General features: G+C 53.2%; 123 protein-coding genes, 1 tRNA gene and 1 pseudogene (1 of these 125 only partly in view). 44 read left to right on the top strand and 81 right to left on the bottom strand.

The features are described 5' to 3' along the window. From pabB to FOC35_RS18180, 4 genes are all read left to right on the top strand, one after another. A protein-coding gene (gene pabB, locus FOC35_RS18195) for an aminodeoxychorismate synthase component 1 (RefSeq protein ID WP_172569724.1) crosses the window boundary here: on the top strand, nt 1-1,045 show its 3' portion. It extends 314 nt beyond the left edge of the window; the window shows 1,045 of its 1,359 coding nt (coding positions 315-1,359); its start codon lies off the left edge, out of view; the stop codon is at nt 1,043-1,045. A 3-nt stretch (nt 1,046-1,048) separates the two neighbouring features. After that, entirely contained in the window at nt 1,049-1,645 is a 597-nt protein-coding gene (locus FOC35_RS18190) for a CoA pyrophosphatase (RefSeq protein ID WP_172569723.1), read from the top strand. 183 nt (nt 1,646-1,828) lie between these two features. Further along, on the top strand, nt 1,829-3,193 hold the full coding sequence (sdaA, locus tag FOC35_RS18185) for an L-serine ammonia-lyase (protein ID WP_039898330.1): 1,365 nt from the start codon (nt 1,829-1,831) through the stop codon (nt 3,191-3,193). Between the two features lie 175 nt (nt 3,194-3,368). Continuing rightward, the gene (locus tag FOC35_RS18180) at nt 3,369-4,967 is read left to right on the top strand and encodes an EAL domain-containing protein (RefSeq protein ID WP_172569722.1); all 1,599 of its coding nucleotides are present in this window, start codon (nt 3,369-3,371) and stop codon (nt 4,965-4,967) included. On the opposite strand, the gene yoaE is transcribed toward FOC35_RS18180, so the two are convergent. Continuing rightward, entirely contained in the window at nt 4,968-6,530 is a 1,563-nt protein-coding gene (yoaE, locus tag FOC35_RS18175; protein ID WP_016536893.1) for a CNNM family cation transport protein YoaE, read from the bottom strand. Between the two features lie 475 nt (nt 6,531-7,005). Between yoaE and manX the strand changes: the two genes are divergently transcribed. The 5 genes from manX to mntP all read left to right on the top strand — a co-directional run bounded on the left by manX (nt 7,006) and on the right by mntP (nt 11,178). Next, on the top strand, nt 7,006-7,968 hold the full coding sequence (manX, locus tag FOC35_RS18170; RefSeq protein ID WP_172569721.1) for a PTS mannose transporter subunit IIAB: 963 nt from the start codon (nt 7,006-7,008) through the stop codon (nt 7,966-7,968). Between the two features lie 63 nt (nt 7,969-8,031). Then, on the top strand, nt 8,032-8,829 hold the full coding sequence (locus FOC35_RS18165; RefSeq protein WP_016536896.1) for a PTS mannose/fructose/sorbose transporter subunit IIC: 798 nt from the start codon (nt 8,032-8,034) through the stop codon (nt 8,827-8,829). 12 nt (nt 8,830-8,841) lie between these two features. Beyond that, nucleotides 8,842-9,693: a PTS mannose transporter subunit IID gene (locus FOC35_RS18160; RefSeq protein WP_016536897.1), complete on the top strand. Its 852-nt coding sequence runs from the start codon at nt 8,842-8,844 to the stop codon at nt 9,691-9,693. Nucleotides 9,694-9,754: 61 nt separating this feature from the next. Continuing rightward, a complete protein-coding gene (locus FOC35_RS18155) occupies nt 9,755-10,213 on the top strand; it encodes a DUF986 family protein (protein ID WP_172569720.1) in 459 nt (152 codons plus the stop codon). Nucleotides 10,214-10,605: 392 nt separating this feature from the next. Then, nucleotides 10,606-11,178: a manganese efflux pump MntP gene (gene mntP / locus FOC35_RS18150; RefSeq protein ID WP_016536900.1), complete on the top strand. Its 573-nt coding sequence runs from the start codon at nt 10,606-10,608 to the stop codon at nt 11,176-11,178. On the opposite strand, the gene rlmA is transcribed toward mntP, so the two are convergent. The 7 genes from rlmA to mgrB all read right to left on the bottom strand — a co-directional run bounded on the left by rlmA (nt 11,179) and on the right by mgrB (nt 16,423). After that, a complete protein-coding gene (gene rlmA, locus FOC35_RS18145) occupies nt 11,179-11,982 on the bottom strand; it encodes a 23S rRNA (guanine(745)-N(1))-methyltransferase (protein ID WP_172569719.1) in 804 nt (267 codons plus the stop codon). A gap of 55 nt (nt 11,983-12,037) precedes the next feature. Beyond that, nucleotides 12,038-13,783, bottom strand: coding sequence for a peptidoglycan glycosyltransferase FtsI (gene ftsI, locus FOC35_RS18140; protein ID WP_172569718.1), 1,746 nt, complete (start codon nt 13,781-13,783; stop codon nt 12,038-12,040). Between the two features lie 231 nt (nt 13,784-14,014). Next, nucleotides 14,015-14,224, bottom strand: a complete 210-nt coding sequence (gene cspE / locus FOC35_RS18135; protein WP_001062678.1) for a transcription antiterminator/RNA stability regulator CspE — start codon at nt 14,222-14,224, stop codon at nt 14,015-14,017. Between the two features lie 13 nt (nt 14,225-14,237). Beyond that, a complete protein-coding gene (locus tag FOC35_RS18130) occupies nt 14,238-14,381 on the bottom strand; it encodes a DUF2627 domain-containing protein (RefSeq protein ID WP_016536904.1) in 144 nt (47 codons plus the stop codon). A 546-nt stretch (nt 14,382-14,927) separates the two neighbouring features. Further along, on the bottom strand, nt 14,928-15,923 hold the full coding sequence (locus FOC35_RS18125) for an MBL fold metallo-hydrolase (RefSeq protein ID WP_172569717.1): 996 nt from the start codon (nt 15,921-15,923) through the stop codon (nt 14,928-14,930). A 16-nt stretch (nt 15,924-15,939) separates the two neighbouring features. Continuing rightward, nucleotides 15,940-16,224: a YebO family protein gene (locus FOC35_RS18120; RefSeq protein ID WP_016536907.1), complete on the bottom strand. Its 285-nt coding sequence runs from the start codon at nt 16,222-16,224 to the stop codon at nt 15,940-15,942. Between the two features lie 55 nt (nt 16,225-16,279). After that, nucleotides 16,280-16,423, bottom strand: a complete 144-nt coding sequence (mgrB, locus tag FOC35_RS18115) for a PhoP/PhoQ regulator MgrB (RefSeq protein WP_016536908.1) — start codon at nt 16,421-16,423, stop codon at nt 16,280-16,282. A 159-nt stretch (nt 16,424-16,582) separates the two neighbouring features. Between mgrB and FOC35_RS18110 the strand changes: the two genes are divergently transcribed. Continuing rightward, nucleotides 16,583-16,822 carry a YobH family protein gene (locus tag FOC35_RS18110; RefSeq protein WP_172569716.1) on the top strand — a complete coding sequence of 80 codons (240 nt, stop codon included), beginning with the start codon at nt 16,583-16,585 and terminating at the stop codon, nt 16,820-16,822. Between the two features lie 42 nt (nt 16,823-16,864). Here the strand turns inward: FOC35_RS18110 and kdgR are convergent, their stop codons facing one another. After that, nucleotides 16,865-17,656 carry a DNA-binding transcriptional regulator KdgR gene (kdgR, locus tag FOC35_RS18105; protein ID WP_172569715.1) on the bottom strand — a complete coding sequence of 264 codons (792 nt, stop codon included), beginning with the start codon at nt 17,654-17,656 and terminating at the stop codon, nt 16,865-16,867. Nucleotides 17,657-17,833: 177 nt separating this feature from the next. On the opposite strand from kdgR, the gene FOC35_RS18100 reads away from it, so the two are divergent. Continuing rightward, nucleotides 17,834-19,207, top strand: a complete 1,374-nt coding sequence (locus tag FOC35_RS18100) for an MFS transporter (RefSeq protein WP_172569714.1) — start codon at nt 17,834-17,836, stop codon at nt 19,205-19,207. Nucleotides 19,208-19,252: 45 nt separating this feature from the next. On the opposite strand, the gene htpX is transcribed toward FOC35_RS18100, so the two are convergent. From htpX to FOC35_RS18080, 4 genes are all read right to left on the bottom strand, one after another. Continuing rightward, nucleotides 19,253-20,134, bottom strand: a complete 882-nt coding sequence (gene htpX, locus FOC35_RS18095; RefSeq protein WP_172569713.1) for a protease HtpX — start codon at nt 20,132-20,134, stop codon at nt 19,253-19,255. 192 nt (nt 20,135-20,326) lie between these two features. Next, nucleotides 20,327-22,375: a carboxy terminal-processing peptidase gene (prc, locus tag FOC35_RS18090; protein ID WP_172569712.1), complete on the bottom strand. Its 2,049-nt coding sequence runs from the start codon at nt 22,373-22,375 to the stop codon at nt 20,327-20,329. Nucleotides 22,376-22,395: 20 nt separating this feature from the next. Then, nucleotides 22,396-23,079 carry an RNA chaperone ProQ gene (gene proQ, locus FOC35_RS18085; RefSeq protein ID WP_172569711.1) on the bottom strand — a complete coding sequence of 228 codons (684 nt, stop codon included), beginning with the start codon at nt 23,077-23,079 and terminating at the stop codon, nt 22,396-22,398. Nucleotides 23,080-23,183: 104 nt separating this feature from the next. Next, nucleotides 23,184-23,672 carry a GAF domain-containing protein gene (locus tag FOC35_RS18080; RefSeq protein WP_016536915.1) on the bottom strand — a complete coding sequence of 163 codons (489 nt, stop codon included), beginning with the start codon at nt 23,670-23,672 and terminating at the stop codon, nt 23,184-23,186. 146 nt (nt 23,673-23,818) lie between these two features. Between FOC35_RS18080 and yebS the strand changes: the two genes are divergently transcribed. From yebS to FOC35_RS18055, 5 genes are all read left to right on the top strand, one after another. After that, on the top strand, nt 23,819-25,063 hold the full coding sequence (yebS, locus tag FOC35_RS18075; protein ID WP_371810706.1) for a membrane integrity lipid transport subunit YebS: 1,245 nt from the start codon (nt 23,819-23,821) through the stop codon (nt 25,061-25,063). Beyond that, nucleotides 25,032-27,665: a PqiB family protein gene (locus FOC35_RS18070; protein ID WP_172569710.1), complete on the top strand. Its 2,634-nt coding sequence runs from the start codon at nt 25,032-25,034 to the stop codon at nt 27,663-27,665. Before yebS ends, FOC35_RS18070 begins: the two co-directional genes overlap by 32 nt. A 75-nt stretch (nt 27,666-27,740) precedes the next feature. Continuing rightward, nucleotides 27,741-29,189: a 16S rRNA (cytosine(1407)-C(5))-methyltransferase RsmF gene (gene rsmF / locus FOC35_RS18065; RefSeq protein WP_172569709.1), complete on the top strand. Its 1,449-nt coding sequence runs from the start codon at nt 27,741-27,743 to the stop codon at nt 29,187-29,189. A 105-nt stretch (nt 29,190-29,294) separates the two neighbouring features. Then, the gene (locus FOC35_RS18060; RefSeq protein ID WP_016536919.1) at nt 29,295-29,534 is read left to right on the top strand and encodes a YebV family protein; all 240 of its coding nucleotides are present in this window, start codon (nt 29,295-29,297) and stop codon (nt 29,532-29,534) included. A gap of 249 nt (nt 29,535-29,783) precedes the next feature. Beyond that, on the top strand, nt 29,784-29,975 hold the full coding sequence (locus tag FOC35_RS18055; RefSeq protein WP_016536921.1) for a YebW family protein: 192 nt from the start codon (nt 29,784-29,786) through the stop codon (nt 29,973-29,975). Between the two features lie 26 nt (nt 29,976-30,001). Here the strand turns inward: FOC35_RS18055 and FOC35_RS18050 are convergent, their stop codons facing one another. The 5 genes from FOC35_RS18050 to FOC35_RS18030 all read right to left on the bottom strand — a co-directional run bounded on the left by FOC35_RS18050 (nt 30,002) and on the right by FOC35_RS18030 (nt 34,840). After that, nucleotides 30,002-30,532, bottom strand: coding sequence for a GNAT family N-acetyltransferase (locus FOC35_RS18050; protein WP_172569708.1), 531 nt, complete (start codon nt 30,530-30,532; stop codon nt 30,002-30,004). 17 nt (nt 30,533-30,549) lie between these two features. Further along, nucleotides 30,550-31,797, bottom strand: coding sequence for an MFS transporter (locus FOC35_RS18045; protein ID WP_016536923.1), 1,248 nt, complete (start codon nt 31,795-31,797; stop codon nt 30,550-30,552). 257 nt (nt 31,798-32,054) lie between these two features. Then, complete coding sequence (locus tag FOC35_RS18040) at nt 32,055-33,551, bottom strand: SulP family inorganic anion transporter (protein ID WP_172569707.1); 1,497 nt, start codon at nt 33,549-33,551, stop codon at nt 32,055-32,057. A gap of 162 nt (nt 33,552-33,713) precedes the next feature. Then, entirely contained in the window at nt 33,714-34,307 is a 594-nt protein-coding gene (locus FOC35_RS18035; RefSeq protein WP_172569706.1) for a hypothetical protein, read from the bottom strand. A 77-nt stretch (nt 34,308-34,384) separates the two neighbouring features. After that, entirely contained in the window at nt 34,385-34,840 is a 456-nt protein-coding gene (locus FOC35_RS18030) for a hypothetical protein (protein ID WP_016536925.1), read from the bottom strand. Between the two features lie 603 nt (nt 34,841-35,443). Here FOC35_RS18030 and FOC35_RS18025 point away from each other — a divergent pair. Genes FOC35_RS18025 through FOC35_RS18015 form a run of 3 tightly spaced genes read left to right on the top strand, consistent with a single transcriptional unit; the run spans nt 35,444 to nt 36,529 of the window. Then, on the top strand, nt 35,444-35,617 hold the full coding sequence (locus tag FOC35_RS18025; protein ID WP_154640499.1) for a hypothetical protein: 174 nt from the start codon (nt 35,444-35,446) through the stop codon (nt 35,615-35,617). A gap of 37 nt (nt 35,618-35,654) precedes the next feature. Continuing rightward, entirely contained in the window at nt 35,655-35,921 is a 267-nt protein-coding gene (locus FOC35_RS18020) for an XRE family transcriptional regulator (RefSeq protein ID WP_172569705.1), read from the top strand. A 29-nt stretch (nt 35,922-35,950) separates the two neighbouring features. Continuing rightward, nucleotides 35,951-36,529: a serine acetyltransferase gene (locus FOC35_RS18015; protein WP_172569704.1), complete on the top strand. Its 579-nt coding sequence runs from the start codon at nt 35,951-35,953 to the stop codon at nt 36,527-36,529. A 49-nt stretch (nt 36,530-36,578) separates the two neighbouring features. Here FOC35_RS18015 and FOC35_RS18010 read toward each other — a convergent pair whose 3' ends face one another. The 44 genes and pseudogenes from FOC35_RS18010 to FOC35_RS17805 form a co-directional block, all read right to left on the bottom strand. After that, entirely contained in the window at nt 36,579-37,007 is a 429-nt protein-coding gene (locus FOC35_RS18010) for a tail fiber assembly protein (protein ID WP_172569703.1), read from the bottom strand. Between the two features lie 4 nt (nt 37,008-37,011). After that, on the bottom strand, nt 37,012-38,850 hold the full coding sequence (locus tag FOC35_RS22795) for a pyocin knob domain-containing protein (protein ID WP_254065305.1): 1,839 nt from the start codon (nt 38,848-38,850) through the stop codon (nt 37,012-37,014). Next, complete coding sequence (locus FOC35_RS18000; RefSeq protein WP_172569702.1) at nt 38,847-39,473, bottom strand: hypothetical protein; 627 nt, start codon at nt 39,471-39,473, stop codon at nt 38,847-38,849. The genes FOC35_RS22795 and FOC35_RS18000 overlap by 4 nt, the downstream gene beginning before the upstream one ends. Further along, nucleotides 39,457-40,683, bottom strand: coding sequence for a baseplate J/gp47 family protein (locus FOC35_RS17995; protein ID WP_172569701.1), 1,227 nt, complete (start codon nt 40,681-40,683; stop codon nt 39,457-39,459). Before FOC35_RS17995 ends, FOC35_RS18000 begins: the two co-directional genes overlap by 17 nt. Next, nucleotides 40,680-41,012, bottom strand: a complete 333-nt coding sequence (locus FOC35_RS17990; protein WP_050186215.1) for a hypothetical protein — start codon at nt 41,010-41,012, stop codon at nt 40,680-40,682. Before FOC35_RS17990 ends, FOC35_RS17995 begins: the two co-directional genes overlap by 4 nt. Further along, nucleotides 41,009-41,725 carry a hypothetical protein gene (locus tag FOC35_RS17985; RefSeq protein ID WP_172569700.1) on the bottom strand — a complete coding sequence of 239 codons (717 nt, stop codon included), beginning with the start codon at nt 41,723-41,725 and terminating at the stop codon, nt 41,009-41,011. The genes FOC35_RS17990 and FOC35_RS17985 overlap by 4 nt, the downstream gene beginning before the upstream one ends. Further along, on the bottom strand, nt 41,722-42,765 hold the full coding sequence (locus FOC35_RS17980; protein WP_172569699.1) for a hypothetical protein: 1,044 nt from the start codon (nt 42,763-42,765) through the stop codon (nt 41,722-41,724). The genes FOC35_RS17985 and FOC35_RS17980 overlap by 4 nt, the downstream gene beginning before the upstream one ends. Then, complete coding sequence (locus FOC35_RS22790) at nt 42,765-43,040, bottom strand: hypothetical protein (protein ID WP_254065304.1); 276 nt, start codon at nt 43,038-43,040, stop codon at nt 42,765-42,767. Before FOC35_RS22790 ends, FOC35_RS17980 begins: the two co-directional genes overlap by 1 nt. Continuing rightward, nucleotides 43,037-43,762 carry a hypothetical protein gene (locus tag FOC35_RS17975; protein ID WP_172569698.1) on the bottom strand — a complete coding sequence of 242 codons (726 nt, stop codon included), beginning with the start codon at nt 43,760-43,762 and terminating at the stop codon, nt 43,037-43,039. The genes FOC35_RS22790 and FOC35_RS17975 overlap by 4 nt, the downstream gene beginning before the upstream one ends. Further along, a complete protein-coding gene (locus FOC35_RS17970; RefSeq protein ID WP_172569697.1) occupies nt 43,762-45,675 on the bottom strand; it encodes a lytic transglycosylase domain-containing protein in 1,914 nt (637 codons plus the stop codon). Before FOC35_RS17970 ends, FOC35_RS17975 begins: the two co-directional genes overlap by 1 nt. 123 nt (nt 45,676-45,798) lie before the next feature. After that, entirely contained in the window at nt 45,799-46,386 is a 588-nt protein-coding gene (locus FOC35_RS17965; RefSeq protein WP_172570396.1) for a hypothetical protein, read from the bottom strand. After that, nucleotides 46,386-46,823: a hypothetical protein gene (locus FOC35_RS17960; protein WP_172569696.1), complete on the bottom strand. Its 438-nt coding sequence runs from the start codon at nt 46,821-46,823 to the stop codon at nt 46,386-46,388. Before FOC35_RS17960 ends, FOC35_RS17965 begins: the two co-directional genes overlap by 1 nt. A 3-nt stretch (nt 46,824-46,826) precedes the next feature. Further along, on the bottom strand, nt 46,827-48,221 hold the full coding sequence (locus FOC35_RS17955) for a hypothetical protein (RefSeq protein ID WP_172569695.1): 1,395 nt from the start codon (nt 48,219-48,221) through the stop codon (nt 46,827-46,829). Beyond that, complete coding sequence (locus tag FOC35_RS17950; protein ID WP_172569694.1) at nt 48,222-49,166, bottom strand: hypothetical protein; 945 nt, start codon at nt 49,164-49,166, stop codon at nt 48,222-48,224. Then, nucleotides 49,150-49,584: a hypothetical protein gene (locus FOC35_RS17945; protein WP_172569693.1), complete on the bottom strand. Its 435-nt coding sequence runs from the start codon at nt 49,582-49,584 to the stop codon at nt 49,150-49,152. The genes FOC35_RS17950 and FOC35_RS17945 overlap by 17 nt, the downstream gene beginning before the upstream one ends. Next, complete coding sequence (locus tag FOC35_RS17940) at nt 49,581-50,009, bottom strand: hypothetical protein (protein ID WP_172569692.1); 429 nt, start codon at nt 50,007-50,009, stop codon at nt 49,581-49,583. Before FOC35_RS17940 ends, FOC35_RS17945 begins: the two co-directional genes overlap by 4 nt. After that, the gene (locus tag FOC35_RS17935) at nt 50,006-50,488 is read right to left on the bottom strand and encodes a hypothetical protein (RefSeq protein ID WP_172569691.1); all 483 of its coding nucleotides are present in this window, start codon (nt 50,486-50,488) and stop codon (nt 50,006-50,008) included. Before FOC35_RS17935 ends, FOC35_RS17940 begins: the two co-directional genes overlap by 4 nt. Nucleotides 50,489-50,556: 68 nt before the next feature. After that, nucleotides 50,557-51,588, bottom strand: a complete 1,032-nt coding sequence (locus tag FOC35_RS17930; RefSeq protein WP_172569690.1) for a DUF2184 domain-containing protein — start codon at nt 51,586-51,588, stop codon at nt 50,557-50,559. 16 nt (nt 51,589-51,604) lie between these two features. Then, complete coding sequence (locus FOC35_RS17925; RefSeq protein WP_172569689.1) at nt 51,605-52,465, bottom strand: hypothetical protein; 861 nt, start codon at nt 52,463-52,465, stop codon at nt 51,605-51,607. Nucleotides 52,466-52,480: 15 nt separating this feature from the next. Continuing rightward, complete coding sequence (locus FOC35_RS17920) at nt 52,481-54,079, bottom strand: NUDIX hydrolase (protein ID WP_172569688.1); 1,599 nt, start codon at nt 54,077-54,079, stop codon at nt 52,481-52,483. A gap of 12 nt (nt 54,080-54,091) precedes the next feature. After that, nucleotides 54,092-54,913: a hypothetical protein gene (locus FOC35_RS17915; protein ID WP_172569687.1), complete on the bottom strand. Its 822-nt coding sequence runs from the start codon at nt 54,911-54,913 to the stop codon at nt 54,092-54,094. Beyond that, nucleotides 54,910-56,328 carry an anti-CBASS protein Acb1 family protein gene (locus tag FOC35_RS17910; RefSeq protein ID WP_172569686.1) on the bottom strand — a complete coding sequence of 473 codons (1,419 nt, stop codon included), beginning with the start codon at nt 56,326-56,328 and terminating at the stop codon, nt 54,910-54,912. The genes FOC35_RS17915 and FOC35_RS17910 overlap by 4 nt, the downstream gene beginning before the upstream one ends. Before the next feature lie 11 nt (nt 56,329-56,339). Next, nucleotides 56,340-57,611: a hypothetical protein gene (locus FOC35_RS17905; RefSeq protein WP_172569685.1), complete on the bottom strand. Its 1,272-nt coding sequence runs from the start codon at nt 57,609-57,611 to the stop codon at nt 56,340-56,342. Nucleotides 57,612-57,857: 246 nt separating this feature from the next. Continuing rightward, the gene (locus tag FOC35_RS17900; protein WP_172569684.1) at nt 57,858-58,946 is read right to left on the bottom strand and encodes a terminase small subunit; all 1,089 of its coding nucleotides are present in this window, start codon (nt 58,944-58,946) and stop codon (nt 57,858-57,860) included. Between the two features lie 87 nt (nt 58,947-59,033). Further along, complete coding sequence (locus FOC35_RS17895; protein WP_172569683.1) at nt 59,034-59,336, bottom strand: hypothetical protein; 303 nt, start codon at nt 59,334-59,336, stop codon at nt 59,034-59,036. 133 nt (nt 59,337-59,469) lie between these two features. Further along, nucleotides 59,470-59,811 (bottom strand): hypothetical protein, encoded by a 342-nt coding sequence (locus FOC35_RS17890; protein ID WP_172569682.1) that lies wholly within the window; start codon nt 59,809-59,811, stop codon nt 59,470-59,472. 15 nt (nt 59,812-59,826) lie between these two features. Continuing rightward, a pseudogene (locus tag FOC35_RS22785) lies at nt 59,827-59,952 on the bottom strand (lysis system i-spanin subunit Rz); the annotation flags it as partial. A gap of 291 nt (nt 59,953-60,243) precedes the next feature. Further along, a complete protein-coding gene (locus tag FOC35_RS17885; RefSeq protein WP_172569681.1) occupies nt 60,244-60,765 on the bottom strand; it encodes a hypothetical protein in 522 nt (173 codons plus the stop codon). Next, on the bottom strand, nt 60,762-61,292 hold the full coding sequence (locus FOC35_RS17880) for a lysozyme (RefSeq protein WP_172569680.1): 531 nt from the start codon (nt 61,290-61,292) through the stop codon (nt 60,762-60,764). Before FOC35_RS17880 ends, FOC35_RS17885 begins: the two co-directional genes overlap by 4 nt. Before the next feature lie 2 nt (nt 61,293-61,294). Continuing rightward, nucleotides 61,295-61,531: a class II holin family protein gene (locus FOC35_RS17875; protein WP_371810705.1), complete on the bottom strand. Its 237-nt coding sequence runs from the start codon at nt 61,529-61,531 to the stop codon at nt 61,295-61,297. A gap of 671 nt (nt 61,532-62,202) precedes the next feature. Then, nucleotides 62,203-62,279, bottom strand: a tRNA-Ile gene (locus FOC35_RS17870). A gap of 232 nt (nt 62,280-62,511) precedes the next feature. Beyond that, the gene (locus FOC35_RS17865) at nt 62,512-63,126 is read right to left on the bottom strand and encodes a hypothetical protein (protein ID WP_172569678.1); all 615 of its coding nucleotides are present in this window, start codon (nt 63,124-63,126) and stop codon (nt 62,512-62,514) included. Next, on the bottom strand, nt 63,123-63,413 hold the full coding sequence (locus FOC35_RS17860; protein WP_172569677.1) for a Ref family recombination enhancement nuclease: 291 nt from the start codon (nt 63,411-63,413) through the stop codon (nt 63,123-63,125). Before FOC35_RS17860 ends, FOC35_RS17865 begins: the two co-directional genes overlap by 4 nt. A gap of 130 nt (nt 63,414-63,543) precedes the next feature. Further along, entirely contained in the window at nt 63,544-63,729 is a 186-nt protein-coding gene (locus FOC35_RS17855) for a hypothetical protein (protein ID WP_172569676.1), read from the bottom strand. A 505-nt stretch (nt 63,730-64,234) separates the two neighbouring features. Next, nucleotides 64,235-64,747: an RloB domain-containing protein gene (locus FOC35_RS17850; RefSeq protein WP_172569675.1), complete on the bottom strand. Its 513-nt coding sequence runs from the start codon at nt 64,745-64,747 to the stop codon at nt 64,235-64,237. 7 nt (nt 64,748-64,754) lie between these two features. Then, complete coding sequence (locus tag FOC35_RS17845; RefSeq protein WP_172569674.1) at nt 64,755-65,981, bottom strand: ATP/GTP-binding protein; 1,227 nt, start codon at nt 65,979-65,981, stop codon at nt 64,755-64,757. A 325-nt stretch (nt 65,982-66,306) separates the two neighbouring features. Then, the gene (locus FOC35_RS17840; protein ID WP_172569673.1) at nt 66,307-66,804 is read right to left on the bottom strand and encodes a hypothetical protein; all 498 of its coding nucleotides are present in this window, start codon (nt 66,802-66,804) and stop codon (nt 66,307-66,309) included. Then, a complete protein-coding gene (locus FOC35_RS17835) occupies nt 66,794-67,012 on the bottom strand; it encodes a hypothetical protein (RefSeq protein WP_172569672.1) in 219 nt (72 codons plus the stop codon). The genes FOC35_RS17840 and FOC35_RS17835 overlap by 11 nt, the downstream gene beginning before the upstream one ends. Continuing rightward, on the bottom strand, nt 67,002-67,298 hold the full coding sequence (locus FOC35_RS17830) for a winged helix-turn-helix domain-containing protein (RefSeq protein ID WP_172569671.1): 297 nt from the start codon (nt 67,296-67,298) through the stop codon (nt 67,002-67,004). The genes FOC35_RS17835 and FOC35_RS17830 overlap by 11 nt, the downstream gene beginning before the upstream one ends. A gap of 14 nt (nt 67,299-67,312) precedes the next feature. After that, complete coding sequence (locus tag FOC35_RS17825) at nt 67,313-68,332, bottom strand: conserved phage C-terminal domain-containing protein (RefSeq protein WP_172569670.1); 1,020 nt, start codon at nt 68,330-68,332, stop codon at nt 67,313-67,315. Then, nucleotides 68,329-68,568: a DUF4222 domain-containing protein gene (locus FOC35_RS17820; RefSeq protein WP_172569669.1), complete on the bottom strand. Its 240-nt coding sequence runs from the start codon at nt 68,566-68,568 to the stop codon at nt 68,329-68,331. Before FOC35_RS17820 ends, FOC35_RS17825 begins: the two co-directional genes overlap by 4 nt. A 13-nt stretch (nt 68,569-68,581) precedes the next feature. After that, nucleotides 68,582-68,833 (bottom strand): hypothetical protein, encoded by a 252-nt coding sequence (locus FOC35_RS17815; RefSeq protein ID WP_172569668.1) that lies wholly within the window; start codon nt 68,831-68,833, stop codon nt 68,582-68,584. Nucleotides 68,834-68,848: 15 nt separating this feature from the next. After that, nucleotides 68,849-69,274 (bottom strand): toxin YdaT family protein, encoded by a 426-nt coding sequence (locus FOC35_RS17810; RefSeq protein ID WP_172569667.1) that lies wholly within the window; start codon nt 69,272-69,274, stop codon nt 68,849-68,851. 10 nt (nt 69,275-69,284) lie between these two features. After that, on the bottom strand, nt 69,285-69,530 hold the full coding sequence (locus FOC35_RS17805; protein WP_172569666.1) for a helix-turn-helix domain-containing protein: 246 nt from the start codon (nt 69,528-69,530) through the stop codon (nt 69,285-69,287). A gap of 113 nt (nt 69,531-69,643) precedes the next feature. Between FOC35_RS17805 and FOC35_RS17800 the strand changes: the two genes are divergently transcribed. The 7 genes from FOC35_RS17800 (at nt 69,644) to FOC35_RS17770 (ending at nt 75,164) form a co-directional block, all read left to right on the top strand. After that, the gene (locus FOC35_RS17800; RefSeq protein WP_172569665.1) at nt 69,644-70,057 is read left to right on the top strand and encodes a transcriptional regulator; all 414 of its coding nucleotides are present in this window, start codon (nt 69,644-69,646) and stop codon (nt 70,055-70,057) included. A gap of 365 nt (nt 70,058-70,422) precedes the next feature. Continuing rightward, nucleotides 70,423-70,662 (top strand): cell division inhibitor protein, encoded by a 240-nt coding sequence (locus FOC35_RS17795; RefSeq protein ID WP_172569664.1) that lies wholly within the window; start codon nt 70,423-70,425, stop codon nt 70,660-70,662. Nucleotides 70,663-70,839: 177 nt separating this feature from the next. Further along, on the top strand, nt 70,840-71,148 hold the full coding sequence (locus FOC35_RS17790; protein WP_172569663.1) for a hypothetical protein: 309 nt from the start codon (nt 70,840-70,842) through the stop codon (nt 71,146-71,148). A gap of 205 nt (nt 71,149-71,353) precedes the next feature. Next, nucleotides 71,354-73,564 (top strand): hypothetical protein, encoded by a 2,211-nt coding sequence (locus tag FOC35_RS17785; protein ID WP_172569662.1) that lies wholly within the window; start codon nt 71,354-71,356, stop codon nt 73,562-73,564. Further along, nucleotides 73,552-73,755, top strand: a complete 204-nt coding sequence (locus FOC35_RS17780) for a DUF1187 family protein (RefSeq protein WP_172569661.1) — start codon at nt 73,552-73,554, stop codon at nt 73,753-73,755. The genes FOC35_RS17785 and FOC35_RS17780 overlap by 13 nt, the downstream gene beginning before the upstream one ends. 85 nt (nt 73,756-73,840) lie before the next feature. Further along, the gene (locus FOC35_RS17775) at nt 73,841-74,116 is read left to right on the top strand and encodes an excisionase (protein WP_172570395.1); all 276 of its coding nucleotides are present in this window, start codon (nt 73,841-73,843) and stop codon (nt 74,114-74,116) included. After that, complete coding sequence (locus FOC35_RS17770; protein WP_172569660.1) at nt 74,091-75,164, top strand: tyrosine-type recombinase/integrase; 1,074 nt, start codon at nt 74,091-74,093, stop codon at nt 75,162-75,164. The genes FOC35_RS17775 and FOC35_RS17770 overlap by 26 nt, the downstream gene beginning before the upstream one ends. Before the next feature lie 385 nt (nt 75,165-75,549). Here the strand turns inward: FOC35_RS17770 and FOC35_RS17765 are convergent, their stop codons facing one another. The 3 genes from FOC35_RS17765 to yobA are packed head-to-tail and all read right to left on the bottom strand — an operon-like array spanning nt 75,550 to nt 77,179. Further along, complete coding sequence (locus FOC35_RS17765) at nt 75,550-75,894, bottom strand: YebY family protein (protein ID WP_172569659.1); 345 nt, start codon at nt 75,892-75,894, stop codon at nt 75,550-75,552. A 29-nt stretch (nt 75,895-75,923) separates the two neighbouring features. Continuing rightward, a complete protein-coding gene (gene copD / locus FOC35_RS17760) occupies nt 75,924-76,799 on the bottom strand; it encodes a copper homeostasis membrane protein CopD (RefSeq protein ID WP_172569658.1) in 876 nt (291 codons plus the stop codon). A gap of 5 nt (nt 76,800-76,804) precedes the next feature. After that, nucleotides 76,805-77,179 carry a CopC domain-containing protein YobA gene (gene yobA, locus FOC35_RS17755; RefSeq protein WP_172569657.1) on the bottom strand — a complete coding sequence of 125 codons (375 nt, stop codon included), beginning with the start codon at nt 77,177-77,179 and terminating at the stop codon, nt 76,805-76,807. Between the two features lie 141 nt (nt 77,180-77,320). Here yobA and FOC35_RS17750 point away from each other — a divergent pair, with 141 nt between their 5' ends. Next, the gene (locus FOC35_RS17750) at nt 77,321-77,551 is read left to right on the top strand and encodes a DNA polymerase III subunit theta (protein WP_039898338.1); all 231 of its coding nucleotides are present in this window, start codon (nt 77,321-77,323) and stop codon (nt 77,549-77,551) included. Between the two features lie 113 nt (nt 77,552-77,664). After that, nucleotides 77,665-78,324, top strand: coding sequence for an exodeoxyribonuclease X (gene exoX, locus FOC35_RS17745; protein ID WP_172569656.1), 660 nt, complete (start codon nt 77,665-77,667; stop codon nt 78,322-78,324). Here exoX and ptrB read toward each other — a convergent pair. From ptrB to FOC35_RS17730, 3 genes are all read right to left on the bottom strand, one after another. Then, nucleotides 78,321-80,378 (bottom strand): oligopeptidase B, encoded by a 2,058-nt coding sequence (gene ptrB / locus FOC35_RS17740; protein WP_172570394.1) that lies wholly within the window; start codon nt 80,376-80,378, stop codon nt 78,321-78,323. The two genes, exoX and ptrB, sit on opposite strands and share 4 nt — an antisense overlap. A gap of 128 nt (nt 80,379-80,506) precedes the next feature. After that, nucleotides 80,507-81,178, bottom strand: coding sequence for a tellurite resistance TerB family protein (locus FOC35_RS17735; protein WP_016536932.1), 672 nt, complete (start codon nt 81,176-81,178; stop codon nt 80,507-80,509). A gap of 119 nt (nt 81,179-81,297) precedes the next feature. After that, on the bottom strand, nt 81,298-81,663 hold the full coding sequence (locus FOC35_RS17730; protein WP_172569655.1) for a YebG family protein: 366 nt from the start codon (nt 81,661-81,663) through the stop codon (nt 81,298-81,300). 135 nt (nt 81,664-81,798) lie between these two features. Between FOC35_RS17730 and purT the strand changes: the two genes are divergently transcribed. Continuing rightward, a complete protein-coding gene (purT, locus tag FOC35_RS17725; protein WP_172569654.1) occupies nt 81,799-82,977 on the top strand; it encodes a formate-dependent phosphoribosylglycinamide formyltransferase in 1,179 nt (392 codons plus the stop codon). A 70-nt stretch (nt 82,978-83,047) separates the two neighbouring features. Here purT and kdgA read toward each other — a convergent pair whose 3' ends face one another. The 3 genes from kdgA to zwf form a co-directional block, all read right to left on the bottom strand. Continuing rightward, on the bottom strand, nt 83,048-83,689 hold the full coding sequence (kdgA, locus tag FOC35_RS17720; RefSeq protein WP_016536935.1) for a bifunctional 4-hydroxy-2-oxoglutarate aldolase/2-dehydro-3-deoxy-phosphogluconate aldolase: 642 nt from the start codon (nt 83,687-83,689) through the stop codon (nt 83,048-83,050). Nucleotides 83,690-83,749: 60 nt separating this feature from the next. Beyond that, nucleotides 83,750-85,561, bottom strand: coding sequence for a phosphogluconate dehydratase (edd, locus tag FOC35_RS17715; protein ID WP_172569653.1), 1,812 nt, complete (start codon nt 85,559-85,561; stop codon nt 83,750-83,752). A 254-nt stretch (nt 85,562-85,815) separates the two neighbouring features. Further along, the gene (zwf, locus tag FOC35_RS17710; RefSeq protein ID WP_039898342.1) at nt 85,816-87,291 is read right to left on the bottom strand and encodes a glucose-6-phosphate dehydrogenase; all 1,476 of its coding nucleotides are present in this window, start codon (nt 87,289-87,291) and stop codon (nt 85,816-85,818) included. Nucleotides 87,292-87,667: 376 nt separating this feature from the next. Between zwf and FOC35_RS17705 the strand changes: the two genes are divergently transcribed. The 8 genes from FOC35_RS17705 to msrA all read left to right on the top strand — a co-directional run bounded on the left by FOC35_RS17705 (nt 87,668) and on the right by msrA (nt 97,811). Further along, complete coding sequence (locus tag FOC35_RS17705; RefSeq protein WP_172569652.1) at nt 87,668-88,537, top strand: MurR/RpiR family transcriptional regulator; 870 nt, start codon at nt 87,668-87,670, stop codon at nt 88,535-88,537. A gap of 126 nt (nt 88,538-88,663) precedes the next feature. Further along, a complete protein-coding gene (pyk, locus tag FOC35_RS17700; RefSeq protein WP_016536940.1) occupies nt 88,664-90,106 on the top strand; it encodes a pyruvate kinase in 1,443 nt (480 codons plus the stop codon). 227 nt (nt 90,107-90,333) lie between these two features. After that, nucleotides 90,334-92,427: a TonB-dependent siderophore receptor gene (locus FOC35_RS17695; protein ID WP_172569651.1), complete on the top strand. Its 2,094-nt coding sequence runs from the start codon at nt 90,334-90,336 to the stop codon at nt 92,425-92,427. Nucleotides 92,428-92,429: 2 nt separating this feature from the next. After that, on the top strand, nt 92,430-93,398 hold the full coding sequence (locus FOC35_RS17690) for an ABC transporter substrate-binding protein (protein ID WP_254065302.1): 969 nt from the start codon (nt 92,430-92,432) through the stop codon (nt 93,396-93,398). Next, nucleotides 93,391-94,146, top strand: coding sequence for a trans-aconitate 2-methyltransferase (locus tag FOC35_RS17685; protein ID WP_172569649.1), 756 nt, complete (start codon nt 93,391-93,393; stop codon nt 94,144-94,146). The genes FOC35_RS17690 and FOC35_RS17685 overlap by 8 nt, the downstream gene beginning before the upstream one ends. A 4-nt stretch (nt 94,147-94,150) precedes the next feature. After that, complete coding sequence (locus tag FOC35_RS17680) at nt 94,151-95,146, top strand: iron ABC transporter permease (protein WP_172569648.1); 996 nt, start codon at nt 94,151-94,153, stop codon at nt 95,144-95,146. Nucleotides 95,147-95,335: 189 nt separating this feature from the next. Next, nucleotides 95,336-97,090: a cytochrome c biogenesis protein DipZ gene (locus FOC35_RS17675; RefSeq protein ID WP_172569647.1), complete on the top strand. Its 1,755-nt coding sequence runs from the start codon at nt 95,336-95,338 to the stop codon at nt 97,088-97,090. A 16-nt stretch (nt 97,091-97,106) separates the two neighbouring features. Further along, nucleotides 97,107-97,811, top strand: a complete 705-nt coding sequence (gene msrA, locus FOC35_RS17670; protein WP_172569646.1) for a peptide-methionine (S)-S-oxide reductase MsrA — start codon at nt 97,107-97,109, stop codon at nt 97,809-97,811. Between the two features lie 41 nt (nt 97,812-97,852). On the opposite strand, the gene lpxM is transcribed toward msrA, so the two are convergent. From lpxM to znuA, 3 genes are all read right to left on the bottom strand, one after another. Continuing rightward, nucleotides 97,853-98,833 (bottom strand): lauroyl-Kdo(2)-lipid IV(A) myristoyltransferase, encoded by a 981-nt coding sequence (lpxM, locus tag FOC35_RS17665; protein WP_016536947.1) that lies wholly within the window; start codon nt 98,831-98,833, stop codon nt 97,853-97,855. Nucleotides 98,834-98,957: 124 nt separating this feature from the next. After that, a complete protein-coding gene (gene mepM, locus FOC35_RS17660) occupies nt 98,958-100,280 on the bottom strand; it encodes a murein DD-endopeptidase MepM (protein ID WP_039898345.1) in 1,323 nt (440 codons plus the stop codon). 15 nt (nt 100,281-100,295) lie between these two features. After that, a complete protein-coding gene (gene znuA, locus FOC35_RS17655; protein ID WP_172569645.1) occupies nt 100,296-101,240 on the bottom strand; it encodes a zinc ABC transporter substrate-binding protein ZnuA in 945 nt (314 codons plus the stop codon). 79 nt (nt 101,241-101,319) lie between these two features. Between znuA and znuC the strand changes: the two genes are divergently transcribed. Together znuC and znuB are read left to right on the top strand one after the other, a co-directional pair. Continuing rightward, complete coding sequence (znuC, locus tag FOC35_RS17650) at nt 101,320-102,072, top strand: zinc ABC transporter ATP-binding protein ZnuC (protein ID WP_016536950.1); 753 nt, start codon at nt 101,320-101,322, stop codon at nt 102,070-102,072. Next, entirely contained in the window at nt 102,072-102,857 is a 786-nt protein-coding gene (gene znuB, locus FOC35_RS17645; RefSeq protein ID WP_016536951.1) for a zinc ABC transporter permease subunit ZnuB, read from the top strand. The genes znuC and znuB overlap by 1 nt, the downstream gene beginning before the upstream one ends. A gap of 59 nt (nt 102,858-102,916) precedes the next feature. Here the strand turns inward: znuB and ruvB are convergent, their stop codons facing one another. The 6 genes from ruvB to aspS form a co-directional block, all read right to left on the bottom strand. Beyond that, the gene (gene ruvB, locus FOC35_RS17640) at nt 102,917-103,927 is read right to left on the bottom strand and encodes a Holliday junction branch migration DNA helicase RuvB (RefSeq protein WP_016536952.1); all 1,011 of its coding nucleotides are present in this window, start codon (nt 103,925-103,927) and stop codon (nt 102,917-102,919) included. Nucleotides 103,928-103,935: 8 nt separating this feature from the next. Continuing rightward, nucleotides 103,936-104,547, bottom strand: coding sequence for a Holliday junction branch migration protein RuvA (gene ruvA / locus FOC35_RS17635; protein ID WP_016536953.1), 612 nt, complete (start codon nt 104,545-104,547; stop codon nt 103,936-103,938). An 81-nt stretch (nt 104,548-104,628) separates the two neighbouring features. Beyond that, a complete protein-coding gene (gene ruvC / locus FOC35_RS17630; RefSeq protein WP_016536954.1) occupies nt 104,629-105,150 on the bottom strand; it encodes a crossover junction endodeoxyribonuclease RuvC in 522 nt (173 codons plus the stop codon). A gap of 43 nt (nt 105,151-105,193) precedes the next feature. Further along, nucleotides 105,194-105,934, bottom strand: coding sequence for a YebC/PmpR family DNA-binding transcriptional regulator (locus FOC35_RS17625; RefSeq protein WP_016536955.1), 741 nt, complete (start codon nt 105,932-105,934; stop codon nt 105,194-105,196). A gap of 23 nt (nt 105,935-105,957) precedes the next feature. Then, nucleotides 105,958-106,401 (bottom strand): dihydroneopterin triphosphate diphosphatase, encoded by a 444-nt coding sequence (gene nudB / locus FOC35_RS17620; protein WP_016536956.1) that lies wholly within the window; start codon nt 106,399-106,401, stop codon nt 105,958-105,960. Further along, entirely contained in the window at nt 106,401-108,173 is a 1,773-nt protein-coding gene (gene aspS, locus FOC35_RS17615) for an aspartate--tRNA ligase (RefSeq protein WP_039898347.1), read from the bottom strand. The genes nudB and aspS overlap by 1 nt, the downstream gene beginning before the upstream one ends. A 267-nt stretch (nt 108,174-108,440) precedes the next feature. On the opposite strand from aspS, the gene FOC35_RS17610 reads away from it, so the two are divergent. The 5 genes from FOC35_RS17610 (at nt 108,441) to cmoB (ending at nt 112,039) form a co-directional block, all read left to right on the top strand. Then, the gene (locus FOC35_RS17610; RefSeq protein ID WP_172569644.1) at nt 108,441-109,007 is read left to right on the top strand and encodes a hydrolase; all 567 of its coding nucleotides are present in this window, start codon (nt 108,441-108,443) and stop codon (nt 109,005-109,007) included. After that, nucleotides 109,004-109,822, top strand: coding sequence for a DUF72 domain-containing protein (locus FOC35_RS17605; protein WP_172569643.1), 819 nt, complete (start codon nt 109,004-109,006; stop codon nt 109,820-109,822). Before FOC35_RS17610 ends, FOC35_RS17605 begins: the two co-directional genes overlap by 4 nt. 70 nt (nt 109,823-109,892) lie before the next feature. Beyond that, nucleotides 109,893-110,288 (top strand): MAPEG family protein, encoded by a 396-nt coding sequence (locus FOC35_RS17600; RefSeq protein WP_016536960.1) that lies wholly within the window; start codon nt 109,893-109,895, stop codon nt 110,286-110,288. A 39-nt stretch (nt 110,289-110,327) separates the two neighbouring features. Further along, nucleotides 110,328-111,071: a carboxy-S-adenosyl-L-methionine synthase CmoA gene (cmoA, locus tag FOC35_RS17595; RefSeq protein WP_172569642.1), complete on the top strand. Its 744-nt coding sequence runs from the start codon at nt 110,328-110,330 to the stop codon at nt 111,069-111,071. Then, the gene (cmoB, locus tag FOC35_RS17590; RefSeq protein ID WP_016536962.1) at nt 111,068-112,039 is read left to right on the top strand and encodes a tRNA 5-methoxyuridine(34)/uridine 5-oxyacetic acid(34) synthase CmoB; all 972 of its coding nucleotides are present in this window, start codon (nt 111,068-111,070) and stop codon (nt 112,037-112,039) included. Before cmoA ends, cmoB begins: the two co-directional genes overlap by 4 nt. Before the next feature lie 54 nt (nt 112,040-112,093). On the opposite strand, the gene FOC35_RS17585 is transcribed toward cmoB, so the two are convergent. Continuing rightward, nucleotides 112,094-112,372: a DUF1471 domain-containing protein gene (locus FOC35_RS17585; RefSeq protein WP_016536963.1), complete on the bottom strand. Its 279-nt coding sequence runs from the start codon at nt 112,370-112,372 to the stop codon at nt 112,094-112,096. Nucleotides 112,373-112,474 lie beyond the last annotated feature (102 nt).

Here is a 112,474-nt window from a genome sequence, read left to right as displayed (position 1 = left end):
GGGGTTATTGGGTTACGATCTTGGCCGCCGCTTTGAAAAGCTGCCGACAACCGCCGGGCAGGACTTATGCACGCCGGATATGGCGGTGGGCATTTATGACTGGGCGCTGATTGCCGACCACCAGTTACAGCGGCTGACGCTGGTAAGCTGGGGAGATATAGACAGCAGGCTTGCGTGGCTCAACTCGCTCTCCGGGCCTGAGGCAGACGAACCTTTCCGCCTCACCGGCGAATGGCAGTCGAATATGTCCCGCGAGGAATACGGCGTGAAATTCCGCCGGGTTCAGGAATATTTACGCAGCGGCGACTGCTACCAAGTCAACCTCGCCCAGCGCTTCAGCGTTGGCTATGAGGGCGACGAATGGCAGGCTTTTGAGAAGCTCAACCTGGCAAACGGAGCGCCTTTCAGCGCATTTCTACGCCTGCCGGAAAGCTGCATTCTTAGCCTCTCACCGGAGCGCTTTGTGCTGCTGGAAGGTCAACAAATTCAGACTCGTCCCATCAAAGGTACGTTGCCGCGCCTGCCCAGTCCTGACGCGGATGCAGAACAGGCCCGCAGGCTGGCCAACTCGCCAAAAGATCGAGCCGAAAACCTGATGATTGTCGATCTGCTGCGCAACGATATTGGCCGCGTGGCGGTGCCGGGCAGCGTGAAAGTGCCGGAGGTATTCGTGGTTGAACCCTTCCCGGCGGTTCACCATTTGGTTAGCACCATTATCGCCGAACTTCCTGCTACGCTTAGCGCCTGCGATTTGCTTAGGGCCACTTTCCCCGGCGGGTCCATTACCGGGGCGCCAAAAGTCCGTGCGATGGAAATTATCGAGGAACTTGAGCCGCAGCGCCGCAATGCCTGGTGCGGCAGCATCGGCTACATTAGCTTCTGCGGCAATATGGATACCAGCATAACCATCCGTACGCTCACGGCAGAAGGCGGGAAATTATACTGCTCTGCCGGAGGCGGTATCGTCGCCGACAGTAACGAAGCGGCGGAATATCAGGAAACCTTCGATAAAGTTAACCGCATCCTGCCCCTACTGGAGAAATAATGCATGGCTGGTTCGCCCCTGACGCTGAATGACTTCCTGGCTCGTTTTCAACTGCTGCGCCCGGCCGCTGCCCTGCCTGTCAGCAATAAACGTCAGGCTGCGGTGCTGGTGCCGATTGTGCGTCGTCCTCAGCCGGGGCTATTACTTACGCAGCGTTCAATCATGCTGCGTAAACATGCCGGGCAGGTTGCGTTCCCGGGCGGCGCGGTTGACGCCACCGATAGTTCATTGATTGCCGCAGCGCTGCGGGAAGCACAGGAAGAAGTCGCCATTCCTCCGGAGGCGGTTGAAGTGATTGGTATTCTCCCGCCGGTAGACAGCGTAACAGGTTTCCAGGTCACGCCGATTGTCGGCATTATCCCTCCCGATTTACCCTGGCGCGCCAGCGAAGATGAAGTTGCGGCGGTTTTCGAGATGCCGCTGGCCGAAGCTCTGCGCCTGGGCCGCTACCATCCGCTGGATATTCATCGCCGGGGCAATGCCCACCGGGTCTGGCTCTCCTGGTATCAGCACTATTTTGTCTGGGGTATGACGGCGGGCATCATTCGCGAGCTTTCTTTACAAGTAGAGAGCGATCCAGGCGACACTTTAAATCGCTGAAAATGGCTATATTAAAAGGACATAAAGGCCATAAACTGCCTGCTATTAGGTGGTTTATCGTTAAGCATTAGTTTAAATCATGTGAATAGTTTCCTGGTGGAAGCAATAAATTTTTAAACTAGCGCATAGCCATTTCAAAGCATCATGTTCCATGAAACAGGGTGCTATCAGAGGAGTTCCAGAGTGATTAGTATATTCGACATGTTCAAAGTCGGCATCGGGCCATCCAGCTCCCATACCGTCGGGCCGATGAAAGCCGGGAAACAGTTTGTCGATGACCTGGTCGAAAAAGGATTGCTGGACGCCACCACCCGCATTGCGGTGGACGTCTACGGTTCCCTTTCCCTCACGGGTAAAGGCCACCATACCGATATCGCCATTATTATGGGCCTTGCGGGTAACCAGCCTGACAACGTTGATATCGACTCCATTCCGGCGTTTATCCGCGATGTCGAAGCCCGTGGCCGCCTGCTGATTGCTCAAGGCCGCCATGAAGTCGACTTCCCGCAGGATAACGGCATGCGCTTTCGCAGCGACAACCTGCCGCTGCACGAAAACGGCATGCAGATCCACGCCTATAGCGGCGATAAAGAGATCTACAGCAAAACTTATTACTCCATCGGCGGCGGTTTTATTGTTGATGAAGAGCATTTTGGTAAGGACTCGGTAAACGAAGTCAGCGTGCCTTATCCGTTCAACTCCGCGCAGGAGATGCTCGATCACTGTAAAGAGACCGGCCTTTCGCTCTCCGGCATGATAATGCAGAACGAACTGGCGCTGCACAGCCGCCAGGAGATTGACGATTATTTCGCTAATATCTGGCAGACCATGCGCGCCTGTATCGACCGCGGCGTTAACACCGAAGGCGTGTTGCCTGGCCCGCTGCGCGTGCCGCGTCGTGCTTCTGCTCTGCGTCGCCTGCTGGTATCCAGCGATAAACTCTCCAGCGACCCGATGAACGTTGTAGACTGGGTAAACATGTTTGCCCTGGCGGTTAACGAAGAAAACGCCGCCGGTGGCCGCGTGGTCACAGCCCCGACCAACGGTGCATGCGGTATCGTTCCTGCGGTGCTGGCCTATTACGACCACTTTATCGAACCGGTCACCCCGGACGCCTGGACCCGTTATTTCCTCGCATCCGGCGCAATCGGCGTGCTGTACAAAATGAACGCTTCGATTTCCGGTGCCGAAGTGGGCTGCCAGGGTGAAGTCGGCGTAGCCTGCTCAATGGCGGCCGCAGGCCTCGCGGAACTGCTTGGCGCAAGCCCGGAGCAGGTGTGCGTGGCGGCAGAAATTGGCATGGAGCACAACTTAGGTCTGACCTGCGACCCTGTTGCCGGGCAGGTACAGGTGCCGTGCATCGAACGTAACGCCATTGCGTCGGTTAAGGCTATCAACGCCACGCGTATGGCAATGCGCCGCACCAGCGCCCCACGCGTTTCCCTCGATAAGGTTATCGAGACGATGTACGAAACAGGTAAAGACATGAACGCCAAATACCGAGAAACCTCCCGCGGCGGTCTGGCAATTAAGGTGCAGTGCGACTAATCCCCCAGGTCCTCCCCTTCGGGAGGGCCTTTTACCACCTGTACTCACGTCATTCCCTCAGCGGCGCTTTTTCCCCCATTTCACACCCTTTATTTCTTTGCCACCCTGATATCCCACTACACTTTGATGATAACGTTACGCATCACAAATTGCGGCGAAAACCAGGGACACACGGATGCAAACGGCACAGAGGATTATTTCTGACTATCGCCGCAGGCGAGTTATTGTCTGTGCCACGCTGGCCATTATGGTTTTGCTGGTCACGCTTGGCGTGAGGTATGTCACCGAGCGCAATCTTAATGAGCAACGAATCACCCAGTTTAACCAGCGAATCATTACTACCCTTGATACCCTCCTCTCGCCGCTAAATTCCGTCAGCGATGACGTTATGCAGATGGTGGGATCCCGCTGCGAAGACGCACAGTTAAAAATCCGCGAGCATGCGGCAAAAATGCAAACCGTACGCGCCATCGGCCTAATTAAAGACGGGGTACTTTATTGCTCCAGTATTTACGGTTCGCGAAACGTTGCCATCCACCAGTTGCACGCCAGGCTGCCGTCCACTACCCCGCTGCTTTTTCTATCGCGTGACAGCTCATTGCTGAAGGGGACGCCGGTGCTTATTTACTGGCGGCCGCTGGCAGGCCAAACGGCCGATGGCGTGATGCTTATCGTCAATATCCAGATGCTAACCAGTTTAGTGCTCAAGCCTGAGCACCCGTGGGTTACCCGGGCGATGCTGAATGTTGAAGACTCGCATCTGGAATACGGTGCGGGTCTGGACGGCGAAATTAAGCTCGCCGACGGAGAAGTGATGCACCGAACGGCATCACACCTTTACCCATACTCAATCACCGCAATTAGCCCTTCGCCAAATCGCCTGACGCTCGAAAACCTGCCGGGGCAACTCCCGCTGGCGCTGCTCCTCAGCCTGCTGGTGGGCTACATCGCCTGGCTTGCTACGGCTAACCGTATGAGTTTTTCATGGGAGATAAATCTGGGCCTGGCCGCACGCGAGTTTGAAGTATTTTGCCAGCCGCTCGTCAGCGCGCGCGATTTGCAATGTGTTGGCGTAGAGCTGCTATTACGCTGGAATAACCCGCGCCAGGGCTGGATTTCTCCTGAGGTCTTTATTCCGCTGGCCGAGCAGCAGGAACTGATCGCCCCACTTACCCGCTTTGTTCTGGACGAAGCGGTGAAAAACCTCGATCTATTCCCAAAATCATCGCAGTTCCACATCGGGCTTAATGTCGCCGCCAGCCATTTCCACGACGGAGCGATTATCGATGATTTAAAACGGTATTGGTTCCCTGCCCGCCCGATACAAAAATTAACTCTTGAGCTTACCGAACGAAACGCCTTGCCGGAGATGGATCATCGCGTAGTGAATGAGCTGCACCAGTTGGGAATCGATCTGGCGATTGACGACTTCGGCACCGGGCATAGCTCGCTGGCCTATCTCGAAACGCTCATTCCGAACGTGCTGAAGATAGACAAGTCGTTTACCGCCGCCATCGGCACCGACGCGGTGAACTCCACGGTAACGGATATTATTATTGCTCTGGGGCAAAGGCTGGGTATTGATTTAGTGGCGGAAGGCGTGGAGACACAGCAGCAGGCGGACTATTTGCGCCGCAATGGCGTGACGGTGCTGCAGGGCTTTTTATATGCGAAACCGATGCCGTTGCAGGATTTTGCCCGTTGGCTCGAGGGCAACTCGCCGCCGCCCCCTCGCCATGAAGACCGGACTATTCCGGCCTTCCCTCAAGGCTAATTACTCTTCTTCATCCTCGTGTGGAGAGCGTTCTTTCTCCACCCGCACCAGATCAACGCGATAATCATTCACTTCAATAATTTGGATGCGCAGCGGCGGAACTTCCACCACATCACCCTGTTTAGGGATGTGGCCATTCACCGCGATAACCAGACCGGCGATAGAGGCAATATCCTCCTCGTTATGGATCAGTCGGGGAATGTCCAGGCGCTGCTGCAATGCGTGCAGATCGGTGGAACCTTTTACCAGCCAGCCGTCTCCGTCGCGAATGATTTCCGGCGTCTCATCGGCATCCGGGAATTCCCCTGCAATGGCTTCCAGTACGTCCAGAGGCGTAACCAGCCCCTGCACCACGCCAAATTCGTCGTTGACGATAACAAAGCTGCCGCGAGCGCGACGCAGTACGCCGAGCAGGTTGATCGGATCCAGCGTTTCCGGCACGACAATAGCCGGTGACTGCGCGGCAATCGCCGCCACATCAGCGCCTTCATCCAGAGCAACCAGCAGCTCTTTGGCACGCACAATGCCGATAATTTCGTCCAGTTCGCCCCGGCACACGGGGAAGAGGCTGTGCGGTGACTCCAGAAGCTGGGCACGGATTTCAGGAATACTTTTCGAGGCGTCAACCCAGGATATCTCACCGCGCGGCGTCATGATGCTGCGCAGGGAGCGTGAGGCCAGCGTCAGCACGCCGTTTATCATGTAGCGCTCTTCTTCAGCGAAGGACTCCGCTTCGATTGGCGTCATGGCTTTGCTGTCTTCGCGATTCTGCACGCGTTCCTGACGCTTGCCGCTCATCATGCGCAAAATCGCGTCAGCCGTACGGGCACGCAGCGGCAGGTTGGACTGATGGCGAATAAAGTTGCGGCGCGCAATCTGGTTAAACAGCTCAATAATGATTGAGAAGCCAATTGCCGCGTACAGGTAGCCTTTCGGAATATGGAAACCAAAGCCTTCCGCGACCAGGCTTAAACCAATCATCAGCAGGAAGCTCAGACAGAGCACAACCACGGTCGGATGTTGGTTCACAAAGTTGGTCAGCGGCTTCGACGCCAGCAGCATCACGCCCATAGCAATGACAACCGCGGCCATCATCACCGGCAGATGGTTCACCATACCCACGGCGGTGATAACCGCATCGAGGGAGAAGACCGCATCCAGCACCACAATTTGCAGCACCACCACCCAAAAGCTGGCGTAGCCTTTACCGTGGCCACCATCGTGCTGGCGGTTTTCAAGTCGCTCGTGCAGCTCGGTCGTCGCCTTAAACAACAGGAAGAGACCGCCCACCAGCATAATTAAATCACGCCCGGAGAAGGTCACGTCCGCAACGCTAAACAGCGGCTGGGTAAGGGTCACCATCCATGAGATCAGCGACAGCAGCCCCAGTCGCATAAACAGCGCCAGCGACAGGCCAATAAGTCGCGCCTTATCGCGCTGCTTCGGCGGAAGTTTATCCGCAAGAATGGCGATAAAGACCAGGTTGTCGATACCCAGCACAATTTCCAGCACCACCAGCGTAAGCAAACCGACCCAGATTTGCGGGTCCATTAACAATTCCATGTCAGGCTCCTGGTTGTGATGTGACAAATCGGCATCCCGTCAAATGAGGGCGCGAAGTGGCTAATTAACTGTGTTTTCGGGCGCGAAACGCCGCTGAGATGGGGGGATTTAACGATCCCGGCAGTGAAAAGACGTCGGTGACGGTCCATACGGTGGGCTACTGCCCTCTACTCCTGAAAATTAATCGGACGCTAACATTATCAAAGGAAAACGGGTTTTGGCAAAGATTTACCTCTCTTTGCAATTTTTTTGCAACTTACGCTGACCATATTTTACAGCGTAATTGTTCGCATCCGTAACAAAGTTAAATTACGGATCTTCATCACATAAATTATTTTTTCACTGTCTAAAATAATTCCGGCAAATGGTTTGTTCTTTTTTGAACGTGTTATCTGAATCGATTCGCTAAGAGCGACTCCGAAACACCACCGCACCCTTCAAGGGGTGATGTAATGACAAAAACAGGAGGTAGCAAGTGACTATTGCTATTGTCATAGGCACACATGGCTGGGCAGCGGAACAATTGCTGAAAACCGCCGAAATGCTATTGGGCGAACAGGAAAACGTTGGCTGGATAGATTTCGTCCCGGGTGAAAATGCTGAAACCCTAATCGAGAAATATAACGCTCAGCTGGAGAAACTCGACATCAGCAAAGGCGTGTTATTCCTCGTGGATACCTGGGGTGGCAGCCCGTTTAACGCGGCAAGCCGAATTGTTGTGGATAAAGAGCATTACGAAGTGGTCGCCGGGGTTAACATCCCGATGCTGGTAGAAACGCTGATGTCGCGCGACGACAACCCAACCTTCGACGACCTGGTCGCCCACGCGGTAGAAACGGGCCGTGAAGGCGTGAAGGCGCTGAAAGCTAAAGTGCAGGAAAAAGCCGCTCCGCCGGCTGCTCCCGCGCCAAAAGCTGCCGCACCGGTTAAACCTATGGGGCCAAATGACTACATGAATATTGGCCTCGCGCGTATCGATGACCGCCTGATTCATGGCCAGGTCGCCACCCGCTGGACCAAAGAAACCAACGTCACCCGCATCATCGTGGTAAGCGATGAGGTCGCGGCCGATACGGTTCGTAAAACGCTGCTGACCCAGGTCGCGCCTCCTGGCGTAACCGCGCACGTTGTCGACGTGGCGAAGATGATCCGCGTTTACAACAACCCGAAATATGCAGGCGATCGCGTGATGCTGCTGTTTACCAACCCTACCGATGTTGAGCGCGTCGTGGAAGGCGGCGTAAAAATCACCTCCGTCAATATCGGCGGCATGGCATTCCGCCAGGGTAAAACCCAGGTGAATAACGCTATTTCCGTGGATGAAAAAGATATCGAAGCTTTCAAAAAACTGAACCAACGCGGTATCGAACTTGAAGCGCGTAAAGTCTCTTCCGATCAAAAACTGAAAATGATGGATCTGATCGCTAAAGTTAAATGATTTTAATTACTTACTATATTGCTCAGATTTCACACATAAGTCATCGTCAATAGGAGAAGTACAATGGAGATTACCACTCTTCAGATTGTGCTGGTGTTTGTCGTAGCCTGTATCGCCGGTATGGAGTCGGTGCTCGATGAATTTCAGTTCCACCGTCCGCTTATCGCCTGTACCTTAATTGGCGCCGTACTCGGCGACATGAAAACCGGCATCATCATCGGCGGTACGCTGGAAATGATCGCCCTGGGCTGGATGAACATCGGTGCAGCCGTAGCGCCCGATGCCGCTCTGGCATCTATTATCTCAACCATCCTGGTTATTGCCGGTCACCAAAGCATTGGGGCGGGTATCGCACTGGCTATTCCGCTTGCCGCGGCAGGCCAGGTACTGACCATTATTGTTCGTACTATCACCGTAGGTTTCCAGCACGCAGCGGATAAGGCAGCCAATAACGGCAACCTGACGGCGCTTTCCTGGATCCACGTTTCCTCTCTGTTCCTGCAGGCTATGCGTATCGCTATTCCGGCGGTTATCGTGGCGATTTCCGTAGGCACCAGCGAAGTCCAGAACATGCTGAACGCCATTCCTGAAGTGGTGACCAGCGGTCTGAACATCGCCGGCGGTATGATTGTGGTTGTCGGTTATGCGATGGTCATCAACATGATGCGCGCAGGCTACCTGATGCCGTTCTTCTACCTCGGTTTCGTTACCGCGGCGTTCACCAACTTCAACCTGGTGGCGCTGGGCGTGATTGGCGCAGTGATGGCCATTCTCTACATCCAGCTGAGCCCGAAATATAACCGTAGCGCGGGTGCACCACAGGCCGCTGCCGCTAACGATCTTGATAACGAACTGGACTAACAGGTGAGCGAAATGGTTGATACCACTAAATTAGCGACTGAGAAGAAAATCACGCAAAGCGATATCCGTGGCGTATTCCTGCGTTCCAACCTGTTCCAGGGTTCATGGAACTTCGAACGTATGCAGGCGCTGGGCTTCTGCTTCTGTATGGTTCCGGTTATCAAGCGTTTGTACCCGGAAAACAACGAAGAGCGCCGCCAGGCGATTAAACGTCACCTTGAGTTCTTCAACACCCACCCTTACGTTGCGGCCCCTGTACTGGGCGTTACGCTGGCGATGGAAGAACAGCGTGCCAACGGCGCGGAGATCGACGATGGTGCCATCAACGGTATCAAAGTCGGTTTAATGGGGCCGCTGGCTGGCGTCGGTGACCCTATCTTCTGGGGCACCGTGCGTCCGGTATTCGCCGCCCTCGGCGCGGGTATCGCGATGAGCGGCAGCCTGCTCGGCCCGCTGCTGTTCTTTATCCTGTTCAACGCGGTACGCCTGCTGACCCGCTACTACGGCGTGGCCTACGGCTACCGCAAAGGTGTCGATATCGTTAAAGATATGGGCGGCGGCTTCCTGCAAAAACTGACGGAAGGGGCGTCAATCCTCGGCCTGTTTGTCATGGGGGCGTTGGTTAACAAGTGGACCCACGTTAACATCCCGCTGGTGGTGTCGAAAATCACCGACCAGACCGGGGCGGTAAAAGTGACCACCGTGCAGACAATCCTTGACCAGTTGATGCCGGGTCTGGTGCCGCTGCTGCTGACCTTCGCCTGTATGTGGCTGCTGCGCAAAAAGGTCAACGCGCTGTGGATCATTATGGGCTTCTTCGTCATCGGTATTGTCGGTTACGCTATCGGCCTGCTGGGTCTGTAATCGGTTTTTAATAACCGGGGGCATATCGCTCCCGGTTTTTTTATCTCTAACGGGAGGTGTCATGACGTTAACGGATGTCGTACTGGTCGTTTTTATCGCTCTGCTGCTGGCTTTCGCTATCTATGATGAGTTTGTAATGGACAAGCTCAAAGGTAAAACCCTGCTGAAAATCCCTCTTCTGCGCCGCAATCGCGTCGACAGCGCTATCTTCGTTTTCCTGGTTGGCATTCTTATCTACAACAACGTTACCGCTCAGGGCACCCCGCTGACCACATGGTTATTATCTGCTCTGGCGCTGATGGCCATTTATCTGTCGTGGATAAGGCAGCCGAAGATATTGTTCAAAAGCCATGGTTTTTTCTTCGCCAATGTTTGGGTGGAATATAACCGTATTAAAGAGATGAATTTATCGGAAGATGGCGTGCTGGTGATGCAATTAGAGCAGCGGCGCTTACTGGTGCGGGTAAAGAATATTGATGACCTTGAGAAGGTTTACAAATTAATGGTTAAAACTCAATAAGTTAAAATTATAGCAATGTCTATATTTGTGGGTTATTTTTCACCATTAAAAACATAGCCCTGGCTATTTCATAAGCTTTGTGTGTCTATATTTTTAACTTTATTTTAGCATCTGTATTTAAATGAAAATCGTTATCAACTAATTGTCGATAAATTAAAATTCAAAGATTGTTTTAGTTTAAAAAAATATGTTAAGGTTGCGCCCGTCGTTGGGGAGTAGCCGATTTCCATGCTGGATGGAAATGTACATGTCAACATACTCGTTATATCCGCTTAAGAGATAAACGTGGCATGTACGCCTCAGAGTTCTGAGTAGGCGAGACCATAGGCACGCGCCATCGTAAAGTTGGGGATGGTTTGCGTGTATATGGATATCCCAACTGAGGCGCACCGATGAATATCTCCGCAACAATCCTTCTTGCTTTTGGCATGTCCATGGACGCTTTCGCGGCCTCTATTGGTAAAGGCGCCACGCTCCATAAACCCAAATTTTCCGAAGCACTTCGCACCGGCCTTATCTTTGGCGTCATTGAAGCCATTACCCCGCTTATCGGCTGGGGGCTTGGCCTGCTGGCAAGCCAGGTGGTGCTTGAGTGGAACCATTGGGTGGCCTTTATTCTGCTGGTATTTCTCGGCGGGCGTATGGTGCTGGAAGGCTGCCGCAACGTGGGGCCGGAAGACGCACCCAAAATTCACCGTCACGGATTCTGGCTACTGGTAACTACCGCCATTGCCACCAGCCTTGATGCAATGGCCGTCGGCGTGGGCCTGGCCTTCCTTCAGGTGAACATCATTCAAACCGCTTTGGCCATCGGCTGCGCAACCGCCATTATGTCCACCCTTGGCATGATGGTTGGCCGCTTTATTGGGCCTATCCTCGGCAAACGTGCCGAGATTCTCGGCGGTATCGTGCTGATTGGTATTGGCTGCCAGATTATGTACAGCCATTTCGCGGCGTTTAGCTAATCAGTCGCGCTGCCAGACCCGAATAACAAAATCCGTTTCACAGATAAACGCCGCCTGGGCCTTGAGCTGCTCCCATACTTCGGGGCGGGCGCGCCAGGCAAACGGCGTCATTTGCAGCAGCGCTGCCGCTTCATCACCGTTCAGGGTCATCGGCCAGGCGGGTTGAAGCGTCTGCTGTAGCGTAAAGCCCGGCATTTCTTCAATTTCCTCGCTGTGCAGCACGATATCCTGGTAGATAAGCCCTTTTAGCTGCATCAAATGGCGCGGGCCGGGTGTTGCCGTAATAACCACGCCTCCGGTTTTAACCACTCTCGCCAGCTCCTGCGGTTTGCAGGGGGCAAAGATACGCACGATAGCGTCCATACTCTCGTCGGCAAAAGGCAGACGATGGCTTGAAGCCACGCAGAAACGAACGTCCCGGTAGCGTTTAGCGGCATAGCGAATGGCGACTTTTGATACGTCCAGCCCCCAGGTTTCTCCGCCCTGCTCCGCGACGACATCAGCGAAGCCCGCGGTGTAATAACCTTCACCGCAGCCGATATCCAGCAAAGCAGCAGGCTTAACTCCGGCTAAAATCCCACAAATTGCGTCACGTAATGGCTGGTAATGCCCGGCATCCAGGAAGGCGCGTCTCGCCTGCATCATTTCACCGCTGTCGCCGGGGTCTTTCGAACGTTTATGCTGAACGGGCAGCAAATTAACATAGCCTTCTTTGGCGATATCAAATTGATGCCCCTGAGGGCAGCGATAGCTGTTCGCGCTGTTGGCAAGCACGGTATGACAAAGCGGGCAAAGCCAGGACATAAAAAACTCCGGAGGCAATAAAGGGCGCAAGTGTAACGCCCCGTTTGCCAAACCGCTACATTGCCGCGCGATCGTTGGTTATTTTGTTCAGCACCATCATGCTGTTGTCGCCTGCGGGCAGGCCGTCTGGCTCAATGTTCTCCAGCCGCAATACGTCGCCCATGATCTGGCTAAAGACCGGGGCAGAAACCGCGCCGCCGTAGTATTTGCCGTTTGACGGGTCGTTAATGACAACCACCAGGGCATAGCGCGGATTGCTGGCAGGCGCCACGCCCGCCGTGTAGGCGATGTACTGATCGACATACTTCCCGTCAGGGCCGATTTTCTTGGCTGTACCGGTTTTTACCGCCACACGATAACCATGAACCGCGGCCTTGACGCCGCCGCCGCCAGGAAGAGCAACGCTTTCCATCATATGCTCGACCTGGTGAACTATCTCTTCCGACATGACTCTTTTGCCTTCAACCGGGGGATCGACGCGCGTTATCGACAGCGGGCGCGAAATACCGAAACTGCCGATGGTGGCGTAGACGTGCGCCAGTTGAAGGGGCGTCACCATCAGGCCATAGCCAAAGGCGAAGGTTGCCCTGTCCAGTTGGCCCCAGCGCTGGCGCACCGGCAGCAGGCCACGACTTTCACCTGTCAGCCCGATAGCCGTTGGCACACCAAAACCGAATTGATGGTAGGTGTCCCAGATATCCTGAATCGGCATCGCCAGTGAAAGGCGTGACACGCCGGTATCGCTCGATTTTTGCAGCACGCCGGTGAGAGTCAACTGCGGATAGTAGCCCACGTCACGGATATGGTGACCATCAAGGGTGAACGGATGCGTGTCGATAACGCTGTCCGGCCTGACAATGCCCTGCTGGAGCGCGGTCATTACCACCATAGGTTTCACCGTCGAACCGGGTTCGAAGGTGTCGCTGATGGCACGATTACGGAAGTCATCCAGCTTCGCGTTATCGCGGTTGTTAGGGTTGAAGGTTGGATAATTTGCCATCGCCAGCACTTCACCGGTTTGCACATCGATGACCACCGCCGCGCCGGACTCCGCTTTGTTCCATGAAACGGCGTTGCTCAACGCATCTTCGGTGACGGTTTGCAGGCGCTCATCAATGCTGAGCATAATGTTGTGGGCCGGGCTGGCTGGCGTTTCGGTAATATTCTCCACAACATGACCATAGCGATCTTTGCGCACCAGGCGCTCGCCTTCTTTCCCGGTCAGCTGTTGATTAAAGCTTTTCTCAATCCCTTCAATGCCCTGGTCATCGATATTGGTGAAGCCTATCAGGTTCGCCCCCACGCGCCCGGCCGGATAAAAACGCCGCGACTCGTCACGCAGGGCAATACCGGGAATATTGAGCTTATCAATATAGTGAGCCTGCTGGGGATCGAGCTGGCGGGCCAGATAAATAAAGCGGCCGCGCTCGTTGCTATGAATACGGGCGGAAATTTCGCTGAGGGGAACATGCAGCGCCGATGCCAAAGCCTGCCAGCGGCTGTTCACCAGCACGCCGCCCTTCTCCATCACCGTTTTTGGGTCAGCCCACACGGCTTCTACCGGCACACTCACCGCCAGAGGTTTGCCGTTGCGGTCTTCAATCATGCCGCGAGGGACGTCGATCGGCTCTTCGCGCAGGGAGCGCATATCCTCCTGCTTAACCAGATTATCCGGAGAGATGATTTGCAGCCAGGCAATACGCCCGAGCAAAAACACCAGGCTCACGGTGATGGCTACGCACAGCAGCCCAAATCGCCACTGGATAAAATTACCGGTTAACGCCGGAATACCCTTCTTCACAACCACTCCTTGCACGACCTAAGCAATTGAAAGATTTAACCAGATTGGAGGGATTTTACCGGGGTAACAGTGCTAAAACCTTCGCAGGTTTGCAACAAGAGGCAACAAATGCGTCAGTTTGTTAATATTTTGAAAAACAGAGGCTTAACAACAGGCATGAAAAAGCCCCACCGAAGCGGGGCTTTTATCTCAATTCGGCGTTATTCGCGCCTGAGCTCTAATCCAGCAGAATTAGATGGCAGTCACGTTAACTGCAGCAGGGCCTTTCTGGCCGTCCTGGATTTCGAATTCAACGTTCTGGCCTTCAGCCAGAGTTTTGAAGCCGTTACCCTGGATAGCAGAGAAGTGTACGAATACATCTTTGCTGCCGTCTGCAGGAGTAATGAAGCCAAAACCTTTAGACTCGTTGAACCACTTAACTTGACCTTTAATCTTTGCCATTTTGCAAAATTCCTTAGATTGTATTCTTCGCCCGCAGGCATAACATAGATAAAACAGAGACGTTACTGCATGAGGCACTAATATAAGGCTCGGCAGAGAAGCGGTATTCAACGACAACGTGTTTACTCAGGACTTCTTTACTGAAAATGCCACACATAAACAGAACTGTACCTCGTTTAACCCAACGTGTTATCACACACAACGTAAACAATGGCAAGCCATTTTTAAGCATGTGTCGATCTGCCGCACAGATTCAGAAAGTTACACGGTTGCTTTAAGTAATCAACTCGCGCTTTTTGAATATAAATTTCATCATAAAAAGTTGCCGCAACAGACTGTGTTACAAGAAAATATTGGCAACTTTTGAACCTTAGCTTAAACCTTACTTTTCGTCCAGATGTCAGGCCAACAAAATCATATTTTGAGAATATATCTTTATGATTTTTTATGCATATCTATGCACAAAATGACCTAACGCAAGTCACAGCGAAACGCGGGCCAATTTCACCGCTGTGTTTTTTCTGAACAAAGGAATAAAACATGCGCAGTCGGCTAATAATACTGCACCAAAATAATGAAAGTTTAATGACATATTGCCCCATGATAAGGCAATAAAAACGTTTCGATGAATTATCCCGCGATTACGGAAGGTGATTTAATTTAACAAAATAGAATAGTGATGACGGGGAATAATATTTAATCCTTATTTCTTCAATAAGGGCAAACTTTGACCAATGCGCAGCGGCGAAAAGCCTTCCGGGCTTTCCCCGGCCTGTTCCAGCGCTTCGCGCAATTCCTGCGGCGGTTTATCCAGCGACTCATCGGCTAATTCAAATACGCCCCAGTGGATTGGAATCGTGGTCGGTTTACCCATCGCTCTCCACAGCTTCACCGCCTGCTGCGGGTCCATATGGTGGTCGCCCATGAACCAGCGCGGCTCGTAGGCTCCAATCGGCAACGCCGCCATATCAAACGGCCCAAGCCGACGGTAAATTTCCTCCAGCGATTCGGTATAACCCGAGTCGCCGCTAAACCAAAACCGCAGCGCCCCCTGCTCCACTACCCAGCCGCACCACAGCGAGCGGTTCCTGTCCCAGAAACTCCGCATACTCCAGTGCTTTGCAGGCACGGCGGTGAAAGCCATCCCTTGCCAGTTAAAACTTTGCCACCAGTCCAGCTCCGTTACCTGCTCAATTCCGCGTTTGCTGAACCAGGATTTCAGGCCGAGCGGAACGAAGAAATGCACGTTCGGGAAACGACGTACCAGTTGGCGAACGGTTTTAGTGTCCAGATGATCGTAGTGATTATGGGAGATGAGGACCACATCCAGCCGCGGTAGCTGTTTAATATTCAGCGGAACTTCGGTTCGCCGGGCGGGGCCAACGAAGGAAAGCGGCGATGCCCGGCGAGAAGTAACGGGATCGGTCAGTAAATAGTTGCCATTGAGTCTTAATAACAGGCTGGCATGCCCCAGCCACCAGGCACGGTCATCGCTGCCGCTAAGGCTTACCTGTTGCCACCAGTTTTGTATAAAAGCGGAGTAGCCTGAAGCGGGAGGTTTTGGAAGCTGTTGCGCTTTACGTTCCTGACGCCAGCGCTTTACGGCGCCCGGCTGGCGAACAGAGGGCTCCGGATTGCGGAACCCATCGGGAAGATGGTGGGATAACTGCGGATTATACCAGGGGTTTTTCCAGCTCATCCCACCTCCGGTGCGCTTAGCGCTCTGCTACCAGACGAACAAAATCGTCGTCAACGTCTTCTTCCTGCGCTTTTGCAACAGGCTTTTGCTCCTGCTCCGGCTCGTTTGCTTCACAAAGACGGCGCAGCAGCGCGTTTTGACGTTTTTGCAAGTCAACCAGCTCTTCGAGCAGCGCGATTTGCTCGTTTGCACGACCGCTGGCTCGATTCACAAAAAACCACAGGACAAGGCCAATAATCAGCGTCACCAGCGAGATAGCCAGCGGCATGAAACTCAAAGCACCAAAACTCAATTCGTTCATCTTACCACCTCAATAAAAAAAGCATTCTACACCTGAGGCAGGGAGAGAAAAATCACTACCAGGGGATAAATTTGTTAATGGTACAAATGCCGCTGAAAAATTGCACATCCTGGTCGCACATTACATTTATCATTTGAGTCCATAACAGCAGGCAGGCAACGACAATAACTAAAACAATCACCCATCTGTACTTTCTCACTGCTACGCCACCTTTTGACCGTATAATTTCGCCAATTTAACACCATCCACATAAACTATAAGTAACGATTCCTGCTTTTTTATTTCAGAATCATCAGATTGTGACGCCTATAGATCAAAGTAAGATGTTTACTGTTCCTGATTGATACATGAGGTATCTATGCGCTTTATTATCCGTACTGTTGTCGTTATCGCATTGATCTGGATTGGATTATTGCTATCCGGCTATGGCGTTCTCATTGGCAGCAAAGAAAATGCCGCAGGGCTTGGATTGCAGTGCAAATATCTGACCGCACGTAATACCGTTACCGCGCCGTTTATTCACACAGACAGCGGTATCATCGGTTTAACCGACTGCCCGATACTACGCAAAACTGATACACCCATTGATAACGGCTAATAATGAAGCCGCCGCGCTGCACCGCGCGGCTTAGCCAGACGCTCAGAAAGGATAGTGATTGTAGCCCAGCTCCCGGGAGACGCTGCCGGCGGCCTGATGAAGAATTTTAACGTACTCCTCCAGCCGCTCTTCACTGTAGCGCAACGTTGGGAAAGAGATGCTCATACCCGCCGTCACTACGCCAAAACGGTCAAATACCGGCACCGCCACGCAGCGAATGCCCTCCTCCTGCTCTTCATTATCTTCGCCGTAACCTTGCTTGCGAACGATATCCAGCACCGGTAATAATGCTTCAGTGCTGCAAATCGTGCGATCGGTACTGCGGAAATATTCCACCGGGCTGAGAATATCAAGCACCTCAGGCCGCTCGCGCCAGGCCAGAAGAACTTTGCCAATCGCGGTACTATAAAGCGGGTTGCGTCGCCCTACCCTGGAGTACATACGCAGGTTATAGAGCGAATCGATTTTGTGAATATAGACGATACTGCTGTCATCCAGCGCCCCAAGGTGAATGGCCTCTCTGGTCTGGCGGGAGAGTTCTCGCATTTGCACGTCGGCGCTGCGAATAAGATCGACATTCTGCAATGCGCTGCTGCCCAGTTCGAACAGCTTGAGGGTAATAGAGTATTTTTCCGACTCATCTTCCTGGGCAACATAGCCAAGGGATTTCATGGTTTGCAGGAAGCGATAGACGGTGCTTTTGGACATCATCACGCGCTGAGACAGCTCGGTGATCCCCATTTCTTTCTCTTCGCCGAGGGCCTGCAAAATGCCGAACACTTTCAGCACGGAAGAAACTGAATCTGGTTGCTTATCGGGGTCTACAAGCGCCATTCATCACCTCGATCTTGTTTATTTTATAAAAATCGGAACTGCTTTTTAGTATATGCGTCGCCCCGCGAGCACCGCAATTAAAGCCTGCTGATTCGTTACAAATCTGCGGCATAACGCGAAGGGATTAATGATAAATTAGCTACTCTCCTGACGAATTTAGACAGCACAATTTATAGTATGGATAAACTCTTGTCCGACGGCATCCCTGCGCCTCAGCGCTATGGCGCAATACTCACCATCGCACTGGGTATCATGATGGCCGTTCTGGATGGCGCTATCGCCAACGTTGCCCTGCCCACGATTGCACACGATCTTAATGCCAGCCCGGCTGAATCAATCTGGGTTGTAAACGCCTACCAAATTGCGATTATTGTCTCCCTGCTTTCGCTCTCTTTCCTTGGCGATATCTTTGGTTACCGGCGTATTTATCAATGCGGGCTGATGCTGTTCTGCCTGACGTCGTTATTTTGCGCGGTTTCTGACTCTCTGCCGATGTTAACCTTTGCGCGCGTATTGCAGGGCTTTGGCGGTGCGGCATTAATGAGCGTCAATACCGCGCTTATCCGCCTGATCTATCCCCAGCGCCAGCTTGGCCGTGGCATGGGTCTGAATTCGTTTATTGTTGCCGTATCCTCCGCAGCCGGGCCGACCGTGGCCGCCGCCATCCTCTCCGTTGCCTCCTGGCAGTGGCTGTTCTTGATTAACGTACCGATTGGTATTGTGGCTCTGGTTCTGGCGCTGCGCTATTTGCCGCCTAATCAGCAAAAATCTCAGGGCCAGCGCTTCGATATGCCGAGTGCGATAATGAATGCCCTGACCTTTGGCCTGCTGATTTCGGCTATCAGCGGATTTTCTCAGGGTCAGCCCGCCCCGTTGATCATTGGCGAACTGGTCGCGCTTGCGGTCGTGGGTTATTTATTTATTCGCCGCCAGCTCAAACTCCCTTTCCCGCTGCTGCCGGTTGATCTGCTGCGCATCCCAATTTTTTCGCTGTCGATAGGCACATCCATATGCTCTTTCGCCGCGCAAATGCTGGCCCTGGTTGCTCTGCCCTTTTTCCTGCAAACCACCCTCGGGCGCAGTGAAGTGGAGACGGGGCTGCTGCTGACTCCGTGGCCGCTGGCAACAATGGTGATGGCTCCGCTAGCGGGCTACCTGATCGAGCGCCTCCATGCAGGGCTGATGGGGGCCGTGGGGCTGGCCGTTATGGCCTGCGGATTATTCGCCCTGGCGCTGCTGCCGCATAATCCGTCCGATATCGATATCATCTGGCGCATGGTGCTTTGCGGGGCGGGTTTTGGCCTGTTCCAGTCTCCTAACAACCACACCATTATTTCTTCGGCTCCTCGTCACCGCAGCGGCGGAGCCAGCGGAATGCTGGGCACGGCGCGTCTGCTCGGCCAAAGCTGCGGCGCTGCGCTGGTGGCGCTTATGTTCAACCTGTTTACCACCGGCGGCACTCACGCTTCGCTGGTGCTGGCGGGTATTTTTGCCACCGTTGCCGCCATCGTCAGCGGATTGCGAATGTCTCAACCCCGCGCGCAGGCATAAAAAAAGCGTGCCGCTCAGGGCACGCTTTTTACTTCAAGACTTCGTTTATTTCAGGTATTCGCCGCTACGCAGCGCTTCGATACGTTTGTCCAGCGGCGGGTGAGTCATAAACAGCTCGCTCATCGACTTCGCCTTACCGTTGATGCAAAACGCCATCATGCTGCTGGCTTCCTGCGGCTCATAGCTGGTTTTCAGACGCTGCAGCGCGGCAATCATCTTCTCACGACCTACCAGCTTCGCGGAGCCTGCATCCGCGTGGAATTCACGGTGACGTGAGAACCACATGGTGATGATGCTGGCCAGAATACCAAACACCAGCTCCAGCACCGTAGCGATAGCGAAATAGACCATCGGGTTACCGTTGCTGCTTTCGTTATCGTCTCTGTTCCCGGACAGGAAGCCGGAAGCCACCTGAGCGATGATACGAGAGATAAAGATAACGAAGGTGTTCACTACGCCCTGAATCAGGGTCATGGTCACCATGTCGCCGTTGGCGATGTGGCTAATTTCGTGGGCGATAACCGCTTCGGCTTCGTCACGACTCATGTTCTGCAGCAGACCCGTGCTGACCGCCACCAGGGAGGCGTTACGGCGCGCCCCGGTAGCAAACGCATTGATATCCGGCGCGTGATAAACCGCAACCTGCGGCATCGCGATGCCCGCCTGCTGCGACTGCCGGCGCACGGTTTCAACTAACCAGCGCTCAGTTTCGTTACGAGGCTGCTCAATCACCTCCCCCCCTACGGAACGCAATGCCATCCATTTTGACATCAGCAGGGAAATAAATGAGCCGCCAAAGCCAAACAGCACCGCCATGATCATCAGACCCTGAACGCTGCTCGACTGGATCCCCGTCAGGCTTAGCACCAGCCCGAAAACGACCATCACCGCAAGGTTGGTCAGCAGGAAAAGCCCGATACGCATCATAATTTTCTTTTTACCTCGGTTAAAAACACGCTCTTTGCGCTCCACAACATCGTAGGGGCGCGCCGCCTATTTTCAAGCATCTCGAGCCGCCAAGTGATTAATAATACATAACTTTACATTTTGTATGCATTTGTCTTACATCGCTGGAGACAGGTAAAAAAATGGGCACCGTTTCGGGTGCCCATCGGGGAGTTATTTTGCGGGTGCCGGCTGCTCTGCCGGCCTGTCCTGCTCCATACCGGCAAGATCGATGGCGATATGAACCGTTTCATCAAGATACGGATCGGGCTCCTGATAATCCTTTGGCAGATCGTCCAGTTTCTTGAGCGGTGCCTTGCCTTCGCGTTTGTAGCGGTCATTGATACGAGCCAGCCGCGTAGCATCGTCTTCCAGGTTCTCTTTTTCACGCTGGGCGTAATTGAGGGAAACGATGTTGCGCTTCTCTTTCAGGGCATTGAAACGGGCAATGTCCTTCACGATGTACTGGAACTCAGGATCTTTAGCGATGCGATCCTCATGCTGCTTCAGAAGCTGCGGCTCAAATGGCGTTAAGTCACCGGTCTTGACGTAGGTCGCGGCATTGATGCTATCCCACGGCAGGGCGTTATCTTCAAACTTCTCGCCGGTTTCCGTCTGCTCGGTGCCGGTAGGCATCATGATGTCCGGAGTGACACCTTTACGTTGGGTACTCCCGCCGTTAATACGGTAGAACTTCTGAATGGTGTACTGAACTGAGCCAAGCGCAGGCCATTCCGGGCGCAGCATCTGATCGTAGATGCGGTTCAGGGAACGGTACTGCTGGACGGTGCCCTTGCCAAAGGTCGGCTCGCCGACAATCAGCGCGCGGCCATAATCCTGCATCGCGGCGGCAAAGATTTCCGAAGCCGAGGCGCTGAAGCGGTCAACCAGCACCACCAGCGGCCCTTTGTAGTAAACCACGCCGTCGGTATCGCTATCTTCACGGACTTTACCGTTGTTGTCGCGAACCTGAACCACCGGGCCACTCGGAATAAACAAGCCGGAGAGCGAAACCGCTTCAGTCAGCGCCCCGCCGCCGTTGGAGCGGAGATCGATTATCACGCTCTTAACGTTCTGTTTTTCCAGCTTCTGCAACTGAACTTTGACGTCATCCGTCAGGCCAACGTAGAAGCCTGGAATATCCAGCACCCCAACTTTGTCCTTGCCGACGGTTTTTACAGACATTTTCACGGCGCGATCTTCAAGACGAATGCGCTCGCGGGTCAGCGTGACGATACGCGTTTTAGTGCCTTTGCCTGCGGGCAGGATCTCAAGGCGAACCTTGCTGCCTTTCGGGCCTTTAATAAGCGCAACCACGTCATCCAGACGCCAACCGATAACGTCAACCATCGGCTTACCGGTCTGGCCAACGCCAACAATGCGGTCACCCACGGTAATCGATTTGCTCTTCGCCGCCGGACCACCGGCAACCATAGAGTTGATCAGCGTATAGTCATCATCCATTTGCAGAACGGCACCGATCCCTTCCAGAGAAAGGCTCATTTCGGTGTTGAACTGCTCGGTGCTGCGCGGAGAAAGATAGTTGGTATGCGGGTCGATTTCGTGCGCAAAGGCGGTCATTGCCAGCGAGAACACGTCTTCGCTGTTGCTTTGCGCCAGGCGGCGAATCGCAAACTGATAACGCTTGGTCAGCGTTTCGCGAATTTCCTGCTCGGTTTTACCCGTCAGCTTCAGGCTTAACTCGTCGTATTTAACCTTTGCGTCCCAGAGCTTATCCAGCTCATCAACGCTGGTTGGCCACGGCAGCTTACTGCGGTCCAGGTTTATGGTGTCGTTGCCGGTGAAGTCCATCGGCTTAGCCAGCACCTTCAGCGCGTACTGATAACGTTCAAAACGACGCTTCTGACCCAGATTGTATAAATCGTAAAACACATCGAGCTTGCCGGAACGTAACTCATCGCCAATCTGCCCCTTTCTGGCGGCAAACTGCGCTACGTCACTTGCCAGCAGCACGTTGTGGCTGTAGTCGAGCAGGTTCAGGTAGCGGTCAAAGATTTTTGCCGAGAAGTTAGCGTCCAGATCGAACTGACGATAATGCGAGCGGGTGAAGCGAGAGGTGACACGCTCGCTCACCGTCGCGTGCTGAGGCTCTTCCTTTAACTGCGGAATTTGGTCAGCACGGGTGATGTTGTCCAGGGCCAGGGCACTGCCTGCCACGAACAGCAGGCTGGCGATAGCCGTAAGCTTAAAGAGTTTGTTCATGCCTGAGTCAGGCCTCCGTTTCAGAACTGCAAGTGTTCTGCGCGTACGATCATTGCCATACCAGAAGTCAGCTGTACACGGACGCCATCTTTGGTAATTTCCAGGACGGTTGCATCCATTGCGTTGTTGCCTGCTTTGACTTTAATGGCCTGTCCAACCTGCAGAGCTGAAATATCGGTCACCGGCGTACGACGCTCTTCGCGCGCTGCCTTAGGAGCCGGTTTTTCTGCGCGAGGTTTGCGCTCTGCACCTTCTTTGCGACGCGGTGCAGCGGCCGGGCGCGGTTTGCGTTCACGGCGCGGAGCCTCTTCCGTTACGCCAGCGGCAGCGGCAGCTTCGCGCTTCTTCGCCTGCTGTTCGGCACGCTGTGCCTGCACGCGAGCTTTTGCTTCTTCAAGCTGCTGGCGAGCGTGCTCTACGTGCTGCTCGTCCAGCTCACCGCACGGGTTGCCATCAAGATCTACGCGAGTCGCGCCAGCCTTGATGCCGTACAGGTAACGCCAGCTTGAGGTATAAAGACGTAATGCCGAGCGAAGCTGAGTTTTGCTGAGGCTCATTTCGCCTTCAACACGAGAGACTAAGTCCTGGAAGATACCAATCTTCAGAGGACGTGCTTCACCTTCAGCACTAAAACAGTGCGGAAAACGCTCTGCCAAAAATGCGATAACTTCTTTACTGCTATTCAACTTAGGTTGATTTTCCATGAAATTTCCTGATTACAACGGAATTGCCAATAAGCCGCAGGCATGAACAGGCGACATTATAATGACGCCATCGCTAAATGCCACGTTATCCGTTGCTTATCATGCTATCGGGAGAAGAATTTTTTAAAATCGGTGCCGCTAAGCACATCTGAAAGCAGAGAAACCAGGGTTTTTAAGCCGATTTCGTCTTCTTCTGAAAAACGCCCAAACTCGGTGCTGTCGATATCAAGCACGCCGATAACCTGGCCGTCTACCGCCAGCGGCAGCACGATTTCAGAATTACTGGCAGCGTCACAGGCGATGTGGCCGTCAAAGGCATGTACGTCTTCAACACGCTGGATGGTGGCTGTCGCTACCGCGGTGCCGCATACGCCTTTACCTACCGGGATGCGCACGCAGGCGATTTTGCCCTGGAACGGGCCAAGTACCAGCGTGTCTGCTTCAAGAAGATAGAATCCTGCCCAGTTCACCCCTTCCAGGCGCTCAAACAGCAAGGCACTGGTATTGGAGAGGGTTGCGAGAAAACTGGTTTCTCCTGCCATTAACGCACTAAAATCGCGGTTCAAATCCGCGTAAAATTGCTCTTTGTTCATTTAATAACCGTTATGTTGTCTTACTCAACTTCATAGCATACTAAAATAAGCATTAAATGCGCTGTGCCACAAGGTGTATCATTTTATGAATTACTATAGGCTAAATGAATAATTCAGATAACAACGCTCCCGGCTTACGACGCAACATGAAAATATACGCCATCAGTCAGGTTCTGCCGCAGGCACGTTATCAGCGTTGTCCTCAATGCGATACCCTTTTCTCACTGCCGCCGGTCAAATCAACACAAAGTGCCTATTGCCCCTGCTGCAACGCTCGCGTCCACCACGGCCGCGACTGGTCATTAACTCGCCTCGGGGCGATGGCGATTGCCATGCTGGTACTGATGCCCGTCGCCTTTTCCGACCCGCTTTTACGCATTTATCTGCTTGGCACCCGCATTGATGCCAACGTGTTCCAGGGGATCTGGCAAATGGCCAACCAGGGCGATGTGCTGACCGCTGCCGTCGTTTTGTTCTGCGTAATAGGCGCTCCGGCAACGCTGGTGGCGGCGATTGCTTATCTCTGCTTTGGCAATATCCTCGGCATGAATCTGCGTCCGGTGCTGCTGATGCTGGATAAGCTCAAAGAGTGGGTGATGCTCGATATCTATCTGGTGGGCATCGGCGTCGCGTGCATTAAAGTCAAAGAATATGCGTTTATCCAGCCGGGGCCGGGGCTTGTCGCTTTTATCGCGCTGGTGATCCTCAGCCTGTTGACCATGATCCACCTGAATATTGAGCAGCTCTGGGAACGCTTCTATCCCCAGCGCGCTCCCCGCGCCTTCAACGCCCAGCTGCGCGTCTGCCTCGGCTGCCATTTTACCGGCATCCCGGACGCCCGCGGCCGCTGTCCGCGCTGCCATATTCCAATGCGTCACCGCCGCAAGCAGAGCTTACAAAAATCCTGGGCGGCGCTGATAGCCTCTCTGGTCTTCTTGCTTCCTGCCAACCTGCTGCCTATTTCGATTATCTACGTCAACGGGGCGCGCCAGGAAGACACGATTATGTCGGGCATACTGTCATTAGCTCACAGCAATATCGGCGTGGCTGCGGTGGTATTTATCGCCAGTATCCTTGTGCCGTTTACTAAAGTTATCGTATTGATTACGCTTCTTATCAGTATTCACTTTAAATGCCAGCAGGGGTTAAGAACCCGCATGCTGCTGCTACGCTTTGTCACCTGGATTGGCCGTTGGTCAATGCTCGATCTGTTTGTTATCGCCTTAATGATGTCGCTGGTTAATCGTGACCAGCTATTAGCTTTTACGATGGGCCCCGCCGCGGTGTTTTTCGGCGCGGCGGTTATATTAACTATTCTTGCCGTTGAATGGCTGGATAGCCGACTACTTTGGGACGCACATGAGTCAGGAAACGCACGCTTCACCGACTGAGGCGCGAATTAAAACAAAACGCCGGATCTCACCCTTCTGGCTGTTACCTATTATTGCGTTACTGATAGCCAGCTGGCTTATCTGGACGACTTACCAGGAACGTGGCAACACCGTTACTATCGACTTTATTTCCGCCGACGGCATCGTCGCTGGCCGAACGCCGGTGCGCTACCAGGGCGTGGAAGTCGGCACGGTGCAAAGCATTAGCCTGAGCGATGACCTGCGTAAAATTGAAGTTAAGGTCAGCATCAAAAGCGACATGAAAGACGCGCTGCGTGAAGATACTCAGTTCTGGTTGGTGACGCCAAAAGCTTCGCTCGCCGGCGTTTCCGGCCTCGATGCGCTGGTCGGCGGGAACTACATCGGCATGATGCCGGGTAAGGGAGAACCGCAGGATCACTTTACCGCGCTCGATACCCAGCCTAAATATCGGCTGGATAACGGCGAGCTGATGATTCATCTCCACGCCCCGGATCTCGGTTCGCTCAATAGCGGCTCGCTGGTTTATTTCCGCAAAATTCCGGTTGGCCGGGTGTATGACTACGCCCTCAATAAGAACAAACAGGGCGTCACCATCGACGTGCTTATCGACCGCCGCTTCACCAATCTGGTGAAAAAAGGCAGCCGCTTCTGGAACGTTTCTGGCGTGAAGGCAAACGTGGGCCTGGACGGAGCTAAAGTGCAGCTTGAAAGCCTGGCGGCGCTGGTCAACGGGGCTATCGCCTTCGACTCGCCGGAGCAATCCGCCCCGGCGAAAGCCGATGACGAGTTCGGCCTGTATGAAGACCTGGCCCACAGCCAGCGCGGGGTGATAATCAAACTCGGCCTGCCGGGCGGCAGCGGCCTCAAAGCGGGTTCCACCCGGCTGATGTACCAGGGCCTGGAAGTCGGCTCGCTGACCAAACTGAACCTCAATCCTGAAGGCACGGTAACCGGCGAGATGACCGTTGACCCGGGCGTGGTTAGCCTGATGCGCAGCGGAACGCGTATCGAGCTACGCAGCCCGAAAATCTCCCTCGATAATCCAAACATCAGCAGCCTGCTTACCGGCAGCACCTTTGAGCTGGTGCCGGGGGAAGGTGAACCGCAGGACCACTTCACGGTATTGCCGAGCGATAAAACGCCGCTCCAGCAGCCGAATGTGTTAACCCTCTCGCTCACAGCGCCGGAGAGCTACGGCATCGACGCCGGGCAGCCGGTTATTCTGCACGGCATTCAGATTGGTCAGGTGCTTGAACGCAGCCTGACGGCAAAAGGCGTCACTTTCTCCGTTGCCATCGACCCGCAGTATCGCCATCTGTTACAGGGCGACAGCAAGTTCGTGGTCAACAGCCGTATCGACGTCAAACTCGGTATGGACGGCGTCGAATTCCTGGGCGCCAGCGCCAGCGAGTGGGTCAACGGCGGTATTCGCGTACTGCCCGGCAGCAAAGGTGAAATGAAAAGCAGCTATCCGCTGTTTGCCAACATTGATAAAGCGGTTGAAAACAGCCTGAGCGATCTCCCGACCACCACGCTGACCCTCACTGCCAGCAGCCTGCCTGATATCCAGACCGGCTCCGTGGTGCTGTATCGTAAGTTCCAGGTTGGGGAAATTATTACCATTCGCCCACGCGCCAATAATTTCGATATCGACGTACACATCAAGCCCGAGTATCGCAGTCTGCTAACGCCGAACACCGTGTTCTGGGCTGAAGGCGGCGCTCGCGTTCAGCTCAACGGCAGCGGATTGACGGTTCAGGCCTCGCCGCTTTCCCGTGCGCTGAAAGGTGCCATCAGCTTTGATAACCTCTCAGGCGCAAGCGTCGGGCAGGTGAAAGGCGAGAAACGCGTGCTTTATGCATCAGAAACCGCCGCGCGGGCGGTAGGTAGCCAGATAACGCTTCACACCTTTGACGCAGGGAAACTCTCCGCCGGCATGCCAATTCGCTACCTGGGGATTAATATCGGCCAGCTTGAGTCCCTGAATCTTACCCAGTCGCGTAGTGAGGTTGAAGCCAAGGCAGTGCTGTACCCGGAATATGTTTCCACCTTTGCCCGGGCAGGTACGCGCTTCTCGGTAGTGACACCGCAAATCTCTGCGGCAGGCGTCGACCATCTGGATACCATTTTCCAGCCTTACATCAACGTAGAGCCGGGCAATGGCGGCCCGCGCCGCGACTTCGAGCTCCAGGAAGCTTCGATTACCGATTCCCGTTATTCAGACGGCCTGAGCATTGTGGTCGAAGTTCCGGAAGCTGGGGCGCTCAGCATCGGCACGCCGGTTCTGTTCCGCGGCATTGAAGTCGGGACGGTAACCGGAATGACGTTGGGCAACCTCTCCGACCGCGTGATGGTTGGCCTGCGCATCAGTAAGCGCTTCCAGCATCTGGTCCGCGACAGCTCGGTATTCTGGCTGGCCTCTGGCTACAGCCTGGACTTTGGCCTGACCGGCGGCGTGGTGAAAACAGGCACCTTCAATCAGTTCATTCGCGGCGGTATCGCCTTTGCAACGCCGCCGGGCACGCCGCTGGCGCCGAAGGCCGAGCCGGGCAAACACTTCCTGCTGCTGGAAAGCGAGCCAAAAGAGTGGCGTCAGTGGGGAACCGCTCTGCCGCGTTAACCCTAAGGCCCCGGTGCTCAACCGGGGCGATTCCGTGCTAAACTGCGCCCCTTATTTTTTCCAGGGGCGTTTTTCATGGCTCAACCTACTGCCGTTTATCTTCCGCAAGCTTTCCTCGACGCTATTCGCGAGGCGCTTCCCGCCGACCAGACGCTGGAAAGCTTTATCGAATACTGCCAGCTACCGCTGCGCCGCAGCCTTCGGGTGAACACGCTGAAGATAACCGTGAGCGACTTTTTAGCACTTGTTGCGCCTTACGGCTGGCGGCTGACGCCGGTTCCGTGGTGCGAAGAGGGCTTCTGGATTGAGCGCGATGATGAAAATACGCTTCCCCTGGGCAGCACCGCCGAACATTTAAGCGGCCTGTTTTACATCCAGGAAGCCAGCTCGATGCTGCCGGTTGCCGCCCTGTTTGCCGACGGTAACCAGCCGGAACGCATAATGGATGTGGCCGCTGCCCCGGGATCCAAAACCACCCAAATAGCCGCCCGATTGGGCAACAGTGGAGCGATCCTCGCCAACGAGTATTCGGCCAGCCGGGTAAAGGTGCTGCACGCCAACATCAGCCGCTGCGGCATCAGCAACGTTGCCCTGACCCATTTTGACGGCCGCGTTTTTGGTGCAGCCCTGCCGGAAGCTTTTGACGCTATTTTGCTGGACGCCCCCTGTTCCGGCGAAGGCGTGGTGCGTAAAGACCCCGATGCGCTTCGCAACTGGTCACCGGAAAGCACGGTGGAGATTGCCAATACGCAGCGTGAGCTGATTGAAAGCGCGTTCCATGCTCTTCGCCCAGGAGGCACGCTGGTTTACTCTACCTGCACGCTAAACCGCGAAGAAAACCAGCAAATCTGCCAGTGGCTACTGGACACTTACCCGCAGGCGGTTGAAATTGCGCCTCTTGGCGAGCTTTTCCCCGAAGCGAAACGCGCTCTTACGCCGGAAGGCTTCCTGCACGTCTTCCCGCAGATCTACGACTGTGAAGGTTTTTTCGTTGCGCGCCTGCGCAAAACCGCATCTATCGAACAGCTTCCCGAGCCGGGTTATAAAGTAGGGAAATTCCCCTTTGCGCCAATGAAAGGCAAAGCGGCAGCCGATGTTACGGCGGCGGCTGAAAAATCGGGCTTAATCTGGGGGGACCAACTTCGCCTGTGGCAGCGGGATAAAGAGATCTGGCTGTTCCCGACTGAAATAGAGCCGCTTATCGGCAAAGTGCGCTTCTCCCGAATTGGCCTGCGCCTGGCTGAACAGCACAATAAAGGCTTCCGCTGGCAGCACGAAGCTGTGATTGCCCTGGTAAAAAGTGACAATCCGCTTTGCTTCGAGCTGAGCGAACCGGAGGCCGAAGAGTGGTATCGTGGGCGGGACATTTACCCTGAAGTGACACCGTCACGCGATGAGGTGATTGTCACTTTTCAGAGGCAACCACTCGGCCTTGCGCGCAAAGTGGGTTCACGCCTGAAAAACAGCTACCCGCGGGATCTGGTGCGCGACGGTAAGTTATTTGCCGCTCCCCGGGCCGAATAAAGAAATAAGCACTTTTTTATTTGGCAATTTGTGCTGCCTTGACTACGCTGAAAATGGGGCGACCTACTGGTCATACCACCTGCCACAGATAACAAGGAGCGCAAGATGACAAAAACCAATGTCCGAATCGGTATATTCGAAATCGACGATGCCGAATTACACGGTGAACAGCAGGGGGATCGAACGTTAAGCATCCCCTGCAAATCCGACCCTGACCTGTGCATGCAGCTGGATGCGTGGGACGATAAAACCTCCATTCCCGCCGTACTGGACGGTGAACATTCCGTTCTTTACCTTCAACATTACGACCAGCAGCGTGATGCCTGGGTCATGCGCCTTGCCTGACTCAAGATGAACCCGTCTCCCGGACGGGTTATTTCCATGACAAACAGCCGAAAAACGTGGTTTTCGACCGTTTGGGGCAAGTCAGAAAACATTATTCATTTTTTTGTCAGACCGAAGTTCAGGATTTTTAAATCAATGAACTTTGTCGGCAGTCTCCCCGTCCTCATGACGGGTTATTTTAAAGGTTTATTCCCCCTATCCTGCCAGCTCCCCTACACTTAAACCAAACGAAGCGGTTCAGAGGCGCTAATGTTTGCTTTGGTTTTATTCGTTTGTTACCTGGATGGCGGCTGCGACGATCTGGTTCTTGAGGTGTTTAATACCGAACGCCAGTGCCTGAGCGCGATGAGCGAGCAGCGCATGCGCCACGGCGGCTGTTATCCGGTTGAAGAGTTTATCGATGGGTTCTGGCGGCCTGCTCAGGAATACGCTGATTTCTGAGTGGATTCAGGCCGCCTGTTAAGGGATTAGCGGTTAAGCGGGCGAACCAGCATTCTTACCTGCTTATTGTGATAGTCCACATAGTGCTGAAAACGGAAGCCAAAACGCTCCGCCAGCCGAATCGAGCGCTGATTGTCGTCATCAATAATGCAGCATACCGGCACATCGAAGCACTCATCCGCCCAGCTCAGCACCGCTTCCAGAGCTTCCACCGCATAACCTTTGCCGTGAGCCGCTGGTATTAACGTCCAGCCCGCCTCAGGGTATTCCAGCGCAGGAGTCAGGTCGCGCTGAGCATTCTGAAAGCCAAACGCCCCGACAAAATGACCGCTTTGCTTCTCAAACAACGCCCAGTAGCCATAGCCCAGAGCCTGCCAGTGGCCGATGTAGCGCAGCAGCCTTCCCCAGCTCATTTCTTTATCCTGTGGTTTGCCGCCGCCGATAAACTTCACCATTTCCGGGTCAGACCAGCAGGCAACCAGGGCCGGGTAATCGTCCAGCGTAAAATGACGCAGGATCAGACGCTCTGTTTCAATTTGTGGTGCTTCGGTAAACATAATAACTCCCGCAAAATTTATTCTTGTAATCGCTGCCGTATGCCCGCTTTGCTGGCGTAGATAATAGCGCACAGCAGCAGGCTAAACAGCGCGGTGCTGAGAAAAACGCCCGCCCCGGTCAGGGTTAACATCACTCCGCCGATTAACGGCCCCAGCGCAATACCAAGCGTGGACAAAGTGGAAGCGCCCAGATAAGCCCCCCGGTGTTCATCCGGCGCAAGCTGATCCAGCAGGATGTTCAGGTTCGGCATCAAAATCGCCTCTCCAATACTGAAAACGATAGTCACGCCCACCCATAACAGAGCATCCGGGGCGCGCACCGACCAAAACAGCAGTTGGGAAAGCGCGAAAATAGCCCCGCCCAGCAGAATACGGTTAGGCAAGCTGACCCGGGCCAGGAAGCGCACCAGGAAAAGCTGAGCTATTAGCACGGTACAGGCGTTAGAAACCAGGATCAGCGTGATGAGCTTCACCGCGGCCTCCGCGTCGAGCGTCAGCAGGTAAAGCGGCACCACGGACTCATAGTGAACAAACACCACGGCGCATAAAATACTGCACATCAGCGCGGCGACAAAAAGTTTATCGCGGGCAATGATAAGCATAATATCCCTCAGCCTTATAGTCGGCGCTGACTGCGTTTTATCACTGATTAACTTTCCCGCTGGAATATAAAGCAAGGTATAAACCAGCAGCGGCAAATAGCTTATTGCGGTAATAACAAAAGTGCCTTTTTGCGACGTAAGCCCAAATGCTATTCCCACCAGCGGGCCGGTTACCGCGGCAACGTTGACCAGGTAATAGCGTATTTGCAGCGCCAGCGCGCGGCGGCGGCGATCGCCTAATAAATCACTCATCAGGGCTCTGATCGGCGGCTCAACCCAGGCGAAGCAGACCCCGACAATCATTAATCCCATGATAAATAGAGTCATACCGCCCGCCAGCCCCAACAGGGCATAACCGACAAAAGATAAAGCGCACCCAAGCGACAATATGCCGCGCCGCCCCAGCTTGTCCGACAGCTGACCGCCGTACATGCCCAGCCCTACTGCCAGCAGCGCGCTGCTGGTCATCGCTATTCCGACCGAAACGGGCGACAGATGGTAATTACGGGTCATTATCACCGTCATAAACGGCCATGCCATAAAATAACTGAAGCGAATAACCAAAGTAAAAAACAGCAGCGCAATCACGGTAGACGGGAAGGTTTTTAGCGTTTGAATAAAACCCGGCGTAGCGTCCTCCCGGACGGCATATTTTGTCGTCATAATGTTTCCTGTTAATTATCGTTATAGTGGAGGCGGGGCCGCTTGCAGATAAATAAGCGGTTAAATAGTAATAAGATATTCCGAAAGGTGCCGCAACGGAAATGTTGCAGGATTGTTTAATTCCCGAGCTTATGATTCAAAGGGTCTGGAAGGCAGCGAAATGTAGTGAAAAATTGTGACGTACTGCTCAAAAAGTGGTGTTTAATTCTGCATCAATAAAAAGTGAAATCGGCAGCCAAAAGCTGCCGATTAAAAGACTAAAGCTTGCCGCTTAAACGCTGATGGAAATCGGCGCTGCGTACATCCAGGCCAATAATCTCGACGTCGGCATTGTAACGCCGGTAGCGGGTTTCAACCGCATCCAGGACGGCAACCGTTGAGGCATCCCAAATCTGAGCATGGGCCAAGTCGATAATCACCCGCTGCGGATCGTCGGCATAGTGAAAATGCTCCACCAAATCATTGCTGCTGGCAAAAAATAGCGGGCCACGGACCCGGTAGGTCACCGCGTTTCCATCATCAGAAAGCTGACGCTCCGCTTTTACCACATGCGCAATGCGGCGAGCGAACAGCATCATAGCGAAAATCACTCCGCCCAGTACGCCCAGGGCCAGGTTGTCCGTATAAACGGTGACAGCGACGGTGGTCAGCATCACCAGCGTTTCAGGGACCGGCATCCTGCGCAGTGTCGCGGGCGAGACGCTGTGCCAGTTCAGCGTTTTCACCGCAACAATCATCATGATTCCGGCCAGCACCACCATAGGAATTTTTGCCATGACGGAGCTTAACGCCGTGACCAGGAGCAGCAGTACCAGCGCCGCAGACAGAGTAGAAAGCCGCGTGCGCCCTCTCCCCAGCTCTACGTTAACAATGGTTTGACCAATCATCGCGCAGCCCGCAATCCCCCCATAAAAACCAGCAAAGATATTGGACAGGCCAAGCCCCCAGCACTCGCGGCGTTTACTGGAAGGCGTATCGGTCAGCTCATCCACCAGTTTGGCCGTGAGCAGTGACTCCATAAGGCCGACGAAAGCGATGCTCAGCGCGCAAGGCCAGATAATGTGCAGCGTCTCCATATTGAGCGGAACCAGCAGTTCAGTTAACCCCGGCAGCCCTGCCTTCATTGGCCCGCTGTCGCCAACGGTAGGCAGCGTCCAGCCCATTGCAACGCTGGCGGCGGTCACCAGTACAATCGCCACCAGCGGCGAAGGCACGGATTTGAGCACTCTGGGTAGAAGTAAAACCACGGCAAGGGTAATAGCGAATAGTACCCAGACCAGCTGGCTTTGCCCCCAGACGTGCGGCACCTGAGCAAAGAAAATCAGTATCCCCAGAGCGTTTACAAAACCGGTCATCACCGACAGCGGAATATAGCGCATCATGCGCGCCAGGCCGGTCACGCCGAACAGGATCTGAATACCTCCGGCCAGCACAACCGCGGGCAGGATGTAGCCCACGCCATACTGGTGCACCATCGGCCCAATAACCAAAGCTACCGACCCGGCAGCGGCGGTAACCATCGCCGGACGTCCGCCAAGTATCGACATCGCCAGGCACAAGACAATGGAAGCGATTAGGCTGACTTTGGGGTCAACTCCGGCAATCAGCGAGAAAGAGATAACTTCGGGGATTAGCGCCAGGGCAGTGACCACCCCGGCTAAAATTTCGCGCTGGATCAGGCGCGGCGAACGAAGCACGGCGCGAAGACTATTTTCACGCGCATGTTGAGCGGCAAGCTCGGTTTGGTTTGTCATAGTGAAATGCAGGCTTATTTGTTATGAACGCCGCGCCTCTACTGGAACGCGGTCAGCAAGGCGGGGATTGTAGCTTCGTTCCGGGCGTGATGCGAATTTTTGTGACCGGCATCATAAACGACGTCCCGTTTGCATCAGCCCGGTCAATACCTGCGGATTGGCTTATACGCAAGGGCCTGTCGCACAGCCGTACATCATGATCAGCGGGAACACGGGCACGACGAGAGGCATCAAAATGAGATCGCCCGCCGAAACATTATTGTCGGTAATGGACACCGGGATCGGCTGCTCCAGTACGCCACTTTCATCGGCAGAGTAGAGCGAGGAATCTTTTTTGCGGATAAACTCACCTTTTGCTCTGAATGCCACCATTCCAAAACCAACGGGTGCTGGGATCGTCGCACTATACTGCTCGCGCAGGTCTTTCAGTTGCTCATCAGACATCCCGGCGGTGCGGAAGTAGTTTTTGTAAACGGCATCAACACTGTTATCCGTGATAACAAAGGTAGTTTGCACTCGGGTGATGCTGTCTTTATAGGTTTTGTAGAACTGATAATAGGCCGTGTACTGCTGCTGCGCCTTCTCCCCCGAGAACTTGTAAACATAGTCTTTTGACTCGGCTACCAGCACGCCCTGGTAATTTGAAACTTTGTTGATCCTGTCAACAGAGGGCAAATTATGCGAGCACGCGCTGAGCAATATACCCGCGCAGAACACCATCAGAAGCCGAATACTACCGGTCAACAACTTGCTCAATCCCCTCTCCTTAGTTAGCCCCTGATGAAATGCAATCGTCCGCATCATATCCCGATGCCGGAAAGCAAAGCACGAATTTAAAGACGCGGGCCGACGCCAAATTTCGGAGACTTAACATTTGCCGCCCACAGCTTGATGTCCTTCTGAATTAACACCGTGAAATCTGAAGTCAGCCGTTCGACCACATAATTGGCCTGCGCGGCCTCGGCTATAACAAAATGCTCGAGAATTTTATCTTTGAGTGGAAAACAGCGATATTCCGCAGGAACAATTTTGCCGTCAATTTCCAGTTTTGCGCTGCGCCCGGCTTCGTCACAATTACCGCTTCGCGTATACGAAACAACCATATTTGCCGATTCAAACCCGGCGTTACCGATACTGACCAGCACCGGCTCGTGCTCGGCGGTCTGCGTCATGCCATACAGCACGCCATTCTTTTTATGCCAGGTATTATATTCTCTTTGCTGCTCTGCGCCGTGGGCGCCTGAAAGCGAAGCCGCCAAAAGCCCCACGGTAAACATTATTATTTTCATTACTCATCCTTACGCTCTCCTCCCTGAGACAGACAAACTAAAAAAACCACCAAGTCCGATATGATAAAACTTAGCGATGAAAAAAGTTGAATAAAAGCCCTACTCTTTTAGGTAGGTTCCCCCTCATACGACAGAATCTCTTGCGCAACAAATAATTAACAAAATCAGAAAAAAACGCTGGACGAAAAGCCCGCAAGTTATGGTATGGTTTTAGCGCACAGGTGGGGTCAGGAAGGTGATGGGAAATCTTTCTCGCGCAGGCAGCCTCGCCGCTTTCCGGGCAAAAAAAAGACCGAACACGATTCCTGTAATCGCTCCCTGCAATTAAAACCCTTCTAAATCAGCAATATAAAATCATTATCAATTGTTTTTCGCTCAAAAGCACAGCTCAAAACACATCAAAACAATCAAACACATATCACTTTTTTCGAGTTTATTCGAAAAAAAATCGAGTCCAGCCTTATTGAAAAATTATAACTTTTTACATGATAAAACTCACAACCCAATGTTGTTACTTTCATTGACACGTAGCCCCAAAGGGGCTATCATTCTTTTCATGAGGTAGCGGAAAGGCCGCAGCCCAGACCCGAAAGGAAGAACGAGATGACAAACGATATGACCGCAGCTGAACTGGAAAAAATCCATGCAGAAATCGCAAAGCTGATGGCTGAGACAGCAAAGATAAACAGGGAAACAATGTGGTATCCCGTCGCTGTCGCAACGGGTTTAATCGGCGCGGTAGCTACAGTTACCACAATCATCATCAAATTTATTTAACAGAAAGCCCCTCCGGGGGCTTTTTAGCAGGCTCATTATGCGACTAATCGAAAACTACACGCCGCCAACTCCTCAGGAACTTGAAGCGCTGAAAGCTGATCTGGGCTATACCGGAAATCAAATGGCAGATCTCGCTGGCGTAGCCAGCAACAGCCAATGGCGGAAATACACTGGTGGAGAATCCCCACGCGCGATGTCACCGCACATCCTGTTTTTTGTAGCAGCTCAGTTGGTGCTTGATAAAAAGGATCTTGACGGCATTCTTGATAAAATGCGTGATATTGGCGCTGACATTAGTGCTTGATAGCGATTATCATTTAGGGAACAAGTAAAATGTTTAAATATTTAGTGGCATTATTTTTCGCTACCTTTGGCGATAATGATGATTTAATGATGTTCTGGCGCAAAGAAATAGTAAGGCGCGATAGAATTCAACTGCATAGATTATTAAGAGAGAAAAACAATAATAGATGCCGAAATTTTCTATTTTGGTGGAGGCTTGCTAATGAAATGCATATTAATGGTGGACGCATTCAAAAAAAAGCAGCTGAAAAAATAAATTTAATGCTTTTGGAAAAATTCGGGTGTGAAATAAGTCTTGGTGCAACAATAGGGAAAGGTTTAAAAATACCACATCACAATGGCATTGTGATACATCACTCGGTCGTTATTGGTGAAAACTTTGTTATTCGCCAAAATACTACAATAGGAAAAAAAGACTCTGATGATGAATCAGCTAAATTAATCATTGGAAATAATGTTGATATCGGCGCAAATACTTGCATAGTTGGATTAAGCCATAAAATAGGAAACAATGTAATAATAGGTGCCATGTCATTTGTAAACAGTGACATACCGGATAATTGCACCTATATCACAAAAAAAGACATCAGGTTAATACAGCGCTTATAGCAATAGTGATAATCACGCTTGAGCGAGATTATCACTATCTGACCAGGAATCATTTAGGCTTTTCCGGCCAGTTGATTTCTGGTGCAGCACTCACATCAACTCGATTTAGCATAACGCGGTAAGTTTTCCAGACCTTCAGTTGCTGCAACTCTTCATCAGTTGCTATATCTGCGTCTACAGCGTCCTGAAGCGGGGAAATTGCAGCCGTAGCTTCAGCAAGCAACCTAACCTTATCCCCCTCTGCAATGGCGGTTAAAACTAAAGGGTCTGGGGAAGCAGCTTCAATCCATTCTGGCTTACCATCCTTTCCGGCGTTCCTTTGCTTTCCATGTGGCGGGGTATTTGCTGCAAACTCTATATAAATAGAATCATCTACACTTACAGCATCACTTGGCCAGCTCCCAGCTGATTCATACACATCCTGCAACTCGGCTGGATAAAATGCATTGTTAGTAGGTGAATATACATATTTATTCATGTTATCAATATCCTATTGCTTCCCAAAAAACAGGTATTGGCTGTGAAGCGTTAAATGTAGCTGAGCTATTATTAAAACTAAGTACAACAGATGTAACTGTCCCAACAACACCAGAAGTGTAAGGCGTTGATTGAATATTGAAACAGTTGTTCGGGAATGGAATAGGGAAATTAATTGTCTGGAGATTGTTCGCATTATTAGTAAACCCCCATTGAGTGATTAATCCGGTTGACCAGTCCCGGTGCCAGCCGCTTTGCGCCAGCCCCACCGTGCTTCTTTGGGCAAAGTTAGCCAGAACCCACTGAGAAGGTGCGTAGCCAGAAAGGTCTTGCTGTGGCGGCGGGTTGTTCGGCGAATAACAACGAACGCCTGGAGTATCATAAACGCCTCTCCCTGCCTGGATTATTCCATCGTTGTAAATATTTCTCTGAGTGAAGATATCTCCTACAGCAGTAACCCCACCACTAGATGAAAAAGTGCCGGTATTGGGATTGAACATCCAGGTGCTGTCACGAAACGTGCCATTCCCCAAATCACTGAGTATATGAATACATGCACTCGGAAAATCAGCGTTACCGGAAGTCAGTACACCGTAGCTAATTGATGCCCTGTAGCCTTTGTCTTTCGTTTGCACGACGGCTTTATCAATGGGTAAAAACATATTCCCATCAGCAGTAAACCCGGCAGAGTAGAAGAGTGCGCGAGGGTCATTGATTTGATTTTGAAATGCCCCGCCTCCCGGCCATACTCCTGATTTAGTGCTGTAGTGCTCTGCGTTATCCAGATAGCCAACATTACCGCCAGCCGTTGGCACCGCGCCAATTTCCTGCGGCGTTGGCGGGTTATCTTTATCGTACGGCATCACCCATGCAGACCAGACCCCCACATACCATGACCGCACATAACAACGGGACGTGTTATAAATTCGGTAAATCTGCGTAACGCCAGCGTGTTTATAAATCTCCAGTGAACCGGCGTTCGGCTCAGGGTAATTCTTTCCTGTAATGGCGTTGGCGTTCGCGGGCTGGTAATACAACCCCGCCGTTGTGTAGTTGTTAAGGTCGGCAGACTCACCGAGATAAATCGCCTGGCCGTCGAAAATATCCTGGGAGGTAACATCAATATCCTGACTGAGTGCGTGGCCGTTAACTTTTCTCTGAATGGGCACAAAACTAGAATATATCCCACCTGGGTTAAGTATTGTGAAATATCCCTTCCCCCCTTCCATAATACATAACAGACCTACGTCCTTCAGAATATCATTGACAGCCAGTTCTGTTTTATTCCCTTTGTACAACGGGAAGCTACCGAGGACTTTGCCACCCATTGTTAACTGGAGGGTGCTGGCCCCTGTATTGTTCTGTGTCGGATAAACGACAATTGGTGTGCGCAGCGTCCAGTCGGTCGCACCGTTCACAAAATAGGTGGCTGGCAGATCCAGAGTCAACGCGTTTGCAGTGCCACCAGCTACGCCTGAAATGTATTGCCCGCTCTGTAGCTGCTCTATCTGCACAAAGCCATTTTCTGACCCTCGAGTGGCAAAGTTAGCGATCACGTCATTCAAAGACCAACCCTTTGCAGTAGTCCCCTCCTGAGCCCTGACAACCGTCAGAATATCGTTACTCACTGAGGTCAGGTGGCAAATTTCGAAAACTGTTTCTTTCGCATCCGTCAGGGTGATTTTGGCGTACGTCTGCATGGGGTTGGATGCGTTGGCGTAATCGCTGCTGAGCAGCCCGGAAAATTTTGCCCCGGTTCCAGGCATCACCTGAATAGTTGTCTGCCCGGCGGTAATGTCTGCAGCCAGAGATGAGATAACGTTATTACCGAATCCAGTAATCATTTTTGTACCACCGTTACTGTAAATGTGTAAATAAAGGGCAGTTTCACCAGTTTTTGGGTGATCGCATCCTTGAGGAAAAAGCCAACACCGTCGCCGTAATCTGGAATGGTGATAGAAAAAACGCCCTTCTCGGGCGTCACACTAATATCGAAGGTATCCTGTATTGGCGGATCTATTCCGCTCGCCCCGTGTATGAACCTCGCCAGACGACGTTTAAGCCAGTCAGTACAAAAATGCGAACCGTCACCTTTGTAAAAATTCCAGGTCAGGATCCGCTTAAAATAATCGTCTGGAACATAGGACGCGGAGCCTGGAACATAGTTTTTCAGTCCCGCGTAGGTGATGGCGTTATACTCAATCGTGTTATACACCCCACGCGCAATCGCATCCTCTGAGATCTGAAGTAGCGGACGTTCTTCCCCGTAAATACCCAGCGCAATCCAGTCCAGCAACTCGCCGGTGATGCTCGATGACGTCCAGCACGGGAGATTTAGCGCATTCAGATAATCGAGGTTGGCCTGAGCCAGGGCATTAAAGGCATCAAAGAAAGCGGTAATGTTGGGGTCATCGTTGTACTGGGTGTAAGGGTAAGCGGGAATAATCTTTTCAGTTGGAGCCTGCATATTGCTTAACCTGAATTTGAGATGCTGAGGTGGAGAAATAGGCGTACGTATCCCCATAAACAAGGCTTGAGCCTGCATCAGGCGGCTTGATGACACCGTTAATGCCGACCTGAACATCGATCATCGATACCAGGGAAGGCGCAACCAGACCAGACACCGATTTCAGGAAGATATCCTGAATCTCGAAAATATTGATGGGCTGCCCCACCGCGATGGCGTTGATATAGTCAGCGATGTTTTGCTGTACCGCTTTTGCAATGCCGTCCGGGTCGATATAGGTCGTCGAGGCCGTATTCCAGGTGATCAGGATTGTCGCGTTCTGCGAGGACGGAACCACAAACGGCACCTGGTACACGTCCGGGTAAACCGTGAGCGCGATGGTTTTCTTTTCCACCGGAGCGCCAGACGGATTCGATACGTCATTGGTCAGAATAGAGATATCAGGCACGGCCTTATAGATGGCGTAAGCCACTTCGTAGGGATCACCACCGCCGACAACCGCAACCCAGCGGCCTAACGTCGCCTGTCGGTACGAGAGCAGGTTTTCCTGCACCCCATAAACCAGCTTCAGCTCGGTGCGATAGCAGTCTGGTGTGCCCTGCACACCGTACATCCCCGCCTGCAGGACCTGCGAACGATATGATGCGTAGTTTTGCTCTGCCGTGCCGGGAAGCCCCGCCGTGAGGTTGGTACAGGTCACCTCATAGCCACTGGGCACAGAGGTTTTAATCTGGTTAACGGAGCCCGCAGGCACAGCCCATGTCCCTTCGGTTGTCGCCAGGCAGTACACCGGTGCTGTCTGGCCGCTATCAGGGATCACCGTGTCACGCTGCACCGTATAAGTGTAATTTCCATCTCCGACGGTAAATCCCTTCGGGATCGGAAACCCAGGCGGCCCCATAAAGACAACGTAAACGGAGGTATTGGTACCCTCTCCACGCGGAACGCCGTAAATTGCCCCCAGCTGCGCCAGCAGGTGAATATTGGCGCTGTACGGGCTGCAGGAGTTAATCAAATCAACGCGAGCCTGGTCGCAGACCACCAGCGCGCCGACGCTGGTCCCCACCATGTCATCAATCAAGGAGCCGGGTAAATCGGTGGTTATCCCCGGCGATAATGCGGTGGCCGTGGTGATGACCTGCTGCCGTAGCGCATCAGTCGTCTGCGGCACCGGGCCAGAAATGGTGTAGCTAACGGGTAAATCGCTCATACATATACCTGCGTGACAATTTTAGAGCCTGAGTTGGTAATCGCAGAAATGCTGTACACCGGGGGATCGGTTTCCGTCAGCGCGATCTGCAGAGAGGAAAAATACGGACTGAACTGCTGCTGTAAGCGATTAACGTAAAAGGTTGGCAGTATCTGCTGAATGACTGATCCGTTAGCCGGTATACCGTGATTAGCGAAGAATGGAGACTCCTGCGGCGCCAGCTTTAAATTCTGCACCAGCGTCGTGAGATACACCGAATCGTTGAACCCGTTTTCGTCAGTCGTGACCGTTACCCACTTCCCGTCTTTATCTCGTCCGTATGTCCTCATTCGGTAATACTCCCGTTAAATGGTGCCGTTGGACCTCCGGTATCCTGTCCGTTGTTACCGTTGGTGTGCTGATGGCTGTTAAGCCACTGAACCAGTTTTTCCCAACCTTCCTGCATGATTTTCGGACTGGTGCTGGCCGCGCTGTCGGTCAGGGTGCCACTCTGCCCCGTCAGAGACCAGGCGCCAGCGGTGAGCGTTAAAACTGTACTGCCGACCGTCACCTCGAATTTTTGAGGTGTGGCGATAGTGATGCTTTCCGGAGTGAGCAAAAACGTGGTGTTGCTTTTCGCATCCCGGATGGTTACCCCTTCAGGCCCGTACATCGTCAGCACCTGCCCATCAACCGCCTCCCACGCCGTATGGCTGATGGGAAGGAACACCAGTGCGCTGAGATTACCTGGAGGAGTCAGATCGGCGGTACCGCCTCCGAGACCGCTGGCGCCGCCCAGATAGGTATCAGTTGGGATAACTATCCCTCGGTCGCCAGGCTGCATGGGATAGCGAACATATTGAGGCCCGAACAGTGGGAGCGTGACTTGCGGTATGACGTAAGGAATATCGCGCAAAAGAAACGATACGGTGATCATGTTCCCCGAACGCGCTACCACGGAGGCCGGCAGCACTTTACCGGCCATCTGCATCGCGTCGGCAATTTTCCTTTCGGCGAAATTATTCATATTTCCGCCAAAGCTCATTTTTTGATTTACGCTCATGACGCGGCCAGTCCTCCGGTTGGGTGGGCTTCGAGCAGCGTCACCCAGCTATTAGCGTCCGGCTGCCTGCTGTTACCGATTAAACGGACCGACGACACCAGAAAGTCGCCAGTAAATGAAGAATCATCGCGAAACTGAGAATACGAAGACGCCTGGATCATTGGGCGCATTTTCGGCGGCATTCGGATGTAATCCCCCACCTGAATATCGCTGCGCATGACACAAGGAATTGAAGCAGTACCGAACTGCACCCAGGTTGGCTGGCCAACCAGATCAGTAAATACTATTTGTGTCGGGTTTTTTCTTCTGTACGATGCGCTTTTGTTTGAGTCTTTATCCTGATGGTTGTCAAAGTCATTATCGAACACGCGGATCTCTTTACCGTTCACCATGGTAATTTCTACGCCTGAATAATTGCTATCTTTGATAATGCTTTTACTCAGCGTGTTTAACCGCTGTGCGAGCTCTGTCAGATTTCCACAATACATCCCGCTATCATAGTTATTTATTAACCTGTCACTTACACTGATAGAGAAACGATAATCACCGCCAATATTCTGAAAACACTGAGTAAGCGCTACCGACAGTTTTATCCCCTTATTCCATGGAAGTGTTAAATTAATCGGCGCAAGAGGTGCAGGGTTCACACTCGAAACCGCACCCGCCGTAACGATAAGATCCATTCGTAACTCGGTGCCCTGCCAGTTGCCTAATACCTGCCAGATGGTTCCCTCAAGCACCAGACCGCTCTGCCCCGGCTTAGCCAGAGGGAGTCCTTTCGACATACCCACCCACATCTTGATCTTCATGCCAAACATATTCTGTCTGGCCTGCTGCATATCCTGTGGGCTTATCCCCCAGATGGTGATTGTGCTCTGGCCTTTCGGGGTTGATTCACCAAACCGCAGCAGGTCAAACTCAATCATTAAATTGCCCGGATTGAAAACGCCATTTTTCAGGCTGGAATATTGTTTGAATAGCTTTACGGGATTGCCGTTTGCGTCAGGAGGGGAAAAAATCTGGATATCATAATAGCGCATCAGTTTATGACCTCTATTTGCCCCTTTGAGTGTCTCCAGACCATTTTGGAAATACTGAACGCTCCGACGAGCAGGTTAATATCGTACCCAACTGGAGATGCTACGATCGGAGTGGTTAACTGCCGATTGCCTGAGTTATCCGTAATATTGAGATACCATCGCTGACCAGCAATATTCCATTTGATTTGGCAGTTATATACCTCTCCATCGAGAATCGGGTTAAACACCATGCTTTTCTGTTCATTGCCTGAAAACGGAAATAATTCAGTGCTCATATTCCAAATGCCCCGCTTAATTTCCCGATCAAGCCGACGATATCCCCTGCCAAGCCTGATACTGTGCTTCCCAACGATGTATTACCCAGCGCGGAGGCCGTATTAGTCCATGCGCTGTCTGTTGTTTTGTCGCCACCATCAATTTTGCTCAGATAATTATTCGTCGCCTGTTCTGCCGCGGAATTCGTCACAAGAGGCTGCTCAAAATCCCATAGCCATTGCCTCTGAGGTACAGACTCGCTGGCGCTGGTTACATCGCGGACAGTGCGTAAAATGCACCCACTATAAATCAGCCCAGGCGTGGCCACGATGAATGTGCCGCCGAGATTTGCATGTGCCTGCAAGACCATTTGCAATGCGCTCAGGGTGACCAGCTTTGTCATCGCGCCGGTGTTGTCGTTAACCGGCGCATCCATCAGCATTGGAATTCTCAGGGGCTGGGCAAGAAGCGCATTCGCAGCGATCGCCTGATTAGCGAACGGGTAGCGGCCGATATCGTAATCAATCATCGTGCCGCCCTGCGATGCCCTCCAGTGGCAAAAGTATTTGTCCAGGTCCGTAAGCTGAACGCTTCCCCCGAGGAGACCAGAAACAAAACTGGCACTTTGGGTTATTGCCACTATCGGCAACATACCGCCGGGGATGCTTTGGGCTATACCGTCGCAGAGGATCACCGGTGAAATTTCAAAGCCAAGCTTATAAAGCTCCCGGGTGAATGACATTAGCCATATCCTCCTAACTGTGTGCTGCCGACAATTGCGCTGCCGCCAGTATTGTTATAAACCACCAGACCACCGCCTACGCCTCTACGCTTCCCGTCATCAACGAGCTGCTGTAATAGCTGATCAGTTTTATTTGATGATGACTGAGCGGGCTGCATAGCAGGCACACTCTGGCTGGTACCCGGCATATCAGCACCATAAATGTTTCGATACTGCTCGTTCACCCGGCCAGCATATTCTCGATTCTCTTTACTGCCTCTGCGGCTCCCACCGTTGTACCAGCGCAGCATTTCATCAACATCACCACCAGCCTGCTTTTTCGCCCATGCCATGACTCTGGCACCGGCCATGATGTTATCGCGGGGATCGAAAGGGTTTTCTCCTGGCTGGAAATTATCCGGCATGACCTGCATTAACCCCTGAGCCCGTTTACCGGAGCGGGTCACCGGCCCCTCAGCATTCGGATTCCAGGAAGACTCAGCCCCGGCGGTAGCCTTGAGTACCTTCGGGTCAAGGTTGTACTTTTTCGCCGCCTCCTCAAAAATGGGGTCATATTTTTTTGACTTCATTTCATTTGACCACCTGCGCGACTCATTCAGGTCATCAGCCATTTTGTCGGCAATGCCACTGAACCAGCTGCGTTTATCCAGGCCTGACGAACCATACTGAGCTTCAGGATCCTTTCTCAGCATCGAAGACCCCGCTTTCACATCATCCAGCGAGATATTTGTCTTTCCTGCAACCCAGTCAATGACCTTACCGATCAGGCGCCACAGGCGTTCAATGCCGGACATGAACGATTCAACGTCGCTTTTAAACTCTGGCGCCGCGAGGTAATTCCCGAAGCGGCGAATGCCATCGGACAGACCATCAATCCACTTACCCAGCTCAGGTGATTTGAGAACGGTATCGATCGCCCCTGAAAACGCATCCGATAATTTACCCAATGCCGGGGTTAACGGTGCCAGACCACGAATAAACGTGTTTTCAATTCCGATCTTGCTGCGGTCGAGCTGAATATTGAAATCCTGCCATTGCTTAAGCTGCTCATCCGTCAGCTGCAGGCGCTGCGTATCCTTCTGGGCCTGCTTCACCATCGCATCGATTTCCGCATCGCTCATGTTTTTGAAGCGGTTCAGGTCATCGAGGGTAAAGTAGTTCGTCAGCCCGTAGGCTTCAGCCCCCTGCTGCGTACTGCCATTTTTAACGAAAATATCGCGGGCGCTGCGTATCATCTGTGGCAATAGCGTTGCCGGATCCTGATTGGGGTTGTTAATCCCCATCGCCTGGAACTGCCAGCGCTTACTCAGATCGAGCTGAGAATCCCGTATCGCTCCCAGCGTGGCCACGGGATTCCCCAGGGCTTTCTGGTAATTCACCGCCGCAGAGTTAAGCCCACCCGCGGTGGTGCCCAGCCCCATAGCCGTAAATCGCTGTGCTGAAGCATTGCCCGCAAGGCGGTTTATTCCCCACAGACCGCCAGCACCGGCCAGGCCGGAGAAAATGCCCAGCACCGTTCCCCACGAAAGAATGCTGCTGGTTGCGTCTTTTAAATGCCCTGCGAGGGATTTGGCATCCTTACTGGCTTTATTCAGGAAATTGCGCCCGGCGCTGCTCTTTTTGTTCAGTTCAGACTGCGTTTTATTGGCTTTATCCAGATGGCCGTTCAGCCTGTCCAGCCCATCATTCAGGGATGCAATGGCCGCCACGCCCTCAGTAAAGGCCTGGGTGATGGACTCCGTGCCGGTTTTAACCCGCTCGGTTTCTTTTGCTGCGTCACCCAGCCCATGAACCGCCCCGCGCCATTGTTCTGGCAGCTCACTTAACGCTTTCTGGTACTCATTGAACTTATCCAGAAACGACTGAAATTTTTCATCCTGGACGTCAATGTCAATAATGGATTTAGCTGCCATTGAAATACCCTTTCCGTCTTATTTCCTCCAGGATGAAGCGCTGCCGGAAATGGAGTGGGCTTTTGTATTCCCCAATATCCAGTTCACGGCAGAGCAAAGCGAACCCCTCACAGGAGGCCCATGTCAGGAGGGTATGTGTGAGAGTTCCGGCTGGGCTTCCAGGATCGGGATATCGGTATCCGTTTTCGACGTCAGTAAAGAATCGCGGAACGCCGTAACATTCGATGAGACGAGTTGCCCACTGTACATTTCGAGCGCCTTGCCCACTGTCGGGGCGATCAGGTTCGCTTTCTGAATAGCAGAGCTGACCATAAAAAAAACAACCTCGCCTTCGACTTCCCTGTACTCATCCTCGCTGAGAATTTCCTGCTTAAATGCGGTATCCAGCGAGATAGTTTTCCAGTTGCCGCTATCGTTCCAGATAACCGTCGTCAGGCGCTGAATATCATCGACGATGGTCGGCATGCCTGCAGCAATCTGGCCAGCGTCCTGCTGTGCCTTGAGAATATTGCGAAGCATCATTGCGGCCACACGCGGTGCGCCCACAGAACCGACCATCGAGAAGAAGTTATTAAACAGGCCGCCGAGCATCACACAGTTTTGTTCGACGACTTCATACGGAAATGGCACCACGTGCAGGTAGACCAGAGAACCATCTTCGCGGGTGATGGTGCTGACAAAATTCAGTTTTTTATCGATTTTCACGGCAATTAATCCCACATTTTGTCGTTGGTGATGATGTAACCGGAAATGGTGACCACATAGCCCGCATCCATCCCGGAAATCGGCAGTTCGTTAAAGTTCACCAGATAGGCATTCAGGATGGTGTAGTTCCCGAAGGTGCTGGCGTCGGGCGTGACCACAACCTCGCCCAGTGCAGTATCAGACGCGAACTGGCGCTGATAGCTCGCCGCCAGTCCCTGAGTTCGCAGCAAATGAAGGGTGAGTGTCACCTGCTGGTAAGGTGCCTGGCTCCCGACCGTACCCGTCAGCGTGGGGATAATGTCCGTTGCCGGACCGTCCGGGCGCATGCTGATACCATCTTTACCCAGATAGGAGGCGGTCACATTCAGCGCGGGATTGTCCGTTAGAGTGACGGCCCCTCGCACACGATTCAGGAAACCCTGTGGAACTAATGGATTCGGCATTGGTTACGCCCCTGCGAAATTGGTTACGTTGAGATTAAACGTGATGGATTCAAAGCCACGCTTTGGCGTGATGACGGCGCTCAGGCCGTTATACTTGCCATCGGCGTAATCAGAGGGATTCAGACCGGTGTAGCTGGCGAACGGAACGGCATTAATCACAGCGCTGCCCGCATAGGTCCCCTTTTCATACTCTTCGTTAAAAACTTCCTGCGTCAGACGTGTATCGACCACCTGCCCCAGGATGAGGCCGTAGCTGATCCCCGATCGCAAAGTTTTCAACGCACGATTCTGCAGGCGATTAATGCCGCGCTGCTCAAAGTACAACGGGTTCACCGTAGTGTTTGAGCCGTTGATCACCTCGTTCGCCAGGTCCAGCTCGAGGTTAATCGCGCACCAGGCGACGGAATACCAGTAGTTGAACGGGTTACCATCCAGCATATGGCCCGCCACCAGCATCTTATTGCTCAGGCCACCTTCCGCTGCTGTGCCGATGTAGTTGATGCTGTTGTCTTGCAACGTTTTTAACAGCGCGCCATTTCCGGCAGCAGGATATTCCGTAACACCGTACATAAAGCGCCAGGCCATCGGGGGAACCATATTGGACGATCCCGGGTCGTTAACCAGAGAGGACTGGAAAGGCGCCGCCATTGAAAACTCAGTGCTCCCGATAATGGGCGCTTCCACTCCGGCAAACACATTCGGATATTTTCCGGTAACCCAGTCCTGATAAGTGGCGATCGCCGTAGTGACAAAGAATTTCACCATCGAGCCCGGCGAGGTGAAATTGTTAGCCAGCGTTTTAAATGTCGATTCAGCATCCCATTCACGCGGCACAAGGTACGAGAAGATTTTCTGGTAAGTATTGCCCAGCGAAACATCGTGATCGATAAACGTACCCAGCGCGTCAACAGCGCCTGCAGCATTCACATCGCCCAGCTCGAGCACATAAACGGCGCGCGTAGTGCCTTGAGCCCAGAAAGTTGTGTTCATCTGGATAATTTCACTGGCTGCGACCGTTTTAACGGCCCCCATAACGGTTGCGGTGCCCGGGTCGTTTGTCAGCGGGTAAGTGAACGCTGTGGCGCTGGTTATGGTGGCCGTAACCGCCCGGTTATAGGCTGCCGGCATCACACCAGAGACGATAAGTGGAATGGTGTCATCCGTTTTCCATCCATGAGCCTCTGAAAGCGTTACGGTGACCACGTTCGCTGCCCAGGCTATCGAGGCGATTGTTTTCGCTGGCGAAATAATGGCTTTCAAATCGTCTTTGCCCGAAAGCAGCTGGTACTCACCGGCAGCCAGGGTTGTGCCTCCAACGGATATCATCGCGCCAGATTTCAGCAACTGCGACGGCTTCGGCGGATTAGTCACCGAGATATTAATATTCACAATCGACATTTAACGTTTCTCCGGGTAAATGGCGGGGATTGCAGAAGTGATCAGCTGGCGGGAGATGTCTCTCATTCGCTGCTGGTAATAGTTGATTCTGAATTTGATGGTTTTGCGCTGAGCAATGATGTTCAGCTCGTTCTGCGTTACGCGCTCATCCTGTACGACAGGGATATTCATCACCCCCATTTCGGTTGCATCGCTGAGTGTGTAGTCCTGGACGTAACGCAGAAAGTCCTCAACGATGGAATTACGCAAACCGGTTATGGACAACGTCACATCTTCGGAAACCAGCTGATACTGATTCTGTTTTTCATCCAGATAGAAAGCACCGGCAATCGGGGTAGTATTGCTGCATTTCACCGTTGCAAATGGCGGGGAAATGTTTTGCACAGACAGCATTGCCGGGTACATGGGCATGAACTGGTTTAGCGCTAACCAGATGGGCAGCGAACTGGACACAACCACATCAGTCAGATCGATGTCGGCGGCAGAGTTAATTATCTGCGACCGCATATGTGGGAAAATCGCCTCGCCGGTGTAATGGTAAAGATTGGCCGGTTCGTTCAGGCCAGTGCGCCGGGAAAATGAAAACTGGAGGCCAAAAAATTCGCCGATGTAGAGCACATCCGATCCGATATCGTTGAACGGGTCGATATCGGACTGAGCGGTAAACGTCACAACGTTGCGGTCATACAGCTGCTCATCATCCTGGATGGATTCCGTTGTCAGGTGTAAATAACCCTTAACGTTGACCGTATCAGGCCCGCTGTTTTCGCCACCAGCAAGCACAGAGGCTTTAACCCAGAACACAAAGCCATCGAGCGGCAAAACCTTCCTGATGTATTTCGTGAAGGTCACCACCTGGTACTGGCTCAGGTCATCTAGCCCCTGTGTCAGGGTGGCGTTTAACTCAGTTTTCGCGTTCTGCTGCAGTTCACTCAGGGAAGGCATTCAGCACCCCACTTACCCAGGCCCGCATAGCGGCCTGATAGGTTCCTGTGTCGATAAACGAAGGGCGGGGATTGCCTTGTTTTTTCTTGAAGCGCTTAGAGATGCCCAACAACGCCCGGCGAGTAGGAACGCCCGGCATGCCGTTCATCTCCTCGTTATCCAGAAACGCAGAAAACAGGTCGTGAACGCGTGACATCGACTCGGCCAGCGGGTCTTTGGTCAGCGGCGCGCCGGCCAGGATGTTCTCCAGCGCTCCGGCCAGATCCTTACTCATGAGATCGGCAATATCGTTACCGTAACGATCAAAGAACGTCTGCATGATGTGGTACTTAGCCTCAAGTTTTTCAGCCACATCCCCGGTAGTGGTGTTCTCATCCTCGTAGGGAATATCAATAACACCCAGGTGAAAGGTAATCATGACAACCCCCACAGGCTCCCGAACTGCTGAGCTATCATCAGGTAGCGGCGGCCCCACGGATCCTGGAGCATTTGCAGGTCAGCGAGAGACAAATCCTTGAAGAAATCAGGCACAAGCCGCTGCGCACTGGTCGAGTTATCTGACGCAGAGGAAATAACCCCAACATGAAGGTTGTTGAGTTTTAAACTCTCTCTCAAACCAGAAAAAACACTCTCCGTGCCGTAGTTGACCAGGAAAGAGGCCGCAAGGTTATAAACGGCAACCGCATACAGGTTGGGCATCACCATTTCAATGTCGCGGTTCACCCATTCAACCGCCCCGCCATACGCCAGCGAAAACGACGGAGAACTGTCGGGAACCTGCTCGGCAGTCACGCCCATGTCAGATCGAGCGAACTCGATAAATCCCGACAGGCTCGTTGTCATTTTTTCTTGCTCCCGGATTTTTCAGTCACGATAGTTTCGTTAACAGTTGGGGAGTCTTCGTTGTCATCGCGGCCTTTGGCCTGTTCAGCGCTGACTTCCATTTCTCCGGAGTACCCGGTGCCACTTTCACGTAGCTTACCGTCGAGTGCGGCCAGGGATGCCTGGCGGCGACCATGCGCACCGCGAGTCAGGTGAATGTCGTTATCACGGATAGTCTTTTCGATAACCGCCGCTGAAACAGGCTTATTGGTGCTGTAGCACAGACCGACAAATACCTGACTCTGGTCGATTTTCGTGGAGTCAATCAGGCCGTATACCTGGTGATGCTGGATGATTGATTCCACTTCTTCTGTCGAGCCGTCGAGCACCATCATCTGGTCGCCATGGTTGATCGGGATCTGGATAAGGCGGCCAGTCTCAAGTTTGCGAAAGGCAAAAATCTGGCGCTGTTTGGTGGTGTTAGCGATATAGAGTTTCATTGGTTGACCTCATAAAAAAGCCCCTGCTGAGTTTCCCCGGCAGAGGCTTAACCACTTCAAATAATGGATCAGGCGCTATACGCCATAGACAGGATAGTGATGGCTTCCGGACGAACAGCCCAGCCTGCGGTAGATCGCATCTCGGACAACACATCAATAGCACCGCCAGCAATCGGCGTCGGGATTTCGCGCGGTGCTGCCATGTCGCAGAACATCAGGGCGTTAGCTGCCAGCGATGGTGTCAGTTTGGCGAATTCGTTGGTGTTTACCGTGGAATTCACCTCAGGGACCTCAACCTCCGGGATGGTGATTACCACCGCATCAGTACCACCAGCACCAGCGCCGATCAGTGTGTCGTCGTATACCCAGTCAACCTGAATATTCGCACCTTTCAGCACTTCTTTTACGGTGTTACCCACGGTGTCAGTACCACCACCGGGACGCTGATAAGAAGTCAGCTGTACGATCTGCTGAATCTCCATCGCACCGAGAATACGCTGTGGCCCGAGGATAACGACGCGCAACTGTCGGCCAAGCTGCATTGTGCGGGTCAACGCCGCCTGAACATGGCCCAGCAGATACACGGCCATCTGGCCGTGTTCATAGGTCAGAACAGTGGTATTGCCGCTGCTGTCTGCAGGCAGAGACTCAGTGGTTGCACCGGCGGTATTTAACAGCCCTTCGCCACCAGCTGGGTTCATACCGTACAGCAGAGCAGAACGCAGTTGCTGGAAAATGCCCTGACGCATACCCAGACGCTGAGCTTCCGGCAGCGCAAAGTTCCAGTTACCGGCGGCGGCCTGGTCGTGGTGGTCGTAAATACCACGGCAACGGAAAAGGTAAGTCGGGGTAGAAATCATCTTCGCATCCAGCGCCACGCTCGGCAGCTGGTTACCGTTACCTGACTGGCTGGAGGTCACCTGGGTACGAATATCCAGGCGGCGCATGTAGACGTACTGATCGCCCACGCCAAGGCGTACCTGAGGATTACCGCTGGCGATGGTTTCGAACGCACCTGACGCCTGCTGGTAACCGATGATCACCTCCGGCGCAATATACGACGGATTGACGATAGTGTAGCTGGGGGTAATTGCAGCCATTTAATTCAGCTCCCGATTAAAGTAGGACCAGCGCGCAGCTGTCGTTGTTATTCCAGGTCAGGAAACCCGAGGTGCTGTCATAACTGACAGTTTTGGAGTTGCCTGTTTCGATGGCGAGCACTTTTACCGGCAGCGTGATGTCGGAAAGCGTTACTGCGCCGATGGTGCCCTGCGTGGTTGCAGCGCCGCCAGGTGCAGTTGCCGGTGCGTATGTGAAGGTTGTCGCGTTCACGACTGACAGCACGACCACAGTGCCGTTGTACGCTGCAGGAGCGACGCCGCTGATTTTCACATACTGGCCAGCAGTCAGGCTATGAGCTGAATCGGTTACGGCTGTCGCCACACCATTGGCATAGGTCACAGCAGTGGTCGCGATATCAGCACCAGCGAAACCGGCCGCAGCCGCAGTGGTGATCTGGTTGTTCACGAAGTCCCAGGCGAGCGGAGTTTTCACTGAGGCGCCGGCGGTCCCTAGCGCAACAACCTGCGCAGAAGCTTTCAGCGGAACTCGCATGTTAGAGCCCAGACGGTAGTACGAAACGCTCATGCCGGAGGCATACAGGGGAACCTGTGATTGTGGCGTGGTCAGGCCGTTATGTGCCTGGTTAAAGACGGTGAAGCCTTCCAGATCGGCCACTGACACAGCGCGACGGATGTATGAACCGCGTGGACTGGACTGTGTGCCAGGCAGAAGTTCAGCCACCGGCAGGCCACCCCAGAGTGGTTTTGTTTCCGTTGGTGCCACGGTACCAGCGGCAAGATTAAAACGGTTGGCCGGATCATCCAGAGCGACACCCTGAATATAACCATCGGATTTCACACCGAAGGAGCCCAGCGCATTCGTGGTTGCCATCGGATTTAGAGATAAATAAGCCATGCTTGAGAGCTCCCGTTAAGCCTGGTTGTTAAAACTGGTGACCTGACGCTTGCCGGACTGGAACGGTGCCCAGGTGGCAGCGGGATCGCCTTCAAAGGTGCTGATCTGGCGGCCTGTCGCATCAGCGCGTTTTATTTCACGCAGCATGCCTGGGCCAACCGAGAGACTTGCTGATTTCTGCGCGTCGGCGTAAATCTGCTTTTCGGCAAAGCCGAGCAATGCGGAATCAGCGATAGCGGAAAGGTCAACGGTTTTGAAATCCGGTGAATGCTCCTGAAGCTGGATCATCAGGCGACGGCGGTATGCCAGCGGCTTCTCACCAGACAGTGGCACCGGAGCGCGTTTACCGAAACTGGAGAACACGCTGTCAGCCTTCACCTGCGCGTCAGCGACTTCGTTACGTTCTTCATCGCTCAGCTCGGTTGGGATGCGCGTTTTAAGATCGGCAATCTGCTGACGTAGTTCTGAATCAGCTTTTTCTTTTGCTGCCTTTTCTTCTGCTGCTTCGGCATCGGCCTTTTCCTTCGCGGCTTTTTCTTCCTCATCAGCTTTGGCTTTTGCCTCCTCAGCCTCTTTTGCTTCCGCGTCAGCCTTTTCTTTTTTGGCTGCCTCTTCGGCATCAGCCTTTTCTTTCATTTCCGCGGCTTCGGCGTCAGCCTTTGCCATACGGGCATCGATCGCTTTATTGATAAGCGCTACGATTTTTTCCTCGTCCATCTTTTCAGCCTCATTTGGAATGGAATCAGATTTAACACCACCAGGGGAAAGGAGCTTGTCCCATACGCCCTGCTCACAAATTGCAACGTGGTCCAGCAATACCGGGGAACCTTCCACCAATAGAGGCTGACCGTCGATTTTGATGATTGAGTCCTGTGCTTCGCTATACGTAACGGTTGGCGAGGTGCTTAGCTGCCTTGTCGCCATGATTTCAGCGGCTTCGGCGTCATACACTCGGGCAATAGCCCATACCTCGCCCTTATCAGCCACCCAACTGTTCGTCAGGGTGCCGATAACACGCTTCGCAAATTCATCGCTATCGAGCTTATTTTTCTCCGGGTGTAGCCAGATAAGCGGCACACCGGCCACACGCTGGAGAAATTCGGGGGTGAGATAGTCGTCCGGGTTACGGAAGGCCATCTGTTGATCTGCGGAACGCCAGGTAACCCCTGTTCCGGTTACCCGGATGGCGAACATCCACATGTTGATAAAATACTGCGGGCTGCTTAATGTTCCGTCAGCGATCAGCGCGGCCACTTCTGTTTCATTGAGCGACTGCTGCGCCATAACCTCTGCAAAGGGCTGATGCAGTGGCTTCGGCAAATCGTCAATGTGAAACCATCCGGCGGCCAGCGACTCGTCGTTAATTTTTGCGTCAAACTGATCCGGCACGTCAGCGCGTAGCGTCAGGTATCCACCAGCAACGCTGTAAGGAGTTAACGGGCCATCGTATTGATAACCCACCTCCTCCCGTACTTCTCGCCGTGCTGCGTCTACAGCAAGCTCACCTGGCTCAACTTTGCCGCCAGGTATGCACCATGTGCCATCATCAGAACGCTGGATCAGAAAAACGAGTTTTCCCTGACGAAACATTATCCCGCTGCCAAAAATAGCCACGGTTTAATGCTCCTATGCTGCTTTCATTGACTCCAGGAACTTGCGCCCCTTTTGGGTGAGCATGTCCTCAGGAATGCTGCGGAGGTTGTAGATCCAGGTGACGTAACAGCGACAGAAAACCTCTTCGCCGGGTTGGGTTATCTCATCGAGATAACCGGCATCGCCCGGTTTGATGTACCCGTTTTTTTGAGCCCAGTTACCACGGACGAGATACATCAACTTATCACGCTCCTTATGGTCCTCCCGGTAGTTATATCCCGGCTGGCGCCAGTGACTGTGCCACTCTGCAGCGATAGCGTTATTGCTGGTTGCTATCACATTGTCGATGTTGGCGATAAGCTTATGGTTCTGGTCAATCATCACGCGACGGGCTTCAAAGTCGAACTGCTCGGCGGTTTTCTGGATGTGTCCCGCCGTCTCCCGCATTTGCCCTTGTATTCCCTTCAGCGCTATAGAGTCAGCAGAAGGAATGCTGCTGGCCCAGCCACTAAAGCGCGATAGCGTCGTATCGACCGCCTTTTGCCGGTTGAGCTTTATCAGGTCAACGCTGGCCAGTATTCGCCTGTCGAGTTCTGTGCGCAGTTTTGGCTCAAGATAGTTGATGGTGAACCGGGAAATGCCAGGGTGACGCTTCAGCGCTGCGGCCCGACCAATCTGCAGGTCATACGCATGCGTGAGGTTGCGCGATACCATCGAGACGTAGTCATTTGCAGTCTCACCTTCGGCAGCCTGCCTGATGATGCTCTGCCAGCGTTCAAGCTCCTCCCGCGAGGTGTAGCCATTGCGAAGAAAAAACCTGACCGCCTCTCTTACCGTTCTGGTAAATACCCTCACAGTGATAGCCCTCCATCAGGGGGATCCTGAGGCGGCTGCTTCGGAGGATTGTTTAGCAACTCATCCCAATCAAGCTCCAGACGTTGCGGGAAAAGATGCTCATTGGCATTGGCGTTTTCGCACATCCACTCAATCAGTGCAGCCCTGTTTTCTGGATCTTCAGTAAACTGGGCAAGCAATACCTGCCCCATGCCGACAATCGCTTTGAAGCGTATTTCATCGACTTTAACTTTTTCGCTTTCCGGCTCCTTCAGAGAGGATGGCCAGCGGTATTCAAAGTTGTTTATCCAGCTCGCAAAATACACGCTATAGGTGTTTTTCAGGTCTGGAAAGTCGGCCCGAAGTGCCTGGAAAAATTCAATGCTCCACGCCCGGTACTGACAGACGCGAATGAAGAACGCATAGAGTGGGTCCAGCCATTCACGAATGTTATCGATGTACACGGCCACCGAACGAGCATCCTCTGTCCCCTCACCAAAGCCCTGAGCAAACGTCTCTGAGTTAAGAATGATGGCGGGCATGTCGGCGGCTGCAGCAATATTTTCAAGAATGTGGGTTCGCGCCGAATCGAGTGGTTTTTCAAGGTTGCTCAGGTCGATTGACTCGATGTTATCTTTGTCACCGATTTGTAAAACCTCGCCCGTTTTCCCGCGCTTCAGCATCATGCGCTTAATGCCGCTCAGCTTCTGCATCATGTTGTTAACGACAGAGCTGGGGCCCTGGATTTTCGTCACCAGCAGACCGCCTTTAACTGACACCATATCGTCAGTGCGCATGGTCTGGATAAACGACTTCAAAGGGAACAACGCCCGCTGGTAAACGCTGCGACCACTGAAACCAAAGGCCGCAGCGTTATAGGCCAGATAAATCGGGTCCTCGTTCTGAACGACAACACAGCGTGATTTGTGGTACGGCTTACCGGCCACCCGGATGCCATCAACTTTCTGGAAGTCCTGAGCATTCGGATCCTGGTTTAAAACGATACTGCCCGCTGTGTTGAGTGGGTCCAGAATGTTAAAACTGATGTTGTGCTTATAGAGTGTGCGGTAATCCAGCGACTGGCTCGGCTCCTGGTTATCCACCAGCATAGCCGCCGCAGAAACCCCGTAAATTCGTGCAATACGTGCAGCGTTGGCAATGTGCTGGTTAGCGCCTAACGCTTTCCATTCCCGTTCGAAAGCATCACGCAGGCGCTGCTCAAGCCCAAACGACTGTGCAACATGAATTGTGCGCGGCTCGTTCATCGCCATTTTAATCGGGCGATCCACCATTTTTCCGCCCAGCGGATGATAGAGGTAGACCGTTTTACAGGTTTGGTAGCCAGCCGATGATCCAGGCTGTATATCGTCGCTATCCAGCAACGCCATCAGCTCAGAATGGGAGCAGCTACCGATTTCGAAATCATCTTCTTCCATTGTTTTTCTCGTCAGAAGCCTTCGCCGTTACCCAACCCAAGAGCGACGCCGTAGTTGAAACAGTCAAAAAGATCATCGTCCTGATTCTCTTCGCCAATGATGAACTGGAGTACCTGTGTCAGAAGATGATTTTTCTTCGACTGTTTGTACTCGGTGATTTTTTCATAGGCGTACTTAGAAATGCGCACCTTCCCGGAAGCTACATAGCCGGAAATATTGATAGCGCGGGATTCTTTAGGGAGTGAGGTTAGTTCGCTGTCGATAGGATGAACGTTCCACCCTTCATTTGCGCCCTGCTGCAGTAGTGTGATGCCGGTAGCCTTGTCCTCGATAAACAGTCCGGTCGTCCCCATCCGGGCAAGGCATATTTCGCTGAGGTGCTTCGCTTTCCCGATCCACTGCGGCACCACATCTTTCAGGAAATACCCGTCAATCTGGATAATGTCCCAGTCGAGAATGACCAGGCATGGAGCGGGATAGTTAATGAGTGCGAACCAGATGCAGGCAGAGCCATCGTTCTGCAACTTGCCTTTCTGGGCGCAATCGACAACACCATAAACCGTGTCGCAGCTGGCCGGGTAATCGACCGGTGCGCCGTTTTCCAGCAACCAGTCCATCTTGAAAAAGTTCTGCCCGCGCCAGTCCACGAAATCAGCCATGTACTCCTGCTGGACCACCATCGGGGGACGCCCGTCAATAATCCTCGCCAGTGCGGCGGGGTTAATCGTTGGGTTTGCTGACGTGGGCGCGTGGTGCTCCTCCCAGCCCATCGATTTATCGTTACAGGCCTGATAGAAAAAGTTCTCATCGTCCACGCCCTTCGGCGTCCCCGCCATTACGGCGTCCCCGTCAAAGTCCAGAAGCGTTGGCTCTATCGCCTGCTCCCAGATATCACGCATGCCTTTTTTAACCAGGCTCCCTTCATCGATGATGACTTTGTGATATTTACGGGAGCGCCCGGCATCCGGGTTATCCAGTGTCCAGAACTCAACCAGGCCGCCGCCGATCACTTCAATAATTGCATCAGTTTTACTCGAGCTGACGGTGATCGGCTTTAACAGGTTTCTGATGACTTTGAACGACGGCAGAAGAATTTTATAAGATGGTGCAAACCAGCCCACCCTCATCTGTCGGGCGGCCCAGTTCCCCCCGGCCTGCTCCAACATGGTAGTTTTGCCAAAACGACGGCCAGCGCGAACGACTTTTCGCTTAGCGGGGGATCGGTAAATTCGCTTCTGCCCATCGTGAAAAGGCAGAAACTCGATAACGTGTTCAGTCGGCATGGTTCACCCTCTGAGTGGCGCATGGCCGGAACGGTTGAAGCAGTGAAAATTGAAAGAATTAGGGGTTATTTAACATAATGGACGTTATCTGCACCACGGTAACACCGCCCATTTTAAAATGTCCCTGAAAGGCCTGTTTCTATGGGTAAAGTGCGAAAAAAGGCGTGAATAAATCGTGCATAAATAGGGTCGAAAAATGCATAGCCAAAAATCAGCCTGAAATGCCTTTTTTCGCTGTTTTACCCGTTAATCAGCATCCGGGGAATTCACCAGCTTAATCACCACTGTCGGCTCTTCGTCTGGACTATTACCCTTGCGCCGCAGTTCTACCTCTTGCTCAGCTCTCTCTGCCTCTGCCGCGCGCTTGCGGATTTCAAGCTCAAGAAGCTGACGAGCCAGATCGTTGTTATCTTTCCCAGTTCCAGATCCTCGGGCAACGAGGAGTTTTGCCAGTTCACGGCGAGCGGCATCCTTATCTGCCGTGCTTATCTCTATGCCGAACTTGCCCAGCTTTACGCCCTGCAGCAAATAACGAGCATCGCCTTCAACATCCCTCGTATCAGCAAAAAATGCCTCTCCGTTCCCCTTGCCATTACAGCGAGGACATTCTGGGTTCGGATCTAACGTGGCGTCAAAGCCATAACCTCCATTATCCCGCGGCTCTGTTTTTTTCTTCTCCGTCGCTTCCTGTAGCTTCTCCTCGAACTCCACCATATCTTGCCACTGGTAGTTATGACCGAAGCCCCAGCAGTACCTACAGTTAACGCGCCTGTACTGGGCTATCTCGTTCGGGTCGGCGTTAATAATTGCGTTAAGCTGAGCGATCACATCATCCAGCTCTACCGCATAGCGTTTTTGCCGCTCATTTCGCAGGTGGTGAATATAGCGTGAAACCTTAACATTCCTTAACAGCCGGGATGCGGCGGCATAAGCCACGCCACCCTCGCCAACATAACCAGCCTGACGATAAGCATCAGCTCGCGTATTCCCATCAACAACATATTGAGCAAAAAGCATCTGCTGGTCGGAAAGATCAAAACTATCAGAATGTTCCGGCGCTGATGGAGGGGGTGAGCTTTTTCGCTCCTTTGCCGGCTGCATAGCTCGAACATTATCAACAGGTGTTTTTTTCGCAGTTTTTCCTTTCTGCGAATTCACAGTTTTTTTCGCAGTTTTTTTTTGCGAATTCGCAGCACCATTCGCAATCTTGATATAGCGCTTTGCGCTGGCGTAGTTCAGTCCCTGCGCTTCGCACCAGTCTTTAGGGGAAATACCCGTTTTGGCATGTTCGGCGAGGAACTGGTCTTGCAGCGCTCCCCAGTCCGGTTTTGCCATGTTCTATTCCTATTGTTATAGCCATTAAAAAAGCCACCCTGAGGTGGCCTTTGTGATGGCGATAAAAAATACCGAAGGGTATTCTGCTTACTTTATTGGCGAAATTCCTCCGGGTAGCAGATTCTTTATTTCTTTATCCACATCGAATTTTGCAAGTGGTTCCGTGGAAGCGACGAGAAATCGCTCACCTAAATAATTATATTCAGTTATGAAGTAACAATCATTCAGAGGCACTGTAATTTCAGCTTGCTGATCACGAGAATAGAATTTCGCCATTGGCTGCTGTGTTCTTGGTAATTGCAACCATTGCTTCATGGGCAAACCATTCCAAACTTCGCCGTGACGCTCGCCGCCTAGCACTAAATAATCAACATGGTCTAAATCTGACATAGAAAACTCCTTTTTAATAGGTGATTTACTATGACATGGATTCATCATCGATCGCACTAGCGAATGCGCTATTGCGAGACTCTGGTTTTCTCTATTTCCGCTCCCCTGCCGTTCCCCAACAGCAAGAATTCGTTTAATCTCTTATCTCCCCAACAGTTGAAAGGATATATTCATGCAAACCATGAAAGTCGTTTGCCCTGATTGCGGTAGCGAGGCGCTCAAGAGGCCCGACGATTTTGACTTTGATACAAATTTCGTTGATGTCTCCTGTGCTGATTGTGGTCGAGAAATCACCAGAGACGATGTCGTCAATCAGGCCACGAACTCGGCTAAAAAACAGATTGACAATATGTTCAGGGATGCCTTCAAAGGAACTGGATGGAAGTTCAAATAACTTGGTCAGATTACCAACCTGACTTATAGCCTCACTGGCGTCTATTTTGAGTTGTATAGGCGCCACAACTTTGTTGTTCATCTCTGCTTGCCTCGTTTACTTCAAACACTGCTGCCTGATGTACTCCTGCAGCCCTGCTATTTGCTTGTTGCTGGTTTCGACTCACTCCCGGAGACGGAAATAATCCCGTTCAGCGGCGTCAGTAAGTCCGGGGTTAGTCGCACAATACTGCCGCTTGGTATTGAAATCAGTCAATAAGCGTGATCTTAATCACATAAAATTTGACTTATATTAAATTCTAGTTAATCTCGGGATGGAGTTTTTACGGTAAATGGATGAGTAAAATCTTGTTCTTCAGCGGGATAAGTGATGCCACCTCCCGCTTATTTTTTCCAAATACGCTTCAAAAAGCTCCAGTTTCTCCAGTCAAGCTGAAACAGAACCGGTAATGCTCATTGTCGATGAGTTATCTCTTCATCTGTTTTTCAGTCGTTCACGAGTCAAAAGGCCCCACTATTGCGAGGCTCTGGCTTTCTCTATTTCCCGTATTCCGGACAACTGCTTGTTTCCTTTTTCGATAGCGGCTAACAGCGGCTTAATCCACAATACAACTTGGCAATACGTCAGGCCGCCGGCGGCAGCGGGGGTAAAACTGGCTGCGTCAGCGCTGCCGGGATCGGCGTGCATTGCGCTGGCACGTAAACGGTTCGTGTACTCGAGCAGCCCACCAGCGATATCAGCAGGAACAGGCAGATCACAGGTTTTGTCACGGCGTAAAATCTCCCGGTATTCGATGACCGTTTTTTCTGCACCGGCATCAATCAATGAATTGTTTCGGCTGGTGTAGTCGGCGATCTGGTTAAAGCGGTTGATGTTGAAAGCCTGGGTAGCTATCACCTGCCGCTGGCCATCGACTTCTTGCTCTGCCTTTTCTGCTCTGGTGCGCTGCTCGCCAATCTGCCCCAGCAGCACGAAAATAATGATTCCGGACAGCAGCAGCTCAAGGCCCACAAGCAACCAGCTTTTAAGCGTCATTTATCCAACCCCCAGCATGCCAGCTCAGATTCCTGGTCACGTCGTAGAACCTGACCGTAGCAGTTATTCGAGCGGATCCGGCAGTCGCGGCCGCCGTCATACGTCCAGCGTTTTATCTCTGCGCATGCGCCGTGCCGGTCACCAGCATTGAGCTTTCGCCAGAACGTGGATGGCAGACATTTACCGGGGCCGATGTTCCAGGGGCAAAAAGAAGCTATGCCGACTTTTTGAGGCTCGGTGAGCGGTACGCGAACGTTTTTTTCCACCCAGGCCAAAGCCTTTGCCTGCTCTGCCCTGTCGATTTTGTCGCACTGCTGGCGCGTCAGCTGCATGCCCTTAACAACCGGCTTGCCGTCAACACGAGTCACACCGCCGCAAATCGTCCACACGCCACCAGCATCAGGGTAAGCAACCAGGCTGGTTCCTTCTTTTTCATCCTGGAACTGCCCCATGAGTACCGGCGCAGTGGCACCAGCAGCTAACAGCCCAAGCATGGCCACGCTGAGTTTACTTTTCGTCGATGCCATGATTAATCATCCTGCGGCGGTGGTGTTACATAGCCCCGAGCCAGAGCGGCCTCATAGGCTTTCGTTTGGCGGCGCTTAAAGTAAAAGTTAACGAAGAATGTCAGCAAGCCAATAACGAAGCCGCCAACAACTGCAACAAGGTTCCAGTCGAGGTCATGCATCCATTGAGCTATGCCTCCCCAACAAATGAGGCCGCCGGATGTACAGTACCCCGCTATCGATGCGATTTTGTCAGGCATAGTTCTGTGCATTCCACACCTCCGGGTTCGGGGTGCTGTGTGAAGGGAATAAAAAAGGCCGCCCGGTGGCAGCCATTAAATGAAAAAACCCGCGCAAGGCGGGTTGGGTTTGCATTCGGCTGAGCGCTGGTGCTTGTGGTCGGTAGGGCTGATAAGTGCTACATCAGTAACATCCAGTGCTCATGCGGATGCATCTAAGCGAATTACAATAATTAGTTAGTCAGCAGTATAAGTGTTGTCTTTTTCAAAAGAGAGAATTACATCGCAGTAAATTGCAAGTCCACTAACGAATGAGGCCAAGAGTAATATCATAATCAGTAAATTCCGCATTCGCACTCATCTTACGTAAAACTCGCTGGCGTGAAATACCGTACTCTTAGGGCACTTTACGATATGGAATGCAGCACAATATAGCCCAGCAGCACCAGCGAGGCAACACGTCAATAATACAACAGTAATCCAGTTGCTCATATTCAAACTCTTTAAAAATATATAGAGAAAGAATTCTAGTCAACTAGAAGTAAATAAAATCTAAATGCAAAGGCGCTTTCCAGTCACTCCAGGCAACCCCTTCTTCGCAGACTGAAAAGCTTTGTTGGACCGCCACCGGGGCCTCGAACCTCGTACTACAACACCGTGGTTGTCGCTCTTCCTGATGAGCTAGTGGCGGTTGGTGGCCCTTGCTGGACTTGAACCAGCAACCGGGCGATTATGAGTCGCACGCTCTAACCAACTGAGCTAAAGGGCCGAGGTGCGGATTCTACACAATAAACGTTAACCCTTCCATTGTGGAGGGTATTTTAGGATGTTTCGTTTATTTTTCAGCGAACCAGAACGACGAAACCCCGCCGTAGCGAGGTTTCAGTTTTTTGTGGTTGCTTATCGACGCTGCCATCGTGGCGCAGCTCTGCCAAGCATGAATGAATTATTAACTTTTCTGGCCCGTTTTCAATGTTTAACAACAAAAATAGCACTTTTTGCTAATTTAAGGATTTTTCTTCACCCCTTTTCACCGCAAGAAATATTCTCGCCCTGAAAATTTCCAGGCACCAGCGCACACGCTTGCGCCCTTCGCCGTCGGTAAGCCACGGTGCCACCAGTTGAAGCTCCCGCGTTATGTCTGCAATTTTTGTCCGGGTCGTGTAATAGCGAACGCCAACGATATAAACCGGATCGTCACTTTTAAACGCCTGCAGCGCGGCCTGCTCAATACAGTCTGCATCATCCCGGCGCCCGGTCTGCTCCATCATTTCGCTGAGACTAAGCGACCACAGAATTGTGTGAGCCCGCGCCACCGCCTGCCGGCCTTTGAATCCTTCTTTCTTAGCCTGGTTGAGAGCTTCGGTGATTCGCGATAACTGACCATCTGACCAGCCATTATCTTTCGCTGACGAAACAAGCCGGTTGCAGTTCTCAAGCCGGTACTGCGCCGTTGTTTTCCCGCCTACTATCTCGCCCCATGTCGTTAAGAGCGACTTTATCCAGCCCGACTGGATGCCGTTGAGCGGCGTAAAACGCCCGAGGTAGCTTTTGCGTGGCGCAGCTGCTGCACGTTCAAAGGCCGTTTTCTGTGCTCTCCGTTGGCGTGGCGTCATACCGATACTCCCAGTTCGTTATTAACCTGCTCCAGCAGCTCCAGCTCAGTGCCAAAATTCTTCTCCCACGTCTGCTTTCCAGCATGTACGGCGACACCGTGCCCGCCAGTTCGGTGATGGGGGTGGCAAAGAGGGATTGATGAATAGTTATCGGCGCGCTGGGCAACGCCCTGGCCGGTTCTGATGTGATGGATTTCTGCTGGCGTTTCGCCGTAACCCAGGTTTTTGCAGACTATGCAACCCAGTGCGGCAACTCGATCAAGGTGTTCGCGTTCTGCTTTCTTCACAGTTCACCCCCGAGGGTAAACGTTGAATGCAGAAAATCACTGGCGGCTTTCGTCGTCAGTAAGATGTGGGGTATTGATTCGGTAAAATGCGCCATTGCTATCTCCAATGGCGCGACAGATTTCAGGGTGTTCAGCCCGTTTGATTATTGTAAATCACTTCTGGCGGCTCTGCACTACTCATTTCAGCATGCGATTGTCGTGTTATTAACACCTGGTCATCTCTGAGCGGGAGCACTTTATACCCCCCTTTCCCATCCGAATAAACTTGATAGCGCCCGGCGATTTTTAAACATTCAATTAGCTGATCTTTGGTCATTTTTAGAATCCATCTGGCATTTATATCCCTGATTTATCAGGGGCCGTCCTTTTTCTCCCTGCGCGCGCACTCAGGCTAAAGTGACTTAATTGGCGTTACAAATACCAGGGCTGAACTGATAGAGCTATGTTGTTAAAAACTACCATTTTTAGTGGGTGTCGGGCGGCTCAAGGCTGAATTCATCGATCGATTTTGGCAGGTCAGGATCAAGCTCATTGACCTGAAAGAGATAATCAATCCCCCGTCGCAGGGGGATCAGCTCATTGAAACAGAATTCATAAAAATCGTTGTACACGTGGCCAAGACAATAGCCGCCGCCCTACTCTTTGGTCCTCTAAATGAAGACGGGAGAGCCGGGAGAAAAAAAGGATGATGCTCGCCACAGTACACAATAAAATAACTTGTGCTTTTACGCATGCCGCCCAAAAGAACTGTGTATCCAACCAGAAAATTAAATTTTTGACCAAAAGAATAGAAAGCACGTCGTGGCGGGCTTATTAAATAATCACTTCAATTTGCCTTCGAAAATTTTAATTATGTCATCCAAATTAGAGTGTTGTTTTCTCGCCTTATCAAGAACACCTTTTTTGAATTGTTCAGAATAGCTATCTCTGTCCGTAGGATCGCCTTTCAAAATAGGTTTGAAGATCTTTTTACAACCATCATTTGTTTTTGCTTTAGCAACACCTATTATATCTAACAAAAATCCTTCCAAGCATGGCATTGAACCAATGACATGAATCCCCTTTTGTCGAGCATCTTTAAGCACTACGGGAGAACAAATAAGATCCAAATCAATTAGTACCGCAACCCTGTCATATCCATCTATTTTTTTACATGCAATGGCGTGATTAATAACATGCTCCGGACCTTTTCCTTTCGCTGTAACAATTTTAGTTTTAACAACGCCTTTCGAATACAGCCCATTAACGTGTGCGAGAAATGCTTTTTCACAAAACCCTTCACCAACGAAAAGCAATGTTTCTTTTTTATATCTTATTTGCCTCACCTTAGCCATAACAACCTCATAAACAGATATCTGGGACGCCACCTAGCGCACCTGTAATATATTTACTGTAAAGATTATCTTGGCTACGAAGGCCTTTGATGTCGTCTAGTCGCCAACACTCACTCTTTCCATCATCTTTCTCGACTAAATAAACATGATGTTTTTTCAAACTCTTTAAAATCTCAGGGGAATGGCAACTAAAGATCAATTGGGCATTCTTAGTATTAATCGATTCATTTTCAAACATGCTTAACAATTCTACAACCATGTTTGGATGTAGATCGCTATCTAACTCATCAATAACAGCTACACCGCCATCACGGATTGCTATAATAAGGGTTAATATAAAATAATAACATGCTTGGGTACCACTTGATTCCATATAAAATGGTACTCTAAAGCTCTTACCATTACATTTATGGACACCATATGGAATAAACTCCTTTTTACGTTCACCAGTTTCTTTTTCAACAACCTGATGTTCTTTTAGAATTATATTATCCAAACCCAAATCCATTCTCTTTAGATATTTTATAGCCTGACTAAATACATCTTTGTTATTCGAGTAATATTCAGTAGCACCCATAACATGAGAATAATTAAAATTATCCTTACCATAAACATTAAGGTTGTTGTCAATAGAAGATAGATTATCCAATATAACACTTGCAATTATACTATCTTTTCTATGCATATATGCAATAGTAGAAGAGTTACTTGGTATTGATCTCATTTCAGATACAGGGAAAGCATTTTCATCGGACATTAACTTGTGTGATTTACATATGTATACTCCGCTATCTTCATCGAAAGTTCTTTTAAATAATGTTGTATACTGTCTGCTAGTCTTAAACTTCAACTCTTCATGGTAGACCCGTTCCCTTGTCAACCTGACCAAGTATTTGTATTCCCAGTAAGTATTATTATCATGATGATCTAAAAAGCAAATTTCAATCTCGGATGGTTCCGAAGCAGCAGAATAATGATGATAAAAAGGCAATAAACTCTTATTGTCTAATTTTTGGAAAGAGTGCGAACAAAACCAACGCAAGAATGCTAACGGCTTTAGCATATTAGACTTGCCTGAACCATTAGAGCCCAGAACAGTTAAAACTTTCGCAATTTTTGTCTCATTCACCTCTGTGTCATAACTCGAAAATGATGAGTTTTCCTTCAAAGTCAAATCAACATATGTATCATCTTTGAAGGAGTAAAAATTCTTAAATCGATACCATTTTATCATTTCAGCCCAACTTAGACATTTTTATGTTCAACTGGCTCGAGTATTGCAGTTGCAACTATATTTTTCTAGCCCAAAATCCAAAAAAAAGCACATAGAGAGAACTGACCAGTGTCTAAAGCCGAAGTAGCAAGACCCCCCCCTCTTTCAACACTCGAGGAAAAACCTGGTTTACCCAATAAAATCAAATAATTAAATTATTTCAACTTATATCAACACACGATACTTGGGGTGCGTTGACGTAAACACCGTGCATATAGTGCGTAATACAGCGCAATCGGTGTTATGGTCCTTTATGTACTGTGTTGGGTGCATCAGCGCTTCGATGTCATTGCTCATCGCGTAAATCCCCACAGTGTTTTTTCAGCGCATCTTTGTAGCTGGCCTTCGCCGCTTTCTTTGTCGGTTTCCACTCACCACAAATGTCGTAATACGAATCCCAACAGCGTGAAAGCCGCACCATGCGGTATTCCCATCTGTAATGGCCAGTGCTACGCACTTCGTACTCTGGTAATTCAATCCCCAGCCATTCTCCGAATAATTCGCAAACCTCTGAGTGCAAATATTCATCGTAACGAGTCCGTTTCTTAGGCTCCGGCAGTGACGCGATCGCTAACTCCTTGCCCTTGTCTGTGACGTGATACAGAATCCCGCCACCTGCAAAATCAGGCGCTGGTCGAGACGTAGCAAAACCATCTGCAACAAGTTCCTGCCACTTCTTATCATCCGTATGTCCGGCGCCAGCCAGGAAGTAATTTCGGTACGGCTCGCGGTTGCGCTCGCTGATTCCAAGGGCATGCTGCATAAGTTCGGTGTTATTGCTCATCGCTGCCACCTGCCTTTTCATTCCATTCCAGAACCGCCGCAGCGCGCGCTTTGCTCTTAGCCTCGCCGCTCTCAAAAAATGATTTTTGAACACGTAAGCAACCGCAGTTGCACTTTAAAACGAAACTCCGATAGAACTGGCCTATACGGCGCGTCTGTTCGTAAGGCATGGTCCCTTTCGGGCAAAGTTTGATTTCATCAATGGACATTGCGCACCTCGGCCAGACAATCGTTTAAGAGCTTCATTCCCGGACTGACGCCAAAATTAGGGATAGCCGCCCGGGCGCACTTAGCATCGCCGGGGTAATACTCAATGCGATCACCAGAGGGAAATCGTTTTAACTCCCCTTCGCTAACAAGCCGGTAAAGTGAGGTATGAACCGCTGACGGGGAGATCCCCATAGCCTTAGAAATTTCTGTTGCTGTGCGCCCGCTATAATTTTTTACCCAGGCCGCGATTTTTGATTTAGCCGTCTCCGGCGAACTCTTCGACATGTTTTTCCTCGGTTTTAATTTTTCCCGGATTCAGCCTTGGCGCTTTCTGCCCACAGGCGATCCCAGGTGCGTTTCGATATTTCCGGTGACTGGTTTTTTACCCCGGCATGTGACGCTAGTTTTCTGACGCCGATTTCCAGCGCAGATTTAGGCATGTTGACCAGGCCTCGCCCCATAAAGCGGCTGTATGCGCTGTCTCGTTCTGTCGCATCAACTTCCGGCTCACGGCTCGACGGGCGCCCTTCTTCGTCCCATTTACGAGCCAATGGCAAGTATTCTTCGAACGCCTTGAAATCAAAAATCGTGCTGGGCCTCAGGTACTGCGACATTTTCTGGTCAGCGCCCCACATTTCGTTGCGGTGATCGATAACCAGGATCAGCTCGTCAGCAACGTATTCCCCCACCAGCAGCCCGTTGATAAATCCCATCGTTGTTTGTCCGTCCTGGAATCTGGCGCCAGTGGTTTTATTCAGGTGGTTTAAAACTTTCAAAGCTGGCTCGTCGATATCGTCGGGCAGCTCGTCTGCCTGACAATCTCTCTGTGTAGTCTCTGTAGTAGTCTCTGTATGAAGAGAAGACCAATTTGACCCGATCAGATCAGGCCTTTCTGACTCGCTGCATTGGTTCAATTTGACCTTATCCATTGACTCAATGTGACCTGATATGATTTTTCGTTTTGACCTTTTGCATTGGTTCAATTTGACCTGACCAGAAAGCAGCTCGTTTCCGTAGTTAATTGAGTAAAAGTTAGTCTTGTCGCGCGGATCTTCGGATAGCTGTTCTATCTCAATTAGCCCCTTAGATTTCAGGGACGCAAAACCACGCTTAATGGTTGATGCAGACAAAAATGGGAACTGCACACACCACTTTTCCAGTGAGTTGTAGATCCAGCGCCGACCATCCCGCTCAACGCCAGACGATGTATCGTTCAGCCAGTAGTGGACCTGCTGGAGCAATATCGCCTCGTTGAGGCCAATCCTGACAGCAAGCTCAGGATTGACTACCAGCGGGCGTGAGGTGAATAGCAGGCTCAAGGCAACACCTTTGTGTATTTTTTCAAAAACATATACAGACTCATTTCACACGGACTTTCATAGCCCGCGCGCAGGTACTGCACCCTTTGAACACTTGCAGATATGACGGTAACAATGCGGCCATAAGAATCCTGATAACGCTCACCATCGACGATTTCCGCCTGCTGCCGCGGTACCGCTGCGTTACGCTGTAACATCCTGCGAAAACGCTCAGTTAATTCCTGTGAATCACACATGGTTACCTCCGGATTAACCCTGCTGGCGCCAAGCCGGCAGACGGGCTTTTTTAATCGGTTCAGTACGCTCCGGCGTCGCCGGACGGTTATTTCGCCTTGCGTAAAACTTCGCTTTATCGATCACCTGCTCAGTGGTGGCATTCGGGTTTGTACGGCGATACTCGAGCGCGAAGGTCACCGCGGCGTTTGCCTGGTTCTCGTCAACCTTTCCGCTGGCCACCAGCATCGCGCGGATCTGCTTTGCTAAAAATTCATCAAGAGACATAGCGATTCCCCCCGTTCAATGCAGGATCGTCGCTGCGGCGCCGGGCTCGTTTCCGCATGTGTTCACTACGTCAATGACAACTGCAGCAACGTATGCATCAGTGGCACTTTTAACGGCTTCTTCCGCCATTTTCAGGGCGCGGTACTCAATGGAGTCAGCAAGAACCAGGCGAGCACTTAACGGGCGCGGCAACGCGCTCAGAATTGCGGGAACCAGCTGCTGCACCTTCGCTTTTGCAGATGCACTATCACCATCCAGCCAGCGGAAGAGATTTTGCTGGTTAACGTGATCGGCGTTCGGCTGGTCAGCAGGCAGCAGACGCAGTACCGTGCCCCCCAGGCGGAAATATTCGGTGGCCACTGCCCGGCCGACGTTTTCACGGTTGATTTCGATAGCCCAGGCGCGCACAACATCGCGGATCAATTCGTGTTTGATTTGCATTGTTCAGTCCTTACACACCAGGGGTGTTATTGTTTTGGTTGGACGGCAGGCCGTCAGTTGGGTTTGGGTAAAGTTCTGAGTCCACTTGATGGGGGGTTACCTCCCAATTAAGCGCGGCACAGAAAGGGATAATGCGATGAGGCGGAACCCCCTGCTTGAACCAGTAGGCCACCAGTTGTGGATTGACTCCCAACCTGCGAGCGATCTCGCTCTTAGTTGCAAGGCCAGTTATTTTTGTGCTCGTTTTTAGTTGCATTCTCATCTCCTCAAATGGAATACAACAAGACTACAAACGAAATGATTAAAATACAAATATTATTTGCATTTCATTTGCATCGGCAGTTTAAAAAATTCTTGTAAAATGTACGCATGACAGCCAAAAACGAAGCAACCCAAAATCAGGCCTCTGCCAAACGCATTGCACAGGTGCTTGCAGAGAAAGGATGGAATAAATCGCAGCTTGCCCGGGAGCTAGGTGTTTCCGTGCAAGCCGTTCAGCACTGGGCTAAAGGTGGGAGCAGGCCCAGCGGTCAGAACCTCACAAAACTCTCGGAGGTGACAGGGAAACCCGAGTTTTGGTTTTTTACATCTGTCGAAGAGCAAATGGATACTGTACCGAATTCGACGGGTTACACTGGACTCCGCGAGGATGAGAAGCAGCTTTTAGCTGTCTACAATGAGATGCCTCCTGTCGAGAGGCAAAATTTACTATCTGTTTTTCAAATGCGCTTGCAGGAACTAAAAAAACACTACAGCAAGTATTTCAATGATTTAGAAAAATAAACTTCTCCTAATACAAATCAAACCACCTTCGAGGTGGTTTTTTTTTCGCCTTAAAATCAACAAAATACAAATTTAAGTTGAAATTGCATTTGCATTAGTAAAGTTTTATTTGTAGTCTTTTCTCCATCGAAGCAGCAACTCACACAGTGCGGCGCGATAGATTTCAAACGTTCAGCTAGCCTGGCTTAAGGGCAAACAACAGAACAGGCTTTGTGGTGCGGTGAATGCGGCTATGCGCACGTGGTACAGCGGAAAATCCTTGCAGATAGTTCCGGGTGACAAGGAACCGCTCACAATGACCAGCTGGTTGTGAGCACCGGGAGGCACCCGGCACCGCACCACAAAGCCTGTTGAGGAGGTAAATCATGCAAGGTCAACACTACGGTACCCAGGAAGTGATTCGCGGATGTGTCCGTGCTGGAATGCTGGTTAAGCACAAAGACCAGATCTGGACCGCCAGCAGCAACAAAAAAGGCAAACTGGCATTGCGAACTTTGCGCGAAACCACGTTCGTGAAAGATGCTTTCGTTGAAATCCTTCTTGATGGCCGGGGTGAACCACTCGGTAATTATTCAAGGGAGGATTATGGACTGGTTTACATTTAAATTAATTCTGTTTCTTATTTCTACCGTCGCATTTATATCAGGCTGCGCAATTATAGGTTTCTTTATGGCAGTTGCTGATGTTTGTGGCTCAAGCCCACGACGCGACACAGATTAAATAAATATTCTCAATATATGCCCTAACAGGCAGGGTTTCACTCACCCTGAAAAGGATAACTCATGTTTAACACTTCTATTTTTACGTTAAATAAAATTAGCCACGGCTGCGTTGAAATCATTGCGGAAGAAAACGTTTTCGCTTACGCCGTTATTAATCCAAATAACAGCGTGACAGTTAAATTCCCCGGTTCAGACAGCAAGTCTCGCGGCTGTATCACGCACGAAACCTTTGGTAGCAATGTTGATGCGCTCGATGAAATCGCGCGGGTTTGGGACCTTATCATTGCAGCAGAAAGAGCCGCTTTCCGCGACCTCTGCGCCCGTAAAGCAATGCTACCCGTTATCAGCATGACGGAGGCCGCTCGATGAAACGCTACTGCTCCCGGCGGGGTTGCTTTAAGCAGCATGAAGAGGAGGAAATGCTGTGCGTAAGTGAAAAAGGTGGAAGGGCTAAGCTTTATTTCTGCCGTGACACCGACTGTCACGGGAAATACCTATCCAGCAAAGCCATTCGCACTGCATACCGTAAAAACGTTTATTCACGAAATTTTCAACGCTACTCAGGACTTAAATAATGGATAAGTTTTCATATGCCATAAAAGCTAAAAAGACCTCAAAAAAACCGATGCTTTTTATTATTGTTGAGGCAAAAAATGAAGTCGCTGCGGAACGTAAAGTAATGGTTGTGCTGGATGATGCTGAAATTGAAACCGGCAAAGGTGGTGATTATTTTTCGCCGTCCCGTACTGAATATTGTGCTTTCGACGATCTGCCGGAAATTGGCGTTCTCGATGATAAATTTTTTGACCGTTACACCCTGAATGAAGATCTAACCATTTCACCCGTTGCCGCTTCTGCCATTGAGGAAAAAACTGAGGCGCAGCTGCCTGAGCACAGCAATACACCGGTGCTTAAAACGGTTGCGGAACTCCCCTGGCGCCAGCGTCTGCTCGTTCATATCTGGAATGATGAGTACAGCTACAACGTTGATCAGGAAGTTGTAAAGCAGGCGTACAGCAGAGAGCTGGACACTGACGACAAATACAGTCAGAACCTGATCCTTGCATGTGACCAGAACGAACTCAAGACGCTGAGCGACCACAACCTTTGGATCGCAATGTCAGCGGTTCGGGATATCTTCCCACTTTCTGGCCCGGCCCCGCTGCTGTCCGACGTTTGTGCTTTCGTTAAGAAGTACATCGAAACGGAATACCTGGACCGCAAGCTGATGATCAACGCATGGAAAGACGGCAACCGGAACTTCGTTGTAAAACGCACACCATCTGGCGCCACGGCTGGCGGGAATAATCGCACTGACCGCGGCGAAGGATTCAACCACACCAAAGACACCCTGGCCGTGGAAGTAGCCCTGGGCGTCCTGGGCCGCTCTATGGACTTTGATATTTACAGCACTCCCGTATCTATCGTTAACCGCGCGCGCGAGATGGTGGACAAGAAAGAGAAACCGTTTATCGACTGGTTCGACGCCTGGCGCGCTCTTCCCGGCGGACTGGATTACTCACGCGCTATCGTTATTTATTCCGTTAAATGCGCTGCTGAAGATCAACCGCTGGCAACGGGTAAATTAATGCACTACCTGGCTAAAACCCTGACAGAGACAGACCACGAACACCCAGCGCCTGAAATCGTTGCGGCAGCGTGTGGCGTTACGCCGGATGAAATGGCGCAGCAGGAAACCTCACTATCTGGCGGGGAATCCCACGCGAACCTTTTGCCGCTGGATCTGAGCCAAAAAATTGCCGTGGCAATGTATGACCCGTCGGTTAACCCGGAGGAAGTCACAGAGTCGATTCTGGATGCAGCAATGCTCGAGCTTTCGCGCAAAGAACCTGCTTTCGTGCGCGCCCAGAAAGCGCTGATGTATCTCGCTGATAGTTTGAACAATTACAGCGATGAAGAGATTTTTACCGCCGTCCGCGCCGTGGACTTCAACACCCTACAGGGCATCGTGATGTATCGCCGCGCCGCGCTCCAGGCGCTGGGTGAAACCGTTGTGTTTGATGAGGATGAAACCAGTGAAGATGAGGAAGAACAGGCGCAGACCGGCGCAACAGGCAGTGTGGATGATGCAGGTTCAGAAAGTCAGGTTGTGGTCGCGCCTGCAGCAGACGCTGGCAAACCAGCGGAGGAAGTGAAACCGGGCCGTACCATTTTCAGCGTGACCGAGCTGCTCAATGCACCAGCTGCTGCGCCGGTTGATAATCGTCAGGAACTGAGTGATCGGCAGGTAGAGATTTGCATCGCCATAAACGAGCTGCTGAGCGGACGAACGAACATGATCGGGGAAGCTGACATTGCGGAGTTTGCTGAAAATATTAACCACCCATACAGCGCCCTCACGCCGCTGCTAATCGCGGATATTGAATCAGCTGAGGCTTTGCTCTCTCCAAATTTATCTGATGAGGAAATTCACGGCGTTGTCACCACATTGCTCGAGCGCTGGAGTGAAGATGCAATGATTCGCCAGAAGATTGCTCTCGACGATGCAGACCTATGGCGCAAAGAAATGTTGCACAGAGAAAAGGAAAAAACGCCGCAGCCGGTTGCGGTTGAACTGCCGGCGCTGGTTGCGGCTGAACTGCCGTCATCAGCAGTGGAACCTGCCCGACTGAATGCTCTCACCTTCAAGCAACAGCTACTTCTGGCTGCCGTGCAAGGGCTGTGCGCCAATCCTGCTCACGCCACAAGCTTCGAAGAAATCCCGCACATGGCCAGCGTTATCGCCGACTGTCTCTCGCCGGAGAATGACTCATGTACAGAATAACCGCGACGATTCAGAAGCCCGGCGGCGGTCCGGTTGAGTGGATGCGCATGTCCAAAGACAAACTCACCCAAGAGCAATGCGCGCGCATGCTATCCCGCAGCAAAGAAGCAGGGAGAACGGCAGAGGAAAAGGTAACGCTCACGAAGTTTAAGTGTGTGGGCGTGAAGCCACCAGCCAAGAGCAAACGATAATCGGGGGGCGCCGCCCGGGCGCCTGATTTTTGTTTATCAAATTCATGCCGGCCATTTCTTTATGATTAACGCCGGTCACGAGGTGATTATGTCGAAGTTCGTGACGCTGCCGACCTGGGCGGCGATGTATTACGAAAATCCTCCCGCGGTAGGGACTTTGCGCCGATGGGCGAGAGACGGGAACATTTACCCGCCGCCGCAGTTACACGGGCGGGAATACCGAGTTGATCCGGATGCCTTTTATATCAAGCCCAACAAAGCCGGGGTTTCACTGGAACACCACCACCCCAACGGCAGAACCGGAAAGCGTAGCGCACTGCTGGAGCAGCTGATCGATGAGTCGAAAAAATTACGATGCTAATCTTCCAAAAAATCTGACGTATCGTAAAAAAGGAAAGGCTTTTTACTGGCGGAACCCTCTCACTAAAAAGGAAATTTCGCTGGGGCAAATAGCTCGCAGGGATGCGATAGCCCAGGCTATCGAAGCGAATAATTATATTGCGAATACGTCCTCCCCCGTCTCACTGATAGAGAAAATCAAAGGTACAGACGTGCTCACAGTCAAGGACTGGTGCGAGCGGTATTACACATTGCTCGAGCGCCGGGATTTGGCAGCCAACACATACAAAACAAGAAAAAATCAGCTGGTAATTATTAAGGAAAGAATCGGGGGCAGGATCCTGGCCGATGTATCAACCCGGCATATTGCTGAGTTTCTGGATCCGTGGATAGCGGAGGGCAAAAACACAATGGCAGCAGGTATGCGTTCAGTGCTTTCCGATATGTTCAGAGAGGCGATTGTCGAAGGGCATTTAAAACAAAATCCGGTAGAGCCAACCAGAACACCAAAGATTGAAGTAGCTCGGGTACGCCTGCAGCTCGACACGTTCAGAGCTGTTAGCTCTGCTGCGGAGCATTTTCCGGCATGGTTCCCGCTGGCAATGGATCTTGCCCTGGTCACCGGGCAGCGCCGGGAGGATGTGGCGGCCATGAGGTTTAGTGCGATTTATGATGACCGGTTGCATATAACTCAGATGAAAACAGGCATGATGATCGCCCTGCCCTTATCCCTCGTTCTGCCGGCGGCAGAGCTGCGGCTCGGTACCGTGATAGACCGGTGCCGCCTGGTGAGTCGAACCGACTTCCTCATCAGCTCGGGGATCAGGAAGAACAGCCCGGAGGGCAACATACACCCGGACGGTTTAACTAAGAAATTTGTAGCTGCGAGAAAACTGGCTGGAATCGACGACGAGGATCCGCCGACTTTTCACGAGATACGCAGCCTCGCTGGCCGACTTTATGAAAAATCGCACGGTGAAGAATTTGCGCAAAAGCTGCTGGGCCACACGTCAGAAAAAACGACAAAAATGTACCTGGACCCACGCGAAAAAAGTTACGTTTTGCTGTGAGTTTGCTCGGTTAGAAAAATGTTAAATCAAAAAATAGTGTGGTATAACGGAAAAAGGCCGGAATATAGAAATTCGAGTAAATTTCGAGTAATTTCGGAACGGCCTCTGTAAGTGACTGTAATGGCTTACAAATAAAAAAAGACCGAATACGATTCCTGTATTCGGTCCAGGGAAATGGCTCTTGGGAGAGAGCCGTGCGCTAAAAGTTGGCATTAATGCAGGCTAAGTCGCCTTGCCTCTTAAGAATAGATTACCGACGCAGGTTTTCCAGTCCGCAGCAAAAGTGGTCAGAAAAAAGCCGCATTTAAGGTGACTGTTTATGCAAAAACAGCAATATCCCCTTGAGGTTATTGCTGTTTTTTTATGGCGAGATTTTATGCGGTTTTTAGCTTTTACACAGCTTCTGAGCGCGTTCTACAAATGGCTCAAGGCTCATTTTCTGCCCCGGATGCTGCGGGTCATCAACCTGAATCGCGCTAATCGGCTGCCCGGTAGTTTTACCGCTTTTCACCTGCTGTTCCGCAACATCGTTCAGCGGATACTGCATCAGGGTGCTCGGGTTAATAGCAAACAGGGCGTTACCCGCGCGGCAGCTGAGCATCACCTCTTCGCGGTTGAACGCCCATTTGTCTTTACCCACCTCAAAGCGGCTCACGGTGATAATTTGCGGGGCGGCAAGCGCGGAACTGGCGCAGGCCATCAGCAGTAAAGTCAAAATGCTCTTTTTCATGAATCTCTCATCTAACCAGTTCGTTGCCGTCAGAACGGCTCCCAGGTCGCGAATATACTGACTAGCAGAATTACCGCCACCGATAAAATAACTTCCAGCCAGGTCAACTGGATGAAACGTTTTTGCGCCCCGGCCTGTGCGGAATCAAAACGCGGCACCAGCAAATAACGGTTAACCAGCGCCAGAATGACCATCACCGCCACCAGCGCCACTTTTAGCGCCAGCAGTCGAAAATACCCGCTTTCTACAGGCAGAGACCAGCCCAAAATGAGCAGGCCGTTGACAATGCCGGTGACCAGAACGGCCGCCACGGCAAGGTGCCCATAACGGGAAAAACGCATCATCGCCGTAATTGCCGGGCCTCGCCAGCGTGGTTTGCGCGCCATGTGCATACAGACCAGCAGCGGCAGAAGACCGCCCGCCCACCAGGCCGCGCTCAGAAGATGAATAGCGTGATTGATGCGTTGAAAAGCGCCGAGAGCGCCGTCGTGCATTGCGGCATGCCCTGCTCCGGCCAGTAAAATGAGCTGGGCGGCGGCCAACAGCAATAATAATCCCTGTAGCGCACGAGGCCTGAGCAGCACCACGCCAAAAGTAGCCACCGCCAGCAGCAGTTGCCAGATCCACACCGAGCCAAAGCGGGTGCCCGCAACCGCGAGCCAGACATCCGGGGAGAACACATCCGCCCAGCCGTCGCCCATCAGCCCGGCCTGAGCCATAAACAGCAGGCAGGCGCTGAGCAGAGAGAGCCAGACCGCTGGCCGCCACTGCATTTGCAGGCGGCGCACCAGTACAGGTTTAAAACGTTGCGGAGCCAACAGCGAGCAGCAAATGGCGCTGCCAAGCAGCACCATCAACGCGGTGAAATGGACAAAACGCAGCGCGATGTAAAACGCCGACAGCATGGCGGTTACTTCACGGAGAAGTGGTAGTTGCCTTTAGTCTTGTGCCCGTCAACCGACACTACATACCAGTCCACCGAATAATCACCCGGCTTTAACGCCTCTTCCACCGGTACAATTAGCTGTTTGTTATCCGTTGCATTGAGCTTCACTTTGCCGGTTTTTACGTTCGCCTGCTGCGGGCCGGTAACGGTCACGCCGCTAAAACCTGGCTCCACGCCTTCAGAGAAACTCAGCGTCAGCGCCTGCGGCGAAGCGGTAACCGCGGCATCGGCTGCCGGGGACTGCTGCTTTAAATGTGCGTGAGCAAGGACGGCAGGGGAAACGGCCATTGCGGCAACAAACGCGGCCACGGTTGCGATGCGGGAAGAGATGAACGCCATATTAACTATTCCTTTTTATTATGTGATAAGGCGGAAAGGATAACTCCACCCCGATATCAAGTCGAGACGGGATAAGCTATTGTTACTTGTCATCCGTGGCGCAAAACAGTAACTTCTGCGCTGACATTGCAGGAGGATATGATGAGCTACAATCTCGCCGATTTGCCCCAGGAAGAGATGGACAAAGTCAACGTCGATCTCGCCGCCGCGGGCGTGGCCTTTAAAGAACGTTATAATATGCCGATCGTTGCCGAAGTGGTTGAGCGCGAACAGCCTGAACATCTCAGAACCTGGTTCCGCGAGCGGTTAATTGCCCACCGGCTGGCTTCGGTAAAACTCTCTCGCCTGCCGTATGAACCCAAGCAAAAATAAATCATTGCCGCTGCTCAACAAGTGACGAAATGGATATTACTCTGTTTCTTGTTAGGGTACGGAAACGTTACGCCTGTATGGCAGGATGCTAAAACCTGTTAATGGAGCCTCGAATGCTGCGCATTATCGATACCGAAACCTGCGGATTGCAGGGCGGCGTGGTGGAAGTGGCCTCGGTAGACATTATCGACGGCCAGATAGTTAACCCGATGAGCGATTTGGTACGCCCCGACCGCCCCATCAGCCATCAGGCGATGGCTATTCATAAAATCACCGAACAGATGGTCGCCGATAAGCCGTGGATTGAAGATGTTATCCCTCGCTACCACGGCAGCCCTTATTACGTCGCCCACAATGCCAGCTTCGACAGGCGAATGCTGCCGGAAATGCCGGGTGACTGGATATGTACCGTCAAGCTGGCTCGTCGCCTTTGGCCGGGGATCAAGTACAGCAATATGGGGCTGTATAAATCGCTGAAGCTTGAGGTAGAAACGCCTGCCGGGCTGCATCAGCACCGGGCGCTGTTTGACTGCTACATCACCGCGGCGCTGCTGCTGAAAATAATGGAAGTTTCCGGCTGGAGCGCCGAGCAAATGGTCACCGTTACCGGCCGCCCGGCGCTGGTGACCACCATGATGTTTGGCAAATACCGCGGCAAGCCTATCGCGGAAATCGCCGAGGACGATCCGGGTTATCTTCGCTGGATGCTGAATAACATCAAAGAGCTGGCTCCGGATCTGCGGATGACGCTAAAACATTATATTGCCGATTAATGCATTCGCCCCGGCAAAGTTCCCTGCGCCAGGGCTATCAGGAAGGCAAACTCCAGCGCCACGCCCTCATAGGCTTTGAAACGCCCCGATTTCCCTCCGTGCCCTGAATCCATATCGGTACACAACAGGAGCAATGTATCATCCCGCTTGTGATCGCGAAGTTTAGCTACCCACTTAGCCGGCTCCCAGTATTGAACCTGCGAGTCGTGCAGGCCGGTCGTCACCAGCAAATGCGGGTAAGCCTGCTCGCTAACCTGGTCATAAGGGCTGTATTGCTTCATATAGCGGTAATATTCTTCATCCTGCGGATTGCCCCACTCTTCAAATTCGCCGGTCGTCAGCGGGATAGACTCGTCCAGCATCGTGGTAACAACATCGACAAACGGCACCTGGGCCACCACGCCGTGGAAAAGCTCCGGGCGTAAATTAATCGCCGTGCCCATCAACATTCCGCCCGCGCTACCGCCCATGCCATAGAGCAGTTCAGGATCGCCATACCCCAGCTTTAATAGCTCATCGCAGACGTCGAGGTAGTCGTTGAAGGTGTTCATCTTCTTCAAATATTTACCGTCTTCGTACCACTGCTGCCCCAGCTCACCGCCGCCGCGTACGTGAGCGATGGCGTAGACAAAGCCGCGATCAAGAAGGCTCAGGCGGCTGCCGCTAAAATCGGCATCCATGCTGCTGCCGTAGGAGCCATAGCCGTAAACCAACAGCGGATTTTTGCCGGGCCGGAAGTGCTTGCGGTGGTAAACCAGCGAAACCGGTACCTGAACGCCATCCCGCGCCGTTATCCAGAGATGCTCGCTGCGGTAGTTGCTGGCCTCAAAGCCCGCAACTTCGGTCTGCTTGATGACCCTGCGTTCGCCGCTATCCATATTTAGCTCGAACAGCGTGTCCGGCGTGGTCATGGAAGAGTAACCATAGCGCAGGCACGCGGTCTCCGGCTCCGGGTTGTAGCCAAGCCAGGTCACATAGGCCGGGTCATCAAAAGCAATCCCGGTGGATTCTCTGGTGTGGCGGTTAATCTGGCGCAGGCTGGTCAGCCCCTGCTGGCGCTCCTCGACAACCAGCCAGTCTTTGAACAGGGTGAAATCTTCGAGCATCACCTGCTCGCGTGGGGCAATAAGCGTCTCCCATTGTTTTTCATCCCTGACCGCGCTGCGGTAAAGACCGAAGTTTTTCCCGTCTTTATTGGAGCGCAGGTAAAAATTATGCTGGTAGTGGTCGAGCGTGTATTCGTGATCTTTACGGCGGGGGGCAAATACCTGCGGCTGAGCATCCGCCAGTTCGGCATCCAGCAGCAGTGCCTCGCTGGTGGTCGCGCTGGCGAGATGAATCACAATAAAGTGCTTAGACGTTGTCTTATGCACGCTGACGTAGAAAGTATCGTCTTTTTCCTCATACACCAGTTGGTCATCCGCAACCGGATGGCCAAGCGTATGCCGCCAGACCTGGTAAGGCAGCAGAGTTTTCGGGTGTTTGCGCACGTAGTAAAGCGTTATCGAGTCATTAGCCCAGACAAAGCTGCTGGAGACATTATCCAGCAGTTCCGGGTACCAGTTGCCGGTTTTCAGGTTACGCAGGCGAATGCCAAACTGGCGTCGTGATAAATAGTCCTCGGCCAGGGCCATGACTTCATTGTCCGGCGTAATCGCTAAACCGCCCATGGTGTAAAACTCGCTGTGGGCGGCACGTTTGTTGGCATCCAGCAGCAGTTCCCAGGCCTCCCACTCATCACGCATAGCGGACTGGCGCTGATAAATCGGGTACTCATTTCCCTTTTCATACACCTGCCGGTAGCGATAGCCGTTTTTGACATAAGGAGCCGAGACATCATGCGGCGGAATACGCGCGATCATCTCTTCCAGCAGCCTGTCCTGCAACGCCCGCTGGCTCTCCATTATCGTTTTGCCGTAGTCATTTTCCTGGTTCAGATATTCAAGCACCGCCGGGTCGGCACGCTCATCGTCGCGCAGCCAGTAATAGTTGTCCGTGCGGGTATCGCCATGAGTGGTCATAGCGTGGGGAATTTTTTTAGCTTTTGGCGGCATCAGTTTCTTCATTTGTCATTTAACACCCTGTAAGGGTGGCAAATTCAGGCGAGCTTGCAAGCGAAACGTGAGGGATAACACGAAAATGCCGGGAAGCCCGGCACTGTAAAAGCGGAGAAAATCAGGCGTCAGGCAGGAAGAGCCAGCTTCTGCTGCTGAATATCCTGCTCAATGCTCGCCCTGACATCCTGCGGGATATTCAGAGCATCGCCCAGCGCGCTGAGGTAACTGCGCTCCATAAAGTGATCGACGTCGATAGCGGTGCAGCTGAGATAATAAAGCTCCAGCGCTTCCTCTTCGTTTTTCACATCACGCGCCAGCAGCTGCGGATCCAGCGGCCGGTCGATGGCTCGCTCAATCAGGGCTTTGCCTTCGCCGTCGATGCCCGTTTCGCGCAGCTGTTGCTCGATGAACTGACGTTCTTTGGCGTCGATATGACCATCGCTTTTGGCGGCAAACACCAGGGCGGTTATCAGGCGCTCCGTGCGCACATCGACGGAAGAGTGCTGATGCCCGTAGCCACTGGCCTGCGGCTGGCTCTGGCGAACCCGCTCTTTGTACTTGTTCCACAACACGCTACCGGCTACCGCACCGCCGCCGACCAACAGGGCGCTGGTGCCGTATTTTGTTAGCAATTTGCGTGAAGACTTGCTTGCCAGCAGTAGCCCCGCCAGCCCGCCGAGTGCGCCGGGCACCAGCAGCTTGCTAAGCCCTTCCGGGCCAGCGCCTGGCTGGGAAGATTGCTGAGAGGACGTTGATTGCCCCAGTAACGACTGAAGCTGCTGTAACCAGTTATTCATGACAGGCCCCCCTTATTGGCTTAACTCGTCGAGAGTAGGCCACGGCACGTCAAGAAACGTATCAGAGGGCTAAAGATGGGAAAAGAATCGCGCCGGTAGCCCGGCGCCGGCATGCCGTGTTATGCCGCTTTGGTGCGTTTGCGCCCGGTGTGTTCGCTAACGTTATCTTCAGATACCGCAGCCGGTTCCTGTGCATCCGCTTTTGGTTCAGCAGCGGCAGCTTCTGCCCCGACGCTTGCCGGTTCTGGCTCCGGCAGCTTGCCGTTTTTCAGCACGCCCGCCAGCAGGTCTTTGTTTTCCGCCATCCACATCGCCAGAGTGTCGCTCTGCCCTTCTTCAAGCTCGAGTGGGCTTTGCTGTAGCCATTCACCCAGCACTTCGGCTAGATCCAGCATTTTGTCGTAAGCGTCAGCGTCCTTTTTACTGGCAAAGGCCATTTTCTCTTGTCCCTCTCTCACCACCACATATTTAATTTCGACCGCCATTTTGCAGCTCCATTTACCTGTTTATTTATCCAGTATAACGTCATTCATTTTAACACACAAGCCGGAAAGGCGCTGCCAACGCAAACGTTTTCGTTTATACTGCCGCGGTCTTTTTCTCTGTTAAGGCTAAATCACATGTCAACGTTGGGAACAGCTCTGCGCCCGGCAGCTACTCGAGTAATGCTGCTTGGCTCCGGTGAATTGGGTAAAGAAGTGGCCATTGAATGCCAGCGCCTCGGCGTGGAAGTGATCGCCGTAGATCGCTACTCCAACGCGCCTGCGATGCATGTCGCGCACCGCAGCCACGTCATCAATATGCTGGATGCCGCCGCGCTAAAAGCGCTGGTTGCCGCCGAAATGCCTGACTTTATCGTTCCTGAAATTGAAGCTATCGCTACCGACGCCCTGCTGGAACTTGAGCAACAGGGCCAGCGCGTTGTGCCGTGCGCTCGCGCCACTAAGCTGACCATGAACCGCGAAGGTATTCGCCGTCTGGCGGCGGAAGAATTACAGCTACCAACCTCAAGTTACCGTTTTGCGGACAGCGAAGAGGCGTTCCGCCAGGCCGTGCAGGAAATCGGCCTGCCGTGCATTGTTAAACCGGTGATGAGCTCTTCAGGCAAGGGGCAAAGTTTCATCCGCACCGCCGACCAGCTGCCGCAGGCGTGGGAATATGCCCAGCTTGGCGGGCGCGCCGGTAAAGGCCGCGTGATTGTTGAAGGCGTGGTTAATTTTGATTTTGAAATCACGCTGCTGACCATCAGCGCCGTGGACGGGATCCACTTCTGTGCGCCTATTGGCCATCGTCAGGAAGATGGCGACTACCGCGAGTCCTGGCAGCCGCAGCAGATGAGCGACCTTGCCCTTGAGCGCTCTAAAGAGATTGCCGGGAAAGTGGTTACCGCACTCGGCGGGCACGGCCTGTTCGGCGTAGAGCTGTTTGTTTGCGGCGACGAGGTTATCTTCAGCGAAGTCTCCCCTCGCCCACACGACACAGGCATGGTAACGCTTATCTCGCAGGACTTGTCCGAGTTCGCCCTGCATGTTCGCGCCTTCCTCGGCCTGCCTGTCGGTGATATTCGCCAATACGGTCCTGCCGCTTCGGCGGTTATCCTGCCCGAGTTGCAGAGCGACAATGTTAAATACTCGAATGTCGGGGCGGCATTAGGCGGCGGATTACAGCTGCGCCTGTTCGGGAAACCGGAAATCGGCGGTAAACGCCGCATGGGCGTAGCGCTGGCGACCGGGAATAGCGTTGACGAAGCCGTTGCCAGAGCGATTGCTTCTGCGGCTCAGGTAAAAGTTGAAGGCTAAAAAAAATCGCCCTTAACTAAGGACGATTTGTTGATTAAGCCCTGCCATCGCGGCGGGGCTTTTTTATTGCTTACTGTTTCGCGCCTTCTACCGCTTCGCGAGCCAGTTTGGTGATACGGTCGTAGTCGCCCGCTTCCAGCGCGTCCGCCGGAACCAGCCAGGAGCCGCCGATACACAGCACGCTTTTCAGCGCCAGGTAGTCACGGTAGTTAGCCGGGGAGATACCGCCGGTTGGGCAGAAACGGACCTGGGAGAACGGACCAGCAATAGCCTGCAGGGCTTTGGTGCCGCCATTGGCTTCAGCCGGGAAGAATTTAAACTCTTTCAGGCCGTAGTCCATGCCCAGCATCAGTTCAGAAACGGTGCTGATACCCGGGATAAGCGGGATGGTGCCTTCGGTTGCCGCTTTCAGCAGCGGCTCGGTCAGGCCAGGACTAATAGCGAACTGTGCGCCTGCCTCCGTCACTTCCGCCAGCTGCTGCGGGTTCAGCACGGTACCGGCACCGATAATGGCTTCCGGCACTTCTTTGGCGATGGCGCGAATGGCGTCCATCGCACACGCGGTACGCAGCGTAACTTCCAGCACACGCACGCCACCGGCTACCAGCGCTTTTGCCATCGGCACAGCGTGTTCCAGCTTGTTTACCACGATAACCGGAACGACCGGTCCTGTTTTCAGGATCTGTTCCGCTGTTGTTTTCCAGTTTTTCATCTGAGCGCCTCTTCAGCCAACTTGTAATTTGTGAACCGCCGCGGCCAGGCCGCCACGGGATTAAAATTTAATGCAGGTTGCGCCTTGTTCAGCGCCGGAAAGCTGTTCACGCAGCGCACCAAACATTTCGCGCCCCGTTCCCACGCGCTCTGCGCTGAGATCCGGGTGATAAGCGGTACGGGCGGCAAGTTCAGCCTCGTCCACCAGCAGCGTCAGTTCGCCGGTCTGGCCGTTAACGCGGATAATATCGCCATCCTGCACCTTCGCCAGCAGCCCGCCATCGTAGGCTTCCGGGGTGACGTGGATAGCAGAAGGAACCTTGCCAGAGGCGCCGGACAGTCTTCCGTCGGTGACCAGAGCAATTTTGAAACAGCGGTCCAATAATACTCCAAGCGGCGGCATAAGTTTATGCAATTCTGGCATGCCGTTGGCTTTTGGCCCCTGGTGACGCACCACAACCACGCAGTCGCGGTCGAGTTTACCTGCCTCAAAGGCCGGTAATACGTCATGCTGGCTTTCAAAGATAACGGCCGGGGCTTCAATTACCTGATTCTCAACCGGAACGGCAGAGGTTTTCATCACTGCACGTCCCAGGTTGCCGCTCAGCACTTTGGTGCCGCCGTGGCGCGAGAACGGTTTTTCCATGGTCGCGATAACGTCGCTGTCCAGCGGTTTGCTGGCACCTTCGCGCCACGCCAGCTCGCCGTTGTCCAGCCACGGCTCCATGGTGTAATGCTGCAAACCAAAACCGGCAACGGTATTCACATCTTCATGCAGCAGGCCGCCTTTCAGCAGTTCGCGCATAAGAACAGGCACGCCGCCAGCCGCCTGGAAGTGGTTAATATCCGCCGGGCCGTTCGGGTAGAGGCGCGCCAGCAGCGGCACTATCTCAGAAATGTCGGAGAAGTCATCCCAGTTAATAATGATGCCCGCCGCGCGAGCCATCGCCACCAGATGCATGGTGTGGTTGGTAGAGCCGCCGGTTGCCAGCAGCGCCACGATACCGTTCACCACCACTTTTTCATCGATCATTTTGCCCAGCGGCATCCACTCGTTGCCGTTGCCGGTCAGGCGGGTGACCTGCCGAGCGGCCGCGTCGGTCAGCACGTGACGCAGTTCGGCATCCGGCTGTACAAATGAAGAACCCGGCAGTTGCATCCCCATAAACTCAACCACCATCTGGTTGGTGTTAGCGGTGCCATAGAAGGTACAGGTGCCAGGGGCGTGATAAGAGGCCGCTTCGGCTTCCAGCAGCGCAAGGCGATCGACTTTACCTTCGGCATACAGCTGGCGAATGCGTACTTTTTCTTTGTTTGGCAGGCCGCTGGCCATCGGGCCCGATGGCACAAAGACCGCTGGCAGGTGGCCAAAGGAGAGCGCGGCCATCGTCAGGCCGGGGACAATTTTATCGCACACGCCTAGGTACAGCGCGCCATCAAACATATTATGAGACAGACCAACGGCGGTAGACATAGCGATGATTTCGCGGCTAAGCAGCGAAAGCTCCATCCCGTCCTGCCCCTGGGTTACGCCGTCACACATAGCCGGAACGCCGCCAGCAACCTGCCCGACTGCACCAACGGAATGCAGCGCTTTGCGGATCTGCTCGGGGTAATGCTCATACGGCTGATGGGCGGAGAGCATGTCGTTGTAAGAGGTAATGATCGCAATATTGTTACGCAACATGCTTTTCAGCGCGGCCTTGTCATCCGGCTGGCAGGCGGCAAAGCCGTGCGCCAGGTTACCGCAGGCCAGTTCGGAGCGGTGAACGGTTTGGCTCTTAGCCTTCTCGATACGTGCCAGATAGGCTTCTCTCGTTGGGCGGGAGCGCTCAATGATGCGCGATGTTACCCGTAACAAATTTGGATTCATAAAAATTCCTCAGAAAGTGGCTGTTCTCCCGCATTGCAGAAGGTTCGTTTTGGGTGCAAAAAACTGACTTACCGCCCATCAACCCTGCTATCGGGAGCAAAATCGCTTCAGCTAGTGTAAATAAAAAAGCCCCGCAGGTGAATCCACGCGGGGCTTTAATTCATAAAAAACTATGCCACTTCTGTGTTAGATCATGTTACCGGTAAAATGAAGGTGATTTGTTATCGCCTGTTTGCCGTTAACCTTCGCGACTGTTACTCAAATTCGTTCCATGAGTGCCCGTCGCGGGTGATCATAGCAACCGATGCTACCGGCCCCCAGGTGCCAGCCTGGTAAGGTTTCGGCGCATCGTTGTCCGCAGCCCAGGCTTCGGTGATGGAGTCGACCCATTTCCACGCCTCTTCTACCTCATCGCGACGAACGAACAGCGCCTGGATACCGCGCATGGTTTCCAGCAGCAGACGCTCGTAGGCATCCGCCAGATGCGATTCGTTAAAGGTCTCGGAGTAGCTCAGATCAAGCTTGGTGGTTTGCAGGTTATGCTTGTGCTCAAGACCCGGTACTTTGTTCAGGATCTGGATATCCACGCCTTCATCCGGCTGCAGGCGAATGGTCAGCTTGTTCTGCGGCAGCTCCTGCCAGGAGTCTTTGAACAGGTTAAGCGCCGGGTTCTTGAAGTAAACCACGACTTCAGAGCATTTGGTTGGCAGACGTTTACCTGTACGCAGGTAGAACGGCACGCCGGCCCAGCGCCAGTTGTCGATGTCCACGCGGATTGCCACGAAGGTTTCGGTGGCGCTGGATTTGTTAGCGCCCTCTTCTTCGAGGTAGCCCGGCACTTTTTTACCCTGAGCAAAGCCTGCGGTGTACTGACCGCGTACGGTTTTATCCCGCACGTTAGTGCGGTCGATGCGGCGCAGGGATTGCAGAACCTTCACTTTCTCATCGCGGATATGGTCAGCAGTCAGATCGGACGGCGGAGACATAGCAATCATGCAGAGAATTTGCAGCAGGTGGTTCTGGATCATGTCGCGCATCTGCCCGGCCTGATCGAAGTAACCCCAGCGGCCTTCAATGCCCACTTCCTCGGCCACGGTGATTTCCACGTGATCGATGGTGCGGTTGTCCCAGTTGTTGGCGAACAGGGAGTTAGCAAAGCGCAGCGCCAGCAGGTTGAGTACCGTCTCTTTGCCCAGATAGTGGTCGATACGGTAAACCTGGCACTCTTCGAAGTATTCACCAACCTGGTCGTTGATCTCCTGGGAGGTTTCCAGCGAAGTTCCCAGCGGTTTTTCCATCACGACGCGAGCAGGTTTGGCATTGAGCTTCGCTTTACCCAAACCTTTGCAGATGGCGCCGAAGGTGCTTGGCGGCATCGCGAAATAGTTGATTGTGACGCGGTTCTGCTGGTCGAGCATTTTCCCCAGTTTGGAGAAAGCGCCGGTGTCGTTGACGTCCAGGTTGCAGAAATCAAGGCGACCGCTCAGTTTTTCCCACAGGCTCTCGTCAATCTTCTCTTTCATGAAGGTTTCGAGGGCTTCGCGTACCACTTTGGTATATGTCTCTTTATCCCACTCCGCGCGGCCAACACCGAGAATACGGGTGTCCGGGTGGATTTGACCTGCTTTTTCCAGCTGATACAGGGATGGCAACAGTTTCCGGCGCGCCAGGTCGCCTTTTGCACCGAAAATGACCAGATCGCACGCCTGGGCTGTTTGCGTTACCGCCATGTTTGTCTCCTCGTTTCGGATATCCCGGCCGTTACCGCCCCTGTAGGGCGCGGATAGCATTAAGCCGGGCAACTCTTGTAATTTTATTACGCTGCAATGTACTGCTTTTGCTGAATTGACGACAACCGTTAAGCCCGGTTTGATCGCCACATTTGCTAACTTTTCCCAGAATGCCGCACTAAATCGTTATTTGATGCCGTTTTTTCGTACAATGTAACCGGTGCCAAAGTTAGACGCCGATCATGTAATGAAAAAAAACAACAACATTATGTCAGTGACACGCCCTTTAACATTTTAGCGAGAGTATATTCTTGCTAAATCGGCCCACGATTTCTCCAGTTAATGAAATCGCTAAAACCCATGAGTGCCCGTCTTTATGAATATGCTGGAAAAAATCCAGTCTCAGCTGGAACACCTTAGCAAATCAGAGCGCAAAGTCGCAGAAGTGATTCTCGCCGCTCCCCAGGATGCCATCCACTCCAGCATCGCCACCCTCGCCCGCAGCGCTGATGTCAGTGAACCGACCGTTAACCGCTTCTGCCGCCGCCTGGAAACCAAAGGCTTCCCTGATTTTAAACTACATCTCGCCCAGAGTCTGGCGAATGGCACGCCTTATGTAAACCGCAATGTTGATGAAGATGATAGCGTCGAGTCTTACACCGGCAAGATTTTCGAGTCCGCAATGGCGAGCCTCGACCGCGTGCGCCAGTCGCTGGATATGTCCGCCGTTAACCGCGCGGTAGACTTGCTGACACAGGCAAAGAAAATTGCCTTCTTTGGCCTCGGCTCTTCCGCCGCCGTCGCCCATGACGCAATGAACAAATTTTTCCGTTTTAACGTGCCGGTTATCTACTCGGACGATGTCGTCATGCAGCGCATGAGCTGCATGAATTGTACCGAACAGGACGTCGTGGTGCTTATCTCCCACACCGGGCGGACCAAAAATCTGGTCGAGCTGGCGCAGCTGGCGCGTGATAACGATGCCATCGTGCTCGCTATCACGTCCGAGGGCAGCCCGCTTGCCCGGGAAGCCACGCTTTCACTGCTGCTTGACGTCCCGGAAGATACCGACATTTATATGCCGATGGTTTCGCGGCTTGCCCAGTTAACCGTAATTGACGTGCTGGCAACCGGCTTTACTTTGCGCAGGGGCGCAAAATTCAGGGATAACTTGAAGCGAGTCAAGGAAGCGCTCAAAGAATCGCGCTTTGATAAAGAACGTCTTATCTCAGGCGATGAACGTTAAATTTTGATAACAAAGTTGTAACTTATTAGGCTGTTCGGTTACGTTGTCATGGGTGCTCACAGCGCACCCTGACCCACCGAGTTTTGTTCACGCAACACCAAGTTGTTTCAGTCAACGGAGTAATACATGTCCAGACGGCTACGCAGAACCAAAATCGTTACCACCTTAGGCCCGGCAACCGACCGCGATAATAATCTGGAAAAGATTATTGCCGCCGGCGCTAACGTGGTGCGTATGAACTTCTCCCACGGCTCGGCTGAGGATCATCAGCTGCGTGCGGATAAAGTTCGTGAAATCGCCGCAAAACTGGGTCGCCATGTCGCGATCCTCGGCGATTTGCAAGGTCCAAAAATCCGTGTTTCAACCTTCAAAGAAGGTAAAGTATTCCTCAATATCGGCGACAAATTCCTGCTGGACGCCAACCTCGGTAAAGGCGAAGGCGACAAAGAAAAAGTCGGTATCGACTACAAAGGCCTGCCTGCCGACGTGGTGCCGGGCGATATCCTGCTGCTCGACGATGGCCGCGTACAGCTGAAAGTGCTGGACGTTCAGGGCTTGAAAGTGTTCACCGAAGTGACCGTTGGCGGCCCGCTTTCCAATAATAAAGGCATCAACAAGCTGGGCGGCGGGCTTTCCGCCGAGGCGCTGACCGATAAAGATAAAGCGGACATTCTGACCGCGGCGAAAATTGGCGTTGATTACCTGGCCGTTTCCTTCCCTCGCTGCGGCGAAGACCTGAACTACGCCCGCCGTCTGGCGCGCGACGCAGGCTGTGACGCGAAAATCGTGGCGAAAGTTGAACGCGCAGAAGCCGTCTGCGACGAAGCGGCGATGGACGACATCATCCTCGCCTCTGACGTGGTAATGGTTGCCCGCGGCGACCTCGGCGTAGAGATTGGTGACCCGGAGCTGGTCGGTATTCAGAAAACCCTGATTCGCCGCGCCCGTAAGCTTAACCGCGCCGTGATCACCGCGACCCAGATGATGGAGTCGATGATTACCAACCCAATGCCAACCCGCGCCGAAGTCATGGACGTGGCAAACGCCGTGCTGGACGGGACCGATGCGGTAATGCTGTCTGCCGAAACCGCTGCGGGCCAGTATCCTGCGGAAACCGTTGCCGCAATGGCTCGCGTCTGCCTTGGTGCAGAGAAGATCCCAAGCATTAACGTTTCCAAACACCGCCTGGACGTGCAGTTCGACAACGTGGAAGAAGCGATTGCCATGTCGGCCATGTACGCGGCGAACCACCTGAAGGGCGTTACCGCCATTATTTCCATGACCGAGTCCGGGCGTACCGCTCTGATGACCTCGCGCATCAGCTCCGGCCTGCCGATTTTCGCCCTCTCCCGCCACGAACGCACTCTTAACCTGACTTCGCTGTACCGCGGCGTCACGCCGGTCTATTTCGACAGCGTTAACGAAGGCGTTGTGGCCGCAAGCGACGCGGTAAACCTGCTGCGCGATAAAGGCTACCTGATTTCCGGTGACCTGGTTATCGTGACCCAGGGTGACGTGATGAGCACCATCGGCACCACCAACACCACCCGCATTCTTTGCGTTGAGTAATCCGCACACGCTATAACCGGGCAAGCCCTACAAGGGCCGCGAGATACCATCGCGGCCTTTTTTATTTCCTGCGTCACGGGCCGCCGCCAAATCCACACAAAACCCATTATTTTAAAATTATAATCAATGTGTAATGATATGTTATAACATTACATGTTATGACTGAGTGAATCTTAGCTCCGTCATTTTTTGAACAGGCACGTTCATTTGAGTACACACATACCGCTATGAAAATCCAACGCACCGTCTTATTTCCCGGCATTTTGTTTACGCTTTTGTCTCCCCAACTTTTTGCCTCAGAGTGCAACACAGCTTCATGTGAAGAAAATATCACCGTAGAAAGCAACGGGCCTGCCCCTGCCAGCGGCACGGCATCACGTCTGGGGCTGATCGACCAAGAAACGCCACGCTATGTAGAAACCTTTTCACAAAAAGAGATCCTCGCCCGCGGCGACCGCACGCTTGCCGAGACGGTCGCCCATGCTACCGGGATGTCCGGCGTAGCCTCTCCTACACTTTCAAACAGCTTTTCACTGCGCGGCTTTATGCCGGTGAGTTGGCTGTTGGACGGAATGGAAATGCCGGGCAGCACGCTTCAGTTGGGTAACCCCGCGCACTATCAGCAGGTGGATGTTTTGCACGGTCCCGGCTCCGCACTCAACGGCATCGGTGCAACCGCCGGAAGCGTCAACCTGGTTTCGCGCCAGCCGGGTTTCGTGCCATCCCCTGCAATGCTTAGCTATCAGTTGGGTAGCCACAGCACCCAGTCCTTGCTGGGCGGGGGCGGAGGTACGCTGCCGGGGGAGAAGATTGCCTGGCGTCTTGACGCTTCCGGGAGCGGCGGCAATAGCCAGGTTCAGCACGAGCGCAACCGCCAGTCCAGAATCAGCGGCTTGCTGCTTTTCCGCCTCACTGACGAAACCACTCTGACGCTGTACGGCGACAGGATGAACAATAGCAGCGACAACCCCTACTTCGGCACACCGTTGGTAGAGGGTAAAGTGCAAAAGAATCTACGCGGCATCAACTTCAACAACCTGACCGACGCAAAGATAGCCAGCCATGCCACGGCATTGCAGGCCGTGCTGGACAGTGCTCTGGCCCCCGGGCTCACGTTTAATAACCATACCTGGTTTTATTCTGGCTACCGCTACTGGCACAACGTTGAACGCTATCGCTACGACACCGCCTCACCGGACACGATCAATCGTGACTCCTGGGGCGATTTAAGCCACAAAAATACGCTGTTGGCCAACCGTTCAAGCGTTTCAATCGACCATACTTTGCTGGGCCTTGATAACCGAATGGTTGCCGGGATCGAGCTACAGACCGGCCAATTTGATTACCAAAAAAACGGCTTTCCCGGCTCGCAGGATATCCCCATGTTCAGCCCTGCGCGCGAGCCGTTTAGCGCTGAAACCAACATTACGCGTGCCCCATGGAGCAAAGTTACTCAGCGCCAGTATGCGGCCTTTCTGGAGGACAGTCTTCAACTGACGGACCGTCTTAGTTTGCTGAGCCAGCTGCGCCTTACGAGACTGAATATGGACTGGCGCTACTACACGCCAGCGGCCAGTGAAAGCCAGAATCGCAGTTTCCTTAATACCGGCCTCGGCCTGAACTGGGACATCAGCAGCAACACCACGCTTTATGCCAGCTATGCTAACGGCAAGGAAGCGGGCGGTGACATCTTCTTTCTTAGCGCCGACCAGACGCACCTGCCTCTGACAAACTCGCAACAGTGGGAAACCGGGATCAAGAGTCAGTTCTGGGATCGCAAAGCATCGGTTAATCTTGCTCTCTATCAGTTACGCAAAAACAACCTGTTTACCCCTTCAGCCTCCACGCCGGGCGAGCTTCTCGCCGTGGGGCAACAAACGTCCCGTGGCATTGAGCTTTCTTCTACGATACAACCCACCGAGCGCTGGGAAGTGGCGGGTAATGTCGCATGGACACATGCAAGGTTTAACCGCTTTAGCGCGGGTTCTCCGCCTGAAAACCTGAACGGGAATCAGCCTGCCTACGTCCCGACATGGAGCAGTAATCTCGCAATAACCTGGCACCCTATCCACCCCCTCAGCCTGAGGAGCGATCTCCGCTATGTTGGCAGCAGCTACAATGACACCTCCAATAGCCGAAAAATGGACGATTACATCACGCTGGATCTGGCTGCCGAGTACCAGCTAACGCCTAAAGTTACCGTGGGTTCGCGCGTACGCAACGTGACCAATACTTTCTATTCTTACCAGCGGACTTACGACGGCCAGGTTCTGATTGCTCCGTCTCGCACCTGGGAAGGCTGGGTGACGGTATGGTTCTGAGGTTGAAGTTAGCAACCTTAATGCTTACGGCGACCGGCCTGTTATTTTCCCCAACGGCCCCTGCCATAAGCCTGAGCAATTGTGGCGAGCCGCAGACGTTTACCGCGCCCCCTAAGCGTATTGTGGTTTACGGCAATCCGGCTCTGGAAAACCTCCTGGCGCTGGGCGCACGGACAGAAATTGTTGGCGTGGTAGGCTACGCGCCGCACAAAGATCCTCAAGGCAGAGCGGCCCGAACCGCCCTTTCGCTTCCCATCGTAGCCGGGAATGGCCTGATTTCCGCCGAGGCGCTGCTGCTGCTACGCCCTGAAATGGTCTACTCCTCAAGCTGGTACTGGCTTTGGTCACCTGAAGGGGCAACACGCGATCAAATGACGGCCTGGGGAATATCAAGCTGGCTCTCGCCCGGCGCCTGCACAGGACAGCAGAGTGCACCTCAGCAAAAAATCAGCTTTGCCGACCTGTTTCGGGAAATTGAGGATCTGGCGAAAATTTTACGTCTCGAGAAACAGGGCAAGGCGCTCGTTAGTATGGCGAAAGTGCACCTTGCCACTCTGCGCCAGCGTGCGCGCCTCCTGCCCCCGGCGCGGCTACTCTGGTGGTATTCCGGCACGGACTCACCCTACGTTGCGGGGTGCTGTGGCGTTCCAGAAATGCTGAGTGAGGAGAGCGGCAGCCGCAATATTTTCTCTGATGTGCCAGCGCTTTGGCCAAATATCTCCTGGGAAGAGATAGCCCGCAGGGACCCGGATATCCTGGTACTGGCAGATCTGCCGAGGGGCGGTTCCGGAGACAGTGCGGGAGATAAAATAGCTTTCCTCAATCAATTCCCTCTTACCGCCGGCCTGCGCGCCGTAAAAGAAAAAAAATTCATCATTTTGTCCGGCTATGACATGGATCCCTCGATCCGCTCGCTGGACGCTCTGGACAGGCTCATCGCCTCACTTTCTGTTAAGGAAAATCATGACTGACATCACCCTGGACACCCTTGTCGCACTTTGGGATAGGCAACAAAGCGCCTACATTGCCAGCAGGGAAGCACGCTTCGACGCCCTGATGGACATACTTGCACTGCAATTTGAGGGGGATTTCTCACTGCTTGAACTGGGATGCGGGCCAGCCTCTCTCACCAGACGCCTTCTTCAACGCTTCCCGTCCGTACACGTCACCGCGGTGGATTTCGATCCGGTCATGCTGGCCATCGCCCGTGAAACACTCCTTCCGTTCGGCGACCGCGTTCGTATTTTGTCCGCCGATTTGGCCCTCCCAAGCTGGCAGGAAAAAATTGTCGGGCTGCGCCCGCAAGCTGTCGTGTCCAGCACCGCGCTGCATTGGCTGATGCCTGACAGGCAGCACGCTCTACACTGTGAGATTCAAAGCTTGCTGGCCGATAACGGGGTATTTCTCAATGCCGATCACCAGCGTTTTAACCCGGCTGAAGTTAACAAGAAAGCCCTCAGTGAGCGCCATGACGCACTCACCCAGCAGCAGGCCTGGGATAACGGCGTAGTTGACTGGGATGCGTGGTTTACTCTTGCCAAAGAGATACCAGAAATTGCCCAGTTGATCCCGGCGCGGGAAGCCGTGTTCTCTGGTCGCCCGGTTCCCCCGCCCACTTCGCTAACCTTCCAGCTGGGGAGCCTCAGCCAGGCCGGTTTCCAGGAGACAGGAACCCTATGGCAGTTGATGGACGACTATCTGATTGCCGGGTGGAAATAGGCGCGTGAAGCTACTTCGCCTGCTGCTATGTGGCATAGCGGCTCTGGCAGCGCTGGTGTATAGCCTGCGTTTTGGGGCAGTTACATTGTCGCTTAACGATGTGATTCAGCTCCTTAACCCGGCCCTTCCCGAAGAGCCGGACATGGCGCTTTACCATAAAATCGTCTGGTCGTTACGCTTACCCCGAGCCCTCCTGGCGATGACCTGCGGCGGCGGGCTGGCACTGGCGGGAGGCGTGCTTCAGACGTTAACCCGCAACCCACTGGCCGATCCGTGGCTGCTTGGCATATCTTCCGGTGCTGGCCTGGGGGCGGTCGTTATCATTGCGCTGGGTATCCAGCCGCTGTTAACGGCCATCCCGTCCGGGGCATTTGCGGGCGCGCTGTGCGCATTTGGATTGGTACTACTTTTAGCCGGACTGGCCGTGACGCAGCCCGCCCGGTTTATTCTTTCCGGCGTGGCCGTTGGGCAATTGCTGAGCGCATTAACCTCACTGATCGTCTTCTGGCAAACGGATGCGACAACCTCGCGTGGGTTTACCTTCTGGCTGCTTGGTGCGTTTGGGCAGGCAACATGGGCGCAGGTGGCTATCTGTGCCACCGCGCTATTTTTTGTGGGGGCGCTTTGCCTGGCAATGTCCCCAACCTTGAACGTGATGGCGCTGGGAAATGTAGCTGCTAAGGGCCTGGGGGTTAACGTTATCGCCCTGCAGATATCGCTCTACCTGGCCATCACGCTGCTTACCGCCACGCTGGTTTCGTTCTGCGGGGCAATTGGCTTTGTCGGCCTGACAGTCCCCCATCTGGCAAAACTGATAATCGGCAATCGCCATCAATGGGTTTTGCCTGCCAGCATTCTCTGCGGCGCTATGCTAACGCTAGTGTCCGATACGCTGGCGCGTACGCTATTTTCCCCAAGAGAGCTTCCTCCGGGCATCATCACGGCGCTTATTGGCATACCGGTATTTCTGCTCGCCCTCCACCGTCGCCCAAACCCTTAACTCCCTGCGCAGAAAAACGCAGGCCTGAGTGCCCTCCGCTTACGCAGCCTCCTGGAGTTGTCACGAAATTGTTAACTCTCGAGGAGGATTTAGTGAGTATTCTCTTAATAAAGTACAGGCGCAGGTTCATGAAGAGTCCGGTCAATTTCATCCGACTTTCCGTTCTTTCACCCCACGGGGGCTTTGACGATGCTGATAATTATTCTTGCTTATCTGGGCGGCCTGTTGACCATCGCCAGCCCCTGTATCCTGCCGGTGCTGCCTTTTGTGTTCGCTCGCTCCGACCAGCCCTTTGCCCGAACCGGGTTGCCGCTGCTGGCCGGAATGGCGATAACCTTTACCCTGTTTGCAACCCTGGCGGCCGTCGGTGGCGGCTGGGTGGTTGCCGCGAACCAATACGGCCGGGGCGTGGCGTTGGTCCTGATGGCGCTGTTTGGTATTACGCTGCTGTTTCCGCATATTGCCGAGCGGGTAATGCGCCCGCTGGTTAACATCGGCAACTCTTTATCAAACCGCGTTGCTCCCGGAAAGCCCGCTGGCCCGGGCGGCTCGTTTCTGCTCGGCATCGCCACCGGCCTGCTTTGGGCACCCTGCGCCGGCCCAATTTTAGGCTTAGTGCTGACCGGTGCCGCATTGCAGGGGGCTAACGTTGGATCCACATTATTACTCCTGGCCTATGCCGCAGGGGCGGCCACCTCGCTTGCGCTTGCGCTGCTTATCGGCGGCAAGGTGTTTGGCGCTATGAAGCGCTCCCTGGGCGTTGGAGAGTGGATCCGCCGTATCCTCGGGGCGGGTATGCTGCTCGGCGTCGTCGCAATTACCTTTGGGTTTGATACCGGCGTGCTTGCCCGCCTCTCCACGGCATCAACCGGCGGTATCGAGCAGGCATTAGTTAAACGCCTGTCGCCGGACAGCACGGCTAACGCACCGGCCGCCTCGGCGGTGGTCAAGACCTCTGACGATGATGCGATCCCCACGCTGACCGATGCGGGAACAATGCCTTCCCTGAGTGGCGCAACCCAGTGGCTTAACTCCCCGCCGCTAAGTACCGAAGCGCTGAAGGGCAAAGTGGTGCTGGTGGATTTCTGGACTTACTCCTGCATTAACTGCCTGCGCTCGCTGCCATACGTTAAAGCCTGGGCGGAAAAATATCGTGACCAGGGGTTGGTGGTGATTGGCGTGCATGCTCCTGAATTTGCTTTCGAGCGGGATATCGACAATGTCACCAAAGAGGCGAAAAAGCTGGGTGTTACTTATCCCATAGCTATCGATAATGACTACCGTATCTGGCGCGCATTCAACAACCAATACTGGCCAGCACACTATTTTATTGATGCCAGCGGCCACATTCGTTACGAGCATTTTGGCGAAGGCGATTATGCCCGGTCGGAAAAAGTGATTCAGGAGCTTTTGCGTCAGGCCGGTGCGAAAAACGTGACTAACAGCATCAGCGCCGTTTCCGGCAGCGGCGTTGAGCAGGCAGCCAGCGGCCAGAATGACATCTCGCCGGAAACTTACCTCGGCTATATGCGGGCGCAAAACTTTGCCTCCGGCGAGGTAACCGGTGACAAACCCACCGACTATAGCAAGCCTTCTGCGCTGCCGTTGGATGCCTGGGGGCTGGAAGGCAACTGGACGATTGGCGGAGAGAACATCACGCTGAATAAAGCCCATGGGCGAATCATCTACCGGTTCCACGCCCGTGATTTGCACCTGGTGCTTGGGCCGGGAGCCAGCGGCAAGCCCGCCCGCTTTAAAGTCACTATTGATGGCCAGGCACCCGGCAGCGTTCACGGGAGCGATGTCGCACCCGACGGCAGCGGAACGGTAACCGAACAGCGTCTGTATCAGCTTATTCGTCAATCAAGCGGCGACGGCGAGCATACCTTCAGCATTGAGTTTGAAGATGCGGACGTCAACGCTTATGCCTTCACCTTTGGTTAAATCAGGCGGGAATCAAATGAAATCATTTATTCGTTCAAAATGGATTTTAGCCGCTCCAGCGCTGATGATTGCGACGCTGGTTTTTCAAAACACGGCGTGGTCTCAGGCCGAATCGGTGGTGAGCATCCCGGCACCACAACAGGATGAAGCACCTGCGGGCGCACATCTGGAGACAGCGGTCTTTGCCGGAGGGTGTTTTTGGGGCGTTCAGGGCGTCTTTCAGCACGTTAAGGGCGTAACCAGCGCAATATCCGGCTACACCGGCGGCAAGGCCCGAACCGCAAATTACGAAACTGTGAGTATGGGGATGACCGGCCACGCGGAGTCGGTGCAGGTTATCTTCGATCCCACTCAGGTGACCTACGGCCAGCTACTGCAAATTTTCTTTTCCGTGGCCCACAATCCGACGGAGTTAAACCGTCAGGGGCCGGACTACGGAACGCAGTACCGTTCCGCCATTTTCCCGATGAATGAATCTCAGACGAAGATAGCGCAGGCCTATATCACCCAGTTGAACCAAAGTCATAGCTTTAGCGCACCGCTGGTAACGACCGTTGAGCAAGACGCTCACTTTTACCCTGCGGAGAAATACCACCAGAACTTCCTCAACGACAACCCGAATTACCCCTACATTGCTATCAACGATATTCCAAAAGTTGAGCAGCTAAAGCAGTTATTCCCGGTTTTGTGGAGTGACAAACCGGTGTTAGTTAAATCCTGACGATTGTCACCGCGCCATACACGGCGCGGTTTTTCTCTGCACTACTTCTTCTTTTTCGGGTATAGCTCATCCCGGCAATACGGCTCTGTTTCGCCCTCTTTGCGGGTTTTCAGCAGCTTCAGGATCCAGGTGTACTGCTCAGGGTGCGGGCCAACCAGCAGCTCCACTTCTTCGTTCATGCGCCGCGCGAGGGTGTGGTCGTCGGCTTCCAGCAGGTCGTCCATCGGCGGGCGAATAAATATGTCCAGCCGATGGGTTTCACTGTTATAAACCGGGAACAGCGGGATCACTCGCGCCCGGCAAACCTTCATCAGGCGGCCAACGGCCGGTAGCGTCGCTTTGTAAGTCGCGAAGAAATCAACAAATTCACTATGCTCCGGGCCGTGATCCTGATCCGGAAGGTAATAACCCCAGTAACCCTGGCGAACCGAGCTGATAAACGGCTTGATACCGTCGTTTCGGGCGTGCATACGCCCGCCAAAGCGGCGGCGAACGGTATTCCAGACGTAATCGAATAACTGATTGCCCTGGTTGTGGAACATTGCCGCCATTTTTTGGCCTTCAGAAGCCAGCAGCATAGCGGGGATATCTACCGCCCAGCCGTGCGGCACGAGGAAAATCACGTTCTCGCCGCGCTCGCGGATTTCATCGATGATTTCTTTTCCATGCCAGTCCACGCGCTGCATGACTTTCTTCGGATCGCGCAGGCCAAGCTCGGCCATCAGCACCATGGCCTGAGGGGCGGTAGCAAACATCCGGTCGATAATGGCTTCGCGGCGCTCTTCCGGCAGCTCAGGGAAGCAGTAAAGCAGGTTTATCTGGGCGCGGCGACGAGCGCTTTTGGCCAGCCGCCCGGCTAAGCGCCCAATTTTCCCCAGCAGCGGGTCGCGTAGCCCCGGTGGCAGAAGCGCCAGCCCGGCAAACGCGCCCACGCCAAGCCATGCGCCCCAGTAGCGCGGGTGTAGAAAGGCTTTCTGGAATTCAGGGATGAACTCACTGTGGTTTTTTTTTGCTTTTTCCATGCGGCTCTCAGTATTTCGCCAACGCGTTGACGATACGAATTTATGGCTATTTTAGCGGGGCAAATGCTGGCAGACAAAAGAAAAAGCCGGTAACAGGTACCGGCTTTATACTCTTTAAGCAGAATCAGTCAAAACGCAACTGCGGGACAACCTCTTTTACCTGAGCCAGGTAATCGCTGCGATCGGAACCGGTCAACCCTTCAGAGCGCGGCAGCTTCGCCGTCAGCGGGTTTACGGCCTGTTGGTTGATCCACACTTCATAATGCAGGTGCGGGCCGGTTGAGCGACCCGTGTTGCCGGAAAGCGCAATGCGGTCACCGCGTTTCACTTTCTGGCCCGGTTTCACCAGCAGCTTTTTAAGGTGCATATAGCGCGTGGTGTAGGTCCGCCCGTGGCGAACGGCCACGAAGAAACCGGCCGCGCCGCTGCGCTTAGCCATCACGACTTCACCGTCACCCACAGCCAGAACCGGCGTGCCCTGCGGCATCGCAAAGTCCACGCCTTTATGCGGCGCTATGCGGCCCGTAACCGGGTTAAGACGGCGAGGGTTAAAGTTAGAAGAAACGCGGAACTGTTTCACGGTCGGGAAGCGCATAAAGCCTTTTGCCAGGCCCGCACCGCTGCGGTCGTAGAACTTGCCGTCTTCGGCGCGAATGGCATAATAATCTTTGCCGTCGCTGCGCAAGCGCACGCCAACCAGTTGGCTTTGCTCACGTTTTCCGGCCAGCATTTCACGGGACATCAGCACCGAGAACTCGTCGCCTTTTTTCAGCTTGCGGAAGTCCATCTGCCACTGCATCGCTTTGATAACAGAGCTAATTTCAGCGCTGGTTAAACCTGCGTCTCTGGCGCTGGCAACAAAGCTTGCGCCCACAGTGCCCTTCAGTACGCTGTTCACCCAGTCGCCCTGCTGGGTTTCGCTGCTCATTTTAAAACCGTTTTCAGTACGATCGTAGGTGCGCGTTTCGCGGCGAGACATTTCCCACGTCAGGCGCTGGAGATCGCCATCCGGAGTAAGTGTCCAGGAGATCTGTTGGCCGATTTTCAGGTTACGCAGGTCTTTATCAACCGAGGCAATCTGGCTGATATCGCCCATCTCGATGCCGTACTGGTTAAGAATGCTGCTCAGCGTATCGCCGGTAGAAACAACATATTCATGAACGCCCGCTTCGCCGGACGTTTTATCGTCAAGCTCGTCCTGCGGGATGGTGTCATCTTCGGCGTCGGGAGACTGATCAAGAGGTTCACTGGCCTCCGGCAGCAGCGAATGGATTTCGCTTTTCTCAAGCTCGATAGTTTTAATTATCGGGCTGGACTGCGGATGGTAGATGGACGGTCGCCACACGGCGACCGCGAGAGTAAGAACCGTAAGGGACCCCAGCATAACGCGGTGGGGTCGTGACAAATTGTCAAATGCCATGGCGACAGAGCGGGCTATCTGTTGCACGTATTCACTTCCTCGTTAATCTCCTTTCAGGCAGCTCGCGTACTGGTTCGCAAGTCCGGTCATAAACTGCATATAGCTGTTTTTACCCAATGCGACACTCATTCCCAGAGGATCTAACGTGCCGGAGCGAACATTAGTGCCTCGGGCTACGGCGTTAATGACCGCTGGCCTGAATTGTGGTTCAGCAAAAACGCAAACCGCTTTGTGCTCAACCAACTGTGTTCTGATTTCATGTAAACGCTGCGCACCAGGCTGTATTTCAGGGTTTACGGTAAAGTGACCAAGCGGGGTCAAACCGTAGTGTTTTTCAAAGTAGCCATAGGCGTCATGAAAAACGAAATACCCTTTTCCTTTCAGCGGTGCCAGCACGGAACCCACCTGCTTATCGGCGTCGGCTAAGCCTGACTCGAATTGTTTCAGGTTGGCGTCAAGTTTGGCTCGATTTTCGGGCATAAGTTCCACTAATTTATCGTGGATTGCAACCGCTGACAGCCGCGCCACCTCTGGGGAGAGCCAAATGTGCAAGTTGTATTCACCGTGATGGTGATCTCCGTCACTCTTTGCGCCATGAGCCTGTTCCTCGCCATGGTCGTGCTCGTCGTCGTCACCGCCTTTCATCAGTAAAGGTTTCACGCCGCCCAGCGCCGCAAGCTGCAGTTGTTTTTGCTCGGGAAGCTGGCGAACGGACTTTTGCATGAAAGCTTCCATCTCAGGCCCGACCCAAACCACTAAGTCCGCGCCCTGTAAGCGTTTTACATCTGACGGACGTAGCGCATAATCATGTTCGGAAGCGCCATCTGGCAGTAATACTTCTGTGTTGGTGACGCCGTCGGCAATGGCGGATGCGATAAAACCGAGCGGCTTAATCGAGGCGACAACGGCGGCGCTGGCTGCGGTTGCGCCGAAGCCCCAGAGAGCGGTGGAAAATGCAGCGAAAAGAAGTGTCTTTTTATGTAACATAATGCAACTTATCATCGTGAATGCCTTAAGAATTGTGATATTATAACATTCGCTAACTTATGCAACCCCTGAAATTGTCATGACTAATTTGGTTGAACTAGAAAATATTTCGGTCTCCTTCGGCCAGCGCCGCGTGCTGGCCGATATCTCTCTGGCGCTAAAGCCGGGCCGCATCCTTACGCTGCTTGGGCCAAACGGCGCAGGTAAATCTACTCTGGTGCGCGTTGTGCTTGGCCTGGTCAAGCCGGATAAGGGCGTGATTAAGCGTGACCAGCATCTGCGTATTGGCTATGTGCCACAAAAGCTGCATCTTGATGCCACTTTACCGCTGACGGTCAGCCGTTTTTTAAGGCTGCGCCCGGGCGTGAAAAAAGCAGATATCCTGCCCGCGCTAAAGCGAGTCCAGGCCGCTCACCTTATTGATGCCCCGATGCAAAAGCTCTCGGGTGGCGAAAATCAGCGCGTGCTGCTGGCGCGGGCGCTTCTCAACAAACCACATCTGCTGGTTCTGGATGAGCCAACCCAGGGTGTCGACGTTAACGGCCAGCTGGCGCTTTACAATTTGATCGATCGGCTGCGCCAGGAACTCAACTGTGCGGTGCTGATGGTTTCGCACGACCTTCACCTTGTGATGGCAAAGACCGACGAAGTGCTTTGCCTTAACCACCACATCTGCTGCTCCGGCACGCCGGAAGTGGTGTCCATGCACCCGGAGTTTATCGCCATGTTTGGCCCGATAGGCGCCGAGCAGTTGGGGATTTATCGTCACAATCATAATCATCGTCACGATCTGCAGGGTCGCATCGTTTTGCGCAGAGGGAATGGTCAGTAATGCTTGAATTGTTATTGCCCGGCTGGCTGGCCGGGATACTGCTCGCCTGTGCGGCTGGTCCATTGGGTTCGTTTGTGGTCTGGCGCCGTATGTCCTACTTCGGCGACACGCTGGCGCATGCCTCTTTGCTTGGCGTAGCCTTCGGCCTACTGCTCAACGTCAATCCCTTTTATGCGGTCATTGCGGTGACGCTGCTGCTGGCGCTTGGTCTGGTCTGGCTTGAAAAACGCCCTCACCTCGCCATAGATACTCTGCTCGGCATTATGGCCCACAGCGCCCTGTCGCTCGGCCTTGTGGTCGTGAGCCTGATGTCGAACGTGCGAGTAGACCTGATGGCGTATCTGTTTGGCGATTTACTCTCGGTCACCCTGCCGGACATTATTTCTATCGCCATCGGTACTGCGGTAGTGCTAGGCGTACTCGCGTGGCAATGGCGCAACCTGCTGGCGATGACTATCAGCCCGGACCTTGCGCACGTAGACGGCGTGAATTTACAGCGCGTGAAGATGCTGCTGATGCTGATAACGGCCCTGACGATTGGCGTTGCGATGAAGTTTGTTGGCGCTCTGATAATCACGTCGCTGCTGATTATCCCTGCCGCCACGGCCCGCCGCTTTGCACGCACGCCGGAGCAGATGGCCGGGTTTGCCGTGCTGATTGGTATGCTGGCCGTTACGGGCGGGCTGGCCTTCTCGGCGGTTTACGATACGCCAGCGGGCCCTTCTGTGGTGCTGGCCGCCGCCGCGCTGTTTATTCTCAGCATGGCGAAGAAACAGCCGGCTTAATACCGCTGTGCTATTGAATTGAAAAAGGCGCCCTGAGCGCCTTTTTTCTTATCGGGATTTTACGGCTGAGCCGGAGGCACAATGCCGAAGTGGGTCCAGGCTCGCGGCGTGGCTATTCGCCCGCGCGGCGTGCGCTGTAAGAACCCTTGCTGGATCAGGAATGGCTCAAGCACGTCCTCTATCGTTTCGCGCTCTTCGCCAATTGCCGCCGCCAGGTTGTCCAACCCTACCGGGCCACCGAGAAACTTGTCGATGACCGCCAGCAGCAGCTTACGGTCCATGTAGTCAAAGCCTTCGCTGTCAACGTTGAGCATATCCAGCGCCTGGGATGCTATCTCGGCGGTGATTGCCCCGTCGTGTTTCACTTCCGCAAAATCACGCACCCGGCGCAGCAGGCGGTTTGCAATACGCGGCGTACCGCGGGCGCGGCGGGCCACTTCCAGCGCACCTTCCTCGCTCATCTCCAGCCCAAGCACGCTGGCGCTACGCCCGACGATATGTTGCAAATCAGCAACCTGGTAAAATTCGAGGCGCTGCACAATACCAAAACGGTCACGCAGCGGCGACGTCAGCGACCCTGCACGCGTAGTCGCGCCTATCAGGGTAAACGGCGGCAGGTCTATTTTGATAGAACGCGCCGCAGGGCCTTCGCCAATCATAATATCGAGCTGATAATCTTCCATTGCCGGGTAAAGCACTTCTTCTACAACCGGCGAAAGACGGTGGATCTCATCGATAAACAATACGTCGTGAGGTTCGAGATTGGTCAGCATCGCGGCCAGGTCACCGGCTTTCTCCAGCACCGGGCCGGAGGTCGTGCGCAGATTTACGCCCATTTCATTGGCCACAATGTTGGCGAGCGTGGTTTTACCCAGCCCCGGAGGGCCAAATATCAGCAGATGATCGAGCGCGTCACCGCGCAGCTTCGCCGCCTGAATGAAGATTTCCATCTGCGAGCGGACGTGCGGTTGCCCGACGTACTCCTCAAGCAATTTGGGGCGGATCGCACGGTCAATCAACTCGTCCTGGGTAACGTTTCCTGGCGATACCAGGCGGTCTGCTTCAATCATCCTCTACCTCATAGCGCAGCGCGCAGCGCTTCGCGGATCAGGGTTTCGCTATCGGCACCGGCGCGGCCCACTTTGCTTACCATTCGGCTGGCTTCCTGAGGTTTATAGCCCAGGGAGACCAAGGCGGCAACGGCTTCTTGCTCAGCATCGTCCGTCTGGCCATTATCCGGGGAAGTCAGCACCAGGTCGGCTGCCGGGGTAAACAGGTCGCCATGCATGCCTTTAAAGCGGTCTTTCATCTCAACAATTAAGCGCTCGGCGGTTTTCTTGCCCACGCCCGGCAGCTTGATCAGAGAGCCAATTTCTTCACGTTCGACGGCGTGAACAAACTGCTGGGCCGACATGCCGGAAAGAATAGCCAGCGCCAGCTTAGGCCCGACGCCGTTAACTTTGATAAGCTCGCGGAACAGAGTGCGTTCCTGCTTATTATTAAAACCGTAGAGCAGTTGAGCGTCTTCACGCACCACAAATTGGGTAAACACCACCGCTTCTTTGCCGATGTCCGGCAGCTCGTAGAAGCAGGTCATCGGCATATAAACCTCGTAGCCTACGCCGTTAGTTTCCAGCAAAACCAGCGGGGGCTGCTTTTCCAGAACGATGCCTCTGAGTCGACCTATCACATTGTGCTCCTGGGGATTTACGTTGATGCGCGAAAATGAGTTCTATAATACGAAAAAGGCTGGATAAATATCCAGCCTTAATTATTTTAATCTGCCCCTGGCGAGATTGAGCCGCGACTCGCTCATCTGGGCCGCATTCTGGGTGACGTGACAATGGGTAATGGCGATAGCCAGCGCGTCCGCCGCGTCCGCCTGTGGGTTAGCCGGAAGTTTTAGCAAGGTTCGCACCATATGCTGCACCTGGCTTTTCTCCGCGCTGCCAATGCCAACCACCGTCTGCTTTACCTGACGAGCGGCATACTCAAACACCGGGAGGTCGGCATTCACGGCGGCGACAATAGCCGCGCCGCGAGCCTGCCCCAGCTTGAGCGCTGAGTCCGCGTTCTTCGCCATAAATACCTGCTCAATAGCGAAGTATTCAGGCTGGAACTGGGTAATGATTTCGCTCACCCCCGCGTAGATAAGTTTCAAACGCGAGGGTAAGTCGGCGACCTGCGTTCGGATACAGCCGCTGCCGAGATAGGTCAACTGCCGTCCGGTCTGGCGAATAACGCCATAGCCGGTAACGCGTGACCCCGGGTCGATGCCGAGAATAATCGCCATCACGCGTCTCCTGAATACAGGTCAATTAGGCTGGGCTGCACCATTAAAGGGTAGCCGCCACCTCGTCAGAGATCTCACCGTTGTGGTAAACCTCCTGCACATCATCACAATCTTCCAGCATATCGATAAGGCGCATCAGTTTAGGCGCGGTCTCCGCATCCATATCCGCTTTGGTAGAAGGGATCATGGACACTTCGGCGTTATCCGCCTTTAGGCCTGCGGCTTCCAGTGCATCTCGCACCGCGCCCATTTCTTCCCAGGCGGTGTAAACGTCGATAGCGCCGTCGTCAAAGGTCACGACGTCTTCAGCACCGGCTTCCAGTGCCGCTTCCATAATCTGATCTTCATCGCCAGCTTCGAAGGAGATAATGCCTTTTTTGCTGAACAGATAGGCTACGGAGCCGTCGGTCCCGAGGTTGCCGCCGCATTTGTTGAAGGCGTGACGCACTTCGGCAACGGTACGGTTACGGTTATCACTCAGGCACTCAACCATCACGGCGGAGCCGCCAGGGCCGTAGCCTTCATAAATGATGGTTTCCATGTTGGCATCATCATCGCCACCCACGCCGCGAGCAATCGCACGGTTCAGGGTGTCACGCGTCATGTTATTAGACAGCGCTTTATCGATAGCGGCGCGCAGACGCGGGTTAGACCCGGCATCGCCCCCGCCCAGACGGGCAGCGGTTACCAGCTCGCGAATAATTTTGGTGAAAATCTTACCGCGTTTGGCATCCTGTGCCGCTTTACGGTGTTTCGTGTTGGCCCACTTACTATGACCTGCCATAACAATCTCCAAAAGCGCCTGTATCAGGCGGCATCAATTACAAACTCTTCAATCGCCTGCCGGTTGCTCCATGACTTGGTCATCAGGGCCGCCTCTTCGGCGGGCACCCACTTCCAGGCCAGATGTTCCGTAATGGTAATCTGGCGTTCATGAGGCAGCGCAAGACAGAACCAGGATTCGGTATTGCGCGTTATCCCCGGCGCATAGCGATGACGCAAATGAGTAAATATCTCAAACTCCACGCAGCGCTGGCAGTCAACTAAAGGGAGCGGCTCTTCGACCACGTCGATAGCGACTTCTTCCATTACTTCGCGCTGGGCGGCATGCAGCGCGCTTTCCCCCTCCTCCAGGCTGCCGGTAACCGACTGCCAGAATTCAGGATCGTCGCGCCGCTGTAACATCAGCACCCGTTTGGTGTCCTGCGCGAATATCACTACCAGAACCGAAACGGGACGCTTATAGGTCATCAGTTTTTCTCTGCCTTTTTAACCACTTCAATGCCCAGCTCGGCAAGAGATGCCGGGTTCGCGAAGCTTGGTGCTTCGGTCATCAGGCAGGCCGCAGCCGTGGTTTTCGGGAAGGCGATAACATCACGGATGTTGTCGGTGCCGGTCAACAACATGGTCAGACGGTCCAGACCAAACGCCAGGCCCGCGTGCGGCGGCGTGCCGTACTTCAGGGCATCCAGCAGGAAGCCGAACTTCTCGCGCTGTTCCTGCTCGTTAATCCCCAGAATGCCAAACACGGTTTGCTGCATCTGGCCGCTGTGGATACGTACGGAACCGCCGCCCACTTCGTAACCGTTGATCACCATGTCGTAGGCGTTAGCAATCGCGGTTTCCGGCTGCGCCGCCAGTTCTTCCGGCGTCATGTCTTTCGGCGCGGTGAACGGGTGGTGCATTGCGGTGAGGCCACCTTCGCCGTTGTCTTCAAACATCGGGAAGTCCACGACCCAAAGCGGCGCCCATTTGGCTTCTTCGGTTAACTGCAAATCTTTACCGATTTTCAGACGCAGAGCGCCCAGCGCATCGGCAACCACTTTCTTGCTGTCCGCGCCGAAGAAAATCATATCGCCGTCGGCTGCGCCGGTACGCGCCAGAATCGCTTCCACGATTTCCGCATTCAGGAATTTAGCCACCGGGCTGGTGATACCTTCGATACCTTTAGCACGCTCATTAACCTTGATGTAGGCCAGACCGCGAGCGCCGTAAATTTCGATGAACTTGCCGTAGTCGTCAATCTGTTTACGGCTGATTTGTGCGCCACCCGGCACGCGCAGCGCGGCAACGCGGCCTTTTGCGTCATTGGCCGGGCCGGAGAACACTTTAAACTCAACGTCTTTCACCAGGTCAGCAACGTCCACCAGCTCCAGCGGGTTGCGCAAATCAGGCTTGTCGGAACCGTAACGACGCTCGGCTTCGGCAAAGGTCATTACCGGGAAGTCGCCCAGCTCAACGCCTTTGATATTCACCCACAGCTCACGAACCAGTTTTTCCATTACTTCGCGAACCTGCGGCGCGGTCATAAAGGAAGTTTCTACGTCGATCTGGGTAAATTCAGGCTGGCGGTCGGCGCGCAGGTCCTCATCGCGGAAGCACTTCACAATCTGATAATAGCGGTCAAAGCCGGACATCATCAGCAGCTGTTTGAACAGCTGAGGAGACTGAGGCAGCGCGTAGAATTTGCCTTTATGTACGCGAGAAGGCACCAGATAGTCACGCGCGCCTTCCGGGGTCGCTTTGGTCAGCATCGGGGTTTCGATGTCGAGGAAGCCGTGATCGTCCATAAAGCGACGCACGAAGCTGGTCACTTTCGCGCGGGTTTTCAGGCGCTGTGCCATTTCCGGACGACGCAGGTCCAGATAGCGGTACTTGAGACGCGCTTCTTCGGTGTTAACGTGGTTGGAGTCCAGCGGCAGCACGTCTGAACGGTTGATGATGGTCAATTCGGTGGCGAAAACTTCAACTTCACCGGTAGCCATATCTTTATTTACGTTACGCTCATCGCGAGCGCGGACGGTGCCGACGACCTGAATACAGAACTCATTACGCAGTTCAGAGGCGAGCTGGAACGCTTCCTGACGGTCCGGGTCGAAGAACACCTGCACGATGCCTTCACGATCGCGCATATCGATAAAGATAAGGCTGCCGAGGTCACGGCGACGATTGACCCACCCACTAAGCGTTACTTGCTGTCCCACATGGGATTGATTGAGCTGCCCGCAATATACTGTACGCATGAGATATCCCTTAATTAGCTGCACGCGACCCGCCACCTGCGACGGCAGGCGCTTTGGTGGCAGCTATTTCGACTGTCACAACTGGATGAAAAAAGGGGGCTATTATACTGGAAATAATGGCTGGCGATAACCCCGAAACCGCCGACTGGCGCGAATCGAAGCGCCGGTATTGCAGATTCTCACAAAAATTAACAAAATTTGTAAACTCAGCAACCTGGCTTCCAGCGTAAGGTATTGCCCCAACCCTCTATCTGAACCGGAGTCACAATGACAGAACTCAACGCATCCCGCACTGCCCTGGTAGTGATTGATTTGCAGGACGGCATTCTGCCTTTTGCCGGTGGGCCGCACAGCGCCGACGACGTTGTGGCTCGCGCTGCGCGCCTTGCTGACAAATTCCGCGCTAACGGCTCGCCGGTGGTTATGGTCCGCGTTGGCTGGTCTGCTGATTATGGCGAAGCCCTGAAACAGCCGGTTGATGCGGCACCTCCGGGCCATAGCTTACCCGCGAACTGGTGGGATTACCCAACCGCGCTGGGCAAAAAAGAGAGCGACCTGGAAGTGACTAAACGCCAGTGGGGCGCATTCTACGGTACCGATCTTGAGCTACAGCTTCGCCGCCGCGGCATCGACACCATTGTACTGTGCGGGATTTCAACCAACATCGGCGTTGAGTCCACCGCTCGCAACGCATGGGAAATGGGCTTCTCGCTGGTACTGGCGGAAGATGCCTGCAGCGCGTCCAGCGCCGAGCAGCACAACCACAGCCTGAAGTTTATCTTCCCGCGCATCTCTCGTGTTCGCAGCACCGACGAAATCATCGCCGCGTTATGATTTATATCGGCCTCCCGCAGTGGCAGCACGCCAAATGGAATCGCCTCGGCATATCCTCGCTTGAGGATTACGCCCGTCATTTCAACTGCGTGGAGGGCAATACCACGCTGTACGCGCTGCCAAAAGCAGAAAGCGTGCAGCGCTGGCGGGAAATGACGGACGATAATTTTCGTTTCTGTTTTAAATTTCCCGCCACCATTTCCCATAATGCCGCCCTGCGCAACTGCGGCGATTTAACCGCCGAGTTTTTAGAGCGCATGTCGCCGCTGGAAAATCGCATCGGGCAATACTGGCTTCAGCTCCCGGCAACCTTTGGCCCAGGCGATTTGCCCGCGCTATGGAATTTTCTCGACGCCTTACCATCCGGCTTTACCTACGGCGTTGAAGTGCGCCACCCGCTGTTTTTCAGCAAAGGGACCGACGAGCAGGCGCTAAACCGCGGGCTGCATGAACGTAAAGTTAACCGAGCAATTCTCGACAGTCGCCCGGTACATAGCGCAGTTCCGCACAGCGAAGCCGTGCGCGAAGCTCAGAGAAAAAAGCCCAAAGTACCGGTTCATGCCGTGGTTACCGCCGCTAACCCGCTGGTGCGCTTTATCGGCAGCGACAATATGGAGCAAAACGCCGCGCTGTTTGACGTCTGGTTAAAAAAACTGCCTGAATGGGCAGCTAACACCACGCCGTATTTGTTTTTGCATACCCCGGACATCGCACAGGCACCCGAACTGGTTCATACGCTCTGGCCCGCGCTGCGGCAGGCTTTCCCCGATCTTGGGCCACCTCCGGCCATTCCTCAACAAAACACACTTTTCTGAGCACTAGCGACAGCACCACGGTTGCGAGCTATCATAGCGGGAGCCGTAACTGTTTCGACATGGAGTTAATATGGTAAGCGCGCTTTACGCGGTGCTGGCTGCTTTGCTTTTAATAAAGTTTTCGTTCGACGTCGTTCGCCTGCGCACGCTATACCGCGTCTCTTACGGTGACGGAGGTTTCAGCGAACTCCAGAGTGTGATTCGTATTCACGGCAACGCCGTAGAGTATATTCCCATCGCCCTGCTGCTGCTGTTGCTCATGGAAATGGACGGCGCCGAAACATGGATGGTGCACCTTTGCGGCATCATGCTGCTGGCGGGACGCCTGCTGCACGCTTATGGATATCACCACCGCCTGATTCGCTGGCGTCGCTCCGGCATGGGCGCGACCTGGTGTTCGCTGCTGCTGATGGTGCTGGCCAACTTATGGTATATGCCGTGGGAGTTGGTTTTCTCGCTCCATTAACGCAAAATACGCCCCTTTCGAATTTCCGGATTTAACGTTATGTCTGACCGCGATACGCTGTTTTCCGCCCCGATTGCCAAACTGGGCGACTGGACCTTTGATGAGCGGGTAGCCGAAGTGTTCCCCGATATGATCCAGCGCTCGGTGCCAGGTTACTCCAATATCATTTCTATGATAGGCATGCTGGCAGAGCGCTTTGTGCAGCCGCATAGCCAGGTTTATGACCTCGGCTGCTCGCTGGGGGCGGCAACATTATCCGTGCGTCGCAATATCCATCACGATAGCTGCAAAATTATCGCCGTAGATAACTCCCCGGCGATGGTTGAACGCTGCCGTCGCCATCTGGACGCTTTTAAAGCCCAGACTCCGGTCGACGTCATTGAAGGCGATATTCGCAATATTACTATCGAAAACGCCTCGATGGTGGTGCTTAACTTTACGCTGCAATTCCTCGAGCCTGACGACCGCCAGCTGCTGCTGAATAAAATCTGGCAGGGCCTGAAGCCGGGCGGCGCGCTGGTGCTGTCGGAAAAATTCAGTTTTGAAGACGCGGAAGTAGGCGAGCTGCTGTTTAACATGCATCACGACTTTAAACGTGCCAACGGCTACAGCGAGCTGGAAATCAGCCAGAAGCGCAGTATGCTGGAAAACGTTATGCTCACCGACTCGGTGGAAACCCATAAAAAACGACTTAAACAAGCGGGCTTTGAACACGCCGAACTTTGGTTCCAGTGCTTTAACTTTGGCTCTCTGGTCGCCGTCAAATCCGGAGAAGCAGCATGATTGATTTTGGTAATTTTTATCAGCTTATCGCCAAAAACCATCTGGCACCGTGGCTGGAAACGCTGCCGGCTCAGATAGCCAGCTGGCAGCGCGAGTCCCTGCACGGCCAGTTCAAACACTGGTACAACACGGTTAACTACCTGCCGGAAATGACCCCGCACCGTCTTGACCTGCTGCATAGCGTGACCGCCGAAGCGGCTGCGCCCCTGAGCGAAGGGCAAAAACTCGGCATTGAAAAACTGCTGCGTAACCTGATGCCGTGGCGTAAAGGCCCGTACTCCCTGTACGGCGTGGATATCGACACGGAATGGCGCTCTGACCTGAAATGGGACCGCGTGCTGCCGCACATCTCCCCGCTGGCGGGCAGAACCATTCTCGACGTAGGCTGCGGCAGCGGCTATCACCTGTGGCGCATGATAGGTGCGGGCGCACACCTGGCGGTCGGTATCGATCCTATGCAGTTGTTTATCTGCCAGTTTGAAGCGGTGCGTAAGCTGTTGGGTAACGATCAGCGCGCCCACGTTCTGCCGCTCGGCATTGAGCAGCTTCCCGAGCTGAACGCTTTTGATACCGTGTTTTCCATGGGCGTGCTTTATCACCGCCGTTCCCCGCTGGATCACCTCTGGCAGTTGAAAAACCAGCTGGTCAAAGAGGGGGAACTGGTGCTGGAAACCTTAGTGGTTGAAGGCGATGAGAATACCGTGCTGGTGCCGGGCGAGCGTTATGCCCAGATGCGTAACGTTTATTATATTCCGTCCGCTCTGGCGCTGAAAAACTGGCTTGAGAAATGCGGTTTTGTTGACGTGAAAATTGTTGACCACAGCCTGACTACCCAGGAAGAGCAGCGCCGTACCTCGTGGATGATAACCGAGTCATTGGGCGACTTCCTCGACCCGAACGACAGCGGTAAAACTATCGAAGGTTATCCTGCCCCACTGCGCGCCGTGCTGGTGGCTCGTAAGCCATAACAGGCTAATAAAAAAACCGGCGCTTAACGCCGGTTTTTTTATCTTCTCTAAAGTTTAGCGGTAAACCTGAGCCGTTCCGCTCCACAGGCTGGAGTCACCCGGCGTACCCAACCCTACGATTTGAATTTTACTTCCGCCAATTTTCTGAGCTTTTTCTCTCAGCTGGTTGATGGCATCGTCGGTGCTTCCCGGCACGCCGCTGACTGAAACCACGCCGATGCGATCCTGGTTTACGGAACCGCTATTGATGAGTTCAGGCAACGGCGCGGCAAAAGCGGCGGAGGCGAAAACGGAAGACAGAGCCAGAATCACAGTTGCTGTTAATTTTTTCATTTTTAAATCCCTCTAACGTTGATAGTTGTCGGAGAGGATTATTCACAATTGAGCGTTTTGGAACGTAAGTTGCTGGAAAACGAAGTTAAACAATGTGTGGAG

Source organism: Cedecea sp. FDAARGOS_727 (assembly GCF_012273235.1).
In the GTDB taxonomy this organism is placed as follows: domain Bacteria; phylum Pseudomonadota; class Gammaproteobacteria; order Enterobacterales; family Enterobacteriaceae; genus Cedecea; species Cedecea davisae.
The sequence above is the reverse complement of the archived record's forward strand: the minus strand, read 5'-3'. Positions and strand labels throughout refer to the sequence as shown.

Coding starts and splice junctions, on each gene's coding strand:
- FOC35_RS18190 (WP_172569723.1), top strand. CDS start 1,049: ATGGCTGGTTCGCCCCTGACGCTGAATGACTTCCTGGCTCGTTTTCAA.
- FOC35_RS18180 (WP_172569722.1), top strand. CDS start 3,369: ATGCAAACGGCACAGAGGATTATTTCTGACTATCGCCGCAGGCGAGTT.
- yoaE (WP_016536893.1), bottom strand. CDS start 6,530: ATGGAATTGTTAATGGACCCGCAAATCTGGGTCGGTTTGCTTACGCTG.
- FOC35_RS18165 (WP_016536896.1), top strand. CDS start 8,032: ATGGAGATTACCACTCTTCAGATTGTGCTGGTGTTTGTCGTAGCCTGT.
- FOC35_RS18160 (WP_016536897.1), top strand. CDS start 8,842: ATGGTTGATACCACTAAATTAGCGACTGAGAAGAAAATCACGCAAAGC.
- FOC35_RS18155 (WP_172569720.1), top strand. CDS start 9,755: ATGACGTTAACGGATGTCGTACTGGTCGTTTTTATCGCTCTGCTGCTG.
- mntP (WP_016536900.1), top strand. CDS start 10,606: ATGAATATCTCCGCAACAATCCTTCTTGCTTTTGGCATGTCCATGGAC.
- rlmA (WP_172569719.1), bottom strand. CDS start 11,982: ATGTCCTGGCTTTGCCCGCTTTGTCATACCGTGCTTGCCAACAGCGCG.
- cspE (WP_001062678.1), bottom strand. CDS start 14,224: ATGGCAAAGATTAAAGGTCAAGTTAAGTGGTTCAACGAGTCTAAAGGT.
- FOC35_RS18130 (WP_016536904.1), bottom strand. CDS start 14,381: ATGTGTGGCATTTTCAGTAAAGAAGTCCTGAGTAAACACGTTGTCGTT.
- FOC35_RS18125 (WP_172569717.1), bottom strand. CDS start 15,923: ATGAGCTGGAAAAACCCCTGGTATAATCCGCAGTTATCCCACCATCTT.
- FOC35_RS18120 (WP_016536907.1), bottom strand. CDS start 16,224: ATGAACGAATTGAGTTTTGGTGCTTTGAGTTTCATGCCGCTGGCTATC.
- FOC35_RS18110 (WP_172569716.1), top strand. CDS start 16,583: ATGCGCTTTATTATCCGTACTGTTGTCGTTATCGCATTGATCTGGATT.
- kdgR (WP_172569715.1), bottom strand. CDS start 17,656: ATGGCGCTTGTAGACCCCGATAAGCAACCAGATTCAGTTTCTTCCGTG.
- FOC35_RS18100 (WP_172569714.1), top strand. CDS start 17,834: ATGGATAAACTCTTGTCCGACGGCATCCCTGCGCCTCAGCGCTATGGC.
- htpX (WP_172569713.1), bottom strand. CDS start 20,134: ATGATGCGTATCGGGCTTTTCCTGCTGACCAACCTTGCGGTGATGGTC.
- prc (WP_172569712.1), bottom strand. CDS start 22,375: ATGAACAAACTCTTTAAGCTTACGGCTATCGCCAGCCTGCTGTTCGTG.
- proQ (WP_172569711.1), bottom strand. CDS start 23,079: ATGGAAAATCAACCTAAGTTGAATAGCAGTAAAGAAGTTATCGCATTT.
- FOC35_RS18080 (WP_016536915.1), bottom strand. CDS start 23,672: ATGAACAAAGAGCAATTTTACGCGGATTTGAACCGCGATTTTAGTGCG.
- yebS (WP_371810706.1), top strand. CDS start 23,819: ATGAAAATATACGCCATCAGTCAGGTTCTGCCGCAGGCACGTTATCAG.
- FOC35_RS18070 (WP_172569710.1), top strand. CDS start 25,032: ATGAGTCAGGAAACGCACGCTTCACCGACTGAGGCGCGAATTAAAACA.
- rsmF (WP_172569709.1), top strand. CDS start 27,741: ATGGCTCAACCTACTGCCGTTTATCTTCCGCAAGCTTTCCTCGACGCT.
- FOC35_RS18060 (WP_016536919.1), top strand. CDS start 29,295: ATGACAAAAACCAATGTCCGAATCGGTATATTCGAAATCGACGATGCC.
- FOC35_RS18055 (WP_016536921.1), top strand. CDS start 29,784: ATGTTTGCTTTGGTTTTATTCGTTTGTTACCTGGATGGCGGCTGCGAC.
- FOC35_RS18050 (WP_172569708.1), bottom strand. CDS start 30,532: ATGTTTACCGAAGCACCACAAATTGAAACAGAGCGTCTGATCCTGCGT.
- FOC35_RS18045 (WP_016536923.1), bottom strand. CDS start 31,797: ATGACGACAAAATATGCCGTCCGGGAGGACGCTACGCCGGGTTTTATT.
- FOC35_RS18040 (WP_172569707.1), bottom strand. CDS start 33,551: ATGACAAACCAAACCGAGCTTGCCGCTCAACATGCGCGTGAAAATAGT.
- FOC35_RS18030 (WP_016536925.1), bottom strand. CDS start 34,840: ATGAAAATAATAATGTTTACCGTGGGGCTTTTGGCGGCTTCGCTTTCA.
- FOC35_RS18025 (WP_154640499.1), top strand. CDS start 35,444: ATGACAAACGATATGACCGCAGCTGAACTGGAAAAAATCCATGCAGAA.
- FOC35_RS18020 (WP_172569705.1), top strand. CDS start 35,655: ATGCGACTAATCGAAAACTACACGCCGCCAACTCCTCAGGAACTTGAA.
- FOC35_RS18015 (WP_172569704.1), top strand. CDS start 35,951: ATGTTTAAATATTTAGTGGCATTATTTTTCGCTACCTTTGGCGATAAT.
- FOC35_RS18010 (WP_172569703.1), bottom strand. CDS start 37,007: ATGAATAAATATGTATATTCACCTACTAACAATGCATTTTATCCAGCC.
- FOC35_RS22795 (WP_254065305.1), bottom strand. CDS start 38,850: ATGATTACTGGATTCGGTAATAACGTTATCTCATCTCTGGCTGCAGAC.
- FOC35_RS18000 (WP_172569702.1), bottom strand. CDS start 39,473: ATGCAGGCTCCAACTGAAAAGATTATTCCCGCTTACCCTTACACCCAG.
- FOC35_RS17995 (WP_172569701.1), bottom strand. CDS start 40,683: ATGAGCGATTTACCCGTTAGCTACACCATTTCTGGCCCGGTGCCGCAG.
- FOC35_RS17990 (WP_050186215.1), bottom strand. CDS start 41,012: ATGAGGACATACGGACGAGATAAAGACGGGAAGTGGGTAACGGTCACG.
- FOC35_RS17985 (WP_172569700.1), bottom strand. CDS start 41,725: ATGAGCGTAAATCAAAAAATGAGCTTTGGCGGAAATATGAATAATTTC.
- FOC35_RS17980 (WP_172569699.1), bottom strand. CDS start 42,765: ATGCGCTATTATGATATCCAGATTTTTTCCCCTCCTGACGCAAACGGC.
- FOC35_RS22790 (WP_254065304.1), bottom strand. CDS start 43,040: ATGAGCACTGAATTATTTCCGTTTTCAGGCAATGAACAGAAAAGCATG.
- FOC35_RS17975 (WP_172569698.1), bottom strand. CDS start 43,762: ATGTCATTCACCCGGGAGCTTTATAAGCTTGGCTTTGAAATTTCACCG.
- FOC35_RS17970 (WP_172569697.1), bottom strand. CDS start 45,675: ATGGCAGCTAAATCCATTATTGACATTGACGTCCAGGATGAAAAATTT.
- FOC35_RS17960 (WP_172569696.1), bottom strand. CDS start 46,823: ATGCCGAATCCATTAGTTCCACAGGGTTTCCTGAATCGTGTGCGAGGG.
- FOC35_RS17955 (WP_172569695.1), bottom strand. CDS start 48,221: ATGTCGATTGTGAATATTAATATCTCGGTGACTAATCCGCCGAAGCCG.
- FOC35_RS17950 (WP_172569694.1), bottom strand. CDS start 49,166: ATGCCTTCCCTGAGTGAACTGCAGCAGAACGCGAAAACTGAGTTAAAC.
- FOC35_RS17945 (WP_172569693.1), bottom strand. CDS start 49,584: ATGATTACCTTTCACCTGGGTGTTATTGATATTCCCTACGAGGATGAG.
- FOC35_RS17940 (WP_172569692.1), bottom strand. CDS start 50,009: ATGACAACGAGCCTGTCGGGATTTATCGAGTTCGCTCGATCTGACATG.
- FOC35_RS17935 (WP_172569691.1), bottom strand. CDS start 50,488: ATGAAACTCTATATCGCTAACACCACCAAACAGCGCCAGATTTTTGCC.
- FOC35_RS17930 (WP_172569690.1), bottom strand. CDS start 51,588: ATGGCTGCAATTACCCCCAGCTACACTATCGTCAATCCGTCGTATATT.
- FOC35_RS17925 (WP_172569689.1), bottom strand. CDS start 52,465: ATGGCTTATTTATCTCTAAATCCGATGGCAACCACGAATGCGCTGGGC.
- FOC35_RS17910 (WP_172569686.1), bottom strand. CDS start 56,328: ATGGAAGAAGATGATTTCGAAATCGGTAGCTGCTCCCATTCTGAGCTG.
- FOC35_RS17905 (WP_172569685.1), bottom strand. CDS start 57,611: ATGCCGACTGAACACGTTATCGAGTTTCTGCCTTTTCACGATGGGCAG.
- FOC35_RS17900 (WP_172569684.1), bottom strand. CDS start 58,946: ATGGCAAAACCGGACTGGGGAGCGCTGCAAGACCAGTTCCTCGCCGAA.
- FOC35_RS17895 (WP_172569683.1), bottom strand. CDS start 59,336: ATGTCAGATTTAGACCATGTTGATTATTTAGTGCTAGGCGGCGAGCGT.
- FOC35_RS17890 (WP_172569682.1), bottom strand. CDS start 59,811: ATGAACAACAAAGTTGTGGCGCCTATACAACTCAAAATAGACGCCAGT.
- FOC35_RS17885 (WP_172569681.1), bottom strand. CDS start 60,765: ATGACGCTTAAAAGCTGGTTGCTTGTGGGCCTTGAGCTGCTGCTGTCC.
- FOC35_RS17880 (WP_172569680.1), bottom strand. CDS start 61,292: ATGGCATCGACGAAAAGTAAACTCAGCGTGGCCATGCTTGGGCTGTTA.
- FOC35_RS17875 (WP_371810705.1), bottom strand. CDS start 61,531: ATGCCTGACAAAATCGCATCGATAGCGGGGTACTGTACATCCGGCGGC.
- FOC35_RS17865 (WP_172569678.1), bottom strand. CDS start 63,126: ATGACGCCACGCCAACGGAGAGCACAGAAAACGGCCTTTGAACGTGCA.
- FOC35_RS17855 (WP_172569676.1), bottom strand. CDS start 63,729: ATGACCAAAGATCAGCTAATTGAATGTTTAAAAATCGCCGGGCGCTAT.
- FOC35_RS17850 (WP_172569675.1), bottom strand. CDS start 64,747: ATGGCTAAGGTGAGGCAAATAAGATATAAAAAAGAAACATTGCTTTTC.
- FOC35_RS17845 (WP_172569674.1), bottom strand. CDS start 65,981: ATGATAAAATGGTATCGATTTAAGAATTTTTACTCCTTCAAAGATGAT.
- FOC35_RS17840 (WP_172569673.1), bottom strand. CDS start 66,804: ATGAGCAATAACACCGAACTTATGCAGCATGCCCTTGGAATCAGCGAG.
- FOC35_RS17835 (WP_172569672.1), bottom strand. CDS start 67,012: ATGTCCATTGATGAAATCAAACTTTGCCCGAAAGGGACCATGCCTTAC.
- FOC35_RS17830 (WP_172569671.1), bottom strand. CDS start 67,298: ATGTCGAAGAGTTCGCCGGAGACGGCTAAATCAAAAATCGCGGCCTGG.
- FOC35_RS17820 (WP_172569669.1), bottom strand. CDS start 68,568: ATGTGTGATTCACAGGAATTAACTGAGCGTTTTCGCAGGATGTTACAG.
- FOC35_RS17815 (WP_172569668.1), bottom strand. CDS start 68,833: ATGTCTCTTGATGAATTTTTAGCAAAGCAGATCCGCGCGATGCTGGTG.
- FOC35_RS17810 (WP_172569667.1), bottom strand. CDS start 69,274: ATGCAAATCAAACACGAATTGATCCGCGATGTTGTGCGCGCCTGGGCT.
- FOC35_RS17805 (WP_172569666.1), bottom strand. CDS start 69,530: ATGCAACTAAAAACGAGCACAAAAATAACTGGCCTTGCAACTAAGAGC.
- FOC35_RS17800 (WP_172569665.1), top strand. CDS start 69,644: ATGACAGCCAAAAACGAAGCAACCCAAAATCAGGCCTCTGCCAAACGC.
- FOC35_RS17795 (WP_172569664.1), top strand. CDS start 70,423: ATGCAAGGTCAACACTACGGTACCCAGGAAGTGATTCGCGGATGTGTC.
- FOC35_RS17790 (WP_172569663.1), top strand. CDS start 70,840: ATGTTTAACACTTCTATTTTTACGTTAAATAAAATTAGCCACGGCTGC.
- FOC35_RS17785 (WP_172569662.1), top strand. CDS start 71,354: ATGGATAAGTTTTCATATGCCATAAAAGCTAAAAAGACCTCAAAAAAA.
- FOC35_RS17780 (WP_172569661.1), top strand. CDS start 73,552: ATGTACAGAATAACCGCGACGATTCAGAAGCCCGGCGGCGGTCCGGTT.
- FOC35_RS17770 (WP_172569660.1), top strand. CDS start 74,091: ATGAGTCGAAAAAATTACGATGCTAATCTTCCAAAAAATCTGACGTAT.
- FOC35_RS17765 (WP_172569659.1), bottom strand. CDS start 75,894: ATGAAAAAGAGCATTTTGACTTTACTGCTGATGGCCTGCGCCAGTTCC.
- copD (WP_172569658.1), bottom strand. CDS start 76,799: ATGCTGTCGGCGTTTTACATCGCGCTGCGTTTTGTCCATTTCACCGCG.
- yobA (WP_172569657.1), bottom strand. CDS start 77,179: ATGGCGTTCATCTCTTCCCGCATCGCAACCGTGGCCGCGTTTGTTGCC.
- FOC35_RS17750 (WP_039898338.1), top strand. CDS start 77,321: ATGAGCTACAATCTCGCCGATTTGCCCCAGGAAGAGATGGACAAAGTC.
- exoX (WP_172569656.1), top strand. CDS start 77,665: ATGCTGCGCATTATCGATACCGAAACCTGCGGATTGCAGGGCGGCGTG.
- ptrB (WP_172570394.1), bottom strand. CDS start 80,378: ATGCCGCCAAAAGCTAAAAAAATTCCCCACGCTATGACCACTCATGGC.
- FOC35_RS17735 (WP_016536932.1), bottom strand. CDS start 81,178: ATGAATAACTGGTTACAGCAGCTTCAGTCGTTACTGGGGCAATCAACG.
- FOC35_RS17730 (WP_172569655.1), bottom strand. CDS start 81,663: ATGGCGGTCGAAATTAAATATGTGGTGGTGAGAGAGGGACAAGAGAAA.
- purT (WP_172569654.1), top strand. CDS start 81,799: ATGTCAACGTTGGGAACAGCTCTGCGCCCGGCAGCTACTCGAGTAATG.
- kdgA (WP_016536935.1), bottom strand. CDS start 83,689: ATGAAAAACTGGAAAACAACAGCGGAACAGATCCTGAAAACAGGACCG.
- edd (WP_172569653.1), bottom strand. CDS start 85,561: ATGAATCCAAATTTGTTACGGGTAACATCGCGCATCATTGAGCGCTCC.
- zwf (WP_039898342.1), bottom strand. CDS start 87,291: ATGGCGGTAACGCAAACAGCCCAGGCGTGCGATCTGGTCATTTTCGGT.
- FOC35_RS17705 (WP_172569652.1), top strand. CDS start 87,668: ATGAATATGCTGGAAAAAATCCAGTCTCAGCTGGAACACCTTAGCAAA.
- pyk (WP_016536940.1), top strand. CDS start 88,664: ATGTCCAGACGGCTACGCAGAACCAAAATCGTTACCACCTTAGGCCCG.
- FOC35_RS17695 (WP_172569651.1), top strand. CDS start 90,334: ATGAAAATCCAACGCACCGTCTTATTTCCCGGCATTTTGTTTACGCTT.
- FOC35_RS17685 (WP_172569649.1), top strand. CDS start 93,391: ATGACTGACATCACCCTGGACACCCTTGTCGCACTTTGGGATAGGCAA.
- FOC35_RS17675 (WP_172569647.1), top strand. CDS start 95,336: ATGCTGATAATTATTCTTGCTTATCTGGGCGGCCTGTTGACCATCGCC.
- msrA (WP_172569646.1), top strand. CDS start 97,107: ATGAAATCATTTATTCGTTCAAAATGGATTTTAGCCGCTCCAGCGCTG.
- lpxM (WP_016536947.1), bottom strand. CDS start 98,833: ATGGAAAAAGCAAAAAAAAACCACAGTGAGTTCATCCCTGAATTCCAG.
- znuA (WP_172569645.1), bottom strand. CDS start 101,240: ATGTTACATAAAAAGACACTTCTTTTCGCTGCATTTTCCACCGCTCTC.
- znuC (WP_016536950.1), top strand. CDS start 101,320: ATGACTAATTTGGTTGAACTAGAAAATATTTCGGTCTCCTTCGGCCAG.
- znuB (WP_016536951.1), top strand. CDS start 102,072: ATGCTTGAATTGTTATTGCCCGGCTGGCTGGCCGGGATACTGCTCGCC.
- ruvB (WP_016536952.1), bottom strand. CDS start 103,927: ATGATTGAAGCAGACCGCCTGGTATCGCCAGGAAACGTTACCCAGGAC.
- ruvC (WP_016536954.1), bottom strand. CDS start 105,150: ATGGCGATTATTCTCGGCATCGACCCGGGGTCACGCGTTACCGGCTAT.
- FOC35_RS17625 (WP_016536955.1), bottom strand. CDS start 105,934: ATGGCAGGTCATAGTAAGTGGGCCAACACGAAACACCGTAAAGCGGCA.
- nudB (WP_016536956.1), bottom strand. CDS start 106,401: ATGACCTATAAGCGTCCCGTTTCGGTTCTGGTAGTGATATTCGCGCAG.
- aspS (WP_039898347.1), bottom strand. CDS start 108,173: ATGCGTACAGTATATTGCGGGCAGCTCAATCAATCCCATGTGGGACAG.
- FOC35_RS17610 (WP_172569644.1), top strand. CDS start 108,441: ATGACAGAACTCAACGCATCCCGCACTGCCCTGGTAGTGATTGATTTG.
- FOC35_RS17605 (WP_172569643.1), top strand. CDS start 109,004: ATGATTTATATCGGCCTCCCGCAGTGGCAGCACGCCAAATGGAATCGC.
- FOC35_RS17600 (WP_016536960.1), top strand. CDS start 109,893: ATGGTAAGCGCGCTTTACGCGGTGCTGGCTGCTTTGCTTTTAATAAAG.
- cmoA (WP_172569642.1), top strand. CDS start 110,328: ATGTCTGACCGCGATACGCTGTTTTCCGCCCCGATTGCCAAACTGGGC.
- cmoB (WP_016536962.1), top strand. CDS start 111,068: ATGATTGATTTTGGTAATTTTTATCAGCTTATCGCCAAAAACCATCTG.
- FOC35_RS17585 (WP_016536963.1), bottom strand. CDS start 112,372: ATGAAAAAATTAACAGCAACTGTGATTCTGGCTCTGTCTTCCGTTTTC.